The sequence below is a fragment of the Ectobacillus polymachus genome, from assembly GCF_048159605.1.
Taxonomy (GTDB): Bacteria; Bacillota; Bacilli; order Bacillales; family Bacillaceae_G; genus Ectobacillus; species Ectobacillus polymachus.
Window position 1 is genome coordinate 115,343 of sequence record NZ_JBLREB010000002.1, and the last position, 115,343, is coordinate 230,685.

The 115,343-nt window shown below is 40.8% G+C and carries 107 protein-coding genes and 1 riboswitch (2 of these 108 running past the window's edge); of the genes, 79 read left to right on the forward strand and 28 right to left on the reverse strand.

Annotation, left to right across the window (positions count from 1 at the left end; genetic code table 11):
* The 16 genes from ACM5BR_RS11165 to ACM5BR_RS11240 form a co-directional block, all read left to right on the forward strand.
* Window positions 1–1,328 carry the 3' portion of an O-antigen ligase family protein gene (locus ACM5BR_RS11165; protein WP_416827984.1) on the forward strand. It extends 25 nt beyond the left edge of the window, so the window shows 1,328 of its 1,353 coding nt (coding positions 26–1,353); its start codon lies beyond the left edge, outside the window; its stop codon occupies window positions 1,326–1,328.
* 60 nt (window positions 1,329–1,388) lie between these two features.
* Window positions 1,389–2,483 (forward strand): glycosyltransferase family 4 protein, encoded by a 1,095-nt coding sequence (locus ACM5BR_RS11170; protein WP_416827985.1) that lies wholly within the window; start codon window positions 1,389–1,391, stop codon window positions 2,481–2,483.
* A 29-nt stretch (window positions 2,484–2,512) separates the two neighbouring features.
* Window positions 2,513–3,259 carry a WecB/TagA/CpsF family glycosyltransferase gene (locus ACM5BR_RS11175; RefSeq protein WP_416827986.1) on the forward strand — a complete coding sequence of 249 codons (747 nt, stop codon included), beginning with the start codon at window positions 2,513–2,515 and terminating at the stop codon, window positions 3,257–3,259.
* 452 nt (window positions 3,260–3,711) lie between these two features.
* Window positions 3,712–4,527, forward strand: coding sequence for a metal ABC transporter ATP-binding protein (locus ACM5BR_RS11180; protein ID WP_416827987.1), 816 nt, complete (start codon window positions 3,712–3,714; stop codon window positions 4,525–4,527).
* Complete coding sequence (locus ACM5BR_RS11185) at window positions 4,514–5,326, forward strand: metal ABC transporter permease (RefSeq protein ID WP_416827988.1); 813 nt, start codon at window positions 4,514–4,516, stop codon at window positions 5,324–5,326. The genes ACM5BR_RS11180 and ACM5BR_RS11185 overlap by 14 nt, the downstream gene beginning before the upstream one ends.
* A gap of 21 nt (window positions 5,327–5,347) precedes the next feature.
* Complete coding sequence (locus tag ACM5BR_RS11190; RefSeq protein WP_416827989.1) at window positions 5,348–6,244, forward strand: metal ABC transporter solute-binding protein, Zn/Mn family; 897 nt, start codon at window positions 5,348–5,350, stop codon at window positions 6,242–6,244.
* Window positions 6,245–7,013: 769 nt separating this feature from the next.
* Window positions 7,014–8,213, forward strand: a complete 1,200-nt coding sequence (locus ACM5BR_RS11195) for an MFS transporter (RefSeq protein ID WP_416827990.1) — start codon at window positions 7,014–7,016, stop codon at window positions 8,211–8,213.
* Between the two features lie 311 nt (window positions 8,214–8,524).
* Window positions 8,525–9,238 carry a LytR/AlgR family response regulator transcription factor gene (locus ACM5BR_RS11200; protein WP_416827991.1) on the forward strand — a complete coding sequence of 238 codons (714 nt, stop codon included), beginning with the start codon at window positions 8,525–8,527 and terminating at the stop codon, window positions 9,236–9,238.
* A gap of 121 nt (window positions 9,239–9,359) precedes the next feature.
* Window positions 9,360–11,435: a carbon starvation CstA family protein gene (locus tag ACM5BR_RS11205; RefSeq protein ID WP_416827992.1), complete on the forward strand. Its 2,076-nt coding sequence runs from the start codon at window positions 9,360–9,362 to the stop codon at window positions 11,433–11,435.
* On the forward strand, window positions 11,428–11,631 hold the full coding sequence (locus ACM5BR_RS11210; RefSeq protein ID WP_416827993.1) for a YbdD/YjiX family protein: 204 nt from the start codon (window positions 11,428–11,430) through the stop codon (window positions 11,629–11,631). The genes ACM5BR_RS11205 and ACM5BR_RS11210 overlap by 8 nt, the downstream gene beginning before the upstream one ends.
* A 115-nt stretch (window positions 11,632–11,746) precedes the next feature.
* Window positions 11,747–12,832, forward strand: coding sequence for a diguanylate cyclase (locus ACM5BR_RS11215; protein ID WP_416827994.1), 1,086 nt, complete (start codon window positions 11,747–11,749; stop codon window positions 12,830–12,832).
* A 174-nt stretch (window positions 12,833–13,006) separates the two neighbouring features.
* Entirely contained in the window at window positions 13,007–14,107 is a 1,101-nt protein-coding gene (locus tag ACM5BR_RS11220) for an alpha/beta fold hydrolase (protein WP_416827995.1), read from the forward strand.
* An 84-nt stretch (window positions 14,108–14,191) separates the two neighbouring features.
* On the forward strand, window positions 14,192–14,641 hold the full coding sequence (locus tag ACM5BR_RS11225) for a MarR family winged helix-turn-helix transcriptional regulator (protein WP_416827996.1): 450 nt from the start codon (window positions 14,192–14,194) through the stop codon (window positions 14,639–14,641).
* A 4-nt stretch (window positions 14,642–14,645) separates the two neighbouring features.
* A complete protein-coding gene (locus tag ACM5BR_RS11230) occupies window positions 14,646–17,813 on the forward strand; it encodes an MMPL family transporter (protein WP_416827997.1) in 3,168 nt (1,055 codons plus the stop codon).
* Between the two features lie 306 nt (window positions 17,814–18,119).
* On the forward strand, window positions 18,120–18,299 hold the full coding sequence (locus ACM5BR_RS11235) for a hypothetical protein (RefSeq protein WP_416827998.1): 180 nt from the start codon (window positions 18,120–18,122) through the stop codon (window positions 18,297–18,299).
* A 21-nt stretch (window positions 18,300–18,320) separates the two neighbouring features.
* Window positions 18,321–19,016 (forward strand): FHA domain-containing protein, encoded by a 696-nt coding sequence (locus ACM5BR_RS11240; protein WP_416827999.1) that lies wholly within the window; start codon window positions 18,321–18,323, stop codon window positions 19,014–19,016.
* A 50-nt stretch (window positions 19,017–19,066) separates the two neighbouring features.
* On the opposite strand, the gene ACM5BR_RS11245 is transcribed toward ACM5BR_RS11240, so the two are convergent.
* On the reverse strand, window positions 19,067–19,369 hold the full coding sequence (locus ACM5BR_RS11245) for a YolD-like family protein (protein WP_416828000.1): 303 nt from the start codon (window positions 19,367–19,369) through the stop codon (window positions 19,067–19,069).
* A 263-nt stretch (window positions 19,370–19,632) separates the two neighbouring features.
* Window positions 19,633–19,737: riboswitch (SAM riboswitch) on the forward strand.
* Between the two features lie 94 nt (window positions 19,738–19,831).
* Between ACM5BR_RS11245 and ACM5BR_RS11250 the strand changes: the two genes are divergently transcribed.
* The 10 genes from ACM5BR_RS11250 to ACM5BR_RS11295 all read left to right on the forward strand — a co-directional run bounded on the left by ACM5BR_RS11250 (window position 19,832) and on the right by ACM5BR_RS11295 (window position 31,282).
* A complete protein-coding gene (locus ACM5BR_RS11250; RefSeq protein ID WP_416828584.1) occupies window positions 19,832–21,133 on the forward strand; it encodes a bifunctional O-acetylhomoserine aminocarboxypropyltransferase/cysteine synthase in 1,302 nt (433 codons plus the stop codon).
* Window positions 21,114–22,019 carry a homoserine O-acetyltransferase MetA gene (metA, locus tag ACM5BR_RS11255; RefSeq protein ID WP_416828001.1) on the forward strand — a complete coding sequence of 302 codons (906 nt, stop codon included), beginning with the start codon at window positions 21,114–21,116 and terminating at the stop codon, window positions 22,017–22,019. The genes ACM5BR_RS11250 and metA overlap by 20 nt, the downstream gene beginning before the upstream one ends.
* 428 nt (window positions 22,020–22,447) lie before the next feature.
* Complete coding sequence (locus ACM5BR_RS11260) at window positions 22,448–23,743, forward strand: homoserine dehydrogenase (RefSeq protein WP_416828002.1); 1,296 nt, start codon at window positions 22,448–22,450, stop codon at window positions 23,741–23,743.
* Window positions 23,743–24,801, forward strand: a complete 1,059-nt coding sequence (gene thrC / locus ACM5BR_RS11265; RefSeq protein WP_416828585.1) for a threonine synthase — start codon at window positions 23,743–23,745, stop codon at window positions 24,799–24,801. The genes ACM5BR_RS11260 and thrC overlap by 1 nt, the downstream gene beginning before the upstream one ends.
* Complete coding sequence (gene thrB, locus ACM5BR_RS11270) at window positions 24,798–25,718, forward strand: homoserine kinase (protein WP_416828003.1); 921 nt, start codon at window positions 24,798–24,800, stop codon at window positions 25,716–25,718. The genes thrC and thrB overlap by 4 nt, the downstream gene beginning before the upstream one ends.
* A 189-nt stretch (window positions 25,719–25,907) precedes the next feature.
* Complete coding sequence (locus ACM5BR_RS11275) at window positions 25,908–26,720, forward strand: SGNH/GDSL hydrolase family protein (protein ID WP_416828004.1); 813 nt, start codon at window positions 25,908–25,910, stop codon at window positions 26,718–26,720.
* A complete protein-coding gene (locus ACM5BR_RS11280) occupies window positions 26,717–27,637 on the forward strand; it encodes an ABC transporter ATP-binding protein (protein ID WP_416828005.1) in 921 nt (306 codons plus the stop codon). The genes ACM5BR_RS11275 and ACM5BR_RS11280 overlap by 4 nt, the downstream gene beginning before the upstream one ends.
* Window positions 27,630–28,622, forward strand: coding sequence for an ABC transporter permease (locus tag ACM5BR_RS11285; protein WP_416828006.1), 993 nt, complete (start codon window positions 27,630–27,632; stop codon window positions 28,620–28,622). Before ACM5BR_RS11280 ends, ACM5BR_RS11285 begins: the two co-directional genes overlap by 8 nt.
* Window positions 28,623–28,760: 138 nt before the next feature.
* Complete coding sequence (locus tag ACM5BR_RS11290; RefSeq protein ID WP_416828007.1) at window positions 28,761–29,438, forward strand: uracil-DNA glycosylase; 678 nt, start codon at window positions 28,761–28,763, stop codon at window positions 29,436–29,438.
* Window positions 29,439–29,914: 476 nt separating this feature from the next.
* A complete protein-coding gene (locus tag ACM5BR_RS11295; protein ID WP_416828008.1) occupies window positions 29,915–31,282 on the forward strand; it encodes an amino acid permease in 1,368 nt (455 codons plus the stop codon).
* Between the two features lie 60 nt (window positions 31,283–31,342).
* On the opposite strand, the gene ACM5BR_RS11300 is transcribed toward ACM5BR_RS11295, so the two are convergent.
* A complete protein-coding gene (locus tag ACM5BR_RS11300) occupies window positions 31,343–32,167 on the reverse strand; it encodes a Cof-type HAD-IIB family hydrolase (protein WP_416828009.1) in 825 nt (274 codons plus the stop codon).
* 173 nt (window positions 32,168–32,340) lie between these two features.
* On the opposite strand from ACM5BR_RS11300, the gene ACM5BR_RS11305 reads away from it, so the two are divergent.
* Entirely contained in the window at window positions 32,341–32,586 is a 246-nt protein-coding gene (locus ACM5BR_RS11305; protein WP_416828010.1) for a YwdI family protein, read from the forward strand.
* Between the two features lie 58 nt (window positions 32,587–32,644).
* Complete coding sequence (locus ACM5BR_RS11310; RefSeq protein WP_416828011.1) at window positions 32,645–33,013, forward strand: DUF423 domain-containing protein; 369 nt, start codon at window positions 32,645–32,647, stop codon at window positions 33,011–33,013.
* Window positions 33,014–33,049: 36 nt separating this feature from the next.
* Here the strand turns inward: ACM5BR_RS11310 and gerQ are convergent, their stop codons facing one another.
* From gerQ to hemQ, 3 genes are all read right to left on the reverse strand, one after another.
* Entirely contained in the window at window positions 33,050–33,478 is a 429-nt protein-coding gene (gerQ, locus tag ACM5BR_RS11315) for a spore coat protein GerQ (protein ID WP_416828012.1), read from the reverse strand.
* A gap of 14 nt (window positions 33,479–33,492) precedes the next feature.
* Window positions 33,493–33,921, reverse strand: a complete 429-nt coding sequence (locus ACM5BR_RS11320) for a cell wall hydrolase (protein WP_416828586.1) — start codon at window positions 33,919–33,921, stop codon at window positions 33,493–33,495.
* A gap of 221 nt (window positions 33,922–34,142) precedes the next feature.
* Window positions 34,143–34,886, reverse strand: a complete 744-nt coding sequence (gene hemQ, locus ACM5BR_RS11325) for a hydrogen peroxide-dependent heme synthase (protein WP_416828013.1) — start codon at window positions 34,884–34,886, stop codon at window positions 34,143–34,145.
* Between the two features lie 214 nt (window positions 34,887–35,100).
* On the opposite strand from hemQ, the gene pta reads away from it, so the two are divergent.
* The gene (gene pta, locus ACM5BR_RS11330; protein WP_416828014.1) at window positions 35,101–36,069 is read left to right on the forward strand and encodes a phosphate acetyltransferase; all 969 of its coding nucleotides are present in this window, start codon (window positions 35,101–35,103) and stop codon (window positions 36,067–36,069) included.
* Window positions 36,070–36,140: 71 nt separating this feature from the next.
* On the opposite strand, the gene ACM5BR_RS11335 is transcribed toward pta, so the two are convergent.
* The 4 genes from ACM5BR_RS11335 to ACM5BR_RS11350 all read right to left on the reverse strand — a co-directional run bounded on the left by ACM5BR_RS11335 (window position 36,141) and on the right by ACM5BR_RS11350 (window position 40,139).
* A complete protein-coding gene (locus tag ACM5BR_RS11335; RefSeq protein WP_416828015.1) occupies window positions 36,141–36,692 on the reverse strand; it encodes a DUF1003 domain-containing protein in 552 nt (183 codons plus the stop codon).
* A 238-nt stretch (window positions 36,693–36,930) separates the two neighbouring features.
* Complete coding sequence (lipL, locus tag ACM5BR_RS11340; RefSeq protein WP_416828016.1) at window positions 36,931–37,767, reverse strand: octanoyl-[GcvH]:protein N-octanoyltransferase; 837 nt, start codon at window positions 37,765–37,767, stop codon at window positions 36,931–36,933.
* A gap of 524 nt (window positions 37,768–38,291) precedes the next feature.
* Window positions 38,292–39,311, reverse strand: coding sequence for a HoxN/HupN/NixA family nickel/cobalt transporter (locus ACM5BR_RS11345; RefSeq protein ID WP_416828017.1), 1,020 nt, complete (start codon window positions 39,309–39,311; stop codon window positions 38,292–38,294).
* 138 nt (window positions 39,312–39,449) lie between these two features.
* Window positions 39,450–40,139 (reverse strand): RsfA family transcriptional regulator, encoded by a 690-nt coding sequence (locus ACM5BR_RS11350; protein WP_416828018.1) that lies wholly within the window; start codon window positions 40,137–40,139, stop codon window positions 39,450–39,452.
* 202 nt (window positions 40,140–40,341) lie between these two features.
* Here ACM5BR_RS11350 and ACM5BR_RS11355 point away from each other — a divergent pair, with 202 nt between their 5' ends.
* Both ACM5BR_RS11355 and ACM5BR_RS11360 read left to right on the forward strand, forming a co-directional pair.
* The gene (locus ACM5BR_RS11355; RefSeq protein ID WP_416828019.1) at window positions 40,342–40,566 is read left to right on the forward strand and encodes a YuzB family protein; all 225 of its coding nucleotides are present in this window, start codon (window positions 40,342–40,344) and stop codon (window positions 40,564–40,566) included.
* A gap of 162 nt (window positions 40,567–40,728) precedes the next feature.
* Window positions 40,729–42,015: an HD domain-containing protein gene (locus ACM5BR_RS11360; protein WP_416828587.1), complete on the forward strand. Its 1,287-nt coding sequence runs from the start codon at window positions 40,729–40,731 to the stop codon at window positions 42,013–42,015.
* A gap of 36 nt (window positions 42,016–42,051) precedes the next feature.
* Here the strand turns inward: ACM5BR_RS11360 and ACM5BR_RS11365 are convergent, their stop codons facing one another.
* Window positions 42,052–42,237, reverse strand: a complete 186-nt coding sequence (locus ACM5BR_RS11365; protein WP_416828020.1) for a 2-hydroxymuconate tautomerase — start codon at window positions 42,235–42,237, stop codon at window positions 42,052–42,054.
* A 135-nt stretch (window positions 42,238–42,372) separates the two neighbouring features.
* Between ACM5BR_RS11365 and ACM5BR_RS11370 the strand changes: the two genes are divergently transcribed.
* Window positions 42,373–43,044 carry a site-2 protease family protein gene (locus ACM5BR_RS11370; protein ID WP_416828021.1) on the forward strand — a complete coding sequence of 224 codons (672 nt, stop codon included), beginning with the start codon at window positions 42,373–42,375 and terminating at the stop codon, window positions 43,042–43,044.
* 15 nt (window positions 43,045–43,059) lie between these two features.
* Window positions 43,060–43,563: a YwhD family protein gene (locus ACM5BR_RS11375; RefSeq protein ID WP_416828022.1), complete on the forward strand. Its 504-nt coding sequence runs from the start codon at window positions 43,060–43,062 to the stop codon at window positions 43,561–43,563.
* Between the two features lie 105 nt (window positions 43,564–43,668).
* Here the strand turns inward: ACM5BR_RS11375 and ACM5BR_RS11380 are convergent, their stop codons facing one another.
* A complete protein-coding gene (locus ACM5BR_RS11380; protein ID WP_416828023.1) occupies window positions 43,669–45,711 on the reverse strand; it encodes a transglycosylase domain-containing protein in 2,043 nt (680 codons plus the stop codon).
* A gap of 142 nt (window positions 45,712–45,853) precedes the next feature.
* The gene (locus ACM5BR_RS11385; protein ID WP_416828611.1) at window positions 45,854–46,009 is read right to left on the reverse strand and encodes a hypothetical protein; all 156 of its coding nucleotides are present in this window, start codon (window positions 46,007–46,009) and stop codon (window positions 45,854–45,856) included.
* A gap of 358 nt (window positions 46,010–46,367) precedes the next feature.
* On the opposite strand from ACM5BR_RS11385, the gene ACM5BR_RS11390 reads away from it, so the two are divergent.
* The 3 genes from ACM5BR_RS11390 to deoC all read left to right on the forward strand — a co-directional run bounded on the left by ACM5BR_RS11390 (window position 46,368) and on the right by deoC (window position 48,683).
* Window positions 46,368–47,093: a GntR family transcriptional regulator gene (locus tag ACM5BR_RS11390; RefSeq protein ID WP_416828024.1), complete on the forward strand. Its 726-nt coding sequence runs from the start codon at window positions 46,368–46,370 to the stop codon at window positions 47,091–47,093.
* 78 nt (window positions 47,094–47,171) lie between these two features.
* The gene (gene deoD, locus ACM5BR_RS11395) at window positions 47,172–47,882 is read left to right on the forward strand and encodes a purine-nucleoside phosphorylase (RefSeq protein ID WP_416828025.1); all 711 of its coding nucleotides are present in this window, start codon (window positions 47,172–47,174) and stop codon (window positions 47,880–47,882) included.
* A gap of 168 nt (window positions 47,883–48,050) precedes the next feature.
* Window positions 48,051–48,683, forward strand: coding sequence for a deoxyribose-phosphate aldolase (deoC, locus tag ACM5BR_RS11400; RefSeq protein WP_416828026.1), 633 nt, complete (start codon window positions 48,051–48,053; stop codon window positions 48,681–48,683).
* Between the two features lie 285 nt (window positions 48,684–48,968).
* Here deoC and ACM5BR_RS11405 read toward each other — a convergent pair whose 3' ends face one another.
* The gene (locus ACM5BR_RS11405) at window positions 48,969–49,661 is read right to left on the reverse strand and encodes a DUF421 domain-containing protein (protein ID WP_416828027.1); all 693 of its coding nucleotides are present in this window, start codon (window positions 49,659–49,661) and stop codon (window positions 48,969–48,971) included.
* 162 nt (window positions 49,662–49,823) lie between these two features.
* On the reverse strand, window positions 49,824–50,555 hold the full coding sequence (locus ACM5BR_RS11410; RefSeq protein WP_416828028.1) for a glycerophosphodiester phosphodiesterase: 732 nt from the start codon (window positions 50,553–50,555) through the stop codon (window positions 49,824–49,826).
* A 193-nt stretch (window positions 50,556–50,748) separates the two neighbouring features.
* On the opposite strand from ACM5BR_RS11410, the gene ACM5BR_RS11415 reads away from it, so the two are divergent.
* The 3 genes from ACM5BR_RS11415 to ACM5BR_RS11425 are packed head-to-tail and all read left to right on the forward strand — an operon-like array spanning window position 50,749 to window position 53,872.
* Window positions 50,749–51,681, forward strand: coding sequence for a carbohydrate ABC transporter permease (locus tag ACM5BR_RS11415; protein ID WP_416828029.1), 933 nt, complete (start codon window positions 50,749–50,751; stop codon window positions 51,679–51,681).
* Complete coding sequence (locus ACM5BR_RS11420; protein WP_416828030.1) at window positions 51,678–52,493, forward strand: carbohydrate ABC transporter permease; 816 nt, start codon at window positions 51,678–51,680, stop codon at window positions 52,491–52,493. Before ACM5BR_RS11415 ends, ACM5BR_RS11420 begins: the two co-directional genes overlap by 4 nt.
* 23 nt (window positions 52,494–52,516) lie before the next feature.
* Window positions 52,517–53,872, forward strand: coding sequence for an ABC transporter substrate-binding protein (locus ACM5BR_RS11425; protein ID WP_416828031.1), 1,356 nt, complete (start codon window positions 52,517–52,519; stop codon window positions 53,870–53,872).
* A 41-nt stretch (window positions 53,873–53,913) separates the two neighbouring features.
* Here the strand turns inward: ACM5BR_RS11425 and ACM5BR_RS11430 are convergent, their stop codons facing one another.
* Genes ACM5BR_RS11430 through ACM5BR_RS11445 form a run of 4 tightly spaced genes read right to left on the reverse strand, consistent with a single transcriptional unit; the run spans window position 53,914 to window position 58,047 of the window.
* Window positions 53,914–55,119, reverse strand: coding sequence for a Ger(x)C family spore germination protein (locus ACM5BR_RS11430; protein WP_416828032.1), 1,206 nt, complete (start codon window positions 55,117–55,119; stop codon window positions 53,914–53,916).
* A gap of 18 nt (window positions 55,120–55,137) precedes the next feature.
* On the reverse strand, window positions 55,138–56,229 hold the full coding sequence (locus tag ACM5BR_RS11435) for a GerAB/ArcD/ProY family transporter (protein WP_416828033.1): 1,092 nt from the start codon (window positions 56,227–56,229) through the stop codon (window positions 55,138–55,140).
* Between the two features lie 12 nt (window positions 56,230–56,241).
* On the reverse strand, window positions 56,242–56,475 hold the full coding sequence (locus tag ACM5BR_RS11440; RefSeq protein WP_416828034.1) for a hypothetical protein: 234 nt from the start codon (window positions 56,473–56,475) through the stop codon (window positions 56,242–56,244).
* Between the two features lie 12 nt (window positions 56,476–56,487).
* Window positions 56,488–58,047 (reverse strand): spore germination protein, encoded by a 1,560-nt coding sequence (locus ACM5BR_RS11445; protein ID WP_416828035.1) that lies wholly within the window; start codon window positions 58,045–58,047, stop codon window positions 56,488–56,490.
* Window positions 58,048–58,311: 264 nt separating this feature from the next.
* Here ACM5BR_RS11445 and speB point away from each other — a divergent pair, with 264 nt between their 5' ends.
* From speB to argS, 3 genes are all read left to right on the forward strand, one after another.
* Window positions 58,312–59,193: an agmatinase gene (speB, locus tag ACM5BR_RS11450; RefSeq protein ID WP_416828036.1), complete on the forward strand. Its 882-nt coding sequence runs from the start codon at window positions 58,312–58,314 to the stop codon at window positions 59,191–59,193.
* Between the two features lie 145 nt (window positions 59,194–59,338).
* Window positions 59,339–59,779, forward strand: a complete 441-nt coding sequence (locus tag ACM5BR_RS11455; protein WP_416828037.1) for a YwiB family protein — start codon at window positions 59,339–59,341, stop codon at window positions 59,777–59,779.
* Window positions 59,776–61,446 carry an arginine--tRNA ligase gene (gene argS / locus ACM5BR_RS11460; RefSeq protein WP_416828038.1) on the forward strand — a complete coding sequence of 557 codons (1,671 nt, stop codon included), beginning with the start codon at window positions 59,776–59,778 and terminating at the stop codon, window positions 61,444–61,446. Before ACM5BR_RS11455 ends, argS begins: the two co-directional genes overlap by 4 nt.
* Window positions 61,447–61,577: 131 nt before the next feature.
* Here argS and map read toward each other — a convergent pair whose 3' ends face one another.
* Window positions 61,578–62,321 carry a type I methionyl aminopeptidase gene (gene map / locus ACM5BR_RS11465; RefSeq protein WP_416828039.1) on the reverse strand — a complete coding sequence of 248 codons (744 nt, stop codon included), beginning with the start codon at window positions 62,319–62,321 and terminating at the stop codon, window positions 61,578–61,580.
* Window positions 62,322–62,627: 306 nt separating this feature from the next.
* Between map and ACM5BR_RS11470 the strand changes: the two genes are divergently transcribed.
* The 4 genes from ACM5BR_RS11470 to ACM5BR_RS11485 are packed head-to-tail and all read left to right on the forward strand — an operon-like array spanning window position 62,628 to window position 65,975.
* Entirely contained in the window at window positions 62,628–63,524 is an 897-nt protein-coding gene (locus tag ACM5BR_RS11470; RefSeq protein WP_416828040.1) for an ABC transporter ATP-binding protein, read from the forward strand.
* Window positions 63,521–64,255 (forward strand): ABC transporter permease, encoded by a 735-nt coding sequence (locus ACM5BR_RS11475; protein ID WP_416828041.1) that lies wholly within the window; start codon window positions 63,521–63,523, stop codon window positions 64,253–64,255. The genes ACM5BR_RS11470 and ACM5BR_RS11475 overlap by 4 nt, the downstream gene beginning before the upstream one ends.
* Window positions 64,255–65,376 carry an ATP-binding protein gene (locus tag ACM5BR_RS11480; RefSeq protein ID WP_416828042.1) on the forward strand — a complete coding sequence of 374 codons (1,122 nt, stop codon included), beginning with the start codon at window positions 64,255–64,257 and terminating at the stop codon, window positions 65,374–65,376. Before ACM5BR_RS11475 ends, ACM5BR_RS11480 begins: the two co-directional genes overlap by 1 nt.
* On the forward strand, window positions 65,373–65,975 hold the full coding sequence (locus ACM5BR_RS11485; protein ID WP_416828043.1) for a response regulator: 603 nt from the start codon (window positions 65,373–65,375) through the stop codon (window positions 65,973–65,975). Before ACM5BR_RS11480 ends, ACM5BR_RS11485 begins: the two co-directional genes overlap by 4 nt.
* 105 nt (window positions 65,976–66,080) lie before the next feature.
* Here ACM5BR_RS11485 and ACM5BR_RS11490 read toward each other — a convergent pair whose 3' ends face one another.
* Window positions 66,081–66,959: a LysR family transcriptional regulator gene (locus ACM5BR_RS11490; protein ID WP_416828044.1), complete on the reverse strand. Its 879-nt coding sequence runs from the start codon at window positions 66,957–66,959 to the stop codon at window positions 66,081–66,083.
* Window positions 66,960–67,098: 139 nt separating this feature from the next.
* Here ACM5BR_RS11490 and ACM5BR_RS11495 point away from each other — a divergent pair, with 139 nt between their 5' ends.
* A complete protein-coding gene (locus tag ACM5BR_RS11495) occupies window positions 67,099–67,608 on the forward strand; it encodes a YbhB/YbcL family Raf kinase inhibitor-like protein (RefSeq protein WP_416828045.1) in 510 nt (169 codons plus the stop codon).
* 105 nt (window positions 67,609–67,713) lie between these two features.
* On the opposite strand, the gene ACM5BR_RS11500 is transcribed toward ACM5BR_RS11495, so the two are convergent.
* From ACM5BR_RS11500 to cls, 4 genes are all read right to left on the reverse strand, one after another.
* The gene (locus tag ACM5BR_RS11500; RefSeq protein WP_416828046.1) at window positions 67,714–69,078 is read right to left on the reverse strand and encodes an RsmF rRNA methyltransferase first C-terminal domain-containing protein; all 1,365 of its coding nucleotides are present in this window, start codon (window positions 69,076–69,078) and stop codon (window positions 67,714–67,716) included.
* Between the two features lie 172 nt (window positions 69,079–69,250).
* Complete coding sequence (locus ACM5BR_RS11505) at window positions 69,251–69,622, reverse strand: iron chaperone (protein ID WP_416828048.1); 372 nt, start codon at window positions 69,620–69,622, stop codon at window positions 69,251–69,253.
* Window positions 69,623–69,730: 108 nt separating this feature from the next.
* Window positions 69,731–72,415, reverse strand: a complete 2,685-nt coding sequence (locus tag ACM5BR_RS11510; RefSeq protein ID WP_416828049.1) for a DUF4084 domain-containing protein — start codon at window positions 72,413–72,415, stop codon at window positions 69,731–69,733.
* A gap of 183 nt (window positions 72,416–72,598) precedes the next feature.
* Window positions 72,599–73,792, reverse strand: a complete 1,194-nt coding sequence (cls, locus tag ACM5BR_RS11515) for a cardiolipin synthase (protein ID WP_416828050.1) — start codon at window positions 73,790–73,792, stop codon at window positions 72,599–72,601.
* Between the two features lie 229 nt (window positions 73,793–74,021).
* Between cls and ACM5BR_RS11520 the strand changes: the two genes are divergently transcribed.
* The 9 genes from ACM5BR_RS11520 to ACM5BR_RS11560 all read left to right on the forward strand — a co-directional run bounded on the left by ACM5BR_RS11520 (window position 74,022) and on the right by ACM5BR_RS11560 (window position 87,250).
* Window positions 74,022–76,133, forward strand: coding sequence for a (Fe-S)-binding protein (locus ACM5BR_RS11520; protein WP_416828052.1), 2,112 nt, complete (start codon window positions 74,022–74,024; stop codon window positions 76,131–76,133).
* A gap of 31 nt (window positions 76,134–76,164) precedes the next feature.
* Complete coding sequence (locus ACM5BR_RS11525) at window positions 76,165–77,343, forward strand: acetyl-CoA C-acetyltransferase (protein ID WP_416828053.1); 1,179 nt, start codon at window positions 76,165–76,167, stop codon at window positions 77,341–77,343.
* A 105-nt stretch (window positions 77,344–77,448) separates the two neighbouring features.
* Window positions 77,449–78,300: a 3-hydroxybutyryl-CoA dehydrogenase gene (locus tag ACM5BR_RS11530; protein ID WP_416828054.1), complete on the forward strand. Its 852-nt coding sequence runs from the start codon at window positions 77,449–77,451 to the stop codon at window positions 78,298–78,300.
* Between the two features lie 34 nt (window positions 78,301–78,334).
* On the forward strand, window positions 78,335–79,474 hold the full coding sequence (locus tag ACM5BR_RS11535; protein WP_416828056.1) for an acyl-CoA dehydrogenase: 1,140 nt from the start codon (window positions 78,335–78,337) through the stop codon (window positions 79,472–79,474).
* A gap of 17 nt (window positions 79,475–79,491) precedes the next feature.
* Window positions 79,492–80,628 carry an acyl-CoA dehydrogenase gene (locus ACM5BR_RS11540; protein ID WP_416828057.1) on the forward strand — a complete coding sequence of 379 codons (1,137 nt, stop codon included), beginning with the start codon at window positions 79,492–79,494 and terminating at the stop codon, window positions 80,626–80,628.
* Window positions 80,629–80,814: 186 nt separating this feature from the next.
* Window positions 80,815–81,441 (forward strand): TetR/AcrR family transcriptional regulator, encoded by a 627-nt coding sequence (locus ACM5BR_RS11545; protein ID WP_416828058.1) that lies wholly within the window; start codon window positions 80,815–80,817, stop codon window positions 81,439–81,441.
* Window positions 81,442–81,453: 12 nt separating this feature from the next.
* Window positions 81,454–84,672, forward strand: coding sequence for a fused isobutyryl-CoA mutase/GTPase IcmF (gene icmF / locus ACM5BR_RS11550; protein ID WP_416828059.1), 3,219 nt, complete (start codon window positions 81,454–81,456; stop codon window positions 84,670–84,672).
* 179 nt (window positions 84,673–84,851) lie between these two features.
* On the forward strand, window positions 84,852–85,418 hold the full coding sequence (gene rpoE / locus ACM5BR_RS11555) for a DNA-directed RNA polymerase subunit delta (protein ID WP_416828060.1): 567 nt from the start codon (window positions 84,852–84,854) through the stop codon (window positions 85,416–85,418).
* A 224-nt stretch (window positions 85,419–85,642) separates the two neighbouring features.
* A complete protein-coding gene (locus ACM5BR_RS11560) occupies window positions 85,643–87,250 on the forward strand; it encodes a CTP synthase (protein WP_416828062.1) in 1,608 nt (535 codons plus the stop codon).
* A 204-nt stretch (window positions 87,251–87,454) separates the two neighbouring features.
* On the opposite strand, the gene ACM5BR_RS11565 is transcribed toward ACM5BR_RS11560, so the two are convergent.
* Window positions 87,455–87,988 carry a DUF2529 family protein gene (locus ACM5BR_RS11565; RefSeq protein ID WP_416828063.1) on the reverse strand — a complete coding sequence of 178 codons (534 nt, stop codon included), beginning with the start codon at window positions 87,986–87,988 and terminating at the stop codon, window positions 87,455–87,457.
* A 162-nt stretch (window positions 87,989–88,150) separates the two neighbouring features.
* Between ACM5BR_RS11565 and ACM5BR_RS11570 the strand changes: the two genes are divergently transcribed.
* The 14 genes from ACM5BR_RS11570 (at window position 88,151) to ACM5BR_RS11635 (ending at window position 100,983) form a co-directional block, all read left to right on the forward strand.
* The gene (locus ACM5BR_RS11570; RefSeq protein WP_416828064.1) at window positions 88,151–88,519 is read left to right on the forward strand and encodes a response regulator; all 369 of its coding nucleotides are present in this window, start codon (window positions 88,151–88,153) and stop codon (window positions 88,517–88,519) included.
* A gap of 197 nt (window positions 88,520–88,716) precedes the next feature.
* A complete protein-coding gene (locus ACM5BR_RS11575) occupies window positions 88,717–89,574 on the forward strand; it encodes a class II fructose-bisphosphate aldolase (RefSeq protein ID WP_416828065.1) in 858 nt (285 codons plus the stop codon).
* 247 nt (window positions 89,575–89,821) lie between these two features.
* A complete protein-coding gene (gene fsa / locus ACM5BR_RS11580; protein ID WP_416828066.1) occupies window positions 89,822–90,463 on the forward strand; it encodes a fructose-6-phosphate aldolase in 642 nt (213 codons plus the stop codon).
* A gap of 202 nt (window positions 90,464–90,665) precedes the next feature.
* A complete protein-coding gene (locus ACM5BR_RS11585; RefSeq protein WP_416828067.1) occupies window positions 90,666–91,952 on the forward strand; it encodes a UDP-N-acetylglucosamine 1-carboxyvinyltransferase in 1,287 nt (428 codons plus the stop codon).
* Between the two features lie 28 nt (window positions 91,953–91,980).
* Window positions 91,981–92,946, forward strand: coding sequence for a class II fructose-bisphosphatase (glpX, locus tag ACM5BR_RS11590; protein WP_416828069.1), 966 nt, complete (start codon window positions 91,981–91,983; stop codon window positions 92,944–92,946).
* Between the two features lie 364 nt (window positions 92,947–93,310).
* A complete protein-coding gene (gene rho / locus ACM5BR_RS11595; protein WP_416828071.1) occupies window positions 93,311–94,582 on the forward strand; it encodes a transcription termination factor Rho in 1,272 nt (423 codons plus the stop codon).
* Window positions 94,583–94,762: 180 nt separating this feature from the next.
* Window positions 94,763–95,008, forward strand: a complete 246-nt coding sequence (locus tag ACM5BR_RS11600; protein WP_416828072.1) for a type B 50S ribosomal protein L31 — start codon at window positions 94,763–94,765, stop codon at window positions 95,006–95,008.
* Window positions 95,009–95,163: 155 nt separating this feature from the next.
* Window positions 95,164–95,766, forward strand: a complete 603-nt coding sequence (locus ACM5BR_RS11605) for a thymidine kinase (RefSeq protein ID WP_416828074.1) — start codon at window positions 95,164–95,166, stop codon at window positions 95,764–95,766.
* A gap of 89 nt (window positions 95,767–95,855) precedes the next feature.
* Entirely contained in the window at window positions 95,856–96,923 is a 1,068-nt protein-coding gene (gene prfA / locus ACM5BR_RS11610) for a peptide chain release factor 1 (protein ID WP_416828588.1), read from the forward strand.
* Window positions 96,923–97,771: a peptide chain release factor N(5)-glutamine methyltransferase gene (gene prmC / locus ACM5BR_RS11615; RefSeq protein WP_416828075.1), complete on the forward strand. Its 849-nt coding sequence runs from the start codon at window positions 96,923–96,925 to the stop codon at window positions 97,769–97,771. Before prfA ends, prmC begins: the two co-directional genes overlap by 1 nt.
* A 99-nt stretch (window positions 97,772–97,870) precedes the next feature.
* Window positions 97,871–98,704: a stage II sporulation protein R gene (gene spoIIR / locus ACM5BR_RS11620; protein ID WP_416828589.1), complete on the forward strand. Its 834-nt coding sequence runs from the start codon at window positions 97,871–97,873 to the stop codon at window positions 98,702–98,704.
* Between the two features lie 49 nt (window positions 98,705–98,753).
* Entirely contained in the window at window positions 98,754–99,197 is a 444-nt protein-coding gene (locus ACM5BR_RS11625; RefSeq protein ID WP_416828076.1) for a mechanosensitive ion channel protein, read from the forward strand.
* A gap of 105 nt (window positions 99,198–99,302) precedes the next feature.
* Entirely contained in the window at window positions 99,303–100,337 is a 1,035-nt protein-coding gene (locus tag ACM5BR_RS11630) for an L-threonylcarbamoyladenylate synthase (RefSeq protein ID WP_416828077.1), read from the forward strand.
* An 82-nt stretch (window positions 100,338–100,419) separates the two neighbouring features.
* Entirely contained in the window at window positions 100,420–100,983 is a 564-nt protein-coding gene (locus ACM5BR_RS11635) for a manganese efflux pump MntP (RefSeq protein ID WP_416828078.1), read from the forward strand.
* A 168-nt stretch (window positions 100,984–101,151) separates the two neighbouring features.
* Here ACM5BR_RS11635 and ACM5BR_RS11640 read toward each other — a convergent pair whose 3' ends face one another.
* Window positions 101,152–101,535 (reverse strand): DoxX family protein, encoded by a 384-nt coding sequence (locus tag ACM5BR_RS11640; RefSeq protein WP_416828079.1) that lies wholly within the window; start codon window positions 101,533–101,535, stop codon window positions 101,152–101,154.
* A 266-nt stretch (window positions 101,536–101,801) separates the two neighbouring features.
* Window positions 101,802–103,193, reverse strand: a complete 1,392-nt coding sequence (locus ACM5BR_RS11645; RefSeq protein WP_416828081.1) for a sigma-54 interaction domain-containing protein — start codon at window positions 103,191–103,193, stop codon at window positions 101,802–101,804.
* Between the two features lie 229 nt (window positions 103,194–103,422).
* Here ACM5BR_RS11645 and ACM5BR_RS11650 point away from each other — a divergent pair, with 229 nt between their 5' ends.
* The 6 genes from ACM5BR_RS11650 (at window position 103,423) to ACM5BR_RS11675 (ending at window position 113,084) form a co-directional block, all read left to right on the forward strand.
* On the forward strand, window positions 103,423–104,748 hold the full coding sequence (locus tag ACM5BR_RS11650) for an aminotransferase family protein (protein ID WP_416828082.1): 1,326 nt from the start codon (window positions 103,423–103,425) through the stop codon (window positions 104,746–104,748).
* A 30-nt stretch (window positions 104,749–104,778) separates the two neighbouring features.
* Complete coding sequence (gene ald, locus ACM5BR_RS11655; protein WP_416828083.1) at window positions 104,779–105,912, forward strand: alanine dehydrogenase; 1,134 nt, start codon at window positions 104,779–104,781, stop codon at window positions 105,910–105,912.
* A gap of 22 nt (window positions 105,913–105,934) precedes the next feature.
* Window positions 105,935–107,410 carry an aldehyde dehydrogenase family protein gene (locus ACM5BR_RS11660; RefSeq protein ID WP_416828084.1) on the forward strand — a complete coding sequence of 492 codons (1,476 nt, stop codon included), beginning with the start codon at window positions 105,935–105,937 and terminating at the stop codon, window positions 107,408–107,410.
* Between the two features lie 133 nt (window positions 107,411–107,543).
* Window positions 107,544–108,941: an amino acid permease gene (locus ACM5BR_RS11665; RefSeq protein WP_416828086.1), complete on the forward strand. Its 1,398-nt coding sequence runs from the start codon at window positions 107,544–107,546 to the stop codon at window positions 108,939–108,941.
* 124 nt (window positions 108,942–109,065) lie between these two features.
* Window positions 109,066–111,093: a hydantoinase/oxoprolinase family protein gene (locus ACM5BR_RS11670; protein WP_416828087.1), complete on the forward strand. Its 2,028-nt coding sequence runs from the start codon at window positions 109,066–109,068 to the stop codon at window positions 111,091–111,093.
* 17 nt (window positions 111,094–111,110) lie between these two features.
* Window positions 111,111–113,084 carry a hydantoinase B/oxoprolinase family protein gene (locus ACM5BR_RS11675; protein WP_416828088.1) on the forward strand — a complete coding sequence of 658 codons (1,974 nt, stop codon included), beginning with the start codon at window positions 111,111–111,113 and terminating at the stop codon, window positions 113,082–113,084.
* 52 nt (window positions 113,085–113,136) lie between these two features.
* Here the strand turns inward: ACM5BR_RS11675 and ACM5BR_RS11680 are convergent, their stop codons facing one another.
* Entirely contained in the window at window positions 113,137–113,631 is a 495-nt protein-coding gene (locus ACM5BR_RS11680; RefSeq protein ID WP_416828089.1) for a hypothetical protein, read from the reverse strand.
* A 341-nt stretch (window positions 113,632–113,972) separates the two neighbouring features.
* Here ACM5BR_RS11680 and ACM5BR_RS11685 point away from each other — a divergent pair, with 341 nt between their 5' ends.
* The 3 genes from ACM5BR_RS11685 to ACM5BR_RS11695 all read left to right on the forward strand — a co-directional run.
* The gene (locus ACM5BR_RS11685; protein WP_416828090.1) at window positions 113,973–114,422 is read left to right on the forward strand and encodes a low molecular weight protein arginine phosphatase; all 450 of its coding nucleotides are present in this window, start codon (window positions 113,973–113,975) and stop codon (window positions 114,420–114,422) included.
* Between the two features lie 49 nt (window positions 114,423–114,471).
* The gene (rpiB, locus tag ACM5BR_RS11690; protein WP_416828091.1) at window positions 114,472–114,915 is read left to right on the forward strand and encodes a ribose 5-phosphate isomerase B; all 444 of its coding nucleotides are present in this window, start codon (window positions 114,472–114,474) and stop codon (window positions 114,913–114,915) included.
* A 98-nt stretch (window positions 114,916–115,013) separates the two neighbouring features.
* Window positions 115,014–115,343, forward strand: the 5' portion of a protein-coding gene (locus ACM5BR_RS11695) for a TIGR01440 family protein (RefSeq protein WP_416828093.1). It continues 243 nt past the right edge of the window; only the first 330 of its 573 coding nucleotides appear in the window; it begins with the start codon at window positions 115,014–115,016; its stop codon lies beyond the right edge, outside the window.

The following is a 115,343-nucleotide window of genomic DNA, read 5'->3' on the forward strand; positions in this document are numbered from 1 at the left end:
AGAATGGGTTCGAGAATTTCTTGCTCCTATTTATTATTCTCCAACCGATTCTAGATTTAGTAACCTCGTTAAGTATTATCGTATTTCAGGCAAGTGCAACAGTGGGCATTTTTGTTCGTCTCATTGTAATGGGTTTCGGAATGTTGTATATCATTCTACAAGCTCGCCAGAAGGATAATCGTAAGTATATCTATTATCTTGGACTGCTAGCTTTGGTTTTCCTAATAGGGCTTATCATTAATAAGATGGTTAAGCACCCTATTTTAATGGGGGAAGAGATTAAATATGTTGCAAAAACAATGTATACATTTGTAATGCTAGGATGCTATATCTTAGTATTCAAATCTTTCTTGCAAAAGGGGAAACAAATTGGAAAAGCAATTACTTATGTTGTGTATGCAACGCTGCTAATAAATGCGGTTATGGTAATTTCCATTGCAACTTCAACTGATTTCAATAGTTATGAGTATTTTAAAACAGGATCACGCGGATGGTTTTATGCAGGAAATGAGCTTGGTGCTATATTAGCTATTAGTTTTCCTATTGTGCTTCTATTTGCCACGGAAAAAACAAAGCGTATGAAAGATATTTTATTTTGGATACCAGCTATGCTTTCTATTTTTTCACTATTTGCCGTGGGAACAAAGGTTGGATATGGTGCCATCCTTCTTGGATTAGGAACCGTTGTAGTCGTATGCCTGTTACAAGGTATATTTCATAAAGAAAGTAGAAGTATCTTATTATTAAACGGAGTGATTGGAGCTGTTTTATTAGCGGGAGTTGCTCTATATACACCATATTCGCCTATTACGAACAATACGAAAGTTCATATGAAACTCATTGAAGAGCAGCAAAATCAGGCAAAGGAAAACGTAGCGCCAGGTGACTTACCAAAGGATCAGGTAGGGGATATTATTTTCAGTGGCCGTGAGACGTTTTTAAATATGGAAAAAACTCAATTTAAAAATGCTCCTCTATCACAAAAGTTATTTGGAATGGGCTATGGTGGAAATTATAAATCTGAGCCGAAGCTTATTGAACAAGATTTCTTTGATTTATTCTATTCATATGGATACATTGGTTTTCTTTTCATTATTATACCGTTTGCGTATTATGGTGTGAAAATGGTTCGGACGTTTATAAAGAAATGGAGAGAGCTTTCAAATATACAATATGCATTATTAGTAATAGGAATGGCGCTTGGTCTAGGAATCGCGTTTACAGCTGGGCATGTATTAATGGCTCCTGGGGTAAGTATTTACCTTGTTGTTATTTGGGCGTATTTGCTTGTAAAGGCTGGGGTGGAATCGGAACAAGCCATTTCATAGATGAAATTTTACGAAAAGCTAGCTTTTGGTTAGCTTTTCTTTTTTCTAGGAGGGTTGCAGATGAAAGTATTACACTTGAATGCAGGAGCAGAAACTGGCGGTGGAAAAACACATATTCTTTCGCTCTTGTCTCAGCTGCCGAAGGATGAAGTAGAGCTGGCGGTGTTCGAAGAGGGTGAGATTGCCAAGGAAGCAAGAGAGCTTGGCATTCGTGTTCATGTTTTCACGCAAACATCACGTTATGATCTATCGGTTCTTAGAAGGTTAACTACTTTTATCAATGACAACGAAATTGATATTATTCATACGCATGGTGCACGTTCAAACTTTTTTGGTGCCTTATTAAAATCTCGTATTCATGCGAAATGGGTTACGACGATTCATAGTGACCCAACACTAGATTTCATGAATCGCGGCTTTAAGGGCTGGCTGTTTACGAAGCTGAATCTTCATGCTCTTAGAAAAGTAGATTTGTTCTTTGCGATTACAGAGCGTTTTAAGAAAAACCTCGTATCATTAGGTCTTCCAGCAGGGAAAATTAAAGTGATTTACAATGGTATATACTATACGCAGGAGCCGGCCATCCCGTATGACAAGCAGGCGGATTTGCATATTCCAAATAATAGTTTTACGGTTATCCAGGTTGCGAGGCTGCACCCAGTGAAAGGCCATGAGATTTTACTGGATGCTGTGCAGAAGGTTGATATTCCGAATTTGAAGGTATTACTGGTCGGGGATGGACCGAGCGAGCAGCAGCTAAAAGATCAGGTGAAGGAACGCGAATTAACGGATACGATATTATTTTTAGGGTATCGCCGCGATACAGATCGCTTGTATGCAACAGCAGATATTAGCCTATTAACATCTTATAGTGAAAGCTTTCCTCTTGTATTATTGGAGTCAGCCAATCAGCGTGTACCATTCATTGCAACGGATGTAGGTGATATGCATAAGCTTCTTCCGAATCCCTCGTATGGCTGGATCATTCCGACCGGGGATAGTGATGCCTTAGCAACTGCCTTAGAGGAAGCCTATGCGACGCGAAACGAGTTAGCTGTGATGGGAGAACATATGTATCAATACGCATCCTCACGTTTTTCTCTTGAAAAGCTATGTCGTGATACGTATGAAAGTTATGAGAACCTACTATATTAAATTTTCATGATAGAAAGGATAGCATTCATATGACGATACGAACAGTTGATATACTCGGGATCCCTTTTTCTACCATGAGGATGGGGGAAACGATTGACTATATTTCAACGCAGCTCTATGAGCGCGAGCAGGCATTTCATATTGTAACAGCGAATCCGGAAATCGTAATGTGTGCCAAGAAGGATCCTAAGTTTAAGGAAGCTGTCCTACATGCAGATTTGATTACACCAGATGGCATTGGAGTTGTGAAGGCTAGTGGCTGGTTTGGCGAGCCCATTCCAGAACGGGTAGGCGGCTTTGATATGACGAATCAATGGTTTCGCCAATTTTCAAAGGAAGAGCCAAAAACTGTTTATCTTCTTGGTGCAAAGAAGCATGTTGTAGAGAAAGCAGCATCTGTCCTTTCATCACAATATCCAGGGGTACATATTGTCGGCTATCACGACGGCTATTTTCGCGATGAGGATGAGGAGGAAATCATCCGGAACGTGCAGGAAGCAAAGCCAGATATTTTGCTTGTTGCCCTTGGTTTTCCTCGTCAAGAGCAGTTCATTATGCGCAATAAACATCGGCTTGGTGCAAAGATTGCCGTAGGTGTTGGAGGGAGCTTTGATGTATGGGCTGGTGAAGTAAAGCGTGCTCCGAAATGGATGCAATCTATTAACCTAGAATGGTTTTATAGACTGTTAGCAAATCCTACCCGCTGGAGACGACAGCTTATATTGATTGAGTTCTTGCAAGAGGCGATGCGCGAATGGAAGAAAAGACGATCGTAAGAAAAAAGCAGCTTCGAAGGCTGCCTTTTTCTTTCATCAAACGTTTAATTAAATAGGATCAAACAAGATATGATGGCGTTTTGTAATGCAGTATCCGTAAGATAAAGTGAAACTTCCCTCGGTGGGGGTTTTTTCTCATCCCCACCGAGGGTCAGCAAAGGCCAATTCGGACTTTTACGGGCAGTTATCCCCCGCTTAGCCTTTTCGGATTCCTCTAAGCCTTGAAGTGGGGGTCTTACTGCCCGTTAAAGCGGGATAAATCGTAAGGATTCCTGTTTACAAAAGGCATTTTTTTCGTTATAATTTTAAATCGTAATCATTATGTTTTATTTAAATTGTAATTACTTTGATTTTATATAGATGAGATCGAGTGAGACTTCGCATATGTAAGGTTTTTTCTTAAATCAACGGAGAATTGTACTAAAAAAAATAATGTGAAACGAGGTGTTTCTTTGGAAAGCCAGATTGTTGTTGATCATGTAAATGTACATGTGGGCGGGCAGTGGATATTAAAGAATATTTCTTTCCAGGTTAAGCCAGGAGAGTTTATTGGAATTATTGGTCCTAATGGAGCAGGGAAAACGACTTTATTACGAACTCTTCTTGGCATGATAAAACCGGACAGTGGAACGATTTCGTACCGAGATGACAATAAAATGAAAGGGAAGTCTATAATTGGCTATGCCCCTCAATCTAGACAAATTAATCCTGAGACTCCGCTTTGTGCTTGGGATTTTGTTAGTTTCGGTCTTCCGCATCGTATGCGACCATGGTTAACGAAGCAAGATAAACGAGTGGTTGAAGAAGTTATGGCCCTCACAGATTCCTTATCCTTTGCAAAGAAGCCGATTGGTTCTTTGTCTGGCGGGCAGCGGCAACGTCTATTTGTAGCGCAAGCATTGGTGAGAAATCCGGGTATTTTGCTATTGGATGAGCCCACTGCAAGTTTAGACCCCGGTGCACAGGAGAATCTCGCTGCTGTCGTAAAGCGAATTAATCGTGAGCGAGGCACAAGTGTTATGTTTGTCGGTCATGATGTAAATCTAATTGCAAAGCACGCAGATCGAATTCTGTACATTACCAAAGGTAACTATACGATGGGCACAGTAAATCAGGTCCTACAGTCAGATGTATTATCTTCGTTATATGGTGTTCCTGTAGAAGTAAATCACTTAGATGGGAAAATTGTGGTTACCGTTTCTTCTAATACCTCCATTTGTATTCATGAAGAATCGAATAAGGAGGATTATTCACATGTTTCAGTATGATTTTATGCAAAATGCGTTTCTGGCAGGAAGCTTTGTTGCCATTATGTGCGCAATTATCGGCGTATTTGTAGTTGCACGTGGTTTATCTTTTTTAACGCATGCCTTTTCGCATCTTGGTTTTTCCGGGGCAGCGTTTGCAGTATATGTAGGAATTGATCCTTTCTTTGGTATGCTGCTGTTTACTGGTGTGTCTGCGCTAGCAGTTGGCCAGATGGGAGTAAAAGTATATAAGCGAGATGTTGTTATAAATGTTATACTAGGGATTTTCTTAGGGCTAGGACTATTATTTCTATCTTTATCATCAAAGCAAACGAACGCGATGAGTTCTTTATTGTTTGGTAGTGTAGTTGGCATTAGCTCATCAGAAGCATGGAAAATGGTAGGGTTAGCTATCGGTATATTACTTGTACTAATACTTGGCTATCGAATGTTAACTTTTGATTCGTTTGATCCAGTTGGGGCTGAGGCAGCAGGATATCCTGTTCGCTTTATTTCGATTGCATTTCTACTCTTACTAGCAGCCGCTACTGCTGAAGCGATTCAGATTGTTGGAGCTTTGCTTGTTTTTGTACTTACGACGATTCCGGCATCGACAGCAAGATACTTGACGTACTCGGTTTCGAAGATGGTTCTGTATGCAGCCTTGTTAGGTCTGACAGGTGTATGGTTAGGGTTAACGCTAGCTTATTATACGAATGCACCCGTTAGTTTTTATATCGCAATTATAGAAGGATTACTTTATTTCATGGCTTGGGGCTTGCATGCCTATAAAGAACGTATTCGTCCGCAAGAGGGGTAAATGTAATAAGGGGGAGAAATAGTGAGAAGAAAGAAATGGATGTCAATATCGATTGTAATCATGCTGTTTATGCTTACATTAGCCGGGTGCTCTAGTAAGGAAGGCTCGAATTCTACTAATAAGAAAATAAAGATTGTCGCAGCAGAAAATTTTTACGGTGAGATAGCTGAAAAAGTAGGCGGAGATTATGTTGAAGTACAATCCATTATCAATAGCCCTACACAAGATCCTCATGCATATGAGGCAACGATAAAAGATTCTAAGGCTGTAGCCGATGCACAGCTCGTTATTTATAACGGCATTGGCTATGATTCATGGATGGAAAAAATCGTAAAATCAAATACTTCAAGTTCAAAACAAACGATAGCAGTAGCTACAGATATAGCAAACAAAAAAGAAGGCGATAATGTTCATGTTTGGTATGATCCTACCGTTATGCCGAAATTAGCAGAGAAAGTAGCAGAAGATCTAGCTGCAATCGATCCACAACATGCAAATGAGTATCGACAAAATGCAAAAGCCTATTTGACTGAATATGCTCCGTTGCAGGACAAGATTGAAAAATTAAAACAGCCTTCTATTACGTTGGATGCATCAGAAACGATATTTAATTACATGGCAGAAGCGCTGCAATATAAAATTCAAAATACGAAATTTGCAGAGGCGGTAACGGAGGAAACGGATCCGAGCCCTGCCGACATTTTAGCCATCCAAAAGGATATGAAGGAAAAGAAGATTACGTTTTTTGTAAACAATACACAAAATTCGAAACCAACGGTCGATAACCTGTTAAACCTAGCAAAAGAAACAGGTATTCCTGTTGTCAATGTTACAGAAACAAAGCCTGCAGGAAAAACATATATACAATGGATGACGGATCAGCTAGATCAAATCGAAAAAGCAGTACAAGCAAAGTAAGTGTGTGCGAGCTGACTTAAAAGAGAATGGTTTTCTCCCTTTTGAGTCAGCTCTATTTTGCGTTTTGCAAAGTTTTAACCTATGATATAATACCTTAAATACATAATTTTTCTGCGTGTTCTCACAAATATCACTATAAGCTCTTATTTATAAGGGAAAAGAAGTAAGATGAATTATCAGTAAATAAAGTTTATTTTGAAATATCTGTATACAGGTTTTGCTCTGTTAAAGAATAGGGAAAAGTGCCGAAAGATAACATAATAGGGAGCTTAGAAATGAAATAATGTAAGAGGAGAAGGTACAGGTCAACTACTCGCCACTTATCGACCTTACGGTGTGATTGAAGTGGGAGCTTGTAACTACCCAGAAGTGCAAGCGTCTTGCAACTCCTTCCTTAGTGTGGTGTTACATCGTGGGCAGATTGACTGCTACCCTACTACAAGGGATATACCCAAATAGCAACCGTTACACAGGCGGCTTTGTCTAGAGGCAGTACTAGGCTTCCACATCCAACTAGGCAGACGAATACGTCTAAGATTTTACGCTACAACCGATTTTTTGTAGCAACCTCATATCTTGTCAAAGAGCAAAACGAGTAAAGGAGTGCCTTCCATATTCAACGGTTTTCTCCTTTATCCAAATTAAATTATAACACGAAAGGAGGTAGCTCAGGAGTGTTTTGGCTTACGCCAACGCACATTCCTCCCCACCTTAACATTGGGCTACGCACTGCGCATGTTTGAAGATGGGATATCCTGTGCGATTTTAGATGAACAATGAAAGTATCACATCGAATCGAAAGCTGCTTGGCATTGCTGGTTTCGGATGGTTATTTGACGCAATGGATGTAGGATTGCTTTCTTTTGTCATTACAGCTATTCAACAGGAATGGCATTTAACTAGTCAGCAGATGGGTTGGATTGGGAGTATTAACTCGATTGGAATGGCTGTCGGTGCACTCTTATTCGGATTGCTTGCTGATAAAATAGGGCGTAAAGCCGTTTTTCTAATCACATTACTTCTTTTTTCCGTAGGGAGCGGTGTTTCAGCATTTGCACCAACTCTAGCGATATTTCTGCTTATCCGCTTTTTTATTGGAATGGGTCTTGGCGGAGAATTGCCGGTAGCATCTACATTAGTATCGGAAAGTGTACCAGCGAAAGACCGGGGCAGGATTGTCGTTTTACTAGAGAGTTTCTGGGCTGGCGGGTGGATTATATCTGCGCTTATCGCCTATTTTGTAATTCCATCCTATGGCTGGAAAACGGCAATGATCCTAAGTGCGATTCCTGCTTTCTATGCCTTATACTTACGTTTGCGTTTACCCGATTCACCTCGTTTTCATACGAATGCTGAAAAGCAGCCTTGGCTTGATAAAGTAAAAATGATTTGGACTGCCTCCTACGCGCGTCCTACCATCATGCTATGGATTGTATGGTTTTCTGTCGTATTCTCATATTACGGCATGTTTTTATGGCTTCCAACCGTTCTAACCTTAAAGGGATTTACATTAATTAAAAGTTTTGAATATGTGCTATTGATGACATTAGCACAGCTTCCAGGCTATTTTAGTGCAGCATGGTTAATTGAACGAGCTGGTAGAAAGTTTGTCCTCGTAGTATATTTATTAGGAACTGCGTTATGTGCCTATTTCTTCGGGCAAGCTACGACGCTGTCTATGCTCCTAACGTTTGGCGCGCTTCTTTCGTTCTTTAACCTCGGTGCATGGGGAGCATTGTACGCTTATACACCTGAGCAATATCCAACTGCTATTCGCGGAACGGGCGCTGGGATGGCAGCTTCCTTTGGACGGATCGGCGGAATTATAGGACCGCTCTTAGTAGGATATTTGGTTGCCGCAAAGGTACAGATTTCAACGATTTTCTTTATTTTTTGTATTAGTATTGTAATAGGAGTGCTTGCTGTTGCTTTTCTTGGAAAGGAAACAAAACAGCAGGAGCTTGTATAACATAAAGTGAAACTTCCATCAGTGGGGGATTTTTCATCCCCCACTGATGGTTAGCCCGCCCAAATCGGACTTTTACGGGCAGTTGTCTCCCACCCTCTCTTCCTTGCTTCTCTCCGAATCTTGAGGTGGGGGTCTTACTGCCCGTTAAAGCGGGATAAATTCCGTTTTTTCGCTATACTTGACTCCTTTGGTGTTACAAATTCCAGAGGAGTTTTTCATTATAGGACGTTTTCTTTGTAAGATAGAAAAGGAATATGACATTTTGAGTAGAATATGTTTGTATAGAAAAACATTAGGGTGGTTTAGACAAAATGAAAATATTACTCGTTAGTGAAGAAGCTCAGCTTCAATTTATGAAAGAAGTTTTCAGTCGTGATCTAGAAAGAGCAGAGATACTAGAGGCGATGACAGAATTAGATGCTATTAAGCTTACAAAACGCTTTCATCCAGAATTTATTTTTATTGATATAGCTTTATCAAATCATAATGGGTTAGAGTTAGCCTTACTCATCCAGTCGTTAGAATTAAAAACAAATATTGTTTTAATAGGAAAGGAAACAAAAGATGCATTAGAAGCGTTTCGGCTTCGGGCATTTTATTTCTTGCTTCAACCTATTGCCAAAGAGGAAATGGACTTTGTCATTGATCTTATGCAAAAGGAATTCAAACAAAGCAGTCACGAACCGCTTCGTAAGCTCCCCATCGAAACGAATGAAGGGATCTCCTATATTTCTCCGAGCGAAATCGTATATATAAGTAAAAATAAAGAAAACAAAACGGTTTCGATTCATACAAAGGATGTTATACATATTTCTACTTATACATTACAAGATCTCGAACAAAAGTTACTTTCCTATCATTTTTTGCGCGTACACAAAAGCTATCTTATGAACTTGGAATATGTAAAGGAACTCAGACCGTATTATAACGGTACATACAATATATACGCCTCTGTTTTTCCAGATGAACCAATTCCTGTAAGCAGAAATTATATAAGAGTATTGCGTAAAAGTTTAGAAATATAACAACTTATGAGAATGAAACGACATGTTAAAACAGAATAAAATCATCATAAGGTGTTATATAACAAAATATTCAGAAAAATTAGTATAATTCCTCTAAGACATACTTAGGGGGGGAACATATTTGAAAGGATTACAGTCGGTTTTGTTATGGGGAGTTGTATCCGCACTAGGAGCTGTTGGATTTGCTGTATTAGCCTTAAGTCGCGGGGAATCAGTGAACGCGATTTGGCTGTTAGTAGCAGCTGTTTCTGTATATGCAGTTGCCTATCGTTTTTATAGTAAGTTCATTTCACAAAAGGTATTTGGGTTAGATGATAATCGCAAAACGCCTGCGGAGCTATTAAACGATGGGAAAGACTACGTACCAACTAATAAATGGGTGTTATTTGGACATCACTTCGCAGCGATTGCTGGAGCAGGTCCTCTAGTTGGTCCTATTCTTGCAGCACAAATGGGTTATTTACCCGGAACCATTTGGATTATCGTAGGAGTCGTGTTATCAGGAGCAGTACAGGATTTTGTTATTTTGTTTGCATCTATTCGTCGTAACGGGAAATCTCTCGGAGAAATGATTAAAGATGAAATTGGACCTAAAACTGGGCTTATTGCCATGATTGGTATTCTTGCTATTATGATTATTTTATTAGCAGTTTTAGGACTTGTTGTAGTAAAAGCTCTAGTTGGCAGTCCTTGGGGTATGTTTACGATTGCTGCAACGATTCCGATCGCATTGCTTATGGGCGTATATATGCGCTATATTCGTCCAGGTCGTGTTGGAGAGGCTTCTGTCATTGGTATTGTTCTTCTTATTCTTGCGCTTATATTCGGACAGTATGTAGCGCAAACTCCAGAAATCGCAAAGCTTTTTACATTTAAAGGCGAGACGATTGCGATTATGTTAATTGTCTATGGGTTTATCGCTTCTGTTTTACCAGTTTGGATGCTGCTTGCACCGCGTGATTATTTAAGTACATTTTTAAAGATTGGTACTATAGTTGGACTTGCACTAGGCATTATCTTGGTTAGACCAAGCTTACACATGCCAGCTGTTACAAAATTTATTGATGGAACAGGTCCTGTTTTTTCAGGAAATCTTTTTCCTTTCTTATTTATTACCATCGCTTGTGGGGCAATTTCAGGATTCCATGCTCTTGTTTCATCTGGAACTACACCAAAAATGATCGAACGGGAAAGTCATGCTCGTGCAATCGGATACGGTGCGATGTTAATGGAATCACTTGTTGCCATTATGGCGATGATTGCTGCATCTGTGCTTACACCAGGAACATATTTTGCAATAAATGCTTCACCAGCCGTTATTGGTACTGATGCTGTGCATGCAGCCAATACAATTAGTTCATGGGGGTTTGTTGTTACGCCTGATTATTTGCAAACATTGGCAAAGGATGTTGGCGAGCAAACGATTCTTTCTCGTACGGGCGGTGCGCCTACCTTAGCGATTGGGATGGCCTATATTTTCAGTAACGTGATTGGTGGAAAAATGCTAATGGGATTTTGGTATCACTTTGCCATCCTTTTTGAAGCGTTGTTTATTCTCACTACAATTGATGCAGGAACTCGTGTTGGCCGTTTCATGATTCAGGATGTTCTTGGTCAGGTGTATAAGCCGCTAGGAAAAACGAATTCTACATTTGCAAATATCGTAGCAACAACTCTTTGCGTGTTAGGATGGGGATATTTCCTATATCAAGGTGTAATTGATCCGCTCGGCGGAATTAACACGCTATGGCCACTGTTTGGTATTGCCAACCAAATGCTTGCTGGCATTGCCCTTGTTGTAGGAAGTACGATTCTATTTAAAATGGGCAAGAAAGCATATGTATGGGTTACATTACTTCCAACGACATTTGTTCTCGTTGTGACGATGACGGCGGGCTTTCAAAAGCTATTTGATAGCGATCCGAAAATTGGATTTCTATCTCACGCGAAAATTTTCCAACATGCTTTAAGTAGTGGAAAAATACTATCACCAGCAAAAAACGTTGCTCAAATGCAGCAAATCATTACGAATGACTATGTAGATGCATCTTTAACTGCACTTTTTATGATCGTTGTTATTGCCGTACTGATTCCTGCTATTCGCCTTTGGATTCAAATTCTTCAAAACAAAAAAGTAGAATTAAAGGAATCACCTTATGTTCCGCGAAATGATGAAGAGGTGCGTAATTATGCGTAATGTTCTAGATAAGATTATGAAATGTCGAAAAGAGTTTATTTCGTTATTGGTTGGTGTGCCAAGCTATGAAAAATATGTAGCGTATATGAAGGAGCATGCGGCAGGTCAACCGATTTTATCAGAACGAGCATTTTTTGATGAAGTACAAAAAGCGAAATTTGATGGAAAAAACGGAAACATAACAAGGTGCTGCTAATGAAAGACATCCGGCCTTCTGCTAAAGGTCGGATGTTTTTTTATGCTTGTTTTTATATAGAAGCTATATTAACTTCGAAAAACATATAGTACAATATTATTGGAAATATTTTAAAATGAATTATTATCAAAATAGAAAGGCATTTTTTATGATTAGTCAGGTTTTCGTAAATATAGCGATTCTTCTTTCCTTCATATTTGTTGTCGGGCAAGTATTTAGAGATAGAACATTACATGACCCACTATCGTTGCAAGGAAAACTGGTAGTAGGTGTGATTACAGGTGCATTTGGGATTGTGCTAATGAATTACAGCTTAGAGGTGGAAACCTTTATTCTTGATTTACGTCATTTAGCGATTATTATAGCTGCAATAATGGGTGGTCCTATATCTACTATGGTTGCAGCCATTCTGATTAGTGTGGCACGGTTCACCTTCTTTCACACCGCTACATTTATTAACAAAATAGCAGCTGTTAGTGTACTTGGTGTAGGAGTTGGCTGTTCTATCATCATAACCTTTGTGTCCTCGTGGATGAAACGATGGATTTGGCTTTTGCTGTTTTGCATGGTTATGGCATGTATTACGCTAGTACCAATGACGTCTAACATACTCATTTATATCATGTATTGTACTTCGTTTATGCTTACGGGCTATATTGCTTATCTAAGTATTACCTATGTCAACCAATCCAACGAAATATACAGATATACGGAAAGACAGGCGACAATTGATTTTCTAACGGGTCTACAAAATGTTCGTCAATTTGATATTTTACTAAATCAATATATTGAAAAGAGCGAAGAGAGTTATCAAGAACTAGCGTTGCTTATGCTAGATATAGATCATTTTAAAAAGGTAAATGATACATATGGCCATCAGGCGGGTGATGCTGTTTTGCAGCAAATCGCTAGTATTTTAAAGGAGCATGCCTTTTCAAATTTAGCCTTTCGCAAGGGCGGTGAAGAATTTGCTCTACTTTTGCCTGGGTGTACATCGGTTATGGCTATTGAAATTGGGGAGAAGGTTCGAAGTGCTGTAGAGCAGCATGGTTTTGTACTACCGAATGAGTCGATGATTTCTGTAACGATTTCTGTAGGAGTTTCTGTGTATAGTAATTCTTCTGAAGAATTCATTCGCAAGGCGGATGAGGCATTGTATTGTTCTAAGCAGCTTGGAAGAAACCGAGTTAGTATGCTGTAAATAATCGTTAAAGGTGAAACAGCCAAGGAGTAACTTCCTTGGCTGTTTCTTGTGTAAATATATTGAAAATAATATTATTTATGGAATAAATATATTGCAATCTTATAAAAATGAATGGTAAAACAGAGATAGTTAGATTGAAAGTACCCATGCCAAAAAGAGAGGATGATTGAAATGCTCGTACAGAAGAGAGTATTTTCCTTGCAGCATTACTGTTTTGAAAACGGAATGTGTATCCCAATCGAACTTGGTTATGAAACATACGGTGTATTGAGCGCGGCGAAAGATAATGTCATTCTCGTAAATCATTATTTCAGTGCTACTAGCCATGCTGCCGGGCGCTATACAAATGAGGATGAACAAGCAGGCTGGTGGGATGAGCTGATTGGACCGAATAAGGCAATTGATACAAATAACTTCTTTGTTATTTGTATGGATAACTTGTGCAACGTACAGGCAAATCATCCAGCTGTACATACAACAGGGCCGGCAAGTATCAACCCGGAGACAGGAAAGCCGTATGGTACAGGATTTCCTCCCTTTTCATTCCGGGATATCGTTCATATTCAGAAGGAATTGCTACAGTCACTCGGTATTACAAAGCTGCACGCAGTAATCGGTCCATCGGCAGGTGGTATGATTGCGCTTCAGTGGGCGGTAACGTATCCAGATTGGACCGAGCGGTGCATCGGTGTCATTACGAATGCACAAAATCCTATCATAACGTCCTTTAGCCCTCTTCAGCATGGAATACGCGCTATTATGCTCGATCCACATTGGAATAAGGGCGATTATTACGGAGGAAGTGAACCGACTGAAGGTCTTGTTTTAGCAGTGCAGATGATGCAACTAGGTGCCTATTCTCCTAGCTGGTACGAAACGGTTCGAGATCAGCAAGAACAGGGACTCTATCAATCGATTTGGCAATCCGCTCCATTTGAAAAAATGGTAGATAATGTGGTGCGAGCAAGACTTGCCTACTGCGACGCTAACCATTGGTTGTATACATGTAAAGCAACGATGTACCATGATATTTCTTACGGCTATAGTAGTTTGCAAGAGGCATACGAGCGTATACATGCAAAAGTTTTGCTTATTTCGTGCCTACAGGACCAATTACAGCCGGCATTATTTAGCAAGAAAACAGTCGAAGCATTGCAGCAGTTAGGAAAAACAGCATCTTTTTATTCCTTTGACAGTGATAAAGGTCATATGGCTGGTGTACTAGAAACACATCATTTTGAAGATGACATTCGGAAATGGTTAGAAAGTTGAACATCATCGAAAATATGATATAATTCAACTAGTGAACAATTCACTGGTTGAATTATTTTATACATGAATAAAAAAGGAGGACCAATGGACAAGAAAACGTTAGATAATCTTATTTGCAGATATGAGGAAGTATTTATTTTTGCTAATAAAAAGCTAAGTGTACTTCTGTCAGAGCAGCTTTCAGGCGATCTTACATTAGAACAATATGGAACGCTTCGTCATCTTAAACAAATTGGGCCTTGTAGTGCTAGTCAGATTGCAGAATTTAATTGTGTAAATCGAAGTGCAACAACTGCAATGATTGATCGTCTTGTTGCAAAAGGCTATGTAACGCGAGTGGCGGATTCGCAAGATCGGCGGGTTGTACTATTACAGCTGACAGAAGAAGCTGAGCGCGTATTAATTGTGTTAGACGAGAATGTTCGTCAGTTTGTATATTCGTATTTAAAGGAATTAGAAGAGGAAGAAGTAGAACAATTCATTCGCATTTACGAAAAGATATGGAGAATCATTAACGAAAAGGAAGGTAAATAAGAGAATGAGAGCACTCATAAAGCTGCGATGGATTTTTCTTATCATCTGGGTTGCACTTACAGTAGGGTTACTTGCCTTTTCACCGAATATGGAGCAGCTTGTTCGTGATAAAGGAAATATCACGATTCCTGACAATTATTCCTCCCAAGTTGCAAAAAGTATTTTGGATCGCCATAAATCAGCAGATAGCAAATCAATTTCAGCTACTCTTGTTTTTCATGACAAGCAAGGGATCACAGCGAGTGATGAAAGTGAAATCAATCACGTTTTGGATGCGCTGCAAAACAATAAAGATAAACTCGGTATTACCACATTAACAACGTATCGGGATAGTGAAGATATTCGCAAGCAGCTCACTTCTAAGGATAATAAGACGATCCTTGCAGCAATTGAAATCGATCCGAAAAATCGAAAAGCCGGCGAAATTCGTGATGAATTAGAAAAAGTAGTTGGCAATCCAAAGATTGAACACTATTTCACAGGGGATAGCTTTATCGGTGAAGATGTTGTAGTCAGCTCGCAAAATGGATTACACAAAACAGAATTGATTACGGTTGTATTTATTCTCGTTGTGCTAATTCTCGTATTCCGTTCGATTGTTGCACCATTTATACCGTTGATTACAGTAGGAATTTCCTATGTGGTAAGCAGTACCATTGTTGCATATTTAGTAGATTGGTTTAGTTTTCCTTTATCAAACTTTACGCAAATATTTATGGTGGCAGTTTTATTTGGAATAGGAACAGATTATTGTATTTTGCTGCTGAGCCGTTTTAAAGAAGAGCTGCCTAAGCATGATAGCGTAGGAGATGCCATCGTAAAAACGTATCAAACAGCAGGGAAAACCGTTTTCTTTAGTGCGTTAGCTGTATTGATCGGTTTTTCATCTATTGCTTTGTCTAAATTCTCGCTCTATAAATCGGCAACAGGGGTAGCTGTCGGGATTGTTGTATTGCTCCTTGCCTTTTTAACGCTTGTTCCATTGTTTATGTACTTGTTAGGACCTCGATTATTTTGGCCAGCAAAGTCTATGGAGGGACATGGCGAAAGCAAATTTATGGCGGCTCTTGGACAATTTTCGCTTAACAAGCCGTTTCGTGCCCTATTAGTCGTGGCAGTTATTATCGTACCATTATTATTTACGTATAACGGTAAACTTTCGTTTAACTCGATTGATGAAATAGGGGAAAACTATGAATCTGTGAAAGGGTTCAACACCATAGCAGATAGCTTCGGGCCAGGCGAAGTCATGCCTGTTCAAGTTGTCGTAGAAGGAAAGGAAAAGCTTGATACTGAGAAAGCTATGGCAGCCATTGAAAAGGTAAATCGGGAAATTACGAAGCTGCCATCCGTGGAAAAGGTTCGTAGTGCTACCCGGCCACTTGGCGATCCCGTGAAGGAATTTAATGTGACCGATCAGGCAAAATCTCTGCAAGAAGGTGTTGGAAAAAGTACAGATGGCATCGATCAAATCAAAGGCGGTTTGAATGATGCGAAAAATCAACTAGCCGGATCTGGACCGCAGATTAGTTCAGCGGTAACGGGCATTGATCAGCTTATTAATGGAACAAAGCAGACACAGGGTGCTGTTACTGATGTGCAAAAGGCATTGACACAAATTGAGCAAGGAATACGAGCGGGCCAAATGGGCGCAGGGCAAGTACAAACGCAGCTTAATAATATTGCACAGCAAATCGAGGATTCCAAAGTTAAGTCAAATCAAATGCTTGCAGGGTATGATCAGCTCGCAGGGGGATTGCAACAGCTGCATGATAACTATGCAGGGATTCAAACGAATTTACAAGGGATGTCCTCTGGATTAGATAAAACGAACACAGTACTTGGTATGTTAGGACCACAATATAAAAATAATAATAATCAATTGTTAGCAGATGATCTTACCTATCAAGATGTACAAAAAGGCTTAGCTAAAACGAGTCAAGGATTGCAATCCCTCTCACAAGGCTTAGCAATCTTGAACGAAAATTTGAACTCTGTAAAAGAACAAGTTACTTCGGGCAAGGATCAGGCAAGCAAATCTATTAATCAACAAGATCAACTGGTCAGCGGACTGCGACAGCTTGCAGCTGCAGCAGGAGTGCTTCAAAATGGCAACGCAAAATTGGCGGATGGACAAAACCAGGTTATTAGCAATCTGCCAAAAATGTCAGATGGTCTTGGAAAAATAGTAGATGGGCAAACACAGTTAAAGCAAGGATTTGCTCCTTTAACGGATCAGCTAGGTTTACTGCAAAACGGACTTGGTCAAAGCGTAGATGGACTTGGTCAAATTTCAAATGGCTTGCATGATGCACAAGACTATTTAGGTAATTTAACAAATTCTCCAGATAAAGAGATGGCAGGTTTCTATGTTCCAAGTTCTGCATTAGAGAGCGCAGACTTCCAGCAGGTATTTGATAAATATTTATCAAAAGATAAACAAGTTGCAAAGTTTGATGTGGTATTAAAATACAATCCATACTCGAACGAAGCTCTGCAATCGACGAAAGATATTCAAGATGCAGTGAAACGTGGCTTAGCAGGAACGGATTTACAGGATGCGAATATCGGGATATCCGGTGTATCCGCTATGTCATCCGATATGTTAGCGGCGTCAAATAGTGACTATACACACACCGTTATCTATATGCTAATTGGGATTGCGATTATTTTAATCCTATTGCTTCGTTCGCTTGTGATGCCATTGTATTTAATTGTTTCATTACTATTATGTTTCTTCTCTTCACTTGCCATCAATCAAGTCATTTTCGTGAATATACTAGGATATGATGGGATAAGCTGGACGATGCCATTTTTCGGCTTCGTGCTTCTGATGGCACTAGGTGTAGATTATAGCATCTTCCTTATGGACCGCTTTAATGAGTATAAAGGAATGCCGGTGAAGGATGCGATGCTTCTTGCAATGCGTAATATGGGACCGGTTATTTTCTCAGCCGTTATCATATTAGGAGGAACGTTTGCTGCGATGGTCCCGTCTGGGGTTCTTTCTCTTATGCAAATCGCAACCATCGTATTATCAGGCTTACTGCTATACGCCTTCGTGTTCCTACCGTTCTTCATACCTGTTATGGTGAAGCTATTTGGACGTGCAAACTGGTTCCCATTTGATCGGAACTTGCCAACTGAAAAACAGAATGATATAGGGAAATAAAAAAGGTAGAGAGATAACAAAAGTACCTCCGTTTCATTGTGAATCGGAGGTATTTTCCTATTCTAGTATAGGATGCTTTATCCGCGATTTATCGCTATTCATATCAGACGCAGCAAGGGTTAATCCTTATCTTAATGTAATATTTATCCCCTCTTTAGAAATAACTCGGCATCACTCCACATATTGCAAAAGCTTAACCAGTAATTTTTTGAAAATTATTATTGAATTATCATTGTTTTTCTATTGAGGCGATCGTGTATCTTTCATACAATGCTAGTAAACGAGGTATTGTAAGGAGGGGAACAAATGCGTAAAATAATGATTACGCTGATTGTTGTTCTAACTATTGGACGTGGATGGGAATGGTACATACAAGAAACATCTACGACGCCGTTTCCTGAAGAATCTCGATCTTTAAGTGAAAACGACATGTTAAGTCATCCTATACACATCGCCCAGGAGTTAGAACTTCATTTCGATAATTGAAGTATTAAGGATGAGTAAAATATGAATCAAATTCAAAATTGTCATAAATTGATTTTAAAGCAGGGTGATTCGTATCAGGCAGGTGCGTTTATTTATTTAGATAAACCGCAAACTGTGATAGGGCGTGTGAATCCTTCGTACGAGCCGGATTTCTCTATTCACAATCAATTTGTTTCACGTAAACATTTCGTCATTTTTATAAAGGAAGGCAAGATGACCATTCAGGATTTAGGAAGTAAGCATGGAACAGAGTTAAATAGAGAAGCACTGGTTCCATTTGAAATATACCCATTAAATGACTCGGATACGATTACATTAGCGAATGGGCTCATCGAATTACAGCTGGAAAAAGACTATGATGAAACGATGGAAATTCCAGGAGAACTCCTTGCTTATCATTTACATAAGGACGTACTTGAAATGGATGATATCGCGCAAACCATATATCTTCAGGATACTAGCATCAAATTATCACAAAAAGAGTATGCTTGCTGTAAAGTAATGGCGAATCATTTGAATGAGTTTGTTAGCAAGCAGCAGATTATTGCTGCTGTTTGGCCTGAACGGACATTATCAGATAATGTATATGTCGGAACAGAAGAGATGAATTCGCTGATTTATCGTCTTCGGGTGAAAATAAAAGGATATTTAAAAATTGAATCGGTATTACGAAATGGATTTAGAATGTCTAGAAGCAATTCGCATGATATGGAATAACAGGCGCACGCGGGTGCGCCTGTTATTTATTTCGCTGCGTAAGACCATGGTCACCATTCTTTGCATATTTCTAGGTGTACGACAGCTTCCGTAAAAATATACCGAGCTTTACCGGCTGTATCAATAATATGTAGGCATTGCTGCCTTTCATTGTAATGATGAACACGTCCTGTTAAATGGGAAATTACGCCATGATGACGATAATCAAAGGATACATACTGATTATGTTCCATTGCTTCACAAATCATGATTTCGAAGCTGATGTTTGTCTCCGGTGTAACGGATCGTTCTAGATTGCCTCCAGATTCATAATGAAAGACTTCGCCATTCCACGCCTCCTGATTACACTTCACAGAAATCGCTCCTTTTAATCGAACATTTGTTCTTATTTTACCTTTTTTTATGGGGATTATGCAAGTGATTGTTGAAAGTTATATAGTCCTAGGAACCTTGCAAAAGTATTTCGTGATTTAGTATTTACAAGCATCGTGTAAGAAATCGAATATATCTTTTTTTCTTTGCTTACGGAATAGTCAGAAAAAATAATATATCAAATAATTCAGAAAATATATTGACATAAGGTTAATAGTTATATAGAATGTAAATAATTTCATATGTCTTATCGAGAATAGGTGGAGGGATCAGGCCCTTTGAAGCCTTGGCAACAGCCGTAAACCGGAATTGTGCCAAATCCTGCAGGTTTTGCTCTGAAAGATAAGAGATTACACAGTCATGTGCGAATTCGGGCTGCTTCTTTTACCTTTTTGGGTAGGAAGCAGCCCTTTTAATTTAAATAAAGAGGAAGGGTGAACATGATGGGAGAAACATGGAACAAGGGAACGATTTGTGTACAGGGAGGCTATACGCCTAAAAATGGAGAACCACGTGTGCTGCCGTTATATCAAAGCACAACGTATAAATATGATACACCTGAGGATTTAGCAGCTCTATTTGATTTACGTGCTGAAGGTTATATTTATACACGAATTGCAAATCCAACCGTTGCAGCTTTCGAAACGAAGCTAAGTCAGCTCGAGGGCGGCGTTGGTGCTGTAGCAACCGCTTCTGGTCAAGCAGCGATTCAATTAGCAGTATTAAATATCGCTGGAGCAGGCGATCATATTTTGTGCTCATCTACCGTTTACGGAGGTACTCACAATCTATTTGCTGTCAGTTTACGTAAGCTTGGCATTGATGTTACATTCTTTGATCCAGAGCTGTCGGTAGAAGATATTGTTAAACTTGCAACAAGCAAGACAAAGCTCCTTTATGGCGAATCAATCGGTAACCCTGCTATTAATGTACTAAATTTTGAAGTATTTTCAGCGGCTGCAAAAGAACTAGATATTCCGCTTATCATTGATAATACGTTAGCTTCTCCGTATTTGTGCCAGCCATTTGCTCATGGAGCAAATATCGTGGTTCATTCAACTACGAAATATATTGATGGGCATGCAAGCTCAGTAGGCGGAGTCGTAATTGACGGCGGAAACTTTAACTGGGATAACGGAAAGTATCCAGAACTTGTCCTGCCAGATGAAAGTTATCACGGCGTGCAATATTTGAAGGACTTCGGAGCAGCTGCCTATATCGTAAAGGCACGCGTTCAGCTTCTTCGTGATTTTGGTAACTGTATTAGCCCATTCAATGCCTACTTAACAAATATAGGCCTTGAAACATTACATTTACGTATGGAACGTCACAGCCAAAATGCGCTAGCGATAGCAAAATGGCTAGAAAAGGATGAAAGAGTAAGCTGGGTAAGCTATCCTGGCTTAGAAAGCAGTAAATATTATGAGCGCAGTTCAAAATATTTACCTAAAGGTGCAAGCGGCGTGATTGCCTTTGGTGTAAAGGGCGGCATAGAGGCAGCTTCTGACTTTATTAAAGAATTAAAGCTTGCAACGCTTGTTACCCATGTAGCAGATGCAAGAACACTTGTCATTCACCCTGCTAGTACAACGCACCGTCAGCTTACCGAAGAACAGCAACGCGGATGTGGTGTTACACCTGATTTAATTCGTCTATCGGTAGGGATTGAAGATGTAACCGATATTATTGCTGATTTAGATCAAGCTTTAGCTGGAGGAAAAAAATATGCCAATAATCGTGGATAAGGATTTACCAGCACGTAAAATCCTGCAAAACGAGAATATTTTTGTGATGACGAAGGAGCGTGCCTCCTCGCAAGATATTCGACCGTTGAAAATCGCGATTTTAAATTTAATGCCTACAAAGCAGGAAACAGAAGCACAGCTGCTACGCCTACTTGGAAATACGCCGCTTCAAGTTGATATACAATTGTTACACATGGAATCACATACATCCAAAAATGTATCGCAAGAACATCTCACAAGCTTTTATTCTACCTTTCGCGAAGTGGAAAATCAGCGATTTGATGGCCTCATTATTACTGGTGCTCCTGTAGAGCTTCTCCCATTTGAAGATGTCGATTATTGGGAGGAACTAAAACGAATTATGGAATTTTCCGTTACGAATGTAACATCTACCTTGCATATTTGTTGGGGAGCACAGGCAGGCTTGTATTATCATTACGGCATACCGAAATATACACTTGAAGAGAAGATGTTCGGGGTGTTTGAGCATGAGCTGCAAGGAGATTACGTGAACCTGCTACGAGGCTTTGACGAACAGTTTTATGCACCTCATTCACGACATACCGAAGTAAGAGCGGAGGATATTGCCCGCGTGCCAGAGCTGCAATTACTTGCGCAATCAAAAGAAGCAGGTGTACATCTTGTAGCAGATAGCGGAGGGAAGAATATTTTTGTCCTAGGTCATAGTGAATATTCACGTAATACGCTAAAAGGAGAATATGATCGAGATCAAGACAGGGGACTATCTATTGCAGTGCCGAAGCATTACTACCGTAACGATGATCCAAAGCAAACTCCATATGTTACGTGGAGAAGTCACGGTAGCCTGCTCTTTTCTAACTGGTTAAATTACTACGTCTATCAAGAAACGCCTTATCAAATATAAAGTGAAACTTCCCTCGGTGGGGGGTTCTCTCATCCCCCACCGAGGGTTAGCAAAGGCCAATTCGGACTTTTATGGGCAGTTGTCCCCCACTTATCCTTCTTCGATTTCTCAAAACCTTGAAGTGAGGGTCTTACTGCCCGTTAAAGCGGGATAAAGGGCCAGAATCAGATAGGTGAAAGCAGTTTCCACACTGCTTTCACTTTTTTCTTACAATCTGATAAGAGAGCTATAGATGAAAAGGCCGGCGGGTTAATATAATAGGCACAATTTTTTTCTGAAATTTCATAAAACGTTGTTTTTTAAATTTTCAACTTATATAATTGCATATAAAGTGAACATTTATAAGTAGTTATTCTTATGGGAATATATTACATTCTGATAGATTGTTAGAATGGATAAACATTAGATAGAAATAGGGGTGGACGATCGTGAAAGAGATAAAAGTAGGATTGTTAGGACTCGGCACCGTCGGTAGTGGTGTGGTCAAAATTATTGAGGATCATCAAGACCGGTTACGTCATCAACTAGGTTGTCCTGTAAATATTGCAAAGATACTTGTGAAAAATATAAAGAAAGAGCGGGACGTCCGCATTACCCCGACGATGTTAACCACTGATGTAAATGACATCATTTATAATAAAGATATCCAGATTGTAATTGAAGTTATGGGTGGCATAAAGGAAGCTCGTGAGTATGTACTTACGGCGCTAAATAATGGAAAGCATGTAGTGACTGCTAACAAAGACTTAATGGCCCTGCATGGGGCAGAGCTTCTATCTGTAGCGAAGGAAAATCATTGTGATTTATTTTACGAAGCAAGTGTTGCCGGGGGGATTCCAATCCTTAGAAGTATTGTAGAAGGCTTCTCATCTGATCGTATTAAGAAAATGATGGGGATTGTGAATGGTACGACAAACTTTATTTTAACGAAAATGTCGAATGAAGGAAAAGCCTACGAAGACGTATTAAAGGAAGCGCAGGCACTTGGCTTTGCAGAAGCAGATCCATCCTCCGATGTAGAGGGTCTTGATGCTGCTCGTAAAATGACAATCTTGGCATCGCTCGGATTTTCAACTAAGGTGGAGCTTTCAGATGTAAAGGTGAAAGGTATTACTTCGATTACAGAAGAGGACTTAGCTTATAGTACGGAGCTTGGATATACGATGAAGTTAATCGGTATTGCCAAGCGCGATGGTGAAAAGCTAGAAATTAGCGTGGAGCCGACATTACTTCCTAATAGCCATCCGTTAGCATCCGTACAAAACGAATTTAATGCCGTGTATGTCTTCGGCGAGGCCGTAGGAGAGACGATGTTCTATGGACCAGGTGCTGGGAGTTTACCAACGGCTACATCCATCGTATCCGATCTTGTAGCTGTTATTAAAAATATGATTCTTGGTGTCACAGGAAATAGTATTGTAACAGCACAATATCCGAAAATATTGAAGGGTGATCATGAAGTGTTTACAAAGTATTTCTTGCGGCTACATGTGAAGGATGAAATAGGAGTTCTTGCGAAAGTAACCACCCTATTCTCTCTAAATGAAGCAAGCTTTGAGAAAATCGTTCAAATGCCTCTTGAGGAAAAAGGAACTGCTGAAATTGTGATTGTTACACACCGTGTAGCGCTGTCAAATTACAATGCACTATTAGCAGCATTGGAAGCAGTAGAAGCGGTGAAGTGTGTGAAAGCAAGCTATCGAATCGAAGGAGATGAAAAATGATGTGGAACGGTCTTCTATCACATTATAAGGAATTTTTACCAATAACAGAACAAACACCTAATCTTACATTGAATGAAGGAAACACACCCCTTATCCATTTAGATACACTATCGAAGGAATGGGGAATTGATCTATTTGTTAAGGTAGAGGGGGCAAATCCTACAGGATCCTTTAAGGACCGCGGCATGGTAATGGCGGTTGCCAAGGCGAAGGAGGAAGGAAGCGAAACGATTATTTGCGCTTCAACAGGAAATACCTCCGCTTCCGCTGCTGCTTATGCAGCGCGCGCAGGCTTGAAATGTATCGTTATTATTCCAAACGGAAAAATTGCTTATGGAAAACTGGCTCAGGCGGTTATGTATGGAGCCGAGATTATTAGCATTGATGGAAACTTTGACCATGCACTGCAAATGGTCCGTAAGCTAAGTGAATCGTCTCCGATTGCACTTGTAAACTCCGTTAATCCGTACCGTATTGAAGGACAAAAGACATCTGCATTTGAAATTTGCGATGCCCTTGGGGCGGCACCTGACATTCTTGCCATTCCAGTAGGGAACGCTGGTAATATTACGGCTTACTGGAAGGGATTCAAAGAATATAATGATAAAAAAGGAACGGGCCTTCCGGTTATGAGAGGCTTCCAAGCTTCCGGGGCAGCGCCAATTGTTCGCGGCCATAAAATTGATAATCCTGAAACGATTGCAACGGCAATCCGTATCGGGAATCCCGCAAGCTGGGATAAGGCAGTCGCAGCAGCGAATGAATCGCACGGCAAGATTGATGAAGTTACGGATGACGAAATTTTAGAAGTGTATCAATTGATTGCACAGAAGGAAGGCGTATTCGCAGAGCCGGGCTCTTGCGCTTCCATTGCAGGAGTGCGAAAGCAGGTACTTTCTGGTGAGATTCCTCAAGGAAGCCGCGTCGTAGCCGTCCTTACAGGAAACGGCTTGAAGGATCCGAATACGGCTATTGAAACGAAGCATATTAAGCCTGTTGTTCTTCCAAATGATGAGGAAGTGGTATTTGCACATATTAAAGGAGTGGTCATGCAATGACATCCAGTCCCATGTTCACCGTACAAGTACCAGCTAGTACAGCAAATATAGGACCAGGCTTTGACTCAATCGGACTTGCGGTGGACAAGTTTTTATGCGTTCGCGTTGCACCTTATACATCTTTTAGATGTGAAGCAAAATCAGCGATTCTTCAAGATACGCCGACCGATGAAAGTAATTTATTGTTTCAAACAGCGATTGATGTTGCAAATAGGTATGATCGCACCCTTCCATTTTGCAAACTGGAAGTATCCAGTGACATCCCGCTCGCTAGAGGATTAGGAAGCAGTGCCTCTGCCATTGTGGCAGGCATTGAAATAGCAAATGAGCTTTGCAACCTGCAATTGACGCTACAAGAAAAGCTTGATATTGCCTGCCAGGTGGAAGGACATATGGATAATGTAGGAGCATCGATTTTCGGCGGACTTGTTGTCGGCACGTATGATGGCGAACGTGCAATGCTCGTAAACAAAGCATTACGCCAAGTGGAGCTAGTAGCAGTCATCCCTTCGTATGAATTAAAAACATCGGATTCACGCAGTGTATTGCCAAAGAGCCTTTCTTACAAGGAAGCAATTCAAGGTAGCGGTATTAGCAATCTTCTTGTAGCAGCTTTGTGGCAGGAAAATTGGGACATGGCCGGAGAAGCTATGAAGAAGGATCTCTTTCATGAGCCGTATCGCGCGGCCCTCGTCCCAGAGCTTAGCGCATTGAGGGAGATAGGGAGTCATCCCTATATGTACGGGTTTACGCTTAGCGGCGCAGGTCCTACCGTACTGTGCTATGTTCATAAAGGCAAAGGAAAAGCTGTGCAAAAAGAGCTGCAAGCTATGTTTCCTGCATGTCAGGTAGCTAATCTGCATGTTGTGAATGAAGGAAGCAAAGTCTTGCACTCTCCTTTAGAGGAAAGTATGTAATAATTTTACAAATTACGATAAAATTACAAAAAGTATCCCTTAATTTAGGGATACTTTTTTCTTTCCCTCTAGCAGGTGGTATAATATGGGCGTTAGTGAACGGATAGAAACGAAAACCTTAAAATCGTAATCTCTATTTTTAACATATACTGCAGGCTTTATCTATAGTTAGAAGGATGGTGACAATGCATGAGATTTAAAATCATTAAATCCCTCTTGGCCCTCACAATCGTTTCACTCGTATTATTTGCATTTGGGTTCACCCTCGCAGTGAATGATATTCTGCATCCGAAAGCCTCTGTGATTACGAAACAAACAGCAGAGACAGCTGAGGCGAAAAAGCCCGATACCTTGCAAATTGTCAGTCTAGGTGACTCTCTCACCCGAGGGGTAGGAGATAAAGAAGGACTTGGTTATATTGGTCGCTTGCGAACAAGTTTAGAAACGGATTATAAACAAAAGGTTGCCGTAAACAATTTAGCTGTTACGGGTGCAAGAACGCCGGATTTACTTAAGCAACTTACAGATAATGGAGTGAAATACTCTATTAGTCGTGCCAATGTGATTATACTTACCATCGGTGGTAATGACGTATTTCCAGGCTGGCAGTCCATTGGAGAGACGGACTTAACGCAATATCGTCCGGATGTAGCAACCTTTCAAGATAATGTGAAAAAGATCATTACGCAAATTCGCGAAATAAACCCCGATAGTCCTATTTATTGGCTCGGTTTGTATAATCCTTTCGAGGATGTACCAGAGCTAAGAGGATCTGGCTCTGTTGTAGTAGATTGGAATGATGCATTAACGAAAGCAACCCTTGATGCAAAAGGGGTATATATTGTACCTACGTATGACCTATTCCAGGGTAAAGACAAAGACCTGCTTTACTCAGATCATTTTCACCCGAATGAAAAGGGATATACGCTTATGGCGAATCGCCTGCTGCAAAGTATTGTTAGTCAGTTTAATATTGCGGCGAAGGGAGAGACGAATCCATGACTGATGTGCTTTCCGTACGAGGACTCAAGAAGGTAATTGGCAAGAAAACCCTTGTAGAAAACATTTCATTTGATGTAAAGGAAGGGGAAGTATTTGGATTTCTTGGACCAAACGGTGCAGGAAAAACGACGACGATACGAATGCTAGTGGGACTAATCAAAGCAACAGAAGGAAGTATCACTGCCTGTGGCTTTGATATCCAAACACAATTTCAAAGAGCGATGCGGCAAATCGGAAGCATCGTAGAAAATCCAGAGCTTTACACGTATTTAACCGGTTGGGAAAATCTAAAGCAATTTTCACGGATGCTCGGGGGAATCCCAGATGAACGGATCATGGAAATTGTGAAGATGGTACATCTCGATTTGCGGATTCACGATAAGGTCAAAAAGTATTCTCTTGGAATGAAACAACGTCTAGGGATTGCCCAAGCCTTGCTTGGCAATCCCAAGCTATTAATACTTGATGAGCCGACGAACGGCCTGGATCCCGCAGGCATTCGTGAGCTGCGTGAGTTTATTCATATGCTCGTCAAGGAGAAAAAAATAAGTGTTTTCATTTCAAGCCATTTACTTAGCGAAGTACAGCTCATTTGCGATCGCGTTGCCATCATCGACCATGGAAATATGATAACAGTGGCAACGATTGACGATTTGCTTAAAAAAGCAGCAGATCGAATAGAATGGACGGTTACGCCGGTAGAAAAGGCAGAAGCTTTGCTTCGGGCGCAAGGAGTGAAGGAAGTATCAGTATCAAACATGGATAGCAGACTTTTCTGCCGTATGCCTCCGGCAAGCGTTAGTACGTATACGAAGATGTTTGTCGAACATGAAATTGCTGTACACAGCGTGAAAGAAATAGTATTTACGTTAGAGGATCTCTTCATGGAGCTTACAAGGGGGGAAGAACATGCGTGAATTTGCCGGACTGCTCTATAACGAAGCAGAGAAGATTTATCGAAAGAAGCGTCTTGCTGTGGTTTTGTTAATCCTGCTCGTTCTCACTCCTATATTTGTTTATGCTCAATATCGCCAAGTAGAAACCGCGCAGCAGCGTCTTGGTACGACCGATTGGCGTGTATCTTTGCAGCAGCAAATTGTTGATACACAAAATCGGTTGAACAATTCCCGCTTGCCTGAAGAGTGGAAAGCGTGGCTTAAGGTGCAGATATCTCAGCAGCAATATTATCTGGATCATAATATTAATCCGAATGCACCCGGTGCTCCTACCTTTGTCAGAGGATTCATTGAGCAAGGAATTACCATGTTTGTTCCTCTGCTTGTTATGATTGTTGCCATTGATATCGTATCGGGCGAACGGAGTGAAGGTACGATTAAAGTGTTACTTACAAGACCAATTCGAAGATGGAAAATTTTACTGAGTAAATATGTCATGATGCTTTTGTTTGTTTCCTTTATTCTGCTGGTTATTGGCATATTATCCTATCTTATATCCGGCCTTGTCTTTGGCTATTCTGGATGGAGTCTTCCAATCTTAACAGGGTTCATTACGCAAAATGACAGTCTAAATACGAGCTTCGTTCATCTTATTCCGCAGTGGAAATATATTTTAATGGACTTTGGTCTAGCTTGGTTTGTGGCAGTGGTCGTTGGAACGATTTCGTTCATGGTATCGGTATTAATTCGCAATACAACTGCGGGGATGGGCGTTATGTTTTCGGGTCTCATTGCTGGTAGCATTTTAAGCGGATATGCAACTTCCTGGGAAGGGGTTAAATACATTTTCAGTGTCAATCTATCTCTTACTGATTATTTATCCGGACAACTACCTGCGCTAAAGGGATTGTCGATGAGCTTTTCGCTAATCAATCTTTCTGTTTGGGCAATCGTATCGCTGTTTGTCGCATTCTTTGTATTTACACGGCAGGATATATCGAATTAAGAAAGGGTTACCTTTTGCATGGGCAGTCAGGTCATTAGGGGTATACATTTTGTGAGCCATACATATCTCCCTCTTTTAAGAAAGTAAAAAAGTAAGTACAATGATTATCGAGTTAATAAAGAGATGGGACGTGAAGAAATGGCAGGCAAGCTACAGAATGATTGGGCATCCCTTATGGACGATGAATTTGCAAAACCATATTTTAAGGATCTCCGTCATTTTTTACTGGATGAGTACAAGGCACATACCATATACCCATCGAAGGATGATATACTAAATGCCTTACAATTTACGGATTACAATGATGTGAAGGTTGTAATTTTAGGACAAGACCCGTATCACGGGCCAAATCAAGCGCAAGGACTGAGCTTTTCCGTTAAACCGGGTGTGAAAGCACCGCCGTCCTTGCAAAATATATTCAAAGAGCTTCATGATGACATTGGCTGTGAGATTCCGAATAATGGCTCTCTCGTACCATGGGCTAAGCAAGGTGTGCTTCTTTTGAATACGGTGCTAACCGTACGCCAAAGTGAACCGAACTCCCATAAGGGCAAAGGATGGGAAACATTTACGGACTACATCATTCAGCTTATTAATGAACGAGAAAAGCCTGTTGTATTCGTACTATGGGGTAAGCATGCGCAAGCGAAAAAAGCACTTATTACGAATGACCGTCATCTAATCATCGAAGCACCGCATCCAAGTCCGTTTTCGGCACGCCGCGGTTTCTTTGGAAGCAAGCCGTTTTCTACTTGCAATGCATTTTTGCGTAAACAAGGTCAACCAGAAATTGATTGGGCGGTACCTAATATTTAGTAGATTCGATAGCAGTATTTATAGTAAGCTTTGTTATAGTGATACATTATTTCTTTTCATTGGACACTCGTTCTAGGATGCAGCCTCTGCATTCTACGAGCAAGGTGTCCTTTGTTTTTGATTTGTAATGTCCAAAGAAAGCATCCAATTCAGCTGTATGAAAATATATTTTTCTCAGGTCGTATTTTGCTGATGTTTGTCGTATACTTATATTCATATATTATTTTTGTGATTTTCCAATGAGTAACAATAAGACAATGCATTTGACAATTCCATAGACAAATTGAACGATGAATTAACTGATTAATCAATAAAATAGGAATTGTCACTTTTTCTTCTTGTTACGAACGTTTGGAAAGTTTATTAAGTTAGGGAAAGTGTGTAATTTGGGGCTTAGTGTGGAACGATTTGTTAAGAACAGATTTGTAATGAAATACTAAGCTTAGCTACTATTATTGCAGCAGGGGGAGTCTACAGTGGATAACAAGGGTTTAAAGAGAGGACTTGAAGCAAGGCATATAGAGATGATTGCCTTGGGCGGTACGATTGGCGTTGGATTATTTATGGGATCAGCGAGTACGATTCAATGGACTGGACCATCTGTAATGCTAGCGTATGCGATCGCCGGGCTTTTTATATTTTTCATTATGCGTTCGATGGGAGAAATGCTTTATTTAGAGCCTACCACGGGTTCGTTTGCAACATTTGCCAAGGAGTATATCCATCCTTTAGCAGGCTATATGACAGCGTGGAGTTATTGGTTTCAATGGATTATCGTAGGAATGGCGGAAATAACGGCTGTTGGGATGTACATGAATTATTGGTTTCCTAACCTACCCCATTGGATACCGGGTTTAATCGCTATGATTATTCTAGGTCTTGGCAACATCGTCTCTGTTAAATATTACGGAGAATTTGAATTCTGGTTTGCGTTAATTAAAATTGTCACGATTGTTATTATGATTATCGTAGGGCTGGGTCTTATCTTTTTCGGAATCGGAAACAACGGTCATGCGATAGGATTATCCAATCTTTGGGTAAATGGCTTTTTCACAGGTGGCTGGAAAGGATTTTTCTTTGCGCTATCCCTTGTAGTAGCAGCTTATCAGGGAGTAGAGCTTATCGGTATAACGGCTGGTGAAGCGAAAGAGCCAACGAAGACATTAACAAAAGCAATTAAAAATGTTATTTGGCGTATTTTAATCTTTTATATTGGGGCAATCTTTATCACCGTTACAGTCTATCCTTGGAATCAGCTAGGGACGCTCGGCAGCCCGTTTGTCTCAACCTTTGCCAAAGTTGGTATTACTGCTGCAGCGGGGATTATAAACTTTGTGGTAATCACAGCAGCATTGTCTGGGGCCAATAGTGGTATTTACAGTACAGGACGTATGCTCTACTCGTTAGCAATGAACGGTCAAGCTCCTAAACTTTTTGCGAAGGTATCGAAAAACGGAGTTCCAGTGTACACTATTTTAGCTACATTTATTGGGTTAGGGATTGGTGTAGTCTTGAACTACTTTGCTCCTCCAGAGCTTTTCCTTTATGTATACAGTTCAAGTGTTCTACCCGGAATGATACCTTGGTTTGTCTTGGTCATTAGCGAGCTTAGATTCAGAAAAGTACATGCTAATGAAATGGATAGCCACCCTTTCAAAATGCCTTTTGCTCCGTACAGCAATTATGCTACCATTGTATTTTTATTGCTTGTGCTTATAGGAATGTGGATTAACCCTAGTACTCGAATATCCCTTATTGTTGGGATAGTCTTCCTAGCTATCGTCGTAGCGAGTTATTACATTTTTAAAATGGGAGAGCGAGTACCGTTAGATAAAAATCGATAGAAAATGAAGGGGCTATCTCTGAAGAAAAAACTTCTGAGATAGCCCCTTTGCTATATTTATTTAGTTTGCTTGTACGGTAGTTTTTAAAACAAATGATTCCACAACTTTCGCCACGCCATCATTCATGTTCGTGTCAGTAACATAGTTTGCCTTGGCCTTTATATCATCGGGGGCATTGCCCATGGCGACACCAAGTCCAGCAAATTGGATCATGGCTAAATCGTTGTAGCTATCGCCCATAGCAATGACTTCTTCCTGCTTAATGCCAAGTTTTTGAATCAAATGAGCAAGGCTTGTCCCCTTTGTGACGCCATTTTCTGTGAATTCTAGGAAGAATGGCTTAGAGCGCATAACGCTAAGGTCCCCACTTAATTCTTCTTGCAGCTTCTTCTCCACGACTGCTAGTCGTTCTGGGTCTTCCAGCATAAGAATCTTTACAACCGGTTCAGATACCGCTTCTTTAAAGCTAGCAACCTCTGCAATCGGTAAACCCGTAATGACGTGTTCGGTTTCTGTATATTTACAGCTTTCATCGGTTACAATGGAATCCCCAACGTAGGTGAGAATCCAAACGTTTTCTCGTTTACTAATATCATAGAGACGATGAACGGTTTCAGGCGACAATGTGCTGCTAAAGAGTTCTTCGTTTGTTTTGCAGTTGGTAATCTTTGCTCCATTAAAGGATAATAAAAAACTGCCGTATTCTTCTAAGTGCAATTCCTTTGCTATGCCACGCATTGCGTACGTAGGACGTCCTGAAGCGAGTACGACTTTCACTCCTGCTTCTTGCGCCTTCATTAAAGCATCTTTCGTACGTGGTGAAATAGTATGATCATCACGTAATAGCGTATCGTCTAAATCTAACACAATCATTTTGTATTCCATAGTGATGAGTCCTTTCTGGAATGGATTTCACCCTCTTATCCTATCAATATTAGGTAAAGAGCGCAATGAAAGTCTTATTCTATTTTTTGCTTTTTTGTGGAAAGGGTAGGGGCGTGATATGATAAATGAAAAGAATCATACGACATAGATAGTAGGAATGGGAGGTCAAGAATATGCATATACCAATTGGGGTTATTTTAAACAAAATTGAAAGTGAGCTATCCCTTGCAAAACAAGAGCAGCATTCTGAACGAGTACGGGAGCATTTAGCAGCTGTTCGCACGCTTTGTGACATCGTGCTGGATGTAAAACAGGAGACATTATCCCAAGTGCCGCCATCCACTACTGACATAAAAGCAGTCCAGCGTGTATATGAAGAGGAAGATGATGCAAATGGAAATTCCCTCTTGGATTTCTAAAGGTGGAATCTTTTCCAAAATTTCTTTATCATAAAGGAAAGGGAGTGGGTGATTACATATGAAAATATTCTTTCTATTAGGATGTGTTATGGCTTTCTTAGCTGTTGCCCTTGGAGCGTTTGGTGCCCATGGATTAGAAGGTAAAATATCAGAAAAAATGTTAAAAGTTTGGGAAAAAGGTGTTACGTATCAAATGTTCCATGCGGTTGGTTTATTTGTGGTAGCATTCTTAATGGCAAAATTAAATTCCTCGCTTGTATCAACGGCGGGTTGGTTCATGTTCGCTGGTATTATTCTTTTCTCAGGAAGCTTGTATGTATTAAGTACTTCAGGGATCAAAATACTCGGTGCCATTACTCCTTTTGGTGGAGTGGCCTTTCTAGTGGCGTGGGCATTGCTCGCAGTTGCAGCGGTAAAAGGATTGTAATAAAGAAAGCTGGCAGGATATTCTGCCAGCTTTCTTTTATCTTGGTGGATAAGTCGCAGTTGGTAATTGGGGAAAATAATTGATTTCACCAGGAAATTCAACGAAATCCAAATATACCATAAGCAATAAATAGCGTTTGCCTGTTGTTGGATCACTTATGACAATGTGATCACGTCCAGCTGCTTCAATAATACCTGTATACTTCTGTGTGCCCATCTGACTGCCTCGTTCATAGGTCATATATACTGTCGCCGGTTTGCCTTTATTAAGACGAAGAATATTTTCAATGTACGATTGCTCAAGAGGCAGCATGCCTTGTGATATCGCATACTGAGCTTGAGCTGCTTGAGCTGCTTGCTGCGCTGTTGTTGGTTGCGGTTGTGGATAGGAAGGAATCTGTCTTCCCGATGGCTGATAATAGCCTCCGCCTCCACCGTAATATGGATTTTGACCTTGACCTGCCATTATACCCCTCCTCATTAAATCGAATACACTTTTGGACAATCATCTCCGCTAGGCTGATAGAAGCAATGACTCTTAAAACGACCTGAATTTTCTTGATTATACCAAGTGTTCGGGCAATCTCCAGTCGGTCTGAAGAACCAAAGCCCATAGGTTGCCGGCCAATGGCGCTCGCCATTAATCGCTCTTCTTGCAAGGTCCATATCGCTCTCCCGGGCACGCTGATAAAAATATCCTTTTTTCGTTGCCTCAAACCCACCAGGATCTTGAAACACCATTTGCTGTATAGTTCGGATGTTTTTAAAGTCTAAGCAATCGCAAAGTACACGGTTTACACCTACATTTCCTACCATCAGCATTCCGAGCTGGCCATCACCTTCTGCTTCTGCTCTCATCAGCCTGGCGAGTAACTTTACATCTTCTTCTGTATAAGGAATGACAGCTATTTAGGTCACCTCGCTTCCGAGCTTATTAACAAGGGAGCTCCCATACAAAGCCAAAACGTATAGTGCTTTTCAATTAAACATATGATTGAAAAATAAAAATTAGTACGATGCAGGATAAGTAAAAAATAAGCGGGGGGCGATTGGAAGGAACCTGCAGCAGGTAAGCTGCAAAACGAAACAAAAAAACACTAGGCGTATCCTAAATGCCTAGTGTTTTTTCCTTAAATGTGTAAAAATTTCGCTACGCTTTCCAGTGGAAGAATGTTTCCAACGAAGAAGGAACCGAATTCGCCGTAACGTGCACTTACTTCATCGAAGCGCATTTCATAGACGAGTTTTTTGAATTCAAGAACGTCATCTGCAAAGAGAGTAACGCCCCATTCATAATCGTCGAAGCCAACTGAGCCGGTAATGATTTGACGAACTTTACCAGCATAGGTGCGGCCGATTTTGCCGTGGCTAGCCATAAGCTCTCTTCTTTTTTCCATCGGAAGCATATACCAGTTGTCATCGCCTTGACGACGTTTGTCCATTGGATAGAAGCAAACGTATTTCGCTTTTGGCAATGCTGGGTATAAACGTGATAATATGCGTGGATTTTGATACGGATCTTCGTCCGCAGGTAAGTAATTGCTAAGCTCTACCACTGATACATAGGAATAAGTAGGAATGGTGTACGCTGCAAGCGTTGTTTTATTGAATTCGTTTTCAATTTCATTTAACTCTTCCATTGTAGGACGTAAAATCATAAACATAATGTCTGCTTTTTGTCCGACAATTGTGTAGATAGCATGGCTTCCAGCATGAGCTTCCTCGGCTTTGTTCCATTTTTCTGCCATATGTAAAAATTCAACAATTGCCTTTTGACGCTCATCGCTTGTTAACTGTTTCCAAGCTACCCAATCGATTGAACGGAAGTCATGTAAACAATACCAGCCATCTAAAGTTTTTGCTGCTTCACTCATTTCCTCGTCACCTCGAGACCTTAATATGATATACATCTTTACTATAGCATAATCTAGCAAAAAAACAGAATCGGGACAATTCTACACAAAAATTTGTCATAAATAACACGAAAAAATCATCTCTATTAAGGTGTACATACGTTTAAAATAATAACAAACACCCGATTCTAATAGAAATACATATCAGTTATCTTAGACCTAGGAGGATGTTCATATGAATCATTTATTTCAAGAAATGAAAGAAAAGCTGCCTCATCATATTAAGATCGTATTTCCAGAAGGAACGGATGAGCGGATTTTAGCAGCTGCGCAGCGATTAGCAGATGAGGAAGTCTTAACCCCTATTTTATTAGGAAATGAGAGTTCGATAAGAGATAAAGCTCACACTATGAATCTATCCTTACAGGGCATATATATATATGATCCTGCAACCTATGAAGAGATGGATCAAATGGTAATGGCATTTGTGGAGCGACGAAAAGGCAAAGTAACAGAAGAGGAAGCACGCCGCATCTTATTAGATGAGAATTACTTTGGTACGATGCTTGTTTACTTAGATAAGGCGCATGGGTTAGTAAGCGGAGCAGCACATACTACCGCTGATACCGTTCGGCCGGCGTTACAAATCATTAAAACAAAGCCAGGTGTAAACAAAACGTCTGGAGCATTTATTATGGTTCGGGAAGAAGAGCGATACATTTTTGCAGATTGCGCAATTAACATAACACCAACGAGCCAAGACTTAGCGGAAATTGCGGTGGAGAGTGCAAAGACAGCACAAATGATCGACCTTGAGCCGCGGGTTGCGCTCTTAAGTTTTTCGACTAAAGGGTCAGCGGTCTCACCGGAAACGGAAAAGGTTGTGGAAGGGACGAATCTTGCAAAGAAGCTAGCACCTGGGCTACCCGTAGACGGGGAGTTTCAATTTGATGCAGCGTTTGTCCCTTCCGTGGCTGCGAAAAAAGCGCCGGATTCCATGTTACAAGGAGATGCGAACGTATTTGTTTTTCCAAGTCTGGAAGCTGGGAATATTGGATACAAAATTGCAGAGCGTCTTGGGGGCTTCGAAGCCATTGGACCTATTTTACAAGGGTTAAACAAACCAGTGAATGATCTTTCTCGCGGCTGTAATGCAGAGGATGTCTATAAACTAAGCATTTTAACAGCGGCACAGACATTATAAAGGTGAATACAAAAGCGGGTCAGCAAAAAAGCCCTACAGAATGATCTGTAGGGCTTTTTTATATACAGGCGTTATTTTTCTTGTGTACGAAGCTCGAGCAAGAGTTCTTTGATTTGTGCTACTTCGCTTTCAATCCGATGAAGGTGGTGTTGCATATCATCAATTTCTTCCTCTGCTTTATAGTTAATGGCAAAGTCAACGACAGATTCATGCTTATCTCTTTTTGCTTGTCGGTTTTGGCTCATCATAATAATCGGCGCCTGAAAGGCAGCAAGAAAGGATAAACATAAATTCAATAATATAAACGGCTGTTCGTCAAAATGGAGACCTTTCGTAAACGGAAGACTGTTCCAAATCATCCAGAAAATCAGAAAGACTCCAAATACAATAATAAAGGTCCAGCTGCCGCCGAATTTGGCGATATTATCCGCTAAGCGATCGGATCGGGTCGTTTTAATATTGTATTCTTTATCAACCTGCCGTAAAATATTCTGCTCATAATGGTCGACGAGACGATCAATTCTGCCAAGATTTTCATCATTTAAATTAATATCAAATCCTTGGATTTGAGATGCCTCTTTTATTTCGGGTTTCTCTGTTTTTACATTTATAAAGGGTTTCATACGACATTTTCCTTTCACTTGTTCTTTTCTCTACCATAAATGAATAAAGGGCGAAAGAAAAGGGAGAAGCAAAAGAAAACTAGCTCCTATGGAACTAGCTTATCCCGCTTTAACGGGCAGTAAGACCCCCACTTCAAGGCTTAATAATCGGAGAAAGACTAAGTGGGGGACAACTGCCCGTAAAAGTCCGATTGGTGGGGCTAACCCTCGGTAAACCCCAACCGAGGGAAGTTTCACTTTATAGCAATGCTTTTTCATTTCGTTCTATCATGCGCTGCAAATAGGCTTCATATAGCGGGACTTCCTCTGGTGTAAGCTGTGAGGAGATAAGTGTTTCACCCATTTGCTGTAAGGTTAACAAAAGACGACGCATAACGTCTAGAGTGGTAATCTCTTCACCTAATAATTCAGAAAGAGACGCCATCGTACTTGGAATGATGGCAGGGTAGACGAACTTCGTTTGTTCTCCTTGCAGAGCTACCTGGTAGAAATCACGAACGATAGCAGCTCGCTTTTGTCCGCTTCCTGTTAAGCATAGGTAAATTTGCACAGCTACACCGCCTTGCACCCGTCTTTGTGAAATGCCGGCAAATTTTTTATTATCTATGCTTAAATCATAGCTTCCCGGACAATAGGATCCGACGATTTCTTTCGCCTCAATCATTACGCCTTTATCGTGAAACATCTGTTTGACAATCTCCCACATCGCATCGTATCCAGCATGAATATCAATGCCTTTGTCGGTTTCGCGTAATATAAGGGAAATATTTAACACGCCTTCATCGAGAACAACAGCTAAGCCGCCGGAATTTCGAACTATCACATGATAGTTTTGTTTTTTTAAGAAGGAAATGCCTTCCTGCAAGTGAGGAAGCTTTGTATCTTGGATACCGAGTACAATCGTAGGGCGGTGAACCCAAGAACGGATGGTAGCTGGGGCAAGCCCCTTTCCTACCGATTTGCATAATGTATCGTCCATTGCAAAGGATTGCAAGGCATCAAATGATTCTCCAAGGCTAGACTGGTCAATGATGCGCCATTCTGGTTGATAGAGAATAGATTGCGAATGGTTCATCTAAAATCGGCAAGGATACCCCTACTTCAATCGTGTGAAGGGCGTAGCCCAACGATAAGTGGGGGAGGAATTGCCGTCAGATACGGTATGGTGCAGTAAATTGCAAGATTTTGTACCATATCAAGTATCTGAAACTTCCACCTTGCCTCCTCCTTTCCATTTGTTATAATCAAGACATAGAGAAAACCGTTGCGTAAAAGGCACTCTAATCTTAAACGTAAACAGTACCGTTCTGAAACGGTTACTACTTGGGTATACCTAAGTAGTAGGGGCGAAGTCAACCGTCCTTATGTTCCACCATACTAAGGTAGGAGAGTATTTCTCGTTCGTACTACTGGGTAGGAATAAGCGTAGTTGCTCTCTATGAGGGTAGAAGCACTGTCGAACTCCGACAGACGCAAGCCCCCACTTCAAACGATCCGTAAGGGTGTTAAGTGGCGGGTTGTTGACATTACTAGCTCCTTACATTTCACTATTGTTTGCCTATTATAGCAAAAAAGGAGCGATTTCAGCCAGAAGGAGCCTTACATATCCTTCTGGCTCCATCTTTCTTCAATATGAAAAAATTTCCATGCAAAATACGAGATTCCCCATACAAGGATAAATAAGATCACGAGAATATAGCCTAAATTTCCGAGGTCAAGACCCTCAATACATGCCCAAATGCCCCCTTGCAGTCCAACCTTGGGAATAATAATCTGTGCAAGCTCAATCATACCGATAAATAGCGCTGCAAAAACGGAAATGGCGGTAACAGTTAGATTGTAATATACTTTCCGAATCGGCTTGTCAAACGCCCAATTATAGCTAGTAGTCATAAAGATACCATCCACTGTATCCATAAGACTCATTCCAGCAGCAAATAAAATAGGCAATGAGAGAATACCATAGATAGGAAGCGAATTTTGCGCGGCACCAGCCGATAGGGTGAGTAAAGCTACCTCACTAGCCGTATCAAAGCCAAGTCCAAACAAAAAACCGATTGGATACACATGCCAGCTTCGGCTTATAAATGTAAAAAGGGGCTGTACAAAGCGGGTAAAAAAGCCTCTAGAATGCAAGAGTTGTTCCATTTCTTCTTCCTTATATTTATTTTCTCTCATACGGAGAAATACACGAAAAATATCATTTAAGATGATTAAGTTTAGAACGCCAATCACAAGTAAAAAGGACCCTGAAACGATTGTCCCGATATAGCCGCCTATATCCTTTAATTGCGGGAGCTTTTGTTGTACCCATTGCACAGAAAAAGCAGTACATACCGTAAGTAACAGTACAACTGTGCTATGACCGAGAGAAAAGAAAAAGCCAACACCTACAGGATTTTTCTTTTGTTCTACTAATTTTCGAACCGTATTATCAATAGCTGCAATATGATCAATATCAAATGCATGCCGTAGTCCTAATGTATAGGCAAGGACCCCCATCCCTAATAAAACAGGATGATTGTTAGCGGATAATAGGAGCCCGGTAATTCCTGCTATATGGAGAATCGTAACGATAAGTATATATGGAAGGGAAGAATAGTTTTTCTTTTTGTGCACCGGAACGGTAACCTCTCTTTTCACAAGATGCGTAAATTATACTATTAATTTAGCGTAGCGGGAAAGAGCATTTATGGAACTTTCCGTGAACGTAATCTAGGCAAAAGGGAGATAGCGTGATGCCATCTCCCCGTTCACTTATTCAGCAATCTTTTCTAAATTTCCGTTACGATCCATTCGAAATGAGGTACTTGTTCTTTCCTCTTCTTCGGTTAAAGCAATCTTACGAGCACGATTCATAATTTTTAAGATCGTTTCGTAGTCTTCTTGAATGGTGGATGATTGATGCTCCATTTGTTGAATCTTTGCTTGCAATTCCTCGTTGTGCCGTACATATTCTGTAAGCTCCTTCTTAAGTCTCTCATTCTCTCTTTCCAGTGTGGTAGCTTTCACATCTGAATAATCAAGAGTCTGTAAAAATGTAATGACATCATTCATGGAAATAGAAGAGGATGGAGCACTTACATTCATGTTCACCTGCATAGGTATAGGCAGTGCTTCACCTTCAAGCTCTTGTTCCACTTCTTCTGGCAGAGAGACCGAAAACGAAGCTGGCGGTGTATAGAGCAACTTTTTCTTCGCCTGGTCGCCATTTGCAGCTCTCATTTTTTCCTTGCGATGTTTTTTTGCTAGCTGAAGTGCTTTATCAAAATTATAGCGAACCACTGCATTCCAACGAAAGCCGCAGGCTGCAGATGTGCGATTTAACTGATCTCCTACTTCTTCAAACGCATTTAATTGGGTGCTTCCTTCGCGCACGTGACGTAATACGGTTTCGGCTAATAATAAATCATCTTCTTCAGTCCAAGCATCTTGTCTAACTTTCATAGATTCATCTCCTTATTCCCGTTATAAGAAATTACTATTTTTAGAATAGCCGAAAGCTATGCATTTTATACAAAGCTTTCAAAAAAATGGTAGATTACAGTAGGAACTTGCATCCATGTACAAAGAGCGGTAAAATACCTTTTAGTTAACACGCTTATTTCACTGGACTTGTTAGTTTTATATAGAGAAAGGATTGTGCTAAATGGCAAATGAATTTCGCGTTTGTGACGATTGCCAGGCAACGAATTTAAAAACATTGTTGCCGCGCTTGAAAAAAATCGATCCCGAAGCAGATATTGTTATCGGCTGCCAATCGTATTGTGGCCCTGGTCGAAAAAAATCATTCGCATTCGTTAATAATCGTCCTGTTTCTGCACCGAATGAAGAGGAATTGCTTAAGAAGATTGAGAGTAAATTAAATAAGTAGAGGTCTCGAAAGCACTTACGTAAAAAGAAGTGCTTTTTCTTATGAAAACCTGTATAAATATAACGATTCATACATGCAGGTAATTTCCATATGTGAATTTGTTCTATATAATGAAGGTAAGGAACAGAAAGGGGGCCTGAGTCGTTGTATACAAATAACAAGATGAACGAGAAGAAAGTGTTTAAAGACCCTGTACATAAGTATGTTCAAGTTCGTGATAGATTGATTTGGGATTTAATTGGTACGAAGGAGTTCCAGCGCTTGCGTCGTATTCGTCAGCTTGGAACGACGTTTTTTACGTTTCATGGTGCAGAGCATAGCCGTTTTAATCACTCGCTAGGCGTGTACGAAATTGTTAGACGTATGGTAGATGATATATTCGATGGTAGACCGCATTGGAATGGGGATGACCGGCTTTTATGTATGTGTGCAGCTTTGCTTCATGATGTAGGACATGGCCCGTTTTCTCACTCCTTCGAGAAGGTGTTTCATCTCGATCATGAGAAGTTTACCCAAGCTATTATTATGGGAGATACAGAAGTAAATAAAGTACTTCGCCGCGTAGATGAGTCGTTTCCAAAGAAGGTTTCAGACGTAATTGCGAAAACTTCCGATAACAAGCTTGCTATTAGTATGATTTCCAGTCAAATTGATGCGGATCGGATGGACTATCTATTACGGGATGCCTATTTTACCGGTGTTAGCTATGGGAATTTCGACATGGAGCGGATTTTACGTGTGATGCGTCCGCATGATCAACAGGTTGTCATTAAAGCAAGCGGTATGCATGCAGTGGAGCATTACATTATGAGTCGGTATCAAATGTATTGGCAGGTGTATTTTCACCCTGTTACACGCAGCGCAGAAGTAATTTTAACAAAGATCCTGCATCGTGCAAAGACACTATACAAACAATCGTATTCTTTTATACATAAACCAGTTCATTTCTATTCTTTATTTGAGGAACAGGTATCGCTAGAGGACTATTTAAAGCTAGATGAAAATATTATGTATTACTATTTCCAAGTTTGGCAGGAGGAAGAGGATAGTATTTTACGGGATTTAAGCCGCAGGTTCCTAAACCGTAATTTGTTTAAATATGTCGACTTTGCTGATAAACAACATGGCTTAAACAATTGGGTAGAGTTAAATGCCTTGTTTAAAAAAGCGGGAATTGATCCAGACTATTATCTTGTGATGGATAGCACCTCTGATTTGCCATACGATTTTTATCGAGCTGGCGATGAAGAAGAACGTCTGCCAATTTTGCTTCTTATGCCAAATGGAGAACTTCGAGAGCTATCCCGTGAATCTGAAATAGTAGAAGCCATCTCGGGCAAAAAACGGACGGATCAAAAGCTATTTTATCCGCAGGATTTTCTTTCTGAATCCGGCAGAAAAGGGAAAATTAAAGAAAAAATTATTCAATTATTAAATGGGAATGAATAGATAAGAAAAGCAGCCGAGGCTGCTTTTCTATCATAATTATTTGTCGCTTAGACGTTTACCGCCAACAGCATAGTGGTTTTTGGACATTTCATCGATAAATACCGTAACGTTTGCAACAGGAGCTCCTGTCGTTTCGCTTACAACAGCTGTTACTTTTTCAACTAACGCTTTTTTTTGTTCTTCACTGCGGCCTTCTAACATTTTTACAGTTACATATGGCATATGTATCGCTCCTTTTTTTCATTCACTTTACCTTCTTATTATAGCGAATTCTAATCCGTAAACATACATTTTACGAGAAATTCTGCTATGCTAATGATAATAGAACGCTAAGGAATAACGTAGAGGAGTTGAAGTATGGGTAATTTTTTTGTGTATCCTTTAAAGGATATTCCGCTAGTTGCGATTACGCTTATGCTTGCATTTTCTGTGCATGAATATTCTCATGCGCTGCTCGCATATAAATTCGGAGATCCTACTGCACAGAAGCAAGGACGGCTGACGCTTTCTCCGTTTGCTCATTTAGATCCCTTTGGAACATTAGCTATCTTTTTATTAGGCTTTGGGTGGGCACGCCCGGTCCCTGTAAATCCATATTTTTTTAAAAAGCCGAGATTAGCCGGCATTCTCGTTTCCGTAGCAGGACCTGTTAGCAACTTACTGCTAGGTGGAATCGGGTTAATCGTTTGGTATTCGCTTTTGAAAATGGGGGCAATCGATGCATTACCAGTGGCCGTTATCGATACGTTATATCGTTTCTTCAGCATTTTCATTCGCTTAAATGTTGTTTTGTTTGTATTTAATTTAATTCCGCTGCCACCGCTAGACGGCTATCGGATTATAGAGGATCTAATGCCGAGAAACATACGAATAAAAATGACGCAATTTGAAAATTACGGTGCGATTATTTTTCTCATTCTTGTTGTCACACCATTAGATATGTACACGATTCAACCTATTTTTCATACGGTTGTACCTGCCGTTGCAGGAGCACTTGAAAGTGTAATTGGACCGCTATTCCATTTGTAAGAAGGAGGAAGTAAAATGGAGGAACCACGTAAAAAAATGGGCTTCACGATTATGAAAAAAGAAACAAATCATGGCGGATATGGAGCTGGTAGCTTAAGTTTAGATAATGTCTCACCTGTTATCATCGACGTAACAGAAGGAACTGCTGTCGTAGATAGCGGCGCTATGCACGCAAGAAGTGCAGTGGAAAAAGGAATAAAATTTTTAGCGAATAAGGAAGAGGTGCCAAACGGTAAACCGTACTGGCTCGTCTGGGTAACCATTGAACAATTACCAGAAGGTGCTTACTATGCTGGCGTTACCGCATGCGAAATGACCGTCGACCGTGAAATACGTCGCGGCTATAAGTCCCTGCCTGAGCATGTAAACCGAATGGACAAATCATTAAAACGACACATCATCGTTAATCATATGGACGAACCATCCAAAACCGTACTAGGACAATTTTTGAAGCAGCATAATCTTAATATATGGAACCGCTCTAGCGAACAGCTTAAGAAGGAACTGCTTGGAGAATAATTGGTTCTCAAGAAGAAACCCATGGTGATTTTGTTCTCCATGGGTTTTTTGTGTTGAATTGCAAGTATGAGCACGAAAGAAAAGCTGTCTGTGAGACAGCTGTATTTACCACGGCAGATATTTTCTCCACCAGCTTTGGTTTTGCTTCGGTGTTTGCTTTCCTTGGTCGTTTCCATTCTTTTCATCGATGCAGTATTCGGTTGGTTCAGTTCCCTTCACAAAGTTCATGCTAACGGATTCGGCACATCCATTTTTGACAATTTTTCCGGTTTTCGGATCGATATCGAGAGTGACAATTTGTTCTGGTTTTTCGAACTCTGCTTTCGGTTGATCAGAGAGTGCTTGTTCCATGATTTGTGCCCAGATTTCTTTTGCGTAGCGTTGTTCATTAACATTTGTTATTTCTTTTTCCTTGTCATAGCCTGTCCAGACGGTAGTGACGAGATTGGGTGTAAAGCCAATCATCCAGCTATCGGTTGTCGTTGATCCCGATTTTCCTGCGTAGGTTCTCGTAAGCCTGTCAGTTATTCCTTGACCTGTTACGGTTGCGTAGCCGTTTAGTTTTTTGTTAAACATACCGGTCATAAGGCTTTGCATAATGGAAACATCATTTCGATCCAATACTTGGACGCCATTTACATGCGAGTCATATAGGATCGTTCCATCTCGATCGACGATGCGACGAATAAAGGTAGGCGTTACACGTTTCCCTCCGTTTGCGAACATACTGTACGCGCCGGCCATTTCAATCGGTTTTACGGGTGATGTTCCTAAAGCAAGTGATGGATTAGCTCGCAGTTCACTCGTAATGCCGAACTGTTTAGCTGTGTTAACGAGTGTGTCCTCTCCTAGAAAAAGGTGGGTTTTTACAGCATAGACATTATCGGATACAGCAAGCGCTTGGGCCATTGTTATGAAGTCATTTGCATAATAATTATTGTAATTGGATGGATTATAGGTAGAGACGCCGTCTTTAAGAGGAAAGCTTGTAAATTCACTCTTAAGCCGAGTAGCTGCTGTAAATCCATGAGACAAAGCTGCGTAATACAGAAATGGCTTAAATGTTGAACCAGGCTGCCGGTAGGCTTGGGTAGCGCGATTAAATTGGCTTTTTTGATAATCCTTGCCGCCAAGTAGCGCCTTAACCTCTCCGGTTTTTGGGTCTGTTACGATTACAGATGCCTCCAGGTCCGTTGTGTTAGGAATCGTTTGGGCAACTGCCTGTTCGGTGATGTCTTGTACCTTTCGATCTAATGTCGTATAGATGCGCAAGCCTCCGCGTTCGACTGCCTGATCATCAATTTTGGCATTATGCAGGAGAGACTGCATAACTGCATCCTGAAAGTAAGGGGCAATTTCTTCTTCCTTCTTCTCCATCGGTGCAATCGTTAGTTTTTGCTGTTTCGCCTCTTGCTCTTGTTCCTTTGTAATGTAGCCTTGTTGTTGCATTTCAAAAAGAATGAGTTCCTGCCGTTTGATGGCCTCCGCTAGGTTTGTATAAGGAGAATAATTGCTTGGCCCTTTTGGGATGCCTGCCAATAGACTCGCTTCTGCAAGTGTCAATTCCTGTGCATGCTTATGAAAATAAAGGCGGGAAGCCGCTTCAATTCCGTAGGCTCCATTGCCGTAATAAATCGTATTTAAATATCCTTCTAATATATTTTCTTTCCCATAGTTTACTTCCAAACGAATGGTATAAAGAGCTTCCATTATTTTTCGTTTCCATGTTTTATCATGACCTAGATAAAGGTTTCGGGCGTATTGCTGTGTGATCGTGCTGGCTCCTTGCACCATCGCCATTGCCTTTATATCAGCAATTGCAGCACCAGCAATTCGTTTTAGATCAAATCCGCTATGATCGTAAAAGTGCTGATCCTCAATTGCGATGCTCGCAGTTTTTACGTAAGGGCTTATGTCCTTTAGGGAAACCCAATACCGGTTTTGCCCCGTATGACTTTGCCCGATAATCGTATCGTCATTTGCGTAAAAAACGGACGTTTGCGGGACGGTGATGGGAGGTGGACCGGCGATCTTAGCGGCGGTGAAAAGGATGGATAGCGTTGCTACTAGAATAAAAGAAATAACAAATAGAGTCTTGCCTAGAATACGAATAAGTTTCGCTGTTGTTTTCGTTGTAGTTAGTTCCATCGATGCTCCCCCCAATACATTCGTACTCTTACTAGTATGGAGGATTTATCCAATCTTTAAACCTAAAGGGGTGACTTGAACTTATCCATTTTTCACACCTAAAAGAGGGAACATGTAATAGATCATATACATGGCTTTGTATTCACTTATCTCTTTTTTCTTCTTTCGTAATAAGAGTTGTTGCATTTGAAACAATCGATAAATTCATACCTGAAACGTTTCCTTTCTGTATATTTCTACAAAAAGAATAACGTTTTTTTCTTTTATAGATACAATTTCGCTTTAGCTTGATGGGCATGTGCCGGTACCCCTTTTATTATTATTTAAAGCGCTTGCATAAAATAAAAAAATATGATACTTTGAACTTGTCTAAAAAATAGACATGTCTAAAAACAGCAAGATTTTCAACTAAAGGAGCAAAAGAAAACGATGATTACTGCTAAACAGCTCGTTTCGATTCTTAATGGAAGCCATCATATTCCCGGTATATTTGTAAGCCCATCAGGAGCGACAAAGGATAAACCAGCTCCCGAGATAATTTTGATGTGAATATGCCTTAATAAGGTACCTCTTTCTTACAATTCCTAAAATAGTATGTTACTATACAAAAAAGATTTTTGGTTTTTTTGTTAAAATTTCTAGGAAGAGGATACTGAATGAATACAAATAAATTTAAAAGACCACTCTATATAAATGTATATGACGAGCTCCTCCTTCAAATTATGAAGGGAGAATACCTTGTAGGAAGTCAGCTTCCTTCAGAACCAGATTTAGCAAGGAGCCTAGGGATTAGTCGTGCAACTTTAAGACAAGCTTTAGCACTTTTGCAAGAAGATGGATTAGTGAGAAATATTCGCGGAAAGGGAAATTTTGTAATCGATTCGTTTTATAAACAAGAGGATCGTCAATTAGAAATATTAAGTAACCCTATGCATAAGTGCCATATAGGTACATTTGACCGAATAGATTTACATTATCGACTAGACACGGAAACGAAATTCACGAAACAAGTATTAAAAAGGGATTCATCTGCAGTAGTAGCTTTAGAACGCTTGTATAGAAAGGGAAGCGATTTATTAGCCTATGCTTTTACTTATATGTCCATGCAAACGGTAGAAAGTTTATCCTTGGACTTAAATAATAAGGAACAACTACTAGATTTTCTAGAGAACCAAGTATATGTTAATGCAAAGCATGGAAATATCGAAATAAAATATACGCATACCTTTAATTTTGCCGATCGGAAAGAAAAACTAATTGGCCAAAATGAGTGCTTTTTACTATTAGAAAGCCTATACAGTAATGCAGATTATCCATTAATTTATAATAAATTTTATATACCTCAACAGTTCTCGAAAATAAAACTAAATATGTACCAATAGAATTGGAAAATTAATTGTATTTTAGTTTTGGAGATGTAAATAACATATTTAATAGAATAAAAAATGGAGTGATATAATATGACAACAGCACATAATGCTGCAAAAGTCGGAGAAATTGCAAACACAGTTTTAATGCCAGGAGACCCACTACGTGCGAAATATATTGCGGATACCTACTTAGAAAATCCAGTGCAATTTAATGGTGTACGTAATATGTTTGGCTTTACAGGAAGTTATAAAGGAAAACAAATATCTGTAATGGGATCTGGTATGGGAATGCCAAGTATAGGAATTTATTCATACGAATTGTATAAATTTTATGACGTAGAAAATATCATTCGTATTGGTAGTGCAGGTGCTTATACTGAAAATTTGAACATTCATGATATTGTGCTTGTTGATAGTGCATGGAGTGAATCAACTTTTACAAAGGTTCAAGCAGGAGTAAATGGTGATATTCAGCTTCCTAGTGAGTTATTAACGAAGAAAATTGAAGATACTGCAAATCGCATTCATACTCCTATTGTTAAAGGTAGAATACATTCAAGTGATGTATTTTATCATGAAACGAATGTTCCAAATCATGTTGATTTTTATAATGAACATAATTGTATTTGTGTAGAAATGGAAAGTTATGCATTATTCCATAATGCAAGAATATTAGGAAAACAAGCAGCGTGTATACTAACTATCTCAGATTCTTTAGTAACCCATGAGGAAATTAGTGCTGAGGCAAGACAAACATCATTCGATAAAATGATGAAAATTGCATTAGAGGCTTGTTTGTAAAATATAGAAACGGGCGATGTGAATAAATACCAATGGGCTTCAGATATGTAAACCAAAGCAGATATTGGAGCGATAATAGCAGATAATTTTAGTGTAAAAATGCCTAAATTCGGAAAAAGCATGCTGTCCAAATTAAAATGAGGGCGCTAAATTAAGGAGGAACACTCAATGAATTTTAATAAACTGATTGATCACACTATTTTAAAAGCAGATACAACAAAAGAAGCGGTTGAAAAAACTTTACACGAAGCGTTAGAACATGACTTCGCATCTGTATGCATAAATCCTTATTGGGTTTCCTTAGCAGCTGAAGTACTGAAGGGTTCTGACGTAAAAGTATGTACTGTAATTGGATTTCCGTTAGGAGCAAATACAACGAATACAAAAGTATTCGAAACAAAGGATGCAATTGATAACGGTGCAAATGAAATTGATATGGTAATCAATATCGGAGAATTGAAAGCAGGACATTACGAAGTTGTTCAACGAGATATTGAAGCAGTTGTGGAGGCTGCAAAAGGAAAAGCACTTGTAAAAGTTATTATTGAAACATGTTTATTAACAAAAGAAGAAATTGAAAAAGTAAGCATCATTGTCCGTGATTCGGGAGCTGATTTCATCAAAACATCAACAGGCTTCTCGACAGGTGGTGCGAAAGTAGAAGATGTAGCTCTAATGAGAAAATGCGTGGGTGAAAACATTGGTGTTAAAGCTTCTGGTGGTGTAAGAACTCCAGAAATTATGAAAGCAATGGTAGAAGCGGGAGCTACTCGTATTGGAACAAGTAACGGTGTATATTAAATAAATAGATGATGTGAGTAGCTATTATATTTTATGATTCTGTATCTTCTATTTAGATCATAAATGTTTCACAATAAAGTAGGGGGTCCAGTTATTAGGGACTCCCTATCTTCTTATTGGGGATACCGCTACATGCCCATCAACTTAAGAAATTAACTGTTCCCCAAAACGAAAAAAATGAGCCGAACTCTCATAAATAACTGTGAAAAGATAAAATTTTCGTTATGGTGGTGCAATAAAATCTTAACTTGATGGTGATGGGAGGCATCTCCACTTAAAAAATTTTTACTTTGTATTGTTATTTAAGTATGGATGAATAAATAAAAGACCAGCTGAGCTTAAAACTGCATATTGTACATCTTTCAATGAAAGTTTTCGTTCTGTTAATTTTTGTAATAGCCAATCTTTGTTATGAACGGCAGATTGTAAGTTTTTATAAATGAATTCCCCATTTATGATCAATTCCAGAGGAAGTGCATGTTTATTTGTTAACATATCGAAGTCTTGTTTTGTTGGAGAACGATATGCCTCTTTTTTTAAAATAGATAGGGTGCCATTATTTTCGAGAATAGCATATTCTACCTCATTCATATGAAAAACATCTTTTTCTCTTAGAAATTGCTGTAACATATCTATCGAAAAATTAAGTTTCTTCATATTCGCTTCTACAATGTTTCCGTCCTCAATTATTATCATCGGCTTACCTGAGATCCATTTTCTTATAAAACGATTGTTTGCAGACATATATGCTAAGAAATAAGCAATACACGTAAACGCCAAAAATGATGCAAGTATTTGCCAAAACTTGAGGTTGATATTAAATCCCAGATTTGCAGCTACGGAACCGATTGTAATATAAAAGACAAAGTTATAGTAGGAGCCTTTTGTATTTACAACTTTTCCAAGTTTATTTGCCATCAATAGTAAAAAAAGAAAAGAAAGAGAGCTCCTTAGGATGGATTCTATAACACCATTCATTATTTTTTTCTCCAAACATATATAGAAATACTTACAAGGAATCATATTGTCTTTACAGTATGTATAAATCAAAACAAAAATATGCTGCTATTTATGAGAAAGATGCTGTAATTAAAAAAGAGATGACCTAAATAGTCATCTCTTAAACGTGTTATTTTGAATTTATTCACCAAGTAACGATAAAGCCTTGCTTGGCCAATCGGTAATGATAGCATCTACGCCATATGAGATCATTCGTTTTATATCTTTCTCTTCATTAATCGTATAAGGACGAAGTACAAAGCCTTGTGATTTTGCTTCCTCTACGAATTCCTTCGTAAGCAGTTTAAAGTTTGGGTGAAGACCGCTTGCATGATGGAGACGTGCCACGCCGCAGGCATCCTTCAGATGATGATGATATAAAATGGCCCTTTCGATATCCGGAGCAAGATCTGCAAGCATAGCAACGGAGCTATGGTTGAACGAAGAGAAGATGACGCGCCTTTCCAAACCGAATTCCCGAACCAAATCAACTACTTTTTGTTCTAGTTCTGGATAGCGAATACGGTCATTTTTCAATTCGATGTTAATAAGAAGCTTATTGCCGCCTAGCCAAGTTAATACTTCGCGCAGCGTTGGGATACGCTCCCCTTGAAATGCAGCGTTAAAATGGGATCCTGCATCAAGCTGCTTTAGTTCCTCAAGTGTATGCTCCACTACAAGACCGCGGCCGTTCGTCGTTCGGCTCAATGTTTCATCATGAATGATGACAATTTCTCCATCCTTGGATAGATGAACATCGAATTCTATTCCATGCGCACCAGTGCGCTCTGCCTCTTGAAATGAAATTATTGTATTCTCTGGATGAGTACCTTTCGCACCACGATGTCCAAAAATGAGAGATTGATTTTTCATTTGTAAGCTCCCCTTTAAGATTTTTTCACGATACCATTATGAATCCAAGCCGTTATGCTGACAAGCAAATTGAATAAATTTACAAACCTTAACATTATTTTCAACTTCTTAACGGAATTTATAAACTTATCTGTAAATGAGTTTACATTCGATTGCTATACTCACAAGCGTATGAGAGTTGGGAGGGGAAAACATGCAACCTGCAATAGAAGCAGAGCAGAAGTCGGAAGTACATATACATACAGAAAAAGTAAAAGCAATGGACATGCATATTTGGAAAAGGATTGAGCCTTTTGTATACCTATTTCCAGCATTTCTTATATTTATTGTTTTTGTATATTATCCATTTTTGAAAACGATTTACTTAAGCTTTCATGTAACGAATCTAGTTGGGAAGGCCGTTGGATTCGTTGGTTTCGACAATTACAAAGAGCTGTTTACGTCACCTGAGTTTTTGAATAGCTTAGTAGTTACATGTAAATATGTGATTTTTACCGTGATTCCAGCCATCTTAGGAGGATTTGTACTAGCATTGCTAACGCAGAAAAAGGCAAAGGGTGTTGGTATCCTGCGCGTGCTCTATGCAATGCCTATGGCTGTATCAATTTCCTGTGCGTCTGTTATTTGGATGCTTCTCTATCATCCTACAATTGGCCTTATTAATTACGTAATTGGACAACAAATTAGTTGGCTAAGCGATCCAAGCTGGGCGTTAATTGCCATTGCAATTGTTACAGCATGGATGCACTTAGGGTTTAATTTTATCTTGATTTTAGCTGGGCTGAAAAGTATTCCAAAAGAATATTATGAAAGTGCTGCTATTGATGGGGCTGGCTATTTACAAACCTTATTTAAAATTACGATACCGATTCTATCTCCGACATTATTTTTCGTTGTTGTCGTGAACATTATTGATGTGTTTCAAGCGTTTGGACAAGTGAATATTATGACGCAAGGCGGCCCTGCTAACTCAACGAACGTACTTGTCTATACACTCTATCAACAGGCGTTTTTGAATAACCGCTTTAGTCTTGCGAGTGCATCCTCGATTATTTTGTTTATCATGATGCTAGTTGTTACGCTTATTCAATTTCGCTATGAAAAGAAGTGGGTGCATTACCAATGAAGATAAAGAATCGTATGTTATTTCTGTTGAAATTGTTAGTAGGTATTATCGTGATTCTTCCTCTACTTTACGCAATTAGCGTGAGCTTTATGAGACCAGAGGAAGTGTTTGCAAATCCAAAGGTACTGCTGCCTGGCGGCTTATACTTTGGAAATTATACAGCAGCCTTAGCTGGTGCACCGCTTTTTACGTTTATTAAAAATAGCTTTATCGTTTCTACCGTTGTAACGATCGGACAAATTATCATATGTAGTTTGGCCGCGTACGCGTTTGTATATTTTCGTATACCATTTAAGAATCTATTATTCTTATTTGTTTTGGCAACGATGATGATTCCAGGTGAATCCATTATTATTGCAAACTATATGACCATCGGCTCATGGGGCTGGATGGATACCTTTAAAGGATTAACCATTCCTTATTTAACTTCTGCGATGGGGATCTTCCTCATGAGACAGTATTTCATGACCATTCCAAAAGAATTATATGAAGCAGCAAAAATGGATGGGTGCAGCAATTTCCGCTTTTTCTTACAAATTCTGCTTCCTTTATCCAGACCAGCCATCGGTTCTCTTGGTGTATATACATTTTTAAGCACCTGGAATCAGTATATGTGGCCGCTGCTTATTACAAATAAAGACAGCATGCGCACTGTCCAAATCGGTGTAGGAATGCTGCAAAACGCGGAGTCACAGTCGTTCGGCATTATTATGGCCGGCATTGTGCTCGTGTTAATTCCATCTACACTTATTTTTATCTTTGGGCAAAAGCAGCTCGTGTCCGGAATCACATCTGGTTCTGTGAAGGGCTAATCTACTATAAAAGGAGAGTAATCATGAAAAAGAGATTGTTAGTCATCATCATGACAGTTTTCACCTTTGCTACTGTGTTAGCAGGCTGTAGCTCTAACCAAAAAACAGATGCAACTGCATCAGACAGCGGTGCTCCTGTTGAAATTACATTCTGGCATGCAATGGGTGGTGCCGGTGGGGAAGCCATTAACAAAATGGTAGAGAACTTTAATAACTCCCAAAAGAAAGTACATGTTACTGCACAATTCCAAGGTACTTATGATGAAGCGATTAACAAATTGAAGAGTGCTGCCAAAGGAAATGCAGGCCCGGATGTTATGCAAGTATACGATATCGGTACTCGTTTTATGATCGATAGCGGCTATGCTGTTCCTATGCAAAAGCTAATTGATGAACAAAAATTCGATACATCTTCTTTAGAGCCAAACTTACTTGCATATTATACAGTTGATAAGAAATTATATTCTATGCCGTTCAACTCTTCTACTCCAATTTTGTATTACAACAAAACAGCATTTAAAGAAGCAGGTTTAGATCCTGAAAAAGCACCAAAAACATTTGATGAATTAATTGATGACTCAAACAAATTAACGAAGAAAAATGGAGACAAAGTAGAACGTAATGGTTTAGGGATTGCCTCTTATAGTTGGTTATTTGAACAGTTTCTAGTGAAACAAGGCGCTAATTATGCTAATAATGGAAATGGTCGTACAGGTAAAGCAACGCAAGTTGAATTTGATACAAACGGTGCTGGTCAAAAAGTATTTGATTCTTGGAAAAAACTATATGACAGCGGTGCTGCTGTTAACTTAGGACGTAAAACAGATGATACAAAGAGTGCGTTTATCGCTGGTAAAGTTGCAATGACAATGGATTCTACAGCATCTTTAAAAGATATCATGAAGGGTGTTGGCGATCGTTTTGAAATTGGCACAGCCTATCTTCCGACTGTAGATCCTGCTAAAAACAACGGCGTATCAATCGGCGGTGCATCTCTATGGGTAATGGATAAAAAAGATCCTGCGAAAGAAAAAGCTGCATTCGAATTTATTAAATACATGGTATCACCTGAGCAACAAGCATTCTGGAGCCAAAACACTGGTTACTTCCCTGTAACAAAGAAAGCTTATGATTTACAAGATATGAAGGATTATTTACAAAAGTATCCACAATTCCAAACAGCAATTAATCAATTACATGATTCACCAAAAACATCTACAGGTGCGTTGTTAGGGGTATTCCCAGAAGCTCGTCAAACGGTTGAACAGAACCTTGAAAAAATGATTAAAGGTGATTCTTCGCCGACGCAAGCCATGCAAGATTCAGCAAAAACAATCAATGCGGCCATTACAAACTATAACAAAGCCAATGTAAAATAAATTACGCAATTGAAAAAGCTCCTGATTCGTCAGGAGCTTTTTTATTGTATACGCTGTAGAGGACTGTTATTCATGGTTCCTAGATGATTAATATGGTCATGAACATGAAAGTTCACTTTTGCTTTTAAAAAGCCTACTTCACTCCAATCACTCTTTAATTTTTGCCATTCGGTTGGATGCTTGCGGTAAATCAAATCACCAAATCCAAACATGTCGGATTTCATTTCCTGTGCTTTTTTCAGAGCAGCTTCCATCAATTTCTTTATATGGTTGTTAGAAGATTGTTCGAGTATTTGAATGGTCCTTGGATTTAGTAAATCAGCTGGACATTCCACCTCTCCTACATTGCTTTCTGATTCAATGGTGACATCGATGATTGGAATTCCATTTTTATCAATACGAGCTTTCGTCTTTGTTTTGCTGCGTACAACTTCAATATCTATTTTTTTTTGTTTATTACTGGGACATGGAACGGAACCGATGGAGGAGTGGATATTATCGGTAATATAATTGTATCCTTTGCTTTCTTTTTCGTTCAGCCAGCCAATCAGTTTATCCTCTTTGAAAGCTGCTACATTGGTAATAGACAATTTTGCATTTGGCACTATTTTCGATACATTTTCAGGGCTTTGTCCGCCTTGAGCCTCTCCTTTTATTTGTACTCCTGATAATGCCGCTTCTTTTCCTATCCGCGCTATCGTTACAATTAGCTCATCTAACGTAAACGCCTTCGATGGTGCCCAAACCTTTTCTGATGTTTCGAGTGAGTTAAATAGTTTATTAGCTGGAATTTTTTCAATAGGAGTTAGGACGCTAAGAATACTTGAAGCACTTGTTCCCTTTGAAATAAGCACATAGAAATCCTTTCGAAATTCCGGATCGCGAACCATTAAATCGAGAACAGAACCTATCCCTTGCTGTCGGGCGAGATCTTCTGAAAGAATCAATATACGTAAATGAGCAAAATAGTTTTTCCGAGGTGTCTCTTTTGTTAAGCGACGAACGGCCTCAAAAATCGTCTTGCCAGAGGTTGTGTACACAGTAGCTGGTGATCGATTGCCAGTGTTTCCTTGAGAAGCAATCGAACTTGGGTTAACAAGTTGCAGGGAAATTAAATACTGGTTATCCTTTCGATCAATCCCCATCGCTAATACAATACCTAGCTCATTTAATTCTCGCTTTCCATTGCAGGAGGTGAGCAATACGAGTAGACATAAGATAATAACTACCTTCATTTGAAGTTTCATTGTTGTATCCTCGGTTGTTTAATTTTTTGATGCTTTTGGTTTCCGCAGTAGCAGAAGGCAAGGAAAGATCAAGCCAGAAAAAACAGCGTAGTAGGGCCAGACTTTTGCATTTAAAGGTATATAGGCGTCATTAGGGCTCAAGACCATCGAGTATATAATGATAATACTAGCTAAGGGAATGACCATTGTGTTTGTTTTCTGCACAGCAAAAAGGGTTCCGAGAAGGGAGACGCTGTTGTAAAAACTGATTGCTATCTTGAAAAATAAGGAAATAAACCATAGCACAGCCATAACCAGCTCCGTTCGTTCAATAAATTCTGTTACTCGTATTTTCTGAGCCATCGCATAGCTTGGATAGAAACAGCTACTCGTCAGTTCAGGAGTTAAAACAAGAATACATAGTAGCGTTAATAGAATCAGTACCATTCCTCCAAGTAGTGTGCCTAAAGGTAATACTTTTTTTAATGGTTTTTTTTGAACGACGTAGGGTTGGATCACCAAAAAGGTACATAGTTCAAAAAAGGGGAATCCTGAAAATGTAATCGTCGCTTTCGCTATTGATTTATAATCAAAAGGAAAAAACGGAAGGAAATTTTCAGGTTCAATCTTCGTCGATACGAAAAAAAAGAATACAAGGACTAAAACGAGAAAGATTGGAAAAATAGTTTCCCCAAATCGGCATATGGTAGGAAGACCGAGCTTTACACCGTATACAACCAAGATCATGAATACGATATGGGTAGAGATAATTGGAGCTTCTGTTATAATTTGCGTTGTGACAAAGTCTCCCATACTGCGAAGTACAAGCGCAGTTAAGGTGCAGAAAAAGAAAAGGTAGTGTAGTGTAAAGAAAAGGGCAATCCATTTTCCGTAGAGACTACTAATAAAGGCAATGAATGGGGTTCTTTTTTGCCTGTCTGCAATTTTTGTATATAAAAATGCAAGTAGGACGCCGATCACAAGGCTAAGGATGCCGGGTATCCATCCTTGCTGTTTAGCAGTCGAAACGAGTAAAGAAGGGGCTGTAAGGATAGAGTTTCCGATTATGAAAAAGAAAATCAATATGAAATATTGATAGGGGCTAATAGTTGTTGCCGTTGTCTTTTGCATACATAAGTCCTCCTAACTTAACAACCCATTAACCCAGTTCGCAATGGGCTGAAATAGAATGAACATGAGGTAAAGCGGATTGGGAATGCGAACTTTAAACAGGAACAGAACATTTAGGGTAAAGGCAAGAAGCATGATTATACTAAATACATACACATCGTGCTTTTTCTTTTGTTTCAGCAAGGGTCTTATTTCAAGAAACGAAATCAAACCAAATAACAAAAACATAACAATTGTCATTACCATCGTATCACCTACTTACTTTTTATTTGTACGCACCTCATTTTCGGATTTAAATGTTTTCGGGCGCTTTTTCATCATCCATCTTGGGAGACGAATGAATGTATCCTGCTGATCGCGAACGTCTAGTGGTCCCATAGGAGACATGTAAGGAATACCAAATGACTCTAAACTGCATAGATGAAGCAGAAGAGCAAACAATCCGATAACAATGCCAAATACCCCGTAGAAAGCGCCAAGTGCCATAAATACGATCCGCAAAATACGTTGGGGTAAGTATAAGGCGGGCTCAGGTATAATAAAGGTCGTTAATGCTGTAATTGCTACTACTATAACCATAGCAGCTGATACGAGTCCTGCTTGTACTGCAGATTCTCCTAATACGAGTGCACCTACAATGGAAATGGCGCCTCCAACTGCGCGCGGCATGCGAATGCCAGCTTCACGCAAAATTTCAAAAGTAATCTGCATGATTAAAGCCTCAAAAAAGGCAGGAAAGGGTATGGCATCCCGCTGCGCTGCAATGCTAATGAGCAAGGTTGTTTGGAGCATCTCTTGATGAAACGTAGTTAATGCTATATAGAGAGCAGGGGCAAGCAGCGCAATGAAAAATGAAAAGAAGCGAAGGATTCGCAATAGACCATAATCATTCCGGTTATAATAATCCTCTGCCGACTGGAAGAATTGAACGAATACTGCCGGGACCGATAATACAAAAGGAGTATTATCAACAAAGATAGCAACCTTTCCTTCCAGTAAATTGGCCGCAACCACGTCTGGTCTTTCTGTATTAAACATGGTAGGGAATAGGCTCCACTTTTTTTCTTCTATAAACTCTTCAATATAGCCAGTCTCTAAAATGCTATCGGTTTTAATTTGGCTGAGCCTATTTTTTACCTCTGTTATAATTTGTTCATTGGCTAAATGCTTAATATACATCACGCATACCGTCGTTTTCGTAACCTCTCCAATTTCCATCGTTTCGGTCCATAGGTTAGGATGCTTGATTCGCTTTCGCACGAGTGCTGTATTAACCCGTAATATTTCATTAAATGCATCCTGTGGTCCTTTGACAACGATTTGGTTTTTTGCGGTTTCGACATTTCGATGTTCTGCCCCGCTAGCATCAATGGCAAGCCCATTACGAAAGCCTTCTCCAAGTAAGACGGTCTGTCCAGCGAGAATAGCCGCTAGCGTATCCTGCAATGTAAAGACTTCTTTGGCAATGCTAATGGGCAGCAAATGCCCATCGAGTAAACGTCCGAATTCGCTTGTTTCCTGCTGCAGACGAATGGGATCCATGAGATATGTTAATAGATCCCGAGTGGCTTGTGTATCAACTAAGCCATCGATGTAAATAAGCATTGCTTGCTGTGTTTCACATAAGCCAATTGAAAATTGCTTATAAATAAAATCTGTGCTGCCACCTGTTGCTTGTCTTATGTATTGCTCCGTTTCTGATAGATTGCCTGTTAGCTCTGTTACCTCAGAGGGTGTTTCTTCTTGCAGCAGTTGCTCAGGGAGCTGCTTTTTCGGTTTTGTAAATAATGAGAGTTTCTTTCGCTTCGGTTTACGCATATTCTTTCAACCTTACCCTTCACCTAGCGTGTTACCTTGCTATCTAATTTCCCCTCCTTATCCAAAAATATGTAATAGAGGAAGATTGATTTGTAAAGTAAACGAAATAAGCGCGGATTGAAAAATCTTTTTCTTTTTCATATAATTCGCTATACATTTGCTAGGATTTGCTTTATTTTTTATAGGGAACATTATAGGATTAAAATAATGGATTAAAAAGGAGCGCTAGCCGCGTTTCTTTCGATATATAGGAGGAAGACAACGATGAGATTTGATGAAGCCTATTCAGGTAACGTATTTATAAAAAGCCATCCCAATTACGAGGAATCAGAGGCAGTTATTTATGGAATGCCAATGGACTGGACAGTAAGCTTTCGTCCAGGCTCTCGCTTCGGCCCTGCCCGCATTCGCGAAGTTTCGATTGGTCTTGAAGAATACAGTCCGTATATGGACCGGGAATTAGACGAAGTGAAATATTTCGATGCCGGAGATATTCCGCTTCCGTTCGGGAATCCGCAGCGCAGCATTGAGATGATTGAAGCATATATTGATGGCTTACTTGCTGACGGGAAGTTTCCGCTTGGCATGGGGGGCGAGCATCTTGTAACATGGCCGGTAATCAAGGCAATGTATAAGAAATATCCGAACCTTGCGATTATCCATATGGATGCACATACTGATCTTCGCGATTCCTATGAAGGAGAAGCACTTTCTCACAGTACGCCGATTAAAAAGGCATGTGAATTAATCGGACCGAAAAACGTATACTCCTTCGGTATTCGTTCCGGTATGAAGGAAGAGTTTGACTGGGCAAAGGAAGTGGGCATGCCGCTTCACAAATTTGAAGTGCTTGAGCCGCTTAAGAAAGTGTTGCCAGAGCTAGCGGGTCGTCCTGTGTATGTGACAATTGATATTGATGTGCTAGATCCTGCCCATGCACCAGGAACCGGAACGCTTGAAGCAGGAGGCATTACATCAAAAGAGTTATTGGCTTCCCTTGTAGCAATTGCGAATTCTGATGTTCACGTGGTTGGTTCAGATGTCGTTGAGGTGGCACCTGTATATGATCCAAGTGAGCAAACCCAAATTGTCGCAAGCAAGCTGATTCGTGAAATTATCCTTGGCTTTGTTCAAAAGCGTAAATAAATAGAACACGATTATAAGACCGCCTTTAGCACCTTGCTTGGCGGTCTATTTTTACCTTAAACAAAGACGTGCGGCGCTTTTTTTGATATGATGAAGGAAGTATATTTGTATGTAAGTCAAGATAGGTAGGAAAGGTGAGCAAGCTATGAATAAGCAGACCGTTGGAATCCCAATTACGTTAAAATTTGTTACGGAAATTCATGATGGTCCGCGCAAGGAAACTATTGCATTTGAAACAAATGGTCTATACTATGAGAAGGGTCTAACTACATATGTTACGTTTCAAGAGCCGAATGAGCAAGGCGAAGTGAGGACGATCCTCAAAATCAAGCAAGAAGAAGTGTCAATCACGCGTCAAGGTGTGGTATCGATGCGCCAATCTCATAAAAAAGGACATCTTACGAATGGCACCTATGTCAGTCAGCTTGGCAGTTTTTCATTGCAAACCAAAACAGACAATGTTCAGTTCGAATGGTCGGAGAAAAATCGAAGGGGACAGTTGTTTCTAACATATGCCTTGCAAATAGAAGAAAGTAACGCGGGAAGATATGCGATTACGATTACGTTTAAGGAGGAGACAAAATGAACGCACTCGAGCAAATAAAGGATTTAGTAAAAGAAGAAATTACAGCCGCTGTTTTGAAGGCCGGCTTAGCAACTGAGGAACAAATTCAAAATATTATTTTAGAAGTTCCGAAGGACAAAACCAATGGCGACTATTCTACTAACACAGCGATGCAGCTAGCTCGCATTGCCAAAAAAGCACCTCGTATGATTGCAGATGAAATCGTGAAAAACTTTAATAAAGAAAAAGCCTCTGTCGAAAAAATTGAAATTGCAGGACCGGGTTTCATCAACTTTTACATGAACAATAGTTATTTAACAGATTTAATTCCTGCTATTTTAACAGCAGGTGAATCATACGGTGCAAGCAATGTAGGGAATGGCGAGCGCGTGCAGGTGGAATTTGTATCAGCAAACCCAACTGGCGACCTTCATTTAGGACATGCCCGCGGCGCAGCAGTCGGTGATACATTATGTAATGTTCTTGCAAAGGCTGGTTATGATGTATCTCGTGAATATTATATTAACGACGCCGGCAATCAAATTCATAATCTAGCACTATCCGTCGAAGCACGCTATATGCAGGCGCTTGGATTAGAAAAGGAAATGCCAGAAGACGGCTATTACGGAGCAGATGTGAAAAACATCGGAGAAAAACTAGCGAAAGAATTCGGCGATCACTATATGAATGTAGCTGAAGAGGAACGGTATAACTTCTTCCGTGAACACGGCTTACAGCTAGAGCTTGCGAAGCTGCAAAAAGACTTAGACAGCTTCCGCGTTCATTTTGATGTATGGTACTCCGAAACATCTTTATATAAAAGCGGCAAGGTAGCTGAGGCACTCGCTGACTTGAAAGAGCGCGGTGAAATTTATGAAAAGGACGGCGCTACTTGGTTCCGTTCCACTACTTATGGTGATGATAAGGACCGCGTACTTATTAAGCAAGATGGTTCATACACGTATTTAACACCAGACATTGCGTACCACCGCGATAAAATTGAACGTGGCTTTACGAAGCTCATTAACATTTGGGGCGCTGACCACCACGGCTATATCCCACGTATGAAAGCAGCTATCCAAGCACTTGGCAATGACAAGGATACGCTAGAAGTGGAAATTATCCAAATGGTGCAACTGTACCAAAACGGAGAAAAAGTGAAGATGAGTAAGCGTACAGGTAAGGCGGTTACCCTTCGTGAATTAATGGAAGAAGTAGGTATCGATGCTATGCGTTATTTCTTCGCTATGCGCAGCGCCGACTCTCATCTTGACTTTGATATGGACTTAGCCGTTTCGAAATCAAACGAAAACCCTGTTTACTATGCCCAATACGCCCACGCTCGCGTATGCAGTATCCTGCGCCAAGGCGAGGAACTTGGCCTAGCAGCATCAGGCGAATCAAACTATTCATTAATTGATACAGAAAAAGAGTATGATCTATTGAAGAAGCTCGGTGAATATCCTGCAGCTGTTGCAGAAGCTGCTGCAAAACGCATTCCGCACCGCGTGACGAACTACCTCTTTGAAGTATCATCCGCTCTTCACAGTTTCTATAATGCGGAAAAAGTACTTGACCGAGAAAATATCGAGAAGAGCCAAGCACGCTATGACTTAATGAAGGCAGTTCAACTTACATTACAAAGCGCGTTAGCTATCATTGGTGTATCTGCACCTGAGAAAATGTAAATTACAGCACGGTAAAAACCTCGTTTCCAGATGGAAACGAGGTTTTTTTGAGCTCTCCCCAAGGGAATCCCCGGAGACAGGAGAAAAAGAAAACGGAACGGATTCACGATGAATCCGTTCCGTTTTCTCTATTAAAGTTCTGTTAATACAATTGGTTCGCCTCTTGTTACGACAATCGTATGCTCGCATTGGGCAACCGGGCTTCGATCTGGTGTTACGAACGTCCAGCCGTCCCCTGATTCTACGATATAGGTTGCTCCGTTTGCGACGAAAGGCTCGACGGCAAGTACAAGGCCGTCTTTCAGTAGCTTGTTATCCAATGGGTCAAAGTAATTGAGGACATTCTCAGGTGCTTCATGAAGGCTTTCACCGATGCCGTGCCCTGTTAAATTCTCAATAATCGTAAGACCCTTTTTGCGTACTGAATTCATAATCGCACGGCCGATTTGATTTTGTCTCGCGCCGGCTCTTGCTTTTTTAATACCTGCCCAAAAAGCTTCTTCTGCTGCTTTGCATAGCTTTTCCTTCTCTTCATCATGGCCGAGCACAAAGGAAATACCAGTGTCTGCATAATAGCCGTTTAACGCTGCAGAAACATCAACATTTACGATATCGCCCTCTTGCAATACGCGGCTTCCTGGCATGCCGTGGGCAACTTCTTCGTTCACACTAATACAAGTTACCCCAGGGAAATCATACTCATTTATAGGTGCAGAGATGGCACCGTGCTCATCTAGTACCTCTTTTCCAATCAAATCAAGCTCTTTTGTTGTCATACCGGGCTTCGCTTGTTTTTTCATTTCTTCACGCGCTAATGCAACAATACGTCCGATTTTGCGTAAACCCTCTAGATCCTTTTCATCTTTAATAATCATTATGACACTTCCTTCTCGTAGTTATCCTCACATGATAGTAACACGTTTCCTTGCTTACTTCAAAAAATTTATCACGCATTAACGGGCAGTAATACCCCCACTTCAAGGCTTAAAGAAATCGGAAAAGGCTAAGTGGGGGATAACTGCCCGTAAATTCCTGATTGGTTCAACTAACCCTCGGTGGGAAAAGCCCCCACCGAGGGAAGTTTCACTTTATGACAATTGTCATTTCTATCTGGTGACATCCCTTACTGTTTTGGAAGCTTGCTCCAACATAAAATGAAAACATAACACGGAGGTGTAAAAATGGAAAAAATCATTGAAGTGAACCATATTACAAAGCGGTTTAAAGATAAAGCAGCGGTAAATGATGTTTCCTTCTCCATTGAAAAGGGAACGGTAACGGCGATTTTGGGTCCCAATGGTGCGGGGAAGACAACGATGATTACCATGATGCTAGGGCTACTCTCGCCAACTGAAGGGAAGGCCCGGATGCTTGGCAAGAATCCGAAGGCGGTTCGCAATCGGCTTGGCGCGATGCTACAAGAGGTGAGCGTAATGGATGGGGTAACGGTGGGCGAAACCATTGATCTCTTTCGCAGCTATTACGAAGCGCCGCTTCCAAAGAACGAGCTGCTACGTTTAGCGGATTTAGAGGCAGAGGAAAAGAAGATGGCAGATGGCTTATCGGGCGGACAAAAGCGCCGGCTCGGCTTCGCTCTTGCCCTTGCTGGGAATCCCGATATTCTCTTTTTAGATGAACCAACGGTAGGAATGGATATTACGTCGAGAAAACATTTTTGGGATGAGATTCGGCAGTTTGCTAGATTAGGGAAGACGATTATTTTAACGACACACTATTTGGAGGAAGCGGATCAACTAGCAAATCGCATTATGTTATTCGCAAATGGAACAATTGCCTGTGATGGTACACCAGAAGAAATAAAAGCGAGAATTACGAAGAAGTCTGTGACTTTTACGATGTCAAAGCCGATTCCCGCTTCCTTGCTTGCAGCGATCCCACATGTGAAAGGTGCAGTAGTGGAAGGAACTCGCGTTTCTTTAGTTACAAATGATACCGATGCTGTATTACGGGCAATCTTTGAAGAAAAATTAAATGTTCACGATATTGATGTGGAGCGCGGCCGTTTGGATGAGGCATTCGAGCAAATTGTGTCACAAGCAAAGGAGGAAATAATATGAATGCATTTACCATGCAATGTAAAGTCGAATTGAAGAGAACGTTTCGGAATAGAAGATTTGTAGTGATGTCACTGCTTATGCCGATTATGTTTTATTATATTTTTACGAATGCAGTAGCGGGGGGAAATGCACCGGAAGGCTGGAAGGCGCATTATCTTGTATCAATGGCTGCATTTAGCGTGATCGGAACGGCTATTAATACGTTAGGTCTTCGTCTCGTTCAGGAGAATACGCAAGGATGGTCGCGTCTGATGCGAGTTACGCCGCTGCCTAATGGCGCATATATTGCAGCAAAAATGGTTGCGCAATCCCTTATAAATGCCCTTTGTATTATTGTTGTGTTCGTAGCAGGATTTTTGATTAATCATATTCAGCTTAGCATGTGGCAATGGATTTCAAGCTTTTTCTGGATTTTACTTGGTTCTATGCCGTTTTTAGCACTTGGCACGTTAATTGGGACGATGAAAAGAATCGATACAGCATCTGCCCTCGCAAATATACTGTATTTAAGTATCTCTATGCTGGGCGGACTATGGATGCCGCTTGAGATTTTCCCAAAGACGCTGCAATCGATTGGAAAGGTTCTGCCTACGTACTCGTTTGGTAATGGAGCTTGGAATATTGTAGACGGAAAGGCACCGGATCTAGCTAGTGCTGCTCTGCTAGCAGGATATCTCGTTATCTTTGTGGTACTATCTATTTATATTCGAAAAAGACAGGAAGCGGTGTAGTGAAGAAAAAATTTAAGTTGTTTCCAGATAAATACGGATATTTTCCTTATATTTGGCTTATCTATCTTGCTTTTCCCATTCGATATTTAATGCTTGAAACGGGTTCAAAACGAATCATCGGCTTTTTGTTGCTGATGATTTTTGTCGTAGCGTATCGACAAGCGTATGCAACGAAGAAATCACTAGAATTATGGGTGCTGTTACAAATTGGTATTATTTTAATTTACTCCTCCTTTTACAATATCTTTTATTTGTATATGAATTTTTTTCCAGCCTCTTTTTTAGGCTATATTCGTACAAAGGCTCGCTATTTTCAGATATATGCTGTGTTTGTCGTAGCTGTGATTACACCGTTTTTCCTTCAGCAGGGAACATGGATGAATCAAGATATGTTTTTTATGATTCCATTTTTTGTTTTGATGATGGTGTTTCCATTCGGGATGCGTATGCAGGTGAAACGCCGAGAATTACAGAATGAGTTGAATAAAGCCAATGAGCAAATTCATGAGCTTGTGAAGCGTGAGGAGCGGCAGCGAATTGCCCGCGATCTTCATGATACGCTTGGTCATACGTTATCGCTTATTACGTTAAAGAGCCAGCTTATCGAAAGAGTTGTGACAAGTGATCCAGACAGGGCGAAGCAGGAGGCGAAGGAAATCCAAAACACATCACGTGCTGCCCTTAAGCAAGTACGTGAACTTATTGCAGATATGCGCAATAGCTCAATTCCGGAGGAAATCATTCATGTGAAGGGAATCCTGCAGGCGGCAAATATTGCATGTACGTATGAAGAGCATATGCAGGCGGAGGAGACTCCTTTGTTTACGCAAAATATTTTAAGCATGTGCTTGCGGGAGGCCGTAACGAATGTTGTGAAGCATAGTAAGGCGACATGCTGCAAGGTAATCTTAGCGAAAGAGAAGGGAAGAATCCTGCTTACTGTAAACGATAATGGAATTGGAATCCAGCAGAATGACGGAGAAGGAAATGGGATGAAAGGGATGCAGGAGCGGCTTAGCTTTATAGACGGGACGTTCACTGTTTCTACAGGGGAGACCGGAACGAGTCTGATTTGCTCTGTGCCAATTGTGATTCGCGGAAGGGACAGGGAAAGGCCATGATTACGATTATGATAGCAGAAGATCAACGAATGCTGCGCGGGGCGCTAGGGGCTCTGTTAGATTTGGAAGATGATTTGCAGATCATTGGGCAGGCGGAAAACGGCGAAGAAGCGATGGAGATAATTCGAACGTTAAAGCCCGATGTATGCATTATGGATATTGAAATGCCGATATATAGCGGCCTGGACGTCGTAGAAGGAATGAAAAAGGAAGGTATGCCTTGTAAGACGATTATTCTTACGACATTTGCAAGACCGGGTTACTTTGAACGAGCGATGAAGGCGGGGGTAGATGGCTATTTGTTAAAGGATAGTCCAATTGAGGATCTCGCTAATAGCGTCCGGAATGTGATGAAGGGAAAGCGGGAAATCTCGCCTGATTTAATGTTCGGATTGTGGCAGGAAGGGAATCCGCTAACAGAGCGCGATAAAGACATGCTAGCCTTGGCAAAGGAAGGCTATACAACAGATGAAATGGCGAAAAAACTGTATCTTTCCTCAGGAACCGTTCGAAATTATATGTCAGAGATTCTAAATAAACTCGGTGTACGAAATCGTATTGAAGCCATTGCCAAGGCGGAGGAAAAGGGATGGATATGAGGGTGGGCATAACAGAACCTTGTATCAAAACAGAAAGTAAGATTAAAAGACGTTCATTAAAGTAGCTTTGCAGCTTAATGGGCGTCTTTTTTTGACTAAAAACATTCATACTTGCTCTTTTTTAATAAATTCCTTAAAAAGATTTATAAATTGTTCTATCTCTGGCGTTTGTTTTCTCCACATTATATATGTAAAACTAACTGGTGGTTGAATGAAATTCGGTTCAACTATTTTTAATTTCTCTGGGGTAGAAATATTTTTTAGTATATAAACGGGTAGGTAAGAAATACCTTGCTCGTTTTTTATTAATTGTTCCGTTACTTTAACATCTTGAATTGAAGTAGTTTCAACTTGAGGAAAATAGTGCTGAATTTCTTTTAGTAATGGTTCCCAGTATGTTGGATGATTATTAATGATAAGTCTGTATTTTTTTAAGAAAGATAATTCATCTTCTATTTTTTGATTTGGTCCCATATTAGGTACAACTAGCTTTATTGTTCCTTCGCAAATCTTTTCACTGTTTAATTTTGATGAAAATGGTTCTACTCTATTTAATCCAATTTGAAAATCGTCATTTTCCACTGATTCAGTGATATTTCCTTGTGCAACTGAAATAGAAATATCGATATTAGGAGAGTTTTTAAAAAAAATAGGAAGAAATTTGGGGATTAAATAAGTAGCTATGTACGGTGTAACAACTATATTTAATCGGAATGAATAATGATTTTTTAAATATCTCATTTTCTCCATACCTGTTTCGTAAGTGTTAATCAACTCTTTAGCGATTGGTAAGAATGCTTCTCCTTCTTCTGTTAGCTTTATATGTCTATCAATTGTTTCAAATAGTTTTACTTGCATATGTTCTTCTAACTTTTTAATTTGATTAAAGACGGAAGGTTGAGTAATAAATAACTCTTCCGAAGCCTTCCTATAATTTAGATGTTTGGCTAATACTATAAATGTATAATACCAATCTATATTCATCTTATTTCCCCCGTATATTAACAATTAACTAACATATTATTACAAAACAAATAATTCCATATTACTATAACATAAAATATACTTTATTCATGAATCGGACATTCATCAGGATGGAATGTTCAATAAAGGAGAATCATGCATGAAAGTAACAGTAATGAAAGAAAATGAGTATTTACCTGAAAAGTATTCAAAATATGCTAGTGATCGTTATAAAAACGGAGATAATCCAATCGTTTCTTTTCCAATTCAATTTAAAGATATTCCAGAAGGAACGAAAAGCTTAGCCCTTACTTTTGTTGACCATGATGCTATACCAGTATGTGGGTTCACATGGATACATTGGTTAGCATGCAATATAAATCCGAGTACTGATAGATTGCAAGAAAACATGAGTCAAAAGAATACATTAGGTATTGTACAAGGTCAAAACAGTTTTGCTTCACCATTCGTTGGGAATACAGATATTAACGTAATACATAGGTATGTCGGTCCAACACCACCAGATAGAGACCATGTATATACTTTGACTGTATATGCATTAGATAAAGTGCTAGATTTAAAAGAAGGCTATTTATTAAATGATTTTTATAAAGAAATCGAAGGGCATGTAATTTCTGACGTTAGTGAAAATATTCTTGCGAAAAAATAGTATTTGTTTGTAAGCCTTTTTCGTCTAAATCCTATACGGAATCAAAAAGAAAAGCTGTCTTCTAAGTCTGAAATCGACTTATGAGACAGCTTTGTTTTTAGTAAACTACTTCCCTGTCCACCGTAGTCCTTTTGGATAGTGGTTTTTTAGGACGCCGCCAGCTAGCTTGCCCCAGCCGATGGAATAACCATCGACTTCTACGAGGTACCAGCCTTTTGGGCCTTCAGCTTGGAGCGCTTCTCCTTTTAGGTATGCCATGATTTCGTCGTTTGTACGATTATAAGAGTATTTCACTTGTTCGTTCTTTAGCATGAGTGCGAGTGCATGGGCTGGTTCAAAGCGATTTTTCTTCATTGTACCAAGATGAAGCCCTGGACGAACGACTTTTAGCTTATCAAATGAGAGCATTTCTTTCGGAAGACAGTACAATTGCTCTCCAAACAAGATATATTCTCCTTTTGGCGCTTGTAGCAGCGTTTCTTCTACAAAATGAGTATATTCTTTTAGCTGTTTTGTATCTCGAATTGTTTTAGGGTAGTTCCGTTTTGCCGGCTCGTCTCCGTCTGTTTTTTGCAGCACGGCGATATAATGCCCTTCGCCCCGCATACGATGCGGCCATAGGCGAATGGTATTTTCTATGTTCGCTGCAGCTTCCGGAATCCATCCTGCTTGTCCGTTGCTAAATCCTTCATACATATGCACGGTTTCGATTTTAAAGTTCGGGTTTTCGTGTATAAATTTGCTAATCGTGCCTTCGTTTTCTTCCGGTGCAAATGTACAGGTCGAATAGACAAGGCGTCCGCCGGGCTTTAACATATTACCGGCATGCTCGAGGATTTCGGATTGACGTACAGAGCAATGCATTACGTTTTCTAAGCTCCATTCTTGGCGAGCAATGGGATCCTTCCGAAACATGCCTTCTCCTGAGCACGGTGCATCGACCATTATGCGGTCAAAATAGGCAGGAAATCGCTCAGCAAGACGGGCTGGCGTTTCGTTCGTAACGACGGCATTGGAAACACCCATCCGCTCTATGTTTTGTGAAAGAATCTTTGCTCTGGCTGGATGGATTTCATTTGTCAGCAAAAAGCCTTGGCCCTGCATTCTAGCAGCAATATGCGTTGTTTTGCCGCCGGGGGCCGCACATAAGTCTAAAATCTTTTCCCCTGGATGCGGGTCTAGCAGCTCTCCAACTGCCATTGCGCTTGGCTCTTGCATATAATAGACGCCCGCATCATGGTACGGATGCTTCCCAGGCCGATCATTTTCGCTATAGAAAAAGCCTTCTTGCACCCAAGGAATCTTCTCTATTGTAAAGGGCGTTTTTTGCGTAAATTCGTCTATAGAAACTTTGAGTGTGTTTACTCGAAGTCCTTGAGATTTTTTGTCCTCGTAGCTTTTTATAAAATCGTCATATTCTTCTTTAAGTAAATCCTTCATTTTATCTAAAAAGTCTTTCGGCAAATCCAAGCCTAATCACCTCAAAATGTATATAATCACGTCCATTTTACCATAAGAAGACCCCCACTTCATAAAGTGAAGGTGGGGGCAGTTCACCATATGGTTCGGGTAGACTTAGGCTGCCCGAACCTTAACCTGAGTTGCAAAAGCGCATGACATTTTTTCGTGTCATGGTGATGTATTATTTCCGCCAAAAATTCGTATATTCTGCTTTATCCTGAATATTAAATTCAATCATTTTCTCAAACAATTCGTAATTTACCGGCTCATTCCACGGAATTCGAAACAAGCCTTTGGTAGCGCTGTAGCCAGCTTGTGCAATGTCATCAGCAAAGTGCGCAATGCCTGCTACTTCGGGTGAAATGCTCAAATGATACTTCGTTGTGGAAAAGCCGATGATAAATGTGCCGTGATCGGAAAACATTGGTGTATTCCACTTGATTTGCGGTTCCAAATTTGGAAATTTAGTAGCAACCCACGCCAAAATTTCCTCTGTTCGGCCCTGGTGGTCGGGGTTATCGATACCTGCTAAATATTTTGAAAAAACCTCCATGTCTTCCTCCTTCGCTAGTATGCTATTCCCGCCAAAAATTCGAATTCTCGGCCTTATCCTTACTATTAAATTCAATTATCTTCTCAAGCAAGGCAGGGGAGAAATGATTTAGATCAGTAGACCGCTATTTCTTTTAGTTAGCAATCCCCAAACATCAGTGGCAGCGATTGGCTTACTAACAAGATAGCCTTGCACTTGGTCGCATTGCTCTTTGTCGAGAAACGCCCATTGTGTATTCGTTTCGACACCTTCTGCGATGACGGTTAGGCGCAGGTTTTTAGCCATAGTGATAATGGTTGAGATTATGGCTTCCTCTTGGGGATTATTTTCGATTTCTCGAATAAATTCTTGTGCGATTTTTAATGTATGGATTGGATATTTTGTTAAATAGGATAAAGAAGAGTAACCCGTTCCAAAGTCATCAATGGAAATTCGAACTCCGATTTCATGAAAGCTTTGGAGTTTCCTAATGACTTGTTCTTCTTTGTTCATTGCAACGCCTTCGGTTATTTCTAAATCTAAATACCTTGCAGGTAGCTGTGTTTCGCTTAACGTGTCGGCAACTAGTTTTACAAGATTCGGCTGTTTAAATTGCAGCGGTGATAAATTGACTGCCACTTTTAAAGGGAATCCTTTATCGTGCCATTCTTTTGCCTGCTTGCAGGCTGTTTGTAGTACCCATTCTCCAATCGGTACGATGAGCCCGGTCTCTTCCGCAAGAGGAATAAAACGAGCCGGAGATACCATGCCGAATTTTGGATGGTGCCAGCGAAGCAGTGCCTCAAATCCAATAATCTGATTCGATTTTACATCTACCTGCGGTTGATAATGAAGGACAAGCTCATTTTCCTCCAAGGCTTTGTTGAGCTCTCCTTCTAGGAAGTGCCGTTCATCCTCTACGTCACTCATTTCGGTGGAGTAGAACATAAATTTGTTTTTCCCGCTAGATTTCGCACGGTACATCGCAATATCTGCGTGCTTCATAAGCTTGGTTACATTTGTGCCATGGGTAGGGTAAAGGGCAACACCGATGCTTGGTGTGATTTTCAGTTCGTTTTCTCGAATAAAAAACGGCCGGTTTAGTGCATCAAGCAATCGTTCTGCAACTTGAACGACTGTTTTTTTCGAAAATATGTCGGTTAGAAGAACGGTAAATTCATCTCCGCCTTGGCGTGCGACAACATCTTTTGTTCGAAGCGATTGCGTCAGTCGGTTCCCTACCTCTACGAGCAATAAATCTCCTATATCATGTCCGAGACGGTCGTTAATTTTCTTGAATCGATCCAAATCAATGAAGAGGACTGCAAGCATCGTTTCTCGTTTCATTGCCATGATGAGAGAATCATCGAGGCATTCTGCAAATCGTCTTCGATTGGCTAGTCCAGTTAACGCATCGTGAAAGGCCATATGTTCAATTTGTCTTTGATTGTGTTTTAACTCAGTTGTATCCTTTGCAATACCGTACATGCCAATCGTCTTATCCTTAACAATCGTTGGAATGAGGGTAATATTCAAATAGGAAAACTGATCTCCAGAACGATAAGCACGAGCATCGAAGGTTTGTAATATCCCTTTCTTTGCTTGTCGTATATGATCGCGCGTAATGTACTGATCATCCTCTATAATAAAATTTAAGAAGGATTGTCCTAGTAAATGGTCTTGATTGTGACCAAGCAGGATTGTACAAGAGCGATTTACCATCTGGAAATTCCCGCTTACATCTAAGGAAAACACAGCATCAGGATGATCTTCAAATAAAGATCGGTATTGCTGTTCCCGTTTTGCTAGAATTTGAACGCCATCCTTCACTTTTTCTTCTAGCTTCTCATTTAATCCGTGGTACGTATACAGCAGTTTTTTATTATCCTGCCATAAAAGAAATTGTCGAATCATTAAGAAAATTATTGTCAATCCGAAACCGAATAAAATCGATTTGTCTTTCGATAGGTGGGTATAAATCAACATAAAAATGATAAAGACCGAGACATAGGGTAGAAATAGCCGGATGTAATTTACATTTTGATTTCCCCTAAGATTTTCAGTTACTGTTGGTTCTTCTCCGCTAGTAGCAAATATAGCTCCTACTATCCCGATGCATAATATAGAAGCTCCATGAATGATTTGAATCATCCCAGGTCCAAAATAGAAATTCCGAAGTGTTTCGTAAAAATTGATATAGTCAAATAGAAATGGCAGAACAAAGCTAGCAACTAGCAGTTTTCTTGAAAATAAAGGAAGACCCTGATAATTATAATACATGTTTATACTCCCATATAACGCTATGGACAGGACGACGAAATATAAAATATAAGCAAGAGAATTGGCGGTAAAACTAGGCATGACCCATATTACGATCATATATAGACTTGTAATTACGATAAATACGGTATCAAACAGAAACTGTAGTATAAAAACAGCTTTTTTTCTATGAAAAAACCTGATTGCAAATACACCTATATAAAGTGCAAATGGAACCGTATGAAAAGAGAACAATGGCAGTGAGAAATAGGAACTGCTCTGTTTCAATAGTTGGGAAGGAAGTACGATTCCTTCGCTTATATAAGAAGACATTGTTGCAAGCAGCAATAATAGCCAACACAAACGGTTTTGTGTGCTTCGTTTAAAGGCACGGAATAGCCAAATACAGGCAACGATAGCTGCAGATTGCAAAAGAATAGATGTTCCGATTATTCGTGCAATAGTATTGGAATAAAACAGTAAATTCATAAGAAATACGCTTGCACTAAATCCAATCAGAACGAGTATGTATTTGTTTGTATTCGTAAAAGACATATATGTCTCCTCCGTTTCAAATAAGGCATTGCATCTAAATAGTATTATAAAAAAGTAAATGTAACGTTAAAAAAGTATTATATTTAGATTAATAAATGTTATAGCTATTTTCCTAAGTAGGAAATAGCTTGTGCTGCACTACTAAAAAGAGCTTTCCCCTTTAGGGAAAAGCTCTTATTTTGCCTACAGAAAAAATGAAATAAGGGTGGCAAACCATTCTTTCCATCTTACATATAGGGGGCCTGCAGCTAGCTCTTCTTCGGAAATGAGTCTAGCATGCTGGATATCCTTTTCGCATTCTTTCTTAATAGAAGAAATGAAATTACAATCATAGATCAGACAATTAATCTCATGATTTAAATATAAGCTTCTAAGATCGAAATTCGCTGTACCAATGTCGCATATAGAATGATCGATTATGACAATTTTCGCATGATAAAATCCATCTGTATATTCATATAATTTACATCCCACGCGGTGGAGCTTTCGAAAATACGGTAGCCGTGCCTCACGAACGAAGGGGTGATCTGCTTTTTCCGGTACGAGAATGGTAATACGTACACCTCGTTTCGCCGCGCTAATGAGTGATGCGTATAAGCTGCGGCTCGGAATAAAATAGGGAGTTCCGATATAGATCTCATGTTTTGCCTGGTCGATTAGGTCTAGAAATGTTTTTTGTAAATATACTCCGTCCGTGGGAATAAAGCGATGAAGTACGGTTCCTTTACTTACAGCGGGATAGTAAGCATTGCTTTGCACGAGATTTTCCCTCGTTTCATCCCGCCAATCGTGAAGAAACTGCTGCTGCAAATCATATACACCCTCGCCGGTTAGACGAAGATGATAATCCCGCCAGTTGCCGAGGTACTCATTATGCCCTAAATATTCCTCTCCGATATTAAAACCGCCTATGTATCCAATCCGGCCGTCTAGAATGGCAATTTTACGATGATTGCGTTCGTTAGCTGAAAAAAATAAAAACGGAAGCTTAACCAAATGGCAATAGGAAAAATGAACACCACCTTCATGAAGCTGGCGAATGCTTTGCTTTGACAAGGATCGACTACCTAATCGGTCTAGTAGCAATCTAACTTCTACCCCTTGCTCTGCTTTTTCGATGAGCAGATTTAGAAAGGATGAGCTAATCTCGTCATTCTTCACGATAAAGAACAAGATATGTATGTGATGATTCGCTTGCCCTATATCATGGAATAATTGCTTATATAAAGCCTCGCCATCCGTGTACATTTGGAAATGACTGAGTCGCAGCGGCAGTTTTCGATGGGCCCTGTACTTGATATGTCTTCGTCTTCCTAGCCAGAAATCGATACATGCCCATAGGATGAGGAGCATAAGGACGAGGAAGAAAACACGCATAACAATCCCTCCCATTCTCTCGTTATTTTTAGCTTCACCCTATTGAATAAAAAAATTCATCGTAAGGATGATAAAAAATATTGACTGAACGCTCGCTCATTCATTATGATGAATATAGAAGAAAATTAAGAAAGTTCCAGTATTTCTATTTTTTTCTATTGCTGTAATTTATGAAGTTCTATATGAATCCATTTGTTTCTATAATTGATTCAAAGAAAGGGGATAGGATATGAACTATTTACTTCTACTCAACTGGGCCCTATTTATCGCTATAACAGCCTATGGTCTGTATTTATTTATCTACCTCGTACGAACAAGGTATGCTTTCATTAAGCTTGGAAGAAAAGTCGAATTTGACAACAAGATGAAAGAAAGATGGGAACGCGTAAAAACAAACGTGTTCGGACAGAAGAAACTGTTAAAGGATAAAAAAAGCGGCGCCATTCATGTTATGTTTTTTTACGGATTTATTCTTGTACAGTTTGGAGCAATCGACTTCATTTGGAAAGGTCTTGCACCTGGACATCACATACCTCTCGGACCAATCTACCCTGTTTTTACCTTCATCCAAGAAATTATCACACTCATTATTTTAATTGCTGTATATGGAGCATTTTATCGACGCTATATTGAAAAACTCGTTCGTCTTAAACGTAATTTCAAATCAGGTCTTGTTCTAATCTTTATTGGCGGACTAATGCTATCTGTTTTATTAGGGAATGCTGCCGGCCTAATCTGGCATGGCGAAGGGCTGATCTGGAGCGAACCGATCGCATCCGCTATTGCGTTTGTTCTATCTGGAATAGGAACCGTAGGAGCTACTGTAGTATTCTATGTTGCATGGTGGATTCACCTGCTTATCTTGCTCACATTTTTAGTATACGTGCCTCAATCGAAGCACGCTCATTTAATTGCTGGTCCTGTAAACGTTTTCTTTAGCCGGTTAACGAATCCGGGAAAACTGGAGAAAATCGATTTTGAAGACGAGACGCAGGAAACCTACGGGGTAGGAAAGATTCAGGATTTTAAGCAGACGCAGCTGATCGATTTGTATGCGTGCGTAGAATGTGGACGCTGTACGAATATGTGTCCTGCAACGGGAACAGGAAAAATGCTTTCTCCAATGGATCTTATCGTTAAGCTCCGCGATCATTTAACTGAAACAGGGGCTGTTGTTACATCTCGTACGCCTTGGGTGCCATCGTTTGTATTCCCAAATCAAGATAAACTTGCTGCGGTAGGAGCTGGAAGCCAGGAAACGGCAGCAGCGCTGGAAACACCGCAATTAATTGGCGAGGTTATCACCGAATCCGAAATTTGGGCTTGTACAACTTGTCGTAACTGCGAGGATCAATGTCCAGTTATGAATGAGCATGTTGATAAAATTATCGATCTGCGGCGTTATCTCGTATTAACAGAAGGAAAAATGGATCCGGACGCACAGCGGGCGATGACAAACATCGAGCGCCAAGGAAATCCTTGGGGACTGAACCGGAAGGAACGCGAAGCATGGCGCGATCTGAGGGACGATGTAGTAATCCCAACAGTGAAAGAAATGACAAAAGCAGGAGAAGAATTTGAATATGTATTTTGGGTAGGAAGCATGGGCTCCTACGATAATCGTAGTCAGAAAATTGCGTTATCATTTGCGAAGCTAATGAATGAAGCCGGTGTGAAATTTGCCATTCTTGGAAATAAGGAAAAGAACTCTGGAGACACAGCAAGACGCTTAGGAAATGAATTTTTATTCCAAGACTTGGCTGTGAAAAACGTTGAGGAGTTTGAAAAAACCGGTGTTAAAAATATCGTGACGATTGACCCGCATGCCTACAATACGTTTAAAAATGAATATCCAGATTTCGGTTTAGAGGCAAATGTTTTTCATCATACTGAGCTGCTGGCAAAGTGGGTGAAGGAAGGCAAGCTTAAGCCAAAGTATGAGGTAAATGAGACGATTACGTATCATGATTCCTGCTACCTAGGCCGCTACAACGAAGTATACGAAGCACCGCGTCAGATTTTGAAAGCAATTCCTGGCGTGACGCTAGTAGAAATGGAACGGAATCGGGAAAAAGGAATGTGCTGCGGTGCCGGCGGTGGTCTTATGTGGATGGAAGACTCTGCAGGAACGCGAATTAATGTGGCGAGAACCGAGCAAGCTCTTGCTATGAATCCGACGATCATCGGTACTGGATGCCCATATTGCTTGACGATGATGAGCGACGGCACGAAGGCGAAGGAAGCGGAGGAACGGATTCAAACATTAGATATTACGGAAATATTAGAACGTTCTGTTGTAGGAATGCCGCAGCAGGAGGATCCTGCTGAACTCGAAATTTAATAGATTACGAGAATAGAAGGGGGAGGACAAAATGGGGAAAACCGTAATCGTTGGCGCTGCTAGAACGCCCATTGGAAAATTCGGCGGTGTATTAAAGAACGTGTTGCTTGCTGATTTAGGGGGAACGGCAATAAAGGCGGCCTTGGAGAGAGCTGATATTGATCCAAGTGCGGTAGAGGAAGTCGTTCTCGGCAATGTGATTCAGGGAGGGCAAGGGCAAATTCCGTCCAGACAGGCAGCCCGCCAGGCAGGAATCCCTTGGGAAACTTGCACGGAAACGATTAATAAAGTATGTGCCTCAGGAATGAGAGCAGTAACCCTTTCCGATCAAATAATCCGCTCTGGCGACCAAAGTTTAATTGTTGCCGGAGGAATGGAATCAATGAGCAGCAGCCCTTATATTTTACGAAATGCGCGCTGGGGTTACCGAATGGGGCATAGTGAATTGGTTGATTTAAATATTGCAGACGGTTTAACTTGTTCATTCACGGGTGTTCATATGGGCACTTATGGAAATGAAGTGGCAAGTGAGGAGCATATTTCACGTGAGGAGCAGGATCGCTGGGCATTCCGCAGTCATCAGCTAGCAGTAGCAGCGCAAAAGGAAGGACGGTTCCAGGAAGAAATCGTTCCAGTCGTCATTCCACAGCGAAAGGGAGAACCAATTGTTATTAGGGCCGATGAAGCGCCGCGAGCAGATACATCGCTTGAAATTCTTGCAAAGCTAAAGCCTGTTTTCGGTCCAGATGGAACCATTACAGCAGGAAATGCGCCGGGATTAAATGACGGTGCAGCAGCGCTTGTGTTAATGAGCGAAGAGCGGGCGCAAGCAGAAAAGAAAAACGTCGTTGCTACGATTTTAGGGCAGGCATCCGTTGCGGGGGAAGCTAAGAATTTTCCGCGAACACCGGGCTATGTCATTAACAAACTGTTACAAAAGACAGGTCACAAGGTTGAGGACATTGATTTGTTTGAAATTAATGAAGCCTTTGCCGCTGTTTCACTGACGAGCATGAATATTGCCGGAATCGATGAAACGAAAGTAAACGTAAATGGCGGTGCCGTTGCACTTGGACATCCGATTGGAGCAAGCGGCGCTCGGATTATCGTAACTCTTATTCATGCATTAAAGCAACGCGGTGGTGGTCTTGGTATTGCTGCCATTTGCAGCGGCGGTGGTCAAGGTGACGCCATTCTAATTGAGGTTTGAAATCCCGGCCCCTGGAGGGAGGATTCTCCCTCCGGCGAAAAGGGGCCGTTCGCCAATGGCGAAATAAAATATTCTCCCTATTAAAAATTTGAAAGGAATGACGAAATGAACGTTCAAAACATTTTTGTAATTGGTGCAGGTCAAATGGGCTCTGGTATTGCACAGGTGTGTGCAATGGCAGGATATTCCGTAGTATTGCAAGATGTGAAGCAAGAGCAATTGGATAGAGGAATCGCAATTATTACGAAAAATCTTTCACGTCAAGTGGAAAAGGAACGCATGTCAGAGGATGAAAAACAAGCGGTATTAGCTCGTATTTCACCTACCCTTTCAATAGAAGTAGCTCAGGAAGCTGATCTTGTTATCGAGGCAGCTGTAGAGCGAATGGATATTAAAAAACAAATTTTTATGAAGCTGGATGAAATTACTCCTTCCCATACCATTTTAGCTTCCAATACATCATCGTTGCCGATTACGGAACTGGCAGCGGTAACAAAACGTCCGGAACAAGTGATTGGGATGCACTTTATGAACCCAGTACCTGTTATGAAGCTTGTAGAAGTCATTCGTGGTCTAGCTACGACGGACGAAGTATATCAAACAATTGAAGATATTACGAAAAACATCGGAAAGGTTCCTGTTGAGGTAAATGATTTTCCAGGATTTATCTCCAACCGTATTCTTCTTCCTATGATTAATGAGGCGATCTATACGCTTTATGAAGGAGTTGCTACGAAGGAAGCGATTGATGAAGTGATGAAGCTTGGCATGAACCATCCAATGGGACCGCTTACTCTTGCTGATTTCATCGGCCTTGATACATGTTTATATATTATGGAAATCCTTCATGAAGGCTTAGGCGATAGCAAGTACCGTCCATGTCCATTATTACGAAAATATGTAAGTGCCGGATGGCTAGGGAAAAAATCCGGTCGAGGATTTTACGTTTACGAATAAGCCCCATTAAATTACAGCTAGTGAGGTGAGGCAATTGCAGCTGACGTTTACTGACGAGCAACAGATGATGCAATCGATGGTACGCGAATTTGCACAAAACGAAATTGTTCCTTGGATTCCGAAAATGGAGGAAGGGGAATTTCCTAGGCCATTGCTACGAAAAATGGGAGATCTCGGTCTCATGGGCATCCCGATTCCAAAGGAGTATGGCGGCGCCGAGATGGATTTTATCTCTTATATTTTAGGGATTAATGAACTATCACGTGTGAGTGCGACGATCGGTGTTATTCTTGCAGTTCACATTTCCGTTGGTACAAATCCAATTTTGTATTTCGGAACGGAAAAGCAGAAGCAAAAATACGTACCGAAGCTCGCAAGTGGGCAGTACTTAGGTGCGTTTGCCCTAACAGAACCGAGCGCTGGATCCGATGCCGGCAGTCTAAAGACACGGGCAAATAAAGTAGAGAATGGCTATGTGCTGAATGGATCGAAGGTGTTCATTACAAACGGCGGTGAGGCTGATACATATATTGTGTTTGCATCAACCAATCCAGAAGCTAAGAATAACGGAATCTCTGCTTTTATCGTGGAAAAAGGAACAGAAGGATTAGTCATTGGTAAGAATGAGCACAAAATGGGACTCACAGGTTCCAAGACTGTACAGCTTACCTTCGATAATATGTTTATTCCAGAGGAACAATTGCTTGGTGAGGAAGGGCAAGGGTTTAAAATCGCAATGGCAAACCTTGACGTAGGGCGTATCGGCATTGCAGCTCAGTCGTTAGGAATTGCCGAAGCGGCCCTCCATGCTGCAACGCAATATGCGAAGGAGCGTCAGCAATTTGGAAAGCCTATTATCGCACAACAAGGCGTTGCCTTCCAATTAGCCGATATGGCAACCAAGGTCGAGGCAGCCCGTCTTCTTACTTACTGCGCCGCTTCGCTGCGTTCAGAGCAGATCCCTTGCGGTAAGGAAGCATCTATGGCTAAGCTCTTTGCTTCTAGAACGGCAGTAGAGGTATCTACTTCTGCCATTCAAGTATTTGGCGGCTATGGTTACACGAAGGAATATCCGGTAGAACGCTATTTCAGAGATGCAAAAGTATGCGAAATCTATGAAGGAACAAGTGAAATCCAACGAATCGTTATTAGTAAATATATGACCAAACAATAAACTAGGGGGAATTAACTATGCAATTCAAATTATCAGAAGAACATGAAATGATTCGAAAAATGGTACGAGATTTTTCTATTAATGAAGTACAGCCAACAGCGGCGGAGCGAGATGAGGAAGAACGATTTGATCGCGGATTGTTTGAGCAAATGGCGGAGCTTGGTCTAACAGGTATTCCTTGGCCTGAGCAATATGGCGGAATTGGCAGTGACTATTTGGCTTATGTTATTGCAGTAGAAGAATTATCACGTGTATGTGCCTCTACAGGAGTTACGCTATCTGCTCATACCTCTCTTGGTAGCTGGCCTATTTATAAATTTGGTACGGAAGAGCAAAAGCAAAAGTATCTTCGTCCATTAGCAACAGGTGAAAAGATCGGTGCTTATTGTTTAACAGAGCCGGGATCTGGCTCGGATGCTGGCGGTATGCGCACGAATGCCAAAAAAGACGGAGATTCCTATATTTTAAATGGTAGCAAAATTTTTATTACAAACGGCGGGGTAGCAGATACTTATATTGTGTTCGCTGTTACGGATCCAACATCTAAGCAAGGTACGACTGCATTTATTGTGGAAAGCAGTATGCCAGGATTTTCAGTAGGTAAAAAAGAAAAGAAACTCGGCATTCGTTCTTCACCTACAACGGAAATCATTTTTGAAGATTGCCGCGTTCCTGTTGAAAACATACTTGGCGAAGAAGGACAAGGCTTTAAAGTAGCAATGCAAACGTTAGATGGGGGCCGCAACGGTATTGCTGCACAAGCTGTTGGTATTGCGCAAGGTGCCCTTGATGCTGCAGTTGCCTACGCGAAGGAGCGTCAGCAATTTGGAAAGCCTATCATCGCACAGCAAGGCATTGCGTTTAAGTTGGCGGATATGGCGACTGAAATCGAAGCAGCTCGTCTATTAACTTATCAAGCGGCATGGTTAGAGTCACAAGGCCTTCCATATGGTAAGGAATCTGCGATGTCCAAACTATTCGCAGGAGACACGGCTATGAGAGTTACAACAGAAGCTGTACAAGTCTTCGGTGGTTATGGCTACACGAAGGACTATCCAGTTGAACGATATATGCGTGATGCAAAAATCACACAAATCTATGAAGGAACACAAGAAATCCAGAAGCTTGTTATTTCAAGAATGCTAGCAAAATAAAGAGAAAGAGAGGGACCGGTGCTCCGGCTCCCTAAATCCATAGAGGGTATTAGTATGGGAAGCTTCGTATGTATGGGGAATCTACCCATCTTATGGGCGGAATCGCCACATGAGAAATAGAATAGTATGCAGGTAAGAAATAAAGATGCAGGGGCACCCGCTCTGCGAAGAAAGGGTGGCGAGGGAATGACAAAACCCAATATTCAAGCATCGGTGAAGGACGAAGCATTAATCGAACTGCGTCGGGAGCAGATGATAAAGGGAGCTGTCCAGCTGTTTAGGCAGAAGGGCTTCCCTCGTACAACAACTCGTGAAATCGCGAGGGCGGCTGGCTTCAGTATTGGAACGCTATATGAGTACATACGAACGAAAGATGATGTATTGGATCTCGTTTGTGACAGCATTTATAACAACGTGAAAGCGCGGCTTGAGCAAGTCATTACGATGGAAAAAGGTAGTTTAGCAAGCTTAAAGCTAGCGATTGCTGATTATTTCAAAGTAATGGATGAGCTGCAGGAGGAAGTGCTGATCATGTATCAAGAGGTTCGATTTCTTTCGAAGGAGTCGCTTTCGTATGTCATCAAGAAAGAGCTTGAAATGGTAGGGATGTTTGAGAATATTTTAAAGCAATGTGTAAGAAATGGTGAATTCCTGCTTACGGAGCAGGAGATTACGATTATTGCCCATAACATTTTCGTACAAGGGCAGATGTGGGGATTTCGCAGGTGGATTTTGCAAAAACTGTATACGATTGAGGAGTATATAGAGTTGCAGACGAGCTACTTGCTGCATGGGATTCATATGAATTCATAGGGGGAATAGAATATGACAATCGTAGATGTGTATCGTCCTAAACATAAAGTGCGTTTTGTTACGGCTTCAAGCCTTTTTGATGGTCATGATGCTTCTATTAATATTATGAGACGTATTCTTCAATCAAGCGGGGCGGAAGTGATTCATCTTGGACATAACCGCTCAGTAGAAGAGATTGTGAATGCTGCGATTCAAGAAGATGTGCAAGGGATCGCGATGTCCTCTTATCAAGGAGGGCATGTAGAATATTTTAAATATATGTATGATTTGCTGCAGGAAAAAGGAGCAGGTCATATCCGCATATACGGAGGCGGCGGGGGCGTTATTCTTCCGCGTGAAATAGATGAACTGCATGCGTATGGCATTGCGAAGATTTTTTCTCCTGAGGATGGGAGACAATCCGGCTTGCAAGGGATGATTAACGAAATCCTGCAGGAATGCGATTTCGAAACAGCTCGTGATATGAATCTTAACGAGCTGAATGTGAATACGGTCGCAAAGCTCATTACGCTTGCAGAAAATAGTGTAGGTACAGGAAATGAAATCCTTCAATCACTGCCACAAGGTAATAAAACTGCTCCAGTTTTAGGTATTACTGGTACGGGCGGAGCAGGAAAGAGCTCGTTAACGGATGAACTCGTGCGTCGTTTCCTTCGGGAATGGGATGAGATGAAGATTGCCATTATTAGTATTGATCCAACGAAGCAAAAAACAGGCGGAGCTTTACTTGGGGATCGTATTCGGATGAATAGCATCCATTCTCCGCGCGTATACATGAGAAGTTTGGCAACACGGGATTCTCGCTCCGAGCTTTCGCTTGCTATTCAAGATGCGATTGCAGTTGTGAAGGCAGCAAGCTTTGATTTGATTATCGTCGAAACGAGTGGTATCGGCCAAGGGGATGCTGCGATTACCGAGTTTAGTGATCTCAATATGTATGTCATGACGAGTGAATTTGGTGCGCCAACGCAGCTTGAGAAAATCGATATGATTGACTATGCAGATTTGATCGTCATTAATAAATTTGAACGCAAAGGCTCAGAAGATGCAATGCGTCAAGTGCAAAAACAATATCAGCGAAGTCATATGCTATTTGAACTTCCTTTAGAGGACATGCCGGTTTACGGGACGATCGCAAGTCAATTTAATGACGCTGGTACGAATACCGTGTTTTTAAAACTTGCCGAACTGATCAATGCAAAAGCTGGTACAAATTGGCAGCCGCGTTTGATTCAACCGGGTAAGGTAGAAAAACAAACGGTTATTATTCCAAATGATCGCCGCTATTACTTAAGAGAAATTGCACAAGCGGTGCGGAATTACCATGAACAAACGAATAAACAGGCTGCTGTTGCAGAGCGTCTTTTCCAATTAGAAGGTGCGCTTGAAGCGGTGAAGGATGACGAGACAGTAATCCCAGCGCTCGAAAACGTAAAACGCAGCTATGAAAATGTACTTTCAGACGAAGCGAAACAAATTATTGATTCGTGGGATAAATGGAAGGAAGACTATGCAGCCGATGAATATGTTGTAAACATACGCGGCAAAGAAATTCGTACGAAGCTTAAGACAAAGACACTTTCTGGAACAGAAATACCGAAAGTGGTTCTACCGAAGTATCGCAATTATGGTGAAATTGTACGCTGGGTACGCAGTGAGAATGTACCAGGTCATTTTCCGTATACGGCTGGTGTGTTCCCATTCAAGCGTGCTGACGAAGATCCGAAACGGCAATTTGCAGGTGAAGGGACACCGGAGCGTACGAATCGCCGCTTCCATTATTTATCGAAGGATGATAATGCTAAGCGCTTAAGCACCGCCTTTGATTCCGTTACGCTGTATGGGGAGGATCCATCAGAGCGTCCTGATATCTTTGGGAAAATTGGCGAGAGCGGCGTTAACGTATGTACGTTAGAGGATATGAAAAAGCTGTACAGCGGTTTCGATTTATGTGCTCCTTCTACCTCTGTGTCTATGACCATTAATGGGCCAGCACCAATTATTCTAGCTATGTTTATGAATACCGCTATCGATCAGCAAATCGAACGAGAAGAAGAGCGGCTCGGACGGATTGTGACGCCGGAAGAATATGAGCAAGTGAAGGTGCGGACGCTGCAAACCGTGCGCGGGACTGTGCAGGCTGATATTTTAAAAGAGGATCAAGGACAAAATACATGTATTTTCTCAACAGAGTTTGCCCTTCGCCTAATGGGGGATATTCAAGATTACTTTATTCGAAGTCAAGTACGAAACTATTATTCGGTTTCGATTTCTGGCTATCATATTGCCGAGGCGGGAGCAAATCCAATTTCACAGCTTGCTTTCACCCTTTCAAATGGATTCACGTATGTAGAATACTATTTAAGCCGCGGCATGAATATTGATGATTTTGCACCGAATTTATCTTTCTTTTTCAGTAATGGTCTAGATGCTGAGTACACGGTAATTGGTCGTGTGGCACGCCGTATTTGGTCTATTGTGATGAAGGAGAAGTACGGAGCGAATGAACGAAGTCAGAAGCTGAAATATCATGTACAAACGTCTGGACGTTCCTTGCATGCTCAGGAAATTGCCTTTAATGATATACGAACTACGTTGCAGGCACTTATGGCTCTCCAGGATAACTGTAACTCGCTTCACACCAATGCGTATGACGAAGCAATTACGACACCAACGGAAGAGTCTGTTCGCCGAGCGATGGCGATTCAGCTCATCATTACAAAGGAGCTTGGATTGACGAAGAATGAAAATGCGCTGCAAGGTTCATTCATTGTCGAGGAGCTTACGGATCTTGTGGAAGAAGCTGTGCTGAAGGAGTTTGATCGTATTAATGATCGCGGCGGTGTGCTAGGTGCGATGGAAACTCAATACCAACGCGGTAAAATTCAGGACGAAAGTATGCACTATGAAATGCAAAAGCATACCGGCGAACTTCCAATCATCGGGGTGAATACGTACTTGAATCCATCGCCATCATTAGATGAGGATGTAAATAGTATGGAAGTAGCTCGTGCATCCTATGAGGAAAAAGAAATGCAGATTACAAATTTATTAGCCTTCCAGGAGAAGCATGCTGTGCAGACAGAGGAAGCGCTCGATCGCTTAAAGAGAGTTGCAATTAAGGGCGGTAATTTATTTGAAGAGCTTATGAAAACCGTTAGAGTAGCGAGTCTTGGACAAATTACGCAAGCTCTCTATGAGGTTGGCGGACAATACCGCAGAAATATGTAACCAATCGAAAAAATGAAAAAATGAAAGTAATAGGCGCAAACAGGACATATCCTGTTTGCGTTTCTCTTTTTTTGTGGCATAAAGCATTATGAATTGTTTATAATGAATAGTATGTATTTTTTTATACAGGCCTTATAATGGGTATGGACGATTAATGAGAGAAAGGAAGTGTCTTACACGTGAATCTAGAGCAATATTCACCTGAAGAGCAAAAAGAATTATCAATGATCGAGCTTGCCTTTATCATACTAGAAAATAAGAAGCAAGCCACATCATTTAAAGAGATTGTCAAGGAAATAACAGACTCACTTGGTCTTTCACACGAAGAATTAGTTTCAAAACTATCTCAATTTTATACAGACTTAAATATTGATGGACGTTTCATCTGTATGGGAGAAAACACTTGGGGACTTCGCGGTTGGTATCCGTACGAACAAATCGATGAGGAAGTATTGCCTCAACCAAAGCCTAAGAAGAAACGTAAGAAAGACGACGATGAACCAGTCGTATTGGAAGACGATTTCGATGATCCGGACGAATTGGCTGAAGAAGATCTTGATGAAGAAGAAGATCTCGACGAAGACTTTACTGAAGAAGATGCAGATGAAGAAGACGAAGAATTCGATGACATCTTTGATGAAGATGAAGATGAAGATGAAGAAGATGAATTAGAAAAAGAAGGAGTATTTGTCGAAGATGAAGAAGAAGATCCGGGCGAAGACGACGATAATTCTGAAAAATTGTAGCCTTGACTTTTTAAATCAGTCTAGGTAGAATCATGTTTGGGCTCTTTAAATTGAGTAATGATGTACGTTTTATATATAAGAAGATAGCTCCCTATGTAAGGAATAGGGAGTTTTTTCTTTTTTTTTGTTGAGATAGTCAAAAATGCTAACAATAAAACAGACTACTCCTCATGTACGTTACCTATCGTAACGTTTCATATAAACATCTCTAAGGGGGAACTTTTGTGACGAAGTATATTTTTGTAACTGGTGGCGTAGTATCATCTCTAGGAAAGGGGATTACCGCTGCATCTCTAGGCCGATTATTGAAAAACCGCGGGTTAAGTGTAACGATTCAAAAGTTCGATCCATACATTAACTTAGACCCAGGAACGATGAGTCCTTATCAGCACGGGGAAGTATTTGTAACCGGAGACGGTGCAGAAACGGACTTGGATCTTGGACACTATGAACGCTTTATCGACATTAATTTGAACAAGTATAGTAACGTAACGACTGGTAAGGTATACTCTTCTGTACTTCAAAAAGAGCGTCGCGGCGATTATTTAGGCGGAACGGTGCAAGTTATTCCGCACATTACGAATGAATTGAAAGAACGTGTATTCCGTGCAGGAAAAGAAACGAATGCCGATGTTGTTATTACTGAAATCGGCGGAACAGTAGGAGATATTGAATCTCTTCCATTCCTTGAAGCAATTCGTCAAATTAAGAGTGATATCGGACGCGAAAACGTAATGTACATTCATTGTACGCTTATCCCTTATATTAAAGCCGCTGGCGAAATGAAAACAAAGCCAACGCAGCACAGTGTTAAAGAGCTGCGAAGCCTAGGTATTCAACCAAATATTATTGTTGTTCGTACAGAAAAGCCTGTTTCCCAAGATATGAAAGATAAAATTGCTCTTTTCTGCGATATCGATAAAAATGCGGTTATTGAAGCACGTGATGCCGACACATTGTATGAAATTCCATTAGCGCTGCAAGCACAAAACATGGACCAAATCGTGTGCGACCACTTGAAATTAAGCTGCAAGGCTGCTGATATGACAGAATGGAAAGCTCTTGTGCAAAAGGTTCGCAATCTATCTAAGAAAACAACGATTGCCTTAGTAGGGAAGTATGTAGAACTGCAAGATGCTTACCTTTCCGTTGTAGAAGCACTTCGTCATGCCGGCTATTCTTTTGACAGTGATATTGAAGTGAAATGGATTAACGCAGAACATGTAACAAAGGAAAATGTGAAAGAGTTAATTGGAGACGCAGACGGTATTCTTGTACCAGGTGGATTTGGTGATCGCGGTATTGAAGGAAAAATTACTGCAACCCAATTTGCTCGTGAAAATAAAGTGCCATTCCTTGGTATTTGTCTAGGGATGCAGCTTGCATCTGTTGAATTTGCACGCAATGTGTTAAAGCTAGAAGGAGCACATTCTTCTGAATTTAACAGTGAAACGAATTATCCAATTATCGACCTTCTTCCAGAACAGAAGGATATTGAAGACATGGGCGGAACGCTTCGTCTTGGCTTATATCCTTGTAAGGTTACAGAAGGTACAAAGGCATACGAAGCATACGGTGAACCCGTTGTATACGAACGTCATCGCCATCGTTATGAATTTAACAATGAATTCCGTCCGCAAATGGAACAAGCAGGCTTTGTCTTCTCTGGAACAAGCCCAGATGGCCGTCTAGTAGAAATCGTAGAACTACAAGATCATCCATGGTTTGTAGCAGCACAATTTCATCCAGAATTCGTTTCCCGTCCAACGCGTCCACAGCCACTATTCCGTGACTTCGTGCATGCATCAATGGCGAACAAGGAAAGTAAATAAGGATATACAAAAAGATCGCCCTCAAGGCCTTGAGGGCGATCTTTGTTTTTGATAAGTATAAAAGTTTTGACCTAGAGAATTGTCCAGCGCAAGCAGCCTAGCCCCTCGAGGTCAAATAACCTAGGGCCATATGAAGTCAAAGAACGACTTCCCAGGCCTGCGAACATTTGCTTTTCGGGGCTGACCAAGGCGCTTGCGCTTTTCTTAGCTAAGTTCCTCTTCGTACTCCTGTAAGATTTCCTCTATCGTAAATTTCACGCAGTAGTAGGCAAATAGTGCAATCATGATGCTAGGGAACCCATGACGTGTTCCGTCTTCATTTGGGATGAGTCCCTGAAGTAGCTTTGTATCAATATGAAAATCTGTATACGCTTCTAATGATTCCGTACCAGCTTTGATAGCGGAAATACCGATTACGGAATGGCCTTGCTGCTGAAGTGTTTTTGCAAGGGCAATTGCATCAGGGTCGGTAGAAAACCGGCTGATTATGATCATGCGATCTTCTGAACCAATGTCAGCTAGTTGATTAGGTTGTAACGTCTTTGCTCCTGAAAGGGGCTCTTGTCCGTAGAGCGCTTCTAAAACGACTCCTTGCATTTCTGCTGTGCCGAACATATAAATCGATCCGCCGGTTATAGAGGCTTGGGCGAGCAGCCGTGCACTGTTCTCTATATTCATTTCTTCCTGCTGTGAAATTTTTGTAAAATAGCCTTGTAGTTGTGTTGAGAATATTTTCACTCGGTTTAGTGCTCCTTTCGTACTTCTCCTTTATTATATAGGATTCTTACGTCTGTTAAAAATATGTAATGTTGTACGTTATGCAGGAAAACCTTTAAAATATATAGAATTAGGTGATAAAGTAAAAAAGTAGAAAACTTACAAATTGAGAGGTTGGGGAGAATGAGCGGGAAGATCTTAATTGTGGATGATCAGTACGGGATTCGAATCTTGCTTAACGAGGTATTTCAAAAGGAAGGGTACCAAACGTTTCAAGCGGCGAACGGGTTTCAAGCAATTGATATTGTGGTGAATGATAAACCGGATTTGATCATCTTAGATATGAAAATTCCTGGTATGGATGGTATTGAAATTTTAAAACGTGTGAAACAAATAGATAAATCGATTAAAGTGATTTTAATGACAGCTTATGGAGAGCTGGATATGATTCAAGAGGCGAAGCAGCTAGGGGCTTTAATGCACTTTGCAAAACCTTTCGATATTGATGAGTTACGAAATGCAGTTCGTCAACAAATTAGTGTAAGCGCTTAGTGTGACAATTTTAGAAAAAATATTTCAAAAAAGCGTTTACATCAGGCGTGCACAAGGGGAAAGCTGTTGAGTTTTCTAAGACAAGTTGGTATCCTATGGAGTGTAAGATGTCCTTTCAGTTAGATACATATTTTTGCGTATCTGGTTCAAGCTAAGATTGAATATTTTGGACAAAAAAACTTCTAGGAGGATTCAATATGCCTTTAGTTTCTATGAAAGAAATGCTAACAAAAGCATTAGAAGGTAAGTATGCAGTAGGTCAATTCAACATTAACAACTTGGAATGGACACAAGCTATTTTAGCTGCTGCAGAACAAGAGAAGTCCCCAGTTATCCTTGGTGTATCTGAAGGCGCTGCTCGTCACATGAGCGGTTTTAAAACAATAGTTATGATGGTTAAAGGCTTAATGGAAGATTTGAAAATTACTGTTCCTGTAGCTATCCACTTAGACCACGGTTCAAGCTTTGAAAAATGTAAAGAATGTATCGATGCAGGTTTCACATCTGTTATGATCGATGCTTCTCATCATCCTTTTGAAGAAAACATCGCAACAACTACTAAAGTAGTTGAATATGCACATGCTCGCGGCATATCCGTAGAAGCTGAATTAGGTACAGTTGGCGGACAAGAAGATGATGTTGTCGCTGACGGCGTAATCTATGCAGATCCTAAAGAATGTGCAGAGCTTGTAAAACGTACAGGTATTGACTGCCTAGCTCCAGCTCTTGGTTCTGTTCACGGTCCTTACAAAGGTGAACCAAACCTTGGCTTTAAAGAAATGGCAGAAGTTCGTGACGCAACTGGAGTACCATTAGTACTTCACGGTGGTACTGGTATCCCTGAAAAAGATATCAAAAAATCAATTTCTTTAGGTACTTCTAAAATCAACGTAAACACTGAAAACCAAATTGTATTTACTAAGGTTGTTCGTGAAGTGTTAGCGAAAGATACAGAAGTTTACGATCCACGTAAATTTATGGGACCAGGACGCGAAGCAATCAAAGCAACTGTAGTTGGTAAAATTCGCGAATTCGGTTCTAACGGCAAAGCTTAATAATGTTACGTCTTGCTAAGTCAGACTCTATTGCTTTTGTACATTGACATAAGTATGACATAAGAGCAAGAGCGGAATCATTTTTCTAGAAAAATTTATGTTTGGAAACCGTCTACCCTTTTAGACGGTTTCCTTTCGTTGTATAATGAAAGCGTCAACAATTGACACTATTAGGTAAGGTGCGTCAAGAATCGACATCGAAAGAAAACTAATATCATTTCACAGTTGAAACGGAGGACTAGTATAAATGAAGTTTTTCATTGATACGGCAAATGTAGAAGAAATTAAAGAAATTAACGGCATGGGGATTATTGCCGGAGTAACGACAAACCCTAGCTTAGTGGCAAAGGAAAAAGGGGTATCCTTTCATGACAGATTACGGGAGATTACCTCTATTGTTACAGGATCCGTTAGTGCAGAAGTAATTGGTTTAACAGCTGAAGAAATGATTGCAGAAGGCAAAGAGCTTGCAGCGATCGCACCGAATATTACCGTAAAGGTTCCAATGACACCAGATGCATTAAAAGCAGTAAAGGCGCTAAGTGATCTTGGTATTCAAACGAATGTTACGCTTATTTTCAACGCCAATCAAGCGCTCTTAGCTGCCCGAGCAGGAGCTACTTATGTATCACCATTTTTAGGCCGATTAGATGATATCGGACACGATGGACTTGAGCTTGTTGAAACGATTGCAGCAATCTTCTTGCAGCATGATATTCGCACACAAATTATAGCTGCATCCGTTCGTCACCCGGTTCATGTGACCGAAGCTGCTCTTCGAGGAGCGCATATTGCCACAATTCCGTACAAAGTTTTTCATCAATTAATGAAGCATCCGTTAACAGACAAAGGAATTGAACAGTTCTTAAAAGATTGGAATAATCGCTAGAAATAGCTTTTATCCCGTTATCAGTAGTTCTTTCATTTAACGGTTGGAAGAGAAAACAAAGTAACGGTGGGGTAGCTTAGCTAGCTGCCTCATACAAAGATTGACCACGGCTAATCCAATGGTAGGGACACCTCTTTACTCTTTAGCGTATAATCGAAATAAGAAGAAGTAGAATGTGAAATTCACAAGAATGGAGCGCGAAATGGAAAAGTTACTCATTGAAGGCGGAAGGCGTTTAAACGGTACAATACGAGTAAGCGGCGCAAAGAATAGTGCAGTTGCGTTAATCCCTGCAACCATTCTTGCAGATTCCCCTGTTACAATCGGAGGAGTACCCAATATTTCTGACGTAAAAATGTTAGGCGATTTACTCACAGAAATTGGTGGGAATGTGACCTATAACGAACAAGAAATGACCGTGGATCCGTCTCGTATGGTAGATATGCCATTGCCAAATGGAAAAGTAAAAAAATTGCGTGCCTCCTACTATTTAATGGGAGCCATGCTCGGTCGCTTTAAGAAAGCGGTCATTGGTCTTCCTGGCGGCTGTCATCTAGGACCGCGTCCCATTGATCAACATATTAAAGGGTTTGAAGCGCTAGGAGCCCATGTGACCAACGAGCAAGGCGCCATCTATCTTCGTGCCGAAGAGCTAAGAGGTGCCCGGATATACTTGGATGTGGTAAGTGTTGGTGCTACAATTAATATTATGCTAGCTGCTGTTCGTGCAAAGGGTAGAACGGTTATTGAAAATGCGGCGAAGGAGCCGGAAATCATTGACGTTGCTACGCTTTTAACAAGTATGGGAGCGCGCATTAAAGGTGCAGGAACCGATGTCATTCGCATTGATGGTGTTGATTCTTTGCACGGCTGTAATCATACGATTATACCTGACCGTATTGAAGCAGGGACGTATATGATTCTAGCTGCTGCTGTCGGTGATAAAATTATGATTGAAAATGTAATTCCGCAGCATTTAGAATCTGTTACGGCAAAACTTCGTGAAGTGGGCGTCCGTATTGAAATAAACGACGACCAAATCATGGTTACAGGTGGGAATGGCTTGAAAACAGTCGATGTAAAGACGCTTGTATACCCAGGATTTGCAACAGATTTGCAGCAGCCTTTCACCGTGCTTCTTACGAAGGCGAACGGGACAGGCGTTGTAACCGATACCATTTATAGCGCTAGATTCAAACACATTGATGAACTGCGTCGTATGAATGCAAGCATCAAGGTAGAAAGCCGCTCAGCTATCATAACAGGCCCTGTAGACCTGCAGGGTGCAAAGGTTAAGGCAAGTGATCTTCGCGCAGGCGCTGCACTTGTCATTGCCGGTTTACTAGCTGAGGGAATGACAGAAGTAACTGGTTTGGAACATATTGATAGGGGATATGAAGATTTAGTTGACAAGCTACGAGGTCTTGGCGCACACATTTGGCGGGAACAAATGTCAGAGCAGGAAATTGAGCAAATACAAAACTCGTAATTAAAGGGCTAAAAGGAGAGGAATTATTGTGGAAAGAAGTTTATCCATGGAATTAGTTCGTGTAACAGAAGCAGCAGCTTTATCTGCTGCTCGTTGGATGGGACGTGGCGTAAAGGTTGAGGCAGATGATGCTGCAACAACAGCCATGCGCAATGTGTTTGACACAATTCCAATGAAGGGAACTGTTGTAATCGGTGAAGGGGAAATGGACGAGGCTCCTATGCTTTACATTGGAGAAAAGCTTGGGACAGGATATGGTCCACGTGTTGACGTAGCTGTTGATCCTCTAGAAGGTACAAATATCGTTTCCTCAGGTGGCTGGAACGCATTAGCAGTATTAGCCGTTGCAGACCATGGGAATTTATTGCATGCGCCAGATATGTACATGGATAAAATTGCAGTAGGTCCAGAAGCGGTTGGAAAAGTTGATATAGATGCTCCGGTTATCGATAACTTACGTGCTGTGGCAAAGGCAAAGGGGAAAGATATCGAAGACGTAGTAGCAACAATTTTATACCGTGATCGCCATGCAAAAATTATCGAAGAAATTCGTCAAGCAGGCGCTCGTATTAAGCTAATTGATAACGGTGATGTAGCAGGTGCTATCAATACTGCTTTTGATCATACAGGTGTCGATATTCTCTTCGGTTCTGGTGGTGCACCAGAGGGAGTTATTGCAGCTGTAGCATTAAAATGCTTAGGCGGAGAACTGCAAGGAAAGCTTCTTCCACAAAGTGAAGAAGAACTCGTTCGCTGCAAAAAAATGGGCATTGAAGATATAAATCGTATCTTGCGTATGGAAGACCTTGTACGCGGTGACGATGCTATTTTCGCTGCAACAGGTGTAACAGACGGCGAGCTTCTAAAAGGCGTTCAATTCAAAGGGAAATTCGGTACGACACAATCATTAGTTATGAGAGCGCAATCAGGTACAGTTCGTTTTGTTGATGGTCGTCATAGCTTGCAAAAGAAACCAAATCTAGTAATTAAATAATAGAAACGAAAGTTTTGGGCTAAATGGCACCCCTTAAAATAGAATGTTTTAAGGGGTGTTACCCACTATGAAGAATGTCTCTCCCGCTCTTCGTGATTATGTACAAAAATTTTAACTTTTCATTGACAATACATTATGTATCCATATACATTCAAATACAGAGCGTGTTTGTTTGATCTTCTCCAAGGCCTATTTTGATAGTATTTTCCCATAATATAGCTTTAGCAATAACAACTGATTAAATGCGGAAAAAAGAGGTTACAATAGTGAATATAATTCTACTTGCACGTACTCTTTCATAATACCTTCCGTTACAATCCCTATTTATCCAATTAAAAAGTAAAAATTAAAGCGTGGTGTCTCGATGAGTTTAACAATCTCAGCATTAGAAAACATGAAATTAAAAGAATTATACGAACATGCAAAGGAATTTAAAATTTCCTATTACAGCAAGCTGACGAAACGAGAGTTAGTGTTTGCCATTCTGAAAGCGCAGGCAGAAAAAGAAGGCTTCTTCTTTATGGAAGGCGTCTTAGAAATTATTCAATCCGAGGGTTTTGGTTTTTTACGTCCAATCAATTACTCCCCAAGTTCAGAAGATATCTACATTTCTGCTTCGCAAATTCGTAGATTTGATTTACGTAATGGAGATAAAGTATCTGGGAAGGTTCGTCCGCCTAAGGAAAATGAACGATATTTCGGTTTGCTGCAAGTAGAGGCTGTGAATGGCGATGACCCTGAATCAGCGAAAGAACGTGTGCATTTTCCTGCACTAACTCCTCTGTATCCGAATCGTCAAATGGTATTGGAAACAGAGCCAACTAATCTTTCAACACGTATTATGGATATTCTCGCTCCCGTTGGCTTCGGACAACGTGGTCTCATTGTTGCCCCTCCAAAGGCCGGAAAAACTATGCTATTGAAGGAAATTGCCCATAGCATTACCACCAATCATCCAGATGCAGAATTGATTGTCCTACTGATTGATGAACGTCCAGAAGAAGTAACAGATATCGAGCGTTCTGTTGCAGGAGATGTGGTAAGCTCTACCTTCGATGAAGTACCAGAAAATCATATTAAGGTAGCAGAGCTTGTACTAGAGCGTGCTATGCGTCTCGTTGAGCATAAGAAGGATGTTATTATCTTAATGGATAGTATTACTCGTCTTGCACGTGCATACAATCTCGTCATTCCACCAAGCGGCAGAACGTTATCTGGCGGGATTGATCCTGCTGCTTTTCACCGTCCAAAACGATTTTTTGGTGCGGCGCGAAATATCGAAGAAGGCGGCAGTCTAACCATTTTAGCTACTGCTCTTGTCGATACAGGATCTCGTATGGATGACGTCATTTATGAGGAATTTAAAGGGACAGGCAATATGGAGCTTCATCTTGATCGCAGTCTATCAGAACGCCGGATCTTCCCAGCTATTGATATTCGTCGTTCAGGAACTCGTAAGGAAGAGCTTCTGTTGCCGAAGGAACGTTTGGATAAATTGTGGTCTATTCGCAAAACGATGTCTGACTCCCCTGATTTCTTAGAGCGCTTCTTGCGTATCCTGCGCAATACAAAAACGAATGAAGAATTTTTTCGAATGATCATGGCTGAGCGTAAAGGTGCCGTAGCTTCGAAATAGGCCTTTCGTAATGGGAATCGCCCCATAAAATAACAAATAACTATGGAAAACATAATGTTGCAAAAAGCAAGTTGCGCTGTTATAATTTCCTCATGTGTGTTTTATCGTTAAACTATGCTAATTTAGCATTCCATATTACTCTGTTTCGAATGATTCAGGGCGGAAGGAGATGAAGTAAAAATGAAACAAGGAATTCATCCAAAATACAATAAGGTAGTGTTTATGGACATTAACACTGGCTTTAAGTTTCTTAGCGGATCTACAAAGTCTTCTAGCGAAACAGTTGCATGGGAAGATGGCAATACGTACCCATTGATCAAGGTGGAAATCTCTTCTGATTCTCACCCGTTCTACACAGGACGTCAAAAATTCGCTACTGCTGATGGTCGTGTTGATCGCTTCAATAAGAAATACGGTCTTAAGTAATACAATTTGCCGAAAAAGAGTGCACACTCTTATAAGACAAATTGTAATTGCGTAAGTAAAGCAGGCAAGCAGAGCTTGCCTGCTTTTTTGCGATGTTACAATATAGAAATCCGTCAAATAAAGATCGGCTTCTCATGGAACAGGAGGCTTTTTTTATGTACGTAATGAATCGAGAAGGCTGGGTTGAGGTAATATGCGGCAGTATGTTTTCTGGTAAGTCAGAAGAGCTGATCCGTCGCGTCAAACGAACTCAATTTGCCAAGCAGCATGTAATGGTATTTAAACCGAGCATTGATAAGCGCTATAGCAAAGAAGATGTCGTATCTCATAACGGCACAAGTGTTACAGCGATTCCGATTACAGCTTCAAAGGAAATCAATGAGCTTGTAACGGAAGATTTAGATGTAATTGCAATTGATGAAGTGCAGTTTTTTGATGAGGACATTGTGGAAGTGGTGCAAACACTAGCAAACCGAGGCTTTCGTGTGATCGTCGCAGGTTTAGACCAAGATTTTCGGGGTCTACCATTTGGACAAGTTCCTCAGTTAATGGCTATTGCAGAAGATGTGACAAAATTACAGGCCGTATGTTCGAAGTGCGGGGCGCCTGCAAGCCGAACGCAGCGTCTGATTAATGAAGAACCCGCTTCTTTTGATGACCCTATTATTTTAGTAGGAGCTTCCGAGTCATACGAACCACGTTGTCGTCATTGTCATACAGTACCAAAAAGAGAGGCAAATGAAAAAATCAGTTTTTGATGCACAAGAATAAGGGTAACACCTTGCTTTTTACACTTTTTGCAGACTATACTTATGTATTAGAAACTTAGGATGTTGAGGTGAGTGACGTGTTAGATCGACTACAGGCTGTAGAGCACCGTTACGAGAAGCTCAACGAACTTTTGAGCGATCCTTCTATTGTAAATGATCCGAAAAGGCTTCGTGAGTATTCAAAGGAACAGTCTGACATTCAAGAAACAGTGACTGTCTATCGTGAGTATAAAGACATCTGTGAGCAATTAGCAGATGCAAAAGCAATGCTAGAGGATAAATTAGACGCTGACATGCGTGAAATGGTGAAAGAAGAAGTTTCCTCTTTAGAAGTACAGGAAAAAGAGTTGGCAGAACGTCTGCGTATTCTTCTTATTCCGAAGGATCCAAATGATGATAAGAACGTTATTATTGAAATTCGCGGAGCAGCAGGCGGCGATGAAGCTGCCTTGTTTGCAGCTACCTTATACCGAATGTATAGCCGTTATGCGGAAATGCAAGGCTGGAAATGCGATGTCATTGAAGCAAACTATACAGAGCTAGGCGGATTTAAAGAAATCATTTTCATGATTAACGGTAAAGGCGCGTTTAGTAAAATGAAATTTGAAAACGGAGCACACCGTGTTCAACGTGTTCCAGAAACGGAGTCAGGCGGTCGTATTCATACTTCTACGGCAACGGTAGCTGTCTTGCCGGAAGCAGAAGAAGTGGAAATTGACATTAATGACAAAGATATTCGTGTTGATACATTTTGTTCAAGCGGCCCAGGGGGACAAAGTGTTAATACAACAATGTCAGCCGTTCGTTTAACACATATTCCAACAGGAGTGGTTGTTTCCTGTCAGGATGAAAAATCACAAATTAAAAACAAAGAAAAAGCAATGAAAGTATTACGTGCACGGGTGTACGATAAATTCCAACAAGAAGCACAGGCTGAGTACGATCAAAACCGGAAGCAAGCAGTTGGTACCGGTGATCGCTCTGAACGTATTCGTACGTATAACTACCCGCAAAACCGTGTAACGGACCACCGTATTGGCTTAACCATTCAAAAGCTAGACCAAATTCTGCAAGGAAAATTGGATGAATTTATTGAAGCTTTAATTATGGAAGACCAAGCCAAGAGGATGGAGGCCGCAGAATAATGCGCGTGTATGAAGCCCTCAAATGGGCTTCTTCTTTTTTGCGGGAAAGAGGACGCGATGAAAATGCGGGAGAGCTTCTCCTTCTTCATGTACGTAAGACGGACCGAACGGGAATGCTGATGGATATGCAAGCTGAATTAACCGAGGAGCAGCAGACGGAGTTTCGTAATATCGTGCAGCGTCATTATGACGGGGTTCCAATCCAGTATATTACGGGATATGAGAGCTTTTATGGACGTATGTTTCATGTGAATGAAGAAGTTCTGATTCCTCGTCCGGAAACAGAGGAGCTTGTTTTCCACGTTCTTTCACAAATACAGAAAACCTTTGGCGGTGCATCATTAGATGTGGCAGATATCGGCACAGGGAGCGGTGCGATTGCTATTACGTTAGCGCTAGAAAATCCGCATCTGTCTGTAGCTACGGTTGATATTGCTGCCCCGTCGATTGAAGTGGCGAAGCGAAATGCCGCTGAGCTTGGAGCAAATGTAACGTTTTATCAGGGGGATATGCTGCGTCCCTTCATCGAGAACGGACTGAAGCTCGACGTTGTCGTATCGAATCCACCGTATATTCCGGTGCAGGAGTGGCAGGAGCTATCACCGCTTGTGAAGGAGCATGAACCGGCACGTGCCTTAGTTGGAGGCGAGGATGGCTTAGACTTTTACCGCCGATTTATGGAGCAGTTGCCGCAGGTATTGAAGGACCGTGCCATTGTTGCCTTTGAATATGGAGCTGGGCAAGGTAAAGCTATCGAGCGCATGCTAACAGAAACGTTCCCGCATGCCGCTGTCCATCTTCTCTATGATATAAACGGAAAAGACCGTATCGTCATTGCTGAAATATAGCAGGGCGATACGTTAGACGTGATTATTTTTTTAGATTCATAGTTTAAGATTACGCTCATGTGTCCACACTGATACTACTGAAGGGACGGTGTGGATAACATGAGAAAACAGCTTATTGCTTATTTAATTCTATTGGTAATTGGTGCGCAAATGATGGCGCATTTTGGATATACGAAGGCACAGGCAAGTGTTATTCCAAAGGATGCGATCAGGCTTCGCATTTTAGCAAATAGTGATAGTGAAGCGGATCAAGCGTTAAAACGGAAGGTACGCGATCGTGTGAAGGAGCAAATCGATACGTGGGTTGCCGATTTACATTCGGTGGATGATGCTCGTACAATCATTCAAAGCCGTATTCCGCAGCTGAAGCAAACCGTAGCGAAGGTATTGCAGGAAGAGCACAGCAACCAACAGTATAAGGTGGAGTTTGGCAAGAATATCGCTTTTCCTACAAAGGTGTATGGCAATTTCGTTTATCCAGCTGGCGATTATGAGGCGGTTCTTGTTACGTTAGGAAAAGGTGAAGGTGCCAATTGGTGGTGCGTTCTATTCCCTCCACTATGTTTCCTTGACTTTGGAACGGGTACAGCTATTCAGAAGGAAGCAGCAAAGGCAGCAGAGCAGCCAGATAGTAAGCAAGACGTAACGACAGCTAGCCTGAAAGTAGAGGATAAAGGAAACGGAAATCAAGATGGTCAGGTAGTTCAAACGAAGTCTGTGGATAAGCCTGCAAGTATACATAGTAAGCAGGTTCATACAACGGTAAAAGAACAACGTGTGCATAAAGAAGAGCAGCTTGTTCCGAACGATGAGAAGGCTCAGGTTGATAACACTGCGCAGCCACCGTCTATAAAAGTCGAAGATGCTCCTGAAAAAAAAGTAGAAGTAAAATTTTTCATCGTAGACGCGATTCATTCTTTATTCTCTAAATAAGTTCTGCTACTCTCACCTCCTTCATAAGTTAGAGAAGGAGGTGAATGCCATGCGTTTTGCGACGGAGCATGATCTGCAGCGGCTTCTCGCTTTTTTAGGACAGGCCGGCGTTAGTACGGAAAACGTAGATACGCTATTTTCACAGTTTATGATTGAGGAAGATGAACAGGGGCAGATGAAGGTGGCCATCGGCTATGAGAGAGCAGGTGAGGAAGCCTTGCTTCGTTCGTTAGTACTTTCTCAAAGAATGAATCCGCTGGACATACTCGAATTTCTGCAAACATTTCTGGGGCGCCTGAAAATGAGAGGAATTACAAATGTTTATGTACTAGCTAAGCATAAGGATTTGCCACTTTTCCACATGTTTGGCTTTGAAGCTGTGGAAAAGGTTCCGAAGCAAATTACTGATATACCTCATTTTCAAAGGAATGTAAGGAATGATTGTATTGTTTTGAATTGTCAGCTATTCACAAAGTTATCCACTATTTTATAAGGGTTATTCACATTCTGTGGATAAACCCTATTTGTATAGATCGTTTTTTTCGTAGTAAACTAGACAAATAACGATGTTCTCACAAGGAAAAGGACGTGGTAAGGAATGGAAACGAAGCTTTGGACTGTGGATAAAAATGTTGAAAACGATGGTACATATCCACAATTACAGGAAGCCGCAAATCTTCTACAGCAAGGAGAAGTGGTAGCTTTTCCGACGGAAACGGTATATGGCCTCGGAGCAGATGCTATGAAAAACGAGGCAGTTCGAAAAATCTTTGAAGCAAAGGGAAGACCGAGCGACAATCCACTAATTGTCCACATTGCAGATGCAGAGCAGCTTACACCGATCGTATCCTCGATCTCCCCGCTTGCCCATGTGCTGATGGAGACATTTTGGCCAGGTCCGCTTACTCTCATCTTCCCAAGCTCGGACCGCGTGGCAACGCGAGTGACCGCAGGACTGAACACGGTTGCTGTGCGCATGCCTGATCATCCCGTTGCCCGTGCGCTTCTGAAGATGGCGAATGTTCCGGTGGCAGCACCGAGCGCAAATGTATCGGGACGCCCGAGCCCAACGCTAGCTTCACATGTATATGCCGATTTAAATGGGAAAATCGCCGGCATTGTGGACGGCGGAGCTACCGGAGTAGGGGTTGAATCGACTGTACTGGACATCACGAGCGAAGTACCTACGATATTACGCCCAGGCGGTGTGACGAAGGAGCAATTGGAGGCAGTGATCGGACCAGTAGAGCTTGATAAAGGCTTACAGGATGAATCGCTAAAACCGAAAGCACCTGGTATGAAATATAAGCATTATGCGCCGAAAGCTCCCCTTACAATCGTAGAAGGTTCGCCCAGCTATATAGAGCAGCTGGCATCGCAGCAACAAGGTAAGAAAGTAGGGATTTTAACAACTGAGGAAAATGCCGACTTCTACCGGGCAGACTATGTGCTTGCTTGCGGAAAACGAGCAGATCTTGCAACAGTAGCAGCGCATTTATATGATACGCTGCGCCAATTTGATGAAGTAGACGTGGACGTCATTTATAGTGAATCCTTTCCAAAGGAAGGGATGGGAATCGCTATTATGAATCGTCTTGTGAAGGCAGCTGGACATCAAATCATCGTGGAATAGAGTGAAATGATTTAAGTAAAAATAACTTCTATCCTTCTTTGGACGTGCATATGTTTAAGTAGCAAGTCCAAGGAGGGAACATATGGACATTGGACATATCATCGGAGAGCTCGTAACCCTAAGCTTTATGGCAGTAGCCCTTGGGCTAGATACCTTTTCCGTTAGTCTAGGAATGGGGATGATCGGGCTCAAACGGAGGCAAATCTTTAACATAGGTATGATCATTGGTGTATTTCACTTCATTATGCCTCTTCTAGGGATTGGTCTCGGCCGTATCCTTTCGGAAAAGTTTGGATCGCTGGCTACGATTGTTGGAGGCGTGGTTTTGCTCGGACTTGGCTTTCACATCGTATACTCTTCCTTAATTAGAGGGAATGAGAAACGATCCGCACCAACATCGGGTCTCGGCCTATGTTTATTTGCCTTTGGCGTCAGCTTAGACAGTTTTTCAGTCGGCTTAAGTCTTGGCATATTTGGAGCGCGAACGTGGGCAACGATTGTCATTTTTGGACTCGTCAGCGCGCTTCTTACTTGGACAGGGCTCATTCTCGGCCGTCACGTAGAGAAAGTGTTCGGAACCTACGGCGAAGTACTTGGCGGAATGATCCTGATTGGCTTTGGCTTAAAGCTATTATTTCCTTTATGAAAAAAAGCGAAGGGACGGCTTCGCTTTTTTATCATTTCACGACAGAAGACTCTCACTTCAAGGAATATGAAGGGCGTAGCCCAATAAGAATTCGTTGGCAAATCGTAACCGAATCAAATAAAAAACAAGCACGGCCGAAGCCGTGCTTGTTTCATTTTCGGGTGTTACTTATAGAACGTAAGCACCAGGTCCAACTAAAGCAACACCAACTGCTACTGCAATTAAAACAAGATTGTATTCAAATCCGTTTGCTGTAACCCATAAACCATTTTTACCATGTACGGTAGCGATTGCTATAACCATCGTTACGACAATAAGAAGTGCTCCTACCCAAGTAAGTACACCAGCAGCGAAAAGAAGTCCTCCTACAAGCTCAGAAGCTCCGGCCATAAATGCCATAAATACGCCAGGCTTCATTCCGATTGATTCTAACCAGCCACCTGTACCTTTCAAGCCGTAGCCGCCAAACCAACCGAATAATTTTTGTGCCCCGTGACCAACGAATAAAAGTCCAATGATTAAACGAATAATTAAAAGTCCTAAGTCCATCATAATAGTAATTCCTCCTAATAAAATTTATTTACTTACTTTACATAAGCTATAGTATATCAGTAACTTACTTTTGTCAAGCTACTTATATAAAATCCGGGAGATAAACATAAAAAACTTCCCGATTTCGGGAAGTTTCACTTTAATTGTCCAGCTCCAGCGCCTAGCCCCTCGAGGTCAAATAACCCCGAACATATGAAGTCAAAGAACGACTTCCTATGTTCGAGAACATTTGCTTGTCGGGGCTGACCAAGGCGCTTGCGCTTTTCTTAGGTTAGATCCTTATATTTTTTAAGTTTGCGTACGACAGAGGGCTGGCTAATGCCCAGAAACTTAGCCATTTCATACGTTGATGTGCATTGTTTATAGGCTTTCAAAATCATCTGTTGTTCCACTTTTTCTAAGACCGTCTTTAGATCGTGTTCTTCATAAAATGGTTCCTCCATGACAAGGGGAGTTTCTTTTCTCTCAGTCGATCTATTCCCGACCATGAAAGGAGGTAGGGAGTGCGGATAAATGGTCGATTCCTCGGTTGTTAAAACGAGTCGTTCTACTAAATTCTCTAATTCTCGAACATTGCCAGGCCAGCTGTATTGAATCAGAATTTCATAGGTAGATGAATGGAATGTTTTTAACTTTTGGTATTTCGCATTCATTCGATTTAAATAATGATTAAGTAACAAAGTAATATCTTCTTTTCGTTCGCGTAAAGGGGGGAGTAAAATTGGAATTACATTTAATCGGTAAAATAAATCAAGTCGGAATTTTCCTTCTTCCACCATTTTGTCTAAATTACGATTTGTTGCTGCGACGAGCCGAAAATCGATATGATTTTCTTTATTTCCGCCAATTCGCATAAACTTTTTTTCTTGCAGAACTTTTAACAATTTTACTTGGATAGCTAAAGGCAATTCTCCAATCTCATCTAAAAATAAAGTTCCGTTATGAGCTTGTTCAATCAGCCCTTGCTTCCCATACTTTTGCGCACCTGTAAAAGAGCCAGATTCATAGCCAAACATTTCAGATTCAAATAAATTTTCGGGTATGGTACTGCAATTTACTTCAATAAACGGTTCTTTGTGACGGTGACTATGATTGTGCAGGGAACGAGCAAACATACTTTTTCCGACTCCCGATTCTCCTAATAACAATACAGTTGCACCTGTGTCGGCGACTCGATAAATCGTTTTTAAGATTTGCAGCATTTCTTTACTTCGATAGAGAATCCCTTCTTTTCCACGAAGCTCCTCAACCTCTGTTTGGTAGCCTTTTACTTTTCTTTTTAATTGTTCATATTGATCTTGAAGATTACGAATCTCTGTTTGATCTTGGGCATAGCTGATTACGCGGATTAACTTCTTATCATCATTGAAAATGGGATAGGCTGTCGACATAATAATTTTCCCGGTCTTCGTATGCTGCATAATTTGGATTGCTTTTCGTTCTTTTATTACCATGGCCGTAATGGATGGAGAAAGAATCCCCTCTTCTTGAAGCGTATAAACGGATTTGCCAATATAATTATCCGTTTTGACCCCATAAACAGCCCAGTGATCAAGATTGGTATACAGAATAACCCCGTTCTCATCGGTAATTGTAATATTGTTATTCGAGGTCTGGATAATCGTATCTAAAATCGTATCTTCAATTGAAAGATTCATAAGACCCTCCTTTTTCTACTTAACTTGGTAATACATGGAAATGGTTGATTCAAATATAAATCATACAAGATGTAATAATCAAGAAAAGAATCAAAATTAATCAATAAATGAATCGTTCTCTAAAAAATGATGGTTAAAATGCTGATTTTTAAACAAATCTATTTTTGGCATGAATCTTGCTATTGAATAGATACAACACAATATTTTTTTTTTAGAAAGGATGGTTTATATGTTAAAAGATGTAACCTTGGCGAAAGAATTGAGTGAATTAGATAAGAAACACTTTGTCCATCCAACGTCTTCGATTTCACAGCAGCAGGAGAATGGACCTAGTTTTATTTTCACAGAAGGAAAAGGAATCTATCTTACTGATATTACTGGAAGAAAAGTCATTGATGGAATGTCATCTTTGTGGAACGTAAATGTAGGACACGGACGAGAAGAGATCGCAAAAGTTGCTTATGAGCAAATGTCTAAACTGGCGTTTAATTCTTGTTTTTCAACATTTAGCAATGAACCTGCAATTCGATTAGCAACAAAAATCGCCTCCCTTGCACCCGGGGATTTAAATGCTGTCTTCTTTACTTCCGGTGGATCCGAATCAAATGATACAGCGATTAAACTTGCTCGTCATTATTGGCTTTTAAAAGGGATGCCAAATCGTCAAAAAATTATATCCCGTACAAAGTCGTATCATGGTGTAGCGATGGGAGCAACGAGTGCAACTGGATTAAAGCCGTTCCGTGATTTTACGAATTCGCTTGCACCTGATTTTTATTATGTAGAGGGTTCCTCTATCGAAGCATTGCGCGGGGCGATCGAGCAAGAAGGACCTGAGACGATTGCAGCTTTTATTGCTGAACCGGTTCAAGGTGCTGGCGGTGTGAATATCCCAACAGAAAGCTATTTTCAAGAAGTAAGAAAAATATGTGATGAATACGGTATTTTAATGATTGCCGATGAGGTGATTACTGGATTTGGCAGAACCGGCACGTTTTTTGGTATGGAGCATTATGGCGTTACCCCTGATATGATGAGCTTTGCGAAAGGTGTGACGAGCGGTTACGCCCAATTAGGCGGCGTGATTCTATCAGATAAGATTCATAACGATTATATAAAACTGTCAAAGGGTACGTTATTACATGGCTACACATACAGCGGACATGCGATGTCCTGCAGCGTCGCTTTAAAAAATATTGAAATCATTGAACGCGAAAATTTAGTTGAAAATTCAAGACTGATGGGTATTGAAATGTTAAATGGCTTTAAATATCTACAGCGTAAACACCAAATTGTCGGGAATGTAAGGGCACTTGGTCTGATTGGCGGTATGGCAATTGTCAAGGATAAGAATACTGGGGAAGGGTTTGAAACACAATTAACTCCGAAACTAGTGGAAGAAGCTACGAAACGCGGATTAATTCTTCGAGCTGTCACTTTTGATCAAGATACACTCGTGTTTGCACCGCCGTTAATCATTAATAAAAAAGAGATCGAGAGAATGATAGAAATACTGGATGAAGCGATTACAGCAGTTGAACAAGAAGTTTTATAAGGGAACAAAAAAGATAAGGAGTGAAAAATTATGATTATTGGAGTACCAAAAGAAATCAAAAACAATGAAAATCGTGTAGGTATCACACCAGCTGGGGTTGCAAATTTCGTGAAAAATGGTCATGAAGTCTGGATTGAATCAGGAGCTGGACTAGGCAGCGGTTTTACAAATCAAAATTATACAGAAGTAGGAGCAACAATTGTTCCTTCCGCTAAGGAAGCATGGAATGCGGACATGGTCATTAAAGTAAAAGAGCCGTTAGCATCTGAATATAGCTACTTTCGTGAAGGCTTGATTCTTTTTACGTACCTGCATCTTGCCCCAGAACCAGAATTAACAAAAGCGCTTGTTGAGAATAAGGTTGTTGCGATTGCTTATGAAACGATTCAGCTAGAAAATGGGTCTCTTCCATTATTAACACCGATGAGTGAAGTAGCTGGAAGAATGTCTGTCCAAATAGGTGCACAATATTTAGAAAAGCATGAAGGCGGAAAAGGTGTCTTACTTGGAGGTGTTCCAGGAGTATCCCCAGCTGAGGTTGTTATTGTTGGCGGCGGGATTGTTGGGACGAATGCCGCAAAAATGGCGATGGGCTTAGGCGCAAATGTTACGATCTTAGATACAAATATAGATCGTCTTCGTCAGCTTGATGATATGTTCCAAGGAAGATTGAACACACAAATGTCGAACAGCTTTAATCTTGCCGAATCCGTTAAGAAAGCCGATTTACTAATTGGTGCAGTTTTAATCCCAGGAGCTCGTGCGCCGCGAATTGTTACGGAAGAGATGATTAAAACGATGCAGCCGGGTTCAGTGGTAGTTGATGTGGCAATCGATCAAGGCGGTTCAATCGAAACAATCGATCATATTACAACACATAGTGAACCAACTTATGAAAAACATGGTGTCGTTCATTATGCTGTCGCGAATATTCCAGGAGCAGTAGCGCGTACATCAACAATGGCTCTAACGAATGTTACCATTCCATATGGTGTTCAGATTGCTAACAAAGGCTATCAAAAAGCTGCACGAGAAAACAAGCCATTAGCATACGGAATCAATGTTATAGATGGAAACGTGACATATAAAGCCGTAGCTGAAGCTCATGGCTATCCATACATTCCAATTGAAAATTTTTTAGCCAAAGAGAGTCTAAACGTATAACAAAGGAAACTGGGGGAGAGCAATGAATAGTTATGTAAATAGTTATACGAGTTATTTCAATTACATTGGCGGACAATGGACAGAAGCGAAGAATGGGTCGACGCATGCGCATTATAATCCGGCTAATCCATCCGAGTGTATCGGTTTGACAGCGAATTCTTCAGCTGAAGAAGTAGACGAAGCAGTTGCACAGGCAAAGCAGGCATTTCTTACATGGAAGCAATTCTCTCCTGTACAGCGTGGAGAGGTTTTGCGAAAGGCTGCTGACCTTTTGGAAAAGCAAGTTCAAGAAATTGCCGAAACGGCTTCGAAAGAAATGGGAAAACGACTTGTAGAAACGAAAGGCGAAGTACTTCGAGGTGCAATGATTTTACGCTATTATGCACAGGAAGGAATGAGGAAGATGGGAGAGCTTCTCCCATCTGTAAATCCTCAAAATACATTGTATTCTGTTCGGGTTCCTTTAGGAGTGATTTCAGTCATCACACCATGGAACTTTCCTGTGGCGATTCCAATGTGGAAAATAGCACCGGCTCTTGTGTACGGAAATACGGTTGTTTGGAAAGCAGCGCAAGAAACAGGTATAACAGCAGTCATGCTTGCGAAAGTTTTTGAACAAGCGGGCTTACCTAAAGGTGTATTAAATCTAGTAAGTGGAAGAGGCAGCATCGTAGGGAATGCCATGGTGGAGCATCCAGATACGGCCGCTGTTACATTTACCGGATCTAACCAAGTTGGGCGAGAGATTGCCTTAAAAGCAGTGGCGCAAAATAAAAAGTTCCAGCTGGAGCTTGGGGGTAAAAATCCTGTCGTTGTCCTTGAGGATGCTGACTTGGATCTAGCTGCTAAGCTAACACTTGAAGGGGCAATGAAGCAAACGGGTCAGCGCTGCACTGCAACAAGCCGAGCGTATGTAGAAGCGTCCATTTACGATTCGTTTATGGAAAAGCTAGTAGATAAAGTAAAACAAATTAAAGTAGGGGATAGCCTAGATGAAACGGTAGATATGGGACCAATCGCCTCTGCTAAACAATTAGAAAGTGTTGTTTCTTATATAGAGAAAGGGATTGATGAAGGGGCTGAACTCCTTTATGGCGGAAAACGTTTACATGGGCCGGACTTCAAGGAGGGATACTTTATTGAACCAACGATCTTTGGAAATGCAACGAATGAGATGACGATTACGAAGGAAGAAATTTTCGGACCTGTCCTAGCTGTAATCAAAGTTGCTGATTATAAAGAAGCGCTCGCTAAAGCAAATGATACTATGTTTGGGTTAAGTGCATCGTTATTTACAACAAGTTTGGACAAGGCATTTCATTTCATTAAGAACAGTGAGGTTGGGATGGTTCAAATTAACGGTGAAACAGGCGGCGCAGAACCGCAGGCTCCGTTTGGCGGTACGAAAGAATCCAGCTCAGGTACACGCGAACAAGGTCAGGCAGCTGTTGAATTTTTCACTTCTTATAAAACAGTATCCATTACTTCTTCTTTGTAGCATGTAGTTAAAGCGCTTCCAAGGTAACGAATGGTTCCGCACCCTAAGCCTAAACACTTTCATGCGCGGAACCGTTTGGTTACGGATGATAGATATATTGGAACACATAAACTTTGCCAAGGCGGTGGTCAAAATGAATGATCAAAATAATGAACTGAAACATGTTCTTAAGACTAGGCATGTAACGATGATTTCTATTGGCGGTGTAATCGGTGCGGGGCTATTCGTAGGAAGTGGTACGATGATTACGACAGCAGGACCTGGAGCACTCCTATCGTATGGAATTGCCGGACTTCTCATCGTTCTGATTATGCGTATGCTGGGAGAAATGGCTGTTGTAAATCCTGATAGCGGATCTTTTTCCACCTATGCACATCAAGCACTTGGTCCTTGGGCTGGGTATACGATTGGTTGGTTATATTGGTTTAATTGGTTGATCATCGTTGCGATCGAGGCTACGTTATTGGGAGGTATGGTTCATGATTGGTTACCTTCCATACCAATATGGGCGGCAAGTTTTGCATTTCCTATTCTATTAACGATTACAAATATGTTCTCAGTCAAAGCATACGGAGAATTTGAATATTGGTTAGCTTTCATTAAAGTATCTGCCATAGTCATATTCCTATGTTTAGGTGCAGCAATCATTTTCGGTTTTGTTCCAGGGGTTAAAACACTAGACCTTGCAACTTTTACAGCGAACGGCGGCTTTTTCCCTCATGGATGGATGCCGGTACTTCTTAACGTAATCTTTATTACGTTCTCACTATCCGGGAGTGAGGTAGCAGCAATTGCAGCTGGAGAATCTACAAACCCTAAAAAAAATATAATAAAGGCGATAAACGCGGTAGTGTGGCGGCTTCTTCTTTTCTTTGTTGGTTCCGTTGCCATATTGGTTATGGTGATTCCAGCGGGTGCCAAAGACTTGCTTAAAACTCCATACGCCAGTGTCTTCAAACTGGCAGGTCTTCCTGCTGCGGCTCAAATTATGACTGTTGTAATCTTTATTTCCTTGCTCTCCGTTTTAAATTCAGGGTTGTATACAAGTTCCCGTATGATATATTCTCTTGCGAAAAAAGGAGATGCCCCAAGTTTCCTCGCACGTGTAAATAAAAGGGGAATTCCGTACTGGGCTTTAGCTGCGAGCGTTTTTTTCGCTTATGTATTCACCTTTTCTAAATTTGCGTCTCCTGATAAATTATTTGTATTTTTAGCTGATAGCTCAGGCGGCGTCACGCTGATTATGTATATACTTATCGCCTTCTCACATATACGTTTACGTAGAAAAATGGAAAAGGAAAATCCCGAGAAACTGACAGTGAAAATGTGGTTATTCCCCTACTTAACGTACGCAACGATTCTTGTCGTATTTGCCATTTTTATTGCCCAAGTTTTTATCGATTCTATGCGATCTCAATTCTACCTTACTTCCCTCCTAACAATCTTAGTTATAGGATCTTACTTCCTGTTTAATTATAAAAAAGAAGAACCAGTTGTTCAGCAGCTAGAAGAAGTAAAAGTGTCAGAGTAAATCATAAGGGGACATGCTAGAACTATACTAACCTTGCCAAGGAGGTGATACTAGTTTTTGCATGTTCCCTTATGCTTAATAGACTGATAATTAAGAAAATTAGGACAGGAGTGAAGAAATAACGATGACGCAAACGCGATTAGCAATCGATGTAGGTGGTACATTTACCGATGTATTTGTTTTTGATGAGAGCACTGGAAATGTTTTTGTAACGAAAACATCTTCCACACCATCGAATCCAGAACGGGGAATTTTAGATGGAATTGAAAAAGCGCAGTTGCAGGGTAAAGATATTAAAGTATTTTCACACGGTACAACAGTTGGTACGAATGCTTTAATTGAAAGAAAGCTACCGAAGACAGCGTTAATTACAACAAAAGGGTTTCGAGATGTTCCGGAAATTCGGCGCGGGACAAAGAATGACTTATGGGATACGTACAAAGATACTGCAAAACCGTATATTCAAAGGAGAGACCGTTTTGAAGTAATAGAAAGAACTGATTATGACGGTAAGGTGATTACTGACATTGACGAAGAAGAAGTTCGTCAGCTTGCAAGAAAATTAAAAAAACGCGGCACAGAGTCCATTGCTGTTTGTTTTATAAATGCTTATGTGAATGGTGAGAACGAAGCAAGGGTAAAGGAGATTATCCAAGCAGAAATACCAGACATTTATATTTGTATATCAAGTGAAGTACTGCCGGAGATATTTGAGCATGAACGTATGAGTACAACCATTATTAATGCAGTACTAGGCCCAATTATGAGCCAGTATATTAATAGATTAGAAGGAGAAATGAAACAAAAAGGGTATGAAGGAGATATTCTTGTTTTGCACTCTGGCGGTGGTGTCATGACGTCTAGTACCGTTCCTCGTTATGCTGCGAGACTAGCAAGCTCAGGGATTGCGGCTGGGGCAATTGCCAGTAAGCATATTGCCAAATTATGCGGCTTCCATAATGCCATTGGACTGGATATGGGAGGTACAAGTACAGATATTTCCTTAATGTATGATGGCGATATACGAATTACAAAAGACTGGTACATTGAATATGGCTATCCAATTGGTTTTCCTAGTATTGAAATCTTAACTATTGGGGCTGGTGGAGGAAGCTTAGCATGGGTGGATGAAGGTGGTTCCTTACGTAATGGACCACAAAGTGCGGGGGCTGTTCCAGGACCAGCTTGCTACCAAAGGGGCGGAACAGAAGCAACAAATTCAGATGCAAATCTAGTTCTTGGTCGTCTAGGGGTCGATCTATTAAACGGAACAATGAAATTGGATAAAGAAAAGGCATCACAGGCTGTTGAAAAAATTGCGAAGCAGTTTCATTATTCCATAGAAGAAGCTGCCAATGCCATTATTCAAGTAGCAAATGCAAATATGTGCGATGCGCTCAGGTTAATTTCCGTAAGACGCGGCTATGACCCACGCGACTTTGCTCTTGTTGCCTTTGGTGGAGCTGGACCGTTACACGGTGCGCACTTAGCAAAGGATATGGAAATACCAACCATTATTGTCCCTCCTCATCCTGGTGTAGCTGCGGCAATGGGATGCTTGTTAGTAGATTATCGACATGATATATCCAAAACATTTGTGAAGAATTTCAATGGTGTTTCGGTAGAAGAACTAGAAGCTGCATTTGCTGGAATGGAAAAAGAAGCTGAAAAATTATTAGAAGAAGAAGGTGTAGGAAGTGATCACTCTACACTCATGCGTTACATTGACATGAGATATAACGGCCAATGGCGCTCATTAGCGATACCTGTAAGCAACAACATTCTTTCCTTGGATGAAGTATTAGAGGCTTTTCATCAAGAGCATGAACGTGAATTTGCTTACTCTGATCGCAACCAACCCGTTGAAATTTACGGATTACGTGTAACTGCAATTGGAACTGTACCGAAACCAGAGTTTCCTAAGTATGGACCATCTGGATCGATTGAAGATGCAATAAAAGAAGTAAGAGATGTTTACTTCGATGGGGAATTTGTCCCGACTCAGGTATACGATCGTGAGAAAATTCCTGTTTTATCTGAAATTCAAGGTCCTGCAATTGTTGACCAGCTTGATACAACGACAGTTATTCCGCCAGACTTCACAGCAACCGTTGATGTTTATCGAAACTTAATTATCACTGTGAATAAATAAAAGGAGAGGTGAAGACGTTGAATAAAAATACTCAACAGGAAATAACAAACCGTCTCGATCCTGTTACATTCGAAGTATTAAAAAATGGCTTTATCAACCTTGTGGATCAAATGGCAGAACAACTTTTAAGAACTTGTTATTCCTTTGTTATTTATAACCGTGACTTCAGTTGTGCTCTTTGTGACTCGTTAGGAAATACAGTTATGCAAGGAACACAAGATATTTCGGTACACGTGGGAACATTACATTTAACAGCGAAGGCCATTTTAGAGGATTTTTGTGATGATATTCACCCTGGAGATGTTTTCCTAGTTAACGATCCATACAGGGGCGGCACTCACTTTAACGATACGCGTGTAGTATTACCTGTATTTCATGAAGATAGGTTAATCGCTCTTATGCAAGTAAATGGTCACTGGGCAGATATGGGTGGTACAACTCCAGGTTCTTTCGATATTAATGCAAAGGAGCATTATGGGGAAGGCGTTAGAATTCCGCCCCTACGTATATATAGTCGTGGAACTTACTTGAAAGATGTCGTGAATGTTTTAGTGACAAATATGCGGGTTCCTGAAGAAAGAGTTGGGGATTTAAGAGCGCAGGTGGAAGCGGCAAAAGTTGGACAAGATCAGCTTCAGGGTATTGTTAGAAAGTATGGTCTAGAGACAACTCTCATTGCGTTTGAAGAGGTTCAAAATTATGTAGAGCGCTTAGCAAGAACGAAAATTAAATCTTTACCAAAGGGAACATGGGAAACAGTCGATTATATTGATATGGACCCAGAAGTAGGAGATGGCCTTATCCCAATTCGAGTGAAAATGACCATTTCGGATGATGAGATTCATTATGATTTAAACGGATCTCACCCTTATATTGGATGTTTTCTAAACTCAGGGTTTGGGGCATCCTTGTCTGCGACTTATGCCGGAACAAAAACATTTTTCCCGGAAATTCCTTTGAATTCAGGATTTTATCGAGTGGTAAAGGTTGATTTACCTGAAGACTCGGTAGTAAATGCGCCAAGTCCGATTGCTGTAACGGGTTTCTGTTCCGGAACATTTGAAAAAATTATGAATGCTTGCTTCGAGCTTTGGTCAAATGTCATTCCAGAAAGAGCGATTGCTTGTTCTTTCAACTTAGAATACTTACTTATAGGTGGTACGGATGCAAGAACGGATCACAGTAACTATTTTATGTGGTATGACTGGATGGCAGGAGGGCACGGCGGCCGTATTGACCGAGATGGTGCAAATACTACCTCCCCTGTGTTTGGAGTTGGTCTAAGTGTACAGCCTTGCGAAGGTCAAGAACGATTATCTCCAGTTGTTACGACGAAGCATGAAATCATTACGGATTCAGCAGGACCGGGTAAATATCGCGGCGGATGCGGTGTTGAAAAAGGCGGAATTTTATCTGATATAAAAAATACCGTCATGTCCTATTGTTGTGACCGTTCTCGTTCCGTTACATGGGGGATTTTTGGAGGGCTTCCTTCGTATCCACATGGTGCATGGCTAAATCCCGATACAGACGAAGAACAATTTTTAGGGACTGTTTTTTCAAATGTTGAAGTAAAAAGCGGTGATTCCTTTGTTAGACCATCGGCAGGCGGCGGTGGATTAGGTGATCCGCTTGAACGTGATATCTATGCTGTTTTAGAAGATGTGATAGATGGATATGTTTCGATTGAAAGAGCAAGAAAAGATTATGGAGTTGTGATTAGCGAGATTGATAAAGATCTTGATTTGTTTGAAATTGACTATGAAGCGACAAAGGTGGAGAGAGGCTTTATTCGAAGCAATCGTAAAAATTGGCTGGAAACCGATCCTTTCCTTGTGGAAAAGCAGTTTCGTGAAGGAGAAATTGATAAGCTAGATGTGCTTCGCCGTTTTGGCGTCATTATGGATTATAGTGCGAACAAAGTACTGCCAAAATCAACGGAGCAATTTAGAGAATCTTTACGAAAGCGTTCCTTGGCTTATTGGAATTAATTAAACAAAAACAAGGAGGGGGTTCCCTCCTTGTTCTCATCTAAACCGAATATTATATAGATTTTTCATAGGAAATACCTTGCATTTCTTGTACGCGTTTTAGCACTTTTACGAGCGGAATAACAGTAATCGCCGTAAAGATCATTCCTGGAATGGTAGGGATTAATAACGTTATGTACGGAACACCTAGGGTCAAGGATAATACGAGTCTTGCCGCCATCGTACCTATGGGTCCTGCTACAAGTAGAACCGGAATGGACGGGCGCAGCAAAGCTACAAGTCCTCCTGCTACCAAGCGAAAGACAAGGGCTACCTCAATATTAAATACCGTGTGTAAACCCATTGCGAACAAAATAGCACTAGAAATAAGGCCGGCAATAAAATAACGTTTAAAACCAAATACGGCTGCAATGGCAACTGCAATAGGAGCTGAAAGCTGAAATTCTGCGCCTGGTAAACCAATAGGAATTTTAATAAAGCCAGTGATAGAAATCAAAGCAGCAAGTAAGCTGTATTCAACCAATGTATACGTTTTTCCTTTCTTCACTTCGAATCTCCTCCTTTTATTGTTAACTATATTTTAATTTAGGTTAACAATTAAGTAAATAGGGATAGAGAAAAATGGAAGTGTAGGTATATTTATACTATATATAGGAAGATAGTTCATACAATTTTACAAAAAAACAAATAAAACGAGTAAAAATCTTTACACGGTTTCGGTATGATAGGTAGTACGGAAACCAGGTTTATACATAGGTTTACTTTTAGATCCACGCATTTTGTACGGAAAATGCGTGGATTATTTGCTTCCTATTACCAACTTTTCTCCTCTTGCAGTATGATAGGAGTATACATTTGCACAAACTGTAACGTAAGGAGGAGTGGCGAATGAACATCCTATTTGTTTGTACTGGAAATACGTGTCGCAGTCCGATGGCGGAGGCAGTCTTTCGGCATTATGCGAATGATACCTTTCAAGTAAAATCGGCTGGTGTGTTTGCAGCAGAGGGATGTGATGCTTCTTTACATGCGAAGCAAGCTTTAGAGGATAAAGGAATTGCTATTGATCATTCTGCACAGCCGGTGACGGAGGAGTTGCTTAATTGGGCAGATATTGTGCTAGCGATGACACAAAGTCATAAGCTGAGCATCCTGCAGTACTATCCGTATATGAAGGATAAGGTGCTTACGCTGTATGAAGCTACCGGCGATGAAAGACGCGATATTTCGGATCCGTACGGAGGCTCACTGCAAGTATATAAGAACACATTAGATGAGCTGGAGATGCTCATTCAACGTTTTATCGAAAAACTAGAAAATGAGCGTTCGGAAGACTGACGTTTCGTGTATAATAATAGATTGGAAATCACAATTGGAGGGACAACTCATGAAAGTAGTAATCGCATCTGACCACGGCGGTATGACGATCCGCAAGGAAATTGTTAGTTTATTAGAAGAAATGGGTATTGAATATAAAGATTTAGGCTGTGAATGTGAAGCAGGCTCTGTTGATTATCCTGATTTTGCGTTTCCGGTAGCAGAAATGGTTGCAAGCGGCGAATATGATCGCGGCATTTTAATTTGCGGTACAGGAATTGGCATGTCCATTGCAGCTAATAAAGTAAAAGGAATTCGTGCTGCACTTGTGCATGATTCATTTAGTGCAAAGGCAACACGTCAGCATAATAATAGTAATATCCTTACAATGGGCGAACGTGTCATTGGCCCTGGTTTAGCAAGAGAAATCGCAGAAATTTGGCTAACGACCGAATACGAAGGCGGACGCCATGAAAAAAGAATTAGCAAAATCGACACGTACGAAGCAGAGTAATTCTTGTAGAAAAAACGAGAAGGATTCTTACTTTTTTAAGCGTATACAAGCATGATATAATGTGCCTGAAGAACCCCCGCGAAAGGAAGAAAATCGTGATGGATGAGCTAGAACATTGGAAACAACAATTGCGAACGGCGCTGACTGACTATCAAGAGCAAGCACAGCTAGAAGAAGGTAATCTCTTTGTCGTAGGTTGCAGTACGAGCGAAGTGATTGGGGAAAAAATCGGTACTGCTGGAACAATGGCAGTGGCAGAGTCTATTTATGCAGAATTAAAGCAGTTCCAAGACAAACATGGCATTTCGCTGGCATTCCAAGGTTGCGAGCACATCAACCGCGCCTTGACCATCGAACGTGAGACAGCAAAGAAGCTTGGCTTTGAAGTTGTTTCGGTCATTCCGGTACGTTCGGCAGGCGGGGCATTG

Bases quoted from the DNA above. Each gene is read 5' to 3' on its own strand.
- ACM5BR_RS11170 (WP_416827985.1), top strand. From the start codon at position 1,389: ATGAAAGTATTACACTTGAATGCAGGAGCAGAAACTGGCGGTGGAAAA.
- ACM5BR_RS11175 (WP_416827986.1), top strand. From the start codon at position 2,513: ATGACGATACGAACAGTTGATATACTCGGGATCCCTTTTTCTACCATG.
- ACM5BR_RS11185 (WP_416827988.1), top strand. From the start codon at position 4,514: ATGTTTCAGTATGATTTTATGCAAAATGCGTTTCTGGCAGGAAGCTTT.
- ACM5BR_RS11195 (WP_416827990.1), top strand. From the start codon at position 7,014: ATGAACAATGAAAGTATCACATCGAATCGAAAGCTGCTTGGCATTGCT.
- ACM5BR_RS11200 (WP_416827991.1), top strand. From the start codon at position 8,525: ATGAAAATATTACTCGTTAGTGAAGAAGCTCAGCTTCAATTTATGAAA.
- ACM5BR_RS11210 (WP_416827993.1), top strand. From the start codon at position 11,428: ATGCGTAATGTTCTAGATAAGATTATGAAATGTCGAAAAGAGTTTATT.
- ACM5BR_RS11215 (WP_416827994.1), top strand. From the start codon at position 11,747: ATGAATTATTATCAAAATAGAAAGGCATTTTTTATGATTAGTCAGGTT.
- ACM5BR_RS11220 (WP_416827995.1), top strand. From the start codon at position 13,007: ATGCTCGTACAGAAGAGAGTATTTTCCTTGCAGCATTACTGTTTTGAA.
- ACM5BR_RS11225 (WP_416827996.1), top strand. From the start codon at position 14,192: ATGGACAAGAAAACGTTAGATAATCTTATTTGCAGATATGAGGAAGTA.
- ACM5BR_RS11230 (WP_416827997.1), top strand. From the start codon at position 14,646: ATGAGAGCACTCATAAAGCTGCGATGGATTTTTCTTATCATCTGGGTT.
- ACM5BR_RS11235 (WP_416827998.1), top strand. From the start codon at position 18,120: ATGCGTAAAATAATGATTACGCTGATTGTTGTTCTAACTATTGGACGT.
- ACM5BR_RS11240 (WP_416827999.1), top strand. From the start codon at position 18,321: ATGAATCAAATTCAAAATTGTCATAAATTGATTTTAAAGCAGGGTGAT.
- ACM5BR_RS11250 (WP_416828584.1), top strand. From the start codon at position 19,832: ATGGGAGAAACATGGAACAAGGGAACGATTTGTGTACAGGGAGGCTAT.
- metA (WP_416828001.1), top strand. From the start codon at position 21,114: ATGCCAATAATCGTGGATAAGGATTTACCAGCACGTAAAATCCTGCAA.
- thrC (WP_416828585.1), top strand. From the start codon at position 23,743: ATGTGGAACGGTCTTCTATCACATTATAAGGAATTTTTACCAATAACA.
- thrB (WP_416828003.1), top strand. From the start codon at position 24,798: ATGACATCCAGTCCCATGTTCACCGTACAAGTACCAGCTAGTACAGCA.
- ACM5BR_RS11275 (WP_416828004.1), top strand. From the start codon at position 25,908: ATGAGATTTAAAATCATTAAATCCCTCTTGGCCCTCACAATCGTTTCA.
- ACM5BR_RS11280 (WP_416828005.1), top strand. From the start codon at position 26,717: ATGACTGATGTGCTTTCCGTACGAGGACTCAAGAAGGTAATTGGCAAG.
- ACM5BR_RS11285 (WP_416828006.1), top strand. From the start codon at position 27,630: ATGCGTGAATTTGCCGGACTGCTCTATAACGAAGCAGAGAAGATTTAT.
- ACM5BR_RS11290 (WP_416828007.1), top strand. From the start codon at position 28,761: ATGGCAGGCAAGCTACAGAATGATTGGGCATCCCTTATGGACGATGAA.
- ACM5BR_RS11300 (WP_416828009.1), bottom strand. From the start codon at position 32,167: ATGGAATACAAAATGATTGTGTTAGATTTAGACGATACGCTATTACGT.
- ACM5BR_RS11305 (WP_416828010.1), top strand. From the start codon at position 32,341: ATGCATATACCAATTGGGGTTATTTTAAACAAAATTGAAAGTGAGCTA.
- ACM5BR_RS11310 (WP_416828011.1), top strand. From the start codon at position 32,645: ATGAAAATATTCTTTCTATTAGGATGTGTTATGGCTTTCTTAGCTGTT.
- gerQ (WP_416828012.1), bottom strand. From the start codon at position 33,478: ATGGCAGGTCAAGGTCAAAATCCATATTACGGTGGAGGCGGAGGCTAT.
- hemQ (WP_416828013.1), bottom strand. From the start codon at position 34,886: ATGAGTGAAGCAGCAAAAACTTTAGATGGCTGGTATTGTTTACATGAC.
- pta (WP_416828014.1), top strand. From the start codon at position 35,101: ATGAATCATTTATTTCAAGAAATGAAAGAAAAGCTGCCTCATCATATT.
- ACM5BR_RS11335 (WP_416828015.1), bottom strand. From the start codon at position 36,692: ATGAAACCCTTTATAAATGTAAAAACAGAGAAACCCGAAATAAAAGAG.
- lipL (WP_416828016.1), bottom strand. From the start codon at position 37,767: ATGAACCATTCGCAATCTATTCTCTATCAACCAGAATGGCGCATCATT.
- ACM5BR_RS11350 (WP_416828018.1), bottom strand. From the start codon at position 40,139: ATGAAAGTTAGACAAGATGCTTGGACTGAAGAAGATGATTTATTATTA.
- ACM5BR_RS11355 (WP_416828019.1), top strand. From the start codon at position 40,342: ATGGCAAATGAATTTCGCGTTTGTGACGATTGCCAGGCAACGAATTTA.
- ACM5BR_RS11360 (WP_416828587.1), top strand. From the start codon at position 40,729: ATGAACGAGAAGAAAGTGTTTAAAGACCCTGTACATAAGTATGTTCAA.
- ACM5BR_RS11365 (WP_416828020.1), bottom strand. From the start codon at position 42,237: ATGCCATATGTAACTGTAAAAATGTTAGAAGGCCGCAGTGAAGAACAA.
- ACM5BR_RS11370 (WP_416828021.1), top strand. From the start codon at position 42,373: ATGGGTAATTTTTTTGTGTATCCTTTAAAGGATATTCCGCTAGTTGCG.
- ACM5BR_RS11375 (WP_416828022.1), top strand. From the start codon at position 43,060: ATGGAGGAACCACGTAAAAAAATGGGCTTCACGATTATGAAAAAAGAA.
- ACM5BR_RS11380 (WP_416828023.1), bottom strand. From the start codon at position 45,711: ATGGAACTAACTACAACGAAAACAACAGCGAAACTTATTCGTATTCTA.
- ACM5BR_RS11385 (WP_416828611.1), bottom strand. From the start codon at position 46,009: ATGCCCATCAAGCTAAAGCGAAATTGTATCTATAAAAGAAAAAAACGT.
- ACM5BR_RS11390 (WP_416828024.1), top strand. From the start codon at position 46,368: ATGAATACAAATAAATTTAAAAGACCACTCTATATAAATGTATATGAC.
- deoD (WP_416828025.1), top strand. From the start codon at position 47,172: ATGACAACAGCACATAATGCTGCAAAAGTCGGAGAAATTGCAAACACA.
- deoC (WP_416828026.1), top strand. From the start codon at position 48,051: ATGAATTTTAATAAACTGATTGATCACACTATTTTAAAAGCAGATACA.
- ACM5BR_RS11405 (WP_416828027.1), bottom strand. From the start codon at position 49,661: ATGAATGGTGTTATAGAATCCATCCTAAGGAGCTCTCTTTCTTTTCTT.
- ACM5BR_RS11410 (WP_416828028.1), bottom strand. From the start codon at position 50,555: ATGAAAAATCAATCTCTCATTTTTGGACATCGTGGTGCGAAAGGTACT.
- ACM5BR_RS11415 (WP_416828029.1), top strand. From the start codon at position 50,749: ATGCAACCTGCAATAGAAGCAGAGCAGAAGTCGGAAGTACATATACAT.
- ACM5BR_RS11420 (WP_416828030.1), top strand. From the start codon at position 51,678: ATGAAGATAAAGAATCGTATGTTATTTCTGTTGAAATTGTTAGTAGGT.
- ACM5BR_RS11425 (WP_416828031.1), top strand. From the start codon at position 52,517: ATGAAAAAGAGATTGTTAGTCATCATCATGACAGTTTTCACCTTTGCT.
- ACM5BR_RS11430 (WP_416828032.1), bottom strand. From the start codon at position 55,119: ATGAAACTTCAAATGAAGGTAGTTATTATCTTATGTCTACTCGTATTG.
- ACM5BR_RS11435 (WP_416828033.1), bottom strand. From the start codon at position 56,229: ATGCAAAAGACAACGGCAACAACTATTAGCCCCTATCAATATTTCATA.
- ACM5BR_RS11440 (WP_416828034.1), bottom strand. From the start codon at position 56,475: ATGGTAATGACAATTGTTATGTTTTTGTTATTTGGTTTGATTTCGTTT.
- ACM5BR_RS11445 (WP_416828035.1), bottom strand. From the start codon at position 58,047: ATGCGTAAACCGAAGCGAAAGAAACTCTCATTATTTACAAAACCGAAA.
- speB (WP_416828036.1), top strand. From the start codon at position 58,312: ATGAGATTTGATGAAGCCTATTCAGGTAACGTATTTATAAAAAGCCAT.
- ACM5BR_RS11455 (WP_416828037.1), top strand. From the start codon at position 59,339: ATGAATAAGCAGACCGTTGGAATCCCAATTACGTTAAAATTTGTTACG.
- argS (WP_416828038.1), top strand. From the start codon at position 59,776: ATGAACGCACTCGAGCAAATAAAGGATTTAGTAAAAGAAGAAATTACA.
- map (WP_416828039.1), bottom strand. From the start codon at position 62,321: ATGATTATTAAAGATGAAAAGGATCTAGAGGGTTTACGCAAAATCGGA.
- ACM5BR_RS11470 (WP_416828040.1), top strand. From the start codon at position 62,628: ATGGAAAAAATCATTGAAGTGAACCATATTACAAAGCGGTTTAAAGAT.
- ACM5BR_RS11475 (WP_416828041.1), top strand. From the start codon at position 63,521: ATGAATGCATTTACCATGCAATGTAAAGTCGAATTGAAGAGAACGTTT.
- ACM5BR_RS11485 (WP_416828043.1), top strand. From the start codon at position 65,373: ATGATTACGATTATGATAGCAGAAGATCAACGAATGCTGCGCGGGGCG.
- ACM5BR_RS11490 (WP_416828044.1), bottom strand. From the start codon at position 66,959: ATGAATATAGATTGGTATTATACATTTATAGTATTAGCCAAACATCTA.
- ACM5BR_RS11495 (WP_416828045.1), top strand. From the start codon at position 67,099: ATGAAAGTAACAGTAATGAAAGAAAATGAGTATTTACCTGAAAAGTAT.
- ACM5BR_RS11505 (WP_416828048.1), bottom strand. From the start codon at position 69,622: ATGGAGGTTTTTTCAAAATATTTAGCAGGTATCGATAACCCCGACCAC.
- ACM5BR_RS11510 (WP_416828049.1), bottom strand. From the start codon at position 72,415: ATGTCTTTTACGAATACAAACAAATACATACTCGTTCTGATTGGATTT.
- cls (WP_416828050.1), bottom strand. From the start codon at position 73,792: ATGCGTGTTTTCTTCCTCGTCCTTATGCTCCTCATCCTATGGGCATGT.
- ACM5BR_RS11520 (WP_416828052.1), top strand. From the start codon at position 74,022: ATGAACTATTTACTTCTACTCAACTGGGCCCTATTTATCGCTATAACA.
- ACM5BR_RS11525 (WP_416828053.1), top strand. From the start codon at position 76,165: ATGGGGAAAACCGTAATCGTTGGCGCTGCTAGAACGCCCATTGGAAAA.
- ACM5BR_RS11530 (WP_416828054.1), top strand. From the start codon at position 77,449: ATGAACGTTCAAAACATTTTTGTAATTGGTGCAGGTCAAATGGGCTCT.
- ACM5BR_RS11540 (WP_416828057.1), top strand. From the start codon at position 79,492: ATGCAATTCAAATTATCAGAAGAACATGAAATGATTCGAAAAATGGTA.
- ACM5BR_RS11545 (WP_416828058.1), top strand. From the start codon at position 80,815: ATGACAAAACCCAATATTCAAGCATCGGTGAAGGACGAAGCATTAATC.
- icmF (WP_416828059.1), top strand. From the start codon at position 81,454: ATGACAATCGTAGATGTGTATCGTCCTAAACATAAAGTGCGTTTTGTT.
- ACM5BR_RS11570 (WP_416828064.1), top strand. From the start codon at position 88,151: ATGAGCGGGAAGATCTTAATTGTGGATGATCAGTACGGGATTCGAATC.
- ACM5BR_RS11575 (WP_416828065.1), top strand. From the start codon at position 88,717: ATGCCTTTAGTTTCTATGAAAGAAATGCTAACAAAAGCATTAGAAGGT.
- fsa (WP_416828066.1), top strand. From the start codon at position 89,822: ATGAAGTTTTTCATTGATACGGCAAATGTAGAAGAAATTAAAGAAATT.
- ACM5BR_RS11585 (WP_416828067.1), top strand. From the start codon at position 90,666: ATGGAAAAGTTACTCATTGAAGGCGGAAGGCGTTTAAACGGTACAATA.
- rho (WP_416828071.1), top strand. From the start codon at position 93,311: ATGAGTTTAACAATCTCAGCATTAGAAAACATGAAATTAAAAGAATTA.
- ACM5BR_RS11600 (WP_416828072.1), top strand. From the start codon at position 94,763: ATGAAACAAGGAATTCATCCAAAATACAATAAGGTAGTGTTTATGGAC.
- ACM5BR_RS11605 (WP_416828074.1), top strand. From the start codon at position 95,164: ATGTACGTAATGAATCGAGAAGGCTGGGTTGAGGTAATATGCGGCAGT.
- prmC (WP_416828075.1), top strand. From the start codon at position 96,923: ATGCGCGTGTATGAAGCCCTCAAATGGGCTTCTTCTTTTTTGCGGGAA.
- spoIIR (WP_416828589.1), top strand. From the start codon at position 97,871: ATGAGAAAACAGCTTATTGCTTATTTAATTCTATTGGTAATTGGTGCG.
- ACM5BR_RS11625 (WP_416828076.1), top strand. From the start codon at position 98,754: ATGCGTTTTGCGACGGAGCATGATCTGCAGCGGCTTCTCGCTTTTTTA.
- ACM5BR_RS11630 (WP_416828077.1), top strand. From the start codon at position 99,303: ATGGAAACGAAGCTTTGGACTGTGGATAAAAATGTTGAAAACGATGGT.
- ACM5BR_RS11635 (WP_416828078.1), top strand. From the start codon at position 100,420: ATGGACATTGGACATATCATCGGAGAGCTCGTAACCCTAAGCTTTATG.
- ACM5BR_RS11640 (WP_416828079.1), bottom strand. From the start codon at position 101,535: ATGATGGACTTAGGACTTTTAATTATTCGTTTAATCATTGGACTTTTA.
- ACM5BR_RS11645 (WP_416828081.1), bottom strand. From the start codon at position 103,193: ATGAATCTTTCAATTGAAGATACGATTTTAGATACGATTATCCAGACC.
- ACM5BR_RS11650 (WP_416828082.1), top strand. From the start codon at position 103,423: ATGTTAAAAGATGTAACCTTGGCGAAAGAATTGAGTGAATTAGATAAG.
- ald (WP_416828083.1), top strand. From the start codon at position 104,779: ATGATTATTGGAGTACCAAAAGAAATCAAAAACAATGAAAATCGTGTA.
- ACM5BR_RS11660 (WP_416828084.1), top strand. From the start codon at position 105,935: ATGAATAGTTATGTAAATAGTTATACGAGTTATTTCAATTACATTGGC.
- ACM5BR_RS11665 (WP_416828086.1), top strand. From the start codon at position 107,544: ATGAATGATCAAAATAATGAACTGAAACATGTTCTTAAGACTAGGCAT.
- ACM5BR_RS11670 (WP_416828087.1), top strand. From the start codon at position 109,066: ATGACGCAAACGCGATTAGCAATCGATGTAGGTGGTACATTTACCGAT.
- ACM5BR_RS11685 (WP_416828090.1), top strand. From the start codon at position 113,973: ATGAACATCCTATTTGTTTGTACTGGAAATACGTGTCGCAGTCCGATG.
- rpiB (WP_416828091.1), top strand. From the start codon at position 114,472: ATGAAAGTAGTAATCGCATCTGACCACGGCGGTATGACGATCCGCAAG.